This is a genomic window from Streptomyces marianii, assembly GCF_005795905.1.
In the GTDB taxonomy this organism is placed as follows: domain Bacteria; phylum Actinomycetota; class Actinomycetes; order Streptomycetales; family Streptomycetaceae; genus Streptomyces; species Streptomyces marianii.
On record NZ_VAWE01000001.1, the window covers coordinates 7,890,786 to 8,004,334 of the forward strand.

The 113,549-nt window shown below is 73.1% G+C and carries 101 protein-coding genes, 8 pseudogenes and 1 riboswitch (2 of these 110 cut by a window edge); of the genes and pseudogenes, 58 read left to right on the top strand and 51 right to left on the bottom strand.

Features of this window, described 5'->3' with window-relative positions:
• On the bottom strand, positions 1-699 hold the 5' end (the start) of the coding sequence (locus FEF34_RS35585; protein ID WP_407698326.1) for a SpoIIE family protein phosphatase. Its footprint begins 2,073 nt before the window's first position; the window shows 699 of its 2,772 coding nt (coding positions 1-699); its start codon is at positions 697-699; its stop codon lies off the left edge, out of view.
• Between the two features lie 168 nt (positions 700-867).
• Between FEF34_RS35585 and FEF34_RS35590 the strand changes: the two genes are divergently transcribed.
• A complete protein-coding gene (locus tag FEF34_RS35590) occupies positions 868-1,734 on the top strand; it encodes a YhjD/YihY/BrkB family envelope integrity protein (RefSeq protein ID WP_138056838.1) in 867 nt (288 codons plus the stop codon).
• A gap of 234 nt (positions 1,735-1,968) precedes the next feature.
• Here FEF34_RS35590 and FEF34_RS35595 read toward each other — a convergent pair whose 3' ends face one another.
• Positions 1,969-2,394 (bottom strand): nuclear transport factor 2 family protein, encoded by a 426-nt coding sequence (locus FEF34_RS35595; protein ID WP_138056839.1) that lies wholly within the window; start codon positions 2,392-2,394, stop codon positions 1,969-1,971.
• A gap of 138 nt (positions 2,395-2,532) precedes the next feature.
• Here FEF34_RS35595 and FEF34_RS35600 point away from each other — a divergent pair, with 138 nt between their 5' ends.
• On the top strand, positions 2,533-3,390 hold the full coding sequence (locus FEF34_RS35600) for a PP2C family protein-serine/threonine phosphatase (protein ID WP_138056840.1): 858 nt from the start codon (positions 2,533-2,535) through the stop codon (positions 3,388-3,390).
• 164 nt (positions 3,391-3,554) lie between these two features.
• Complete coding sequence (locus tag FEF34_RS35605; protein ID WP_138056841.1) at positions 3,555-4,547, top strand: MASE1 domain-containing protein; 993 nt, start codon at positions 3,555-3,557, stop codon at positions 4,545-4,547.
• A gap of 193 nt (positions 4,548-4,740) precedes the next feature.
• On the opposite strand, the gene FEF34_RS35610 is transcribed toward FEF34_RS35605, so the two are convergent.
• On the bottom strand, positions 4,741-5,103 hold the full coding sequence (locus FEF34_RS35610; protein WP_138056842.1) for a DUF952 domain-containing protein: 363 nt from the start codon (positions 5,101-5,103) through the stop codon (positions 4,741-4,743).
• Between the two features lie 96 nt (positions 5,104-5,199).
• A complete protein-coding gene (locus FEF34_RS35615; RefSeq protein ID WP_138056843.1) occupies positions 5,200-5,979 on the bottom strand; it encodes a DeoR/GlpR family DNA-binding transcription regulator in 780 nt (259 codons plus the stop codon).
• Positions 5,980-6,109: 130 nt separating this feature from the next.
• Between FEF34_RS35615 and FEF34_RS35620 the strand changes: the two genes are divergently transcribed.
• From FEF34_RS35620 to FEF34_RS35665, 10 genes are all read left to right on the top strand, one after another.
• Complete coding sequence (locus FEF34_RS35620) at positions 6,110-6,994, top strand: SIS domain-containing protein (protein ID WP_138056844.1); 885 nt, start codon at positions 6,110-6,112, stop codon at positions 6,992-6,994.
• Positions 6,995-6,997: 3 nt separating this feature from the next.
• Positions 6,998-7,873, top strand: coding sequence for a class II fructose-bisphosphate aldolase (locus tag FEF34_RS35625; RefSeq protein ID WP_138056845.1), 876 nt, complete (start codon positions 6,998-7,000; stop codon positions 7,871-7,873).
• A 315-nt stretch (positions 7,874-8,188) separates the two neighbouring features.
• Positions 8,189-8,953, top strand: a complete 765-nt coding sequence (locus tag FEF34_RS35630) for a sensor domain-containing protein (protein ID WP_138056846.1) — start codon at positions 8,189-8,191, stop codon at positions 8,951-8,953.
• A gap of 832 nt (positions 8,954-9,785) precedes the next feature.
• Positions 9,786-11,393: an ATP-binding protein gene (locus FEF34_RS35635; RefSeq protein ID WP_138056847.1), complete on the top strand. Its 1,608-nt coding sequence runs from the start codon at positions 9,786-9,788 to the stop codon at positions 11,391-11,393.
• Positions 11,390-11,836 carry a roadblock/LC7 domain-containing protein gene (locus FEF34_RS35640; RefSeq protein WP_138056848.1) on the top strand — a complete coding sequence of 149 codons (447 nt, stop codon included), beginning with the start codon at positions 11,390-11,392 and terminating at the stop codon, positions 11,834-11,836. Before FEF34_RS35635 ends, FEF34_RS35640 begins: the two co-directional genes overlap by 4 nt.
• On the top strand, positions 11,833-12,195 hold the full coding sequence (locus tag FEF34_RS35645; protein WP_138056849.1) for a DUF742 domain-containing protein: 363 nt from the start codon (positions 11,833-11,835) through the stop codon (positions 12,193-12,195). Before FEF34_RS35640 ends, FEF34_RS35645 begins: the two co-directional genes overlap by 4 nt.
• Complete coding sequence (locus FEF34_RS35650; protein WP_138056850.1) at positions 12,173-12,856, top strand: GTP-binding protein; 684 nt, start codon at positions 12,173-12,175, stop codon at positions 12,854-12,856. The genes FEF34_RS35645 and FEF34_RS35650 overlap by 23 nt, the downstream gene beginning before the upstream one ends.
• A gap of 14 nt (positions 12,857-12,870) precedes the next feature.
• Entirely contained in the window at positions 12,871-14,202 is a 1,332-nt protein-coding gene (locus FEF34_RS35655; RefSeq protein ID WP_138056851.1) for a cytochrome P450, read from the top strand.
• 26 nt (positions 14,203-14,228) lie between these two features.
• Entirely contained in the window at positions 14,229-15,434 is a 1,206-nt protein-coding gene (locus tag FEF34_RS35660) for a cytochrome P450 family protein (protein WP_138057926.1), read from the top strand.
• 142 nt (positions 15,435-15,576) lie between these two features.
• Positions 15,577-16,023: an SRPBCC family protein gene (locus FEF34_RS35665; RefSeq protein WP_138056852.1), complete on the top strand. Its 447-nt coding sequence runs from the start codon at positions 15,577-15,579 to the stop codon at positions 16,021-16,023.
• A gap of 26 nt (positions 16,024-16,049) precedes the next feature.
• On the opposite strand, the gene FEF34_RS35670 is transcribed toward FEF34_RS35665, so the two are convergent.
• The 5 genes from FEF34_RS35670 to FEF34_RS35690 all read right to left on the bottom strand — a co-directional run bounded on the left by FEF34_RS35670 (position 16,050) and on the right by FEF34_RS35690 (position 20,157).
• The gene (locus tag FEF34_RS35670) at positions 16,050-16,436 is read right to left on the bottom strand and encodes a hypothetical protein (protein WP_138056853.1); all 387 of its coding nucleotides are present in this window, start codon (positions 16,434-16,436) and stop codon (positions 16,050-16,052) included.
• A 438-nt stretch (positions 16,437-16,874) separates the two neighbouring features.
• Positions 16,875-17,921, bottom strand: a complete 1,047-nt coding sequence (locus tag FEF34_RS35675; protein WP_138056854.1) for a PHP domain-containing protein — start codon at positions 17,919-17,921, stop codon at positions 16,875-16,877.
• Between the two features lie 160 nt (positions 17,922-18,081).
• A complete protein-coding gene (locus FEF34_RS35680; protein WP_138056855.1) occupies positions 18,082-18,762 on the bottom strand; it encodes a glycoside hydrolase family 75 protein in 681 nt (226 codons plus the stop codon).
• Positions 18,763-18,798: 36 nt separating this feature from the next.
• Entirely contained in the window at positions 18,799-19,272 is a 474-nt protein-coding gene (locus tag FEF34_RS35685) for an NUDIX domain-containing protein (RefSeq protein ID WP_138056856.1), read from the bottom strand.
• Between the two features lie 123 nt (positions 19,273-19,395).
• Positions 19,396-20,157, bottom strand: coding sequence for a LolA-like protein (locus FEF34_RS35690; protein ID WP_138056857.1), 762 nt, complete (start codon positions 20,155-20,157; stop codon positions 19,396-19,398).
• Positions 20,158-20,392: 235 nt separating this feature from the next.
• Here FEF34_RS35690 and FEF34_RS35695 point away from each other — a divergent pair, with 235 nt between their 5' ends.
• The 3 genes and pseudogenes from FEF34_RS35695 to FEF34_RS35705 all read left to right on the top strand — a co-directional run bounded on the left by FEF34_RS35695 (position 20,393) and on the right by FEF34_RS35705 (position 25,475).
• Entirely contained in the window at positions 20,393-21,784 is a 1,392-nt protein-coding gene (locus FEF34_RS35695) for an NADP-dependent succinic semialdehyde dehydrogenase (RefSeq protein WP_138056858.1), read from the top strand.
• Between the two features lie 380 nt (positions 21,785-22,164).
• Positions 22,165-24,243 (top strand): SpoIIE family protein phosphatase, encoded by a 2,079-nt coding sequence (locus FEF34_RS35700; RefSeq protein ID WP_234042711.1) that lies wholly within the window; start codon positions 22,165-22,167, stop codon positions 24,241-24,243.
• A gap of 335 nt (positions 24,244-24,578) precedes the next feature.
• Positions 24,579-25,475 (top strand): annotated as a pseudogene (locus tag FEF34_RS35705) (ABC transporter substrate-binding protein).
• Between the two features lie 103 nt (positions 25,476-25,578).
• Here the strand turns inward: FEF34_RS35705 and pip are convergent.
• Positions 25,579-26,542: pseudogene (gene pip / locus FEF34_RS35710) on the bottom strand (prolyl aminopeptidase).
• A gap of 189 nt (positions 26,543-26,731) precedes the next feature.
• On the opposite strand from pip, the gene FEF34_RS35715 reads away from it, so the two are divergent.
• A complete protein-coding gene (locus FEF34_RS35715; RefSeq protein WP_138056860.1) occupies positions 26,732-27,214 on the top strand; it encodes a hypothetical protein in 483 nt (160 codons plus the stop codon).
• Positions 27,215-27,330: 116 nt separating this feature from the next.
• Here FEF34_RS35715 and FEF34_RS35720 read toward each other — a convergent pair whose 3' ends face one another.
• The 4 genes from FEF34_RS35720 to FEF34_RS35735 all read right to left on the bottom strand — a co-directional run bounded on the left by FEF34_RS35720 (position 27,331) and on the right by FEF34_RS35735 (position 31,806).
• Positions 27,331-27,711 carry a hypothetical protein gene (locus tag FEF34_RS35720; protein ID WP_138056861.1) on the bottom strand — a complete coding sequence of 127 codons (381 nt, stop codon included), beginning with the start codon at positions 27,709-27,711 and terminating at the stop codon, positions 27,331-27,333.
• Between the two features lie 22 nt (positions 27,712-27,733).
• Positions 27,734-28,999, bottom strand: coding sequence for a cation:proton antiporter (locus FEF34_RS35725; protein WP_138056862.1), 1,266 nt, complete (start codon positions 28,997-28,999; stop codon positions 27,734-27,736).
• Positions 29,000-29,566: 567 nt separating this feature from the next.
• Positions 29,567-30,994, bottom strand: a complete 1,428-nt coding sequence (locus FEF34_RS35730; RefSeq protein ID WP_138056863.1) for an FAD-dependent oxidoreductase — start codon at positions 30,992-30,994, stop codon at positions 29,567-29,569.
• Between the two features lie 494 nt (positions 30,995-31,488).
• Complete coding sequence (locus FEF34_RS35735) at positions 31,489-31,806, bottom strand: helix-turn-helix domain-containing protein (protein WP_138056864.1); 318 nt, start codon at positions 31,804-31,806, stop codon at positions 31,489-31,491.
• A gap of 234 nt (positions 31,807-32,040) precedes the next feature.
• On the opposite strand from FEF34_RS35735, the gene FEF34_RS35740 reads away from it, so the two are divergent.
• Both FEF34_RS35740 and FEF34_RS35745 read left to right on the top strand, forming a co-directional pair.
• On the top strand, positions 32,041-32,679 hold the full coding sequence (locus FEF34_RS35740; RefSeq protein ID WP_138051936.1) for a flavin reductase family protein: 639 nt from the start codon (positions 32,041-32,043) through the stop codon (positions 32,677-32,679).
• A gap of 130 nt (positions 32,680-32,809) precedes the next feature.
• Positions 32,810-34,237, top strand: a complete 1,428-nt coding sequence (locus FEF34_RS35745; RefSeq protein ID WP_456114791.1) for an IS1182 family transposase — start codon at positions 32,810-32,812, stop codon at positions 34,235-34,237.
• A gap of 255 nt (positions 34,238-34,492) precedes the next feature.
• Here FEF34_RS35745 and FEF34_RS35750 read toward each other — a convergent pair whose 3' ends face one another.
• The 15 genes from FEF34_RS35750 to FEF34_RS35820 form a co-directional block, all read right to left on the bottom strand.
• Positions 34,493-34,798 carry an SCO5918 family protein gene (locus FEF34_RS35750; RefSeq protein ID WP_138056865.1) on the bottom strand — a complete coding sequence of 102 codons (306 nt, stop codon included), beginning with the start codon at positions 34,796-34,798 and terminating at the stop codon, positions 34,493-34,495.
• Between the two features lie 52 nt (positions 34,799-34,850).
• Entirely contained in the window at positions 34,851-35,240 is a 390-nt protein-coding gene (locus FEF34_RS35755; RefSeq protein WP_138056866.1) for a hypothetical protein, read from the bottom strand.
• A 49-nt stretch (positions 35,241-35,289) separates the two neighbouring features.
• Complete coding sequence (locus tag FEF34_RS35760; protein WP_138056867.1) at positions 35,290-36,747, bottom strand: DEAD/DEAH box helicase; 1,458 nt, start codon at positions 36,745-36,747, stop codon at positions 35,290-35,292.
• A 333-nt stretch (positions 36,748-37,080) separates the two neighbouring features.
• On the bottom strand, positions 37,081-37,284 hold the full coding sequence (locus FEF34_RS35765) for a cold-shock protein (protein WP_006136369.1): 204 nt from the start codon (positions 37,282-37,284) through the stop codon (positions 37,081-37,083).
• Positions 37,285-37,692: 408 nt separating this feature from the next.
• Positions 37,693-38,241, bottom strand: a complete 549-nt coding sequence (locus FEF34_RS35770) for a PadR family transcriptional regulator (protein ID WP_138056868.1) — start codon at positions 38,239-38,241, stop codon at positions 37,693-37,695.
• Between the two features lie 24 nt (positions 38,242-38,265).
• The gene (locus FEF34_RS35775) at positions 38,266-40,287 is read right to left on the bottom strand and encodes an NADPH-dependent 2,4-dienoyl-CoA reductase (RefSeq protein WP_138056869.1); all 2,022 of its coding nucleotides are present in this window, start codon (positions 40,285-40,287) and stop codon (positions 38,266-38,268) included.
• A 97-nt stretch (positions 40,288-40,384) separates the two neighbouring features.
• The gene (locus FEF34_RS35780; RefSeq protein WP_138056870.1) at positions 40,385-41,251 is read right to left on the bottom strand and encodes an energy-coupling factor ABC transporter ATP-binding protein; all 867 of its coding nucleotides are present in this window, start codon (positions 41,249-41,251) and stop codon (positions 40,385-40,387) included.
• Positions 41,248-41,997: a cobalt ECF transporter T component CbiQ gene (cbiQ, locus tag FEF34_RS35785; RefSeq protein WP_138056871.1), complete on the bottom strand. Its 750-nt coding sequence runs from the start codon at positions 41,995-41,997 to the stop codon at positions 41,248-41,250. The genes FEF34_RS35780 and cbiQ overlap by 4 nt, the downstream gene beginning before the upstream one ends.
• Positions 41,998-42,003: 6 nt before the next feature.
• Positions 42,004-42,381 (bottom strand): energy-coupling factor ABC transporter substrate-binding protein, encoded by a 378-nt coding sequence (locus tag FEF34_RS35790; RefSeq protein WP_138056872.1) that lies wholly within the window; start codon positions 42,379-42,381, stop codon positions 42,004-42,006.
• Positions 42,378-43,070, bottom strand: a complete 693-nt coding sequence (locus tag FEF34_RS35795; RefSeq protein WP_138056873.1) for an energy-coupling factor ABC transporter permease — start codon at positions 43,068-43,070, stop codon at positions 42,378-42,380. The genes FEF34_RS35790 and FEF34_RS35795 overlap by 4 nt, the downstream gene beginning before the upstream one ends.
• Before the next feature lie 29 nt (positions 43,071-43,099).
• Positions 43,100-43,292, bottom strand: a riboswitch (cobalamin riboswitch).
• Between the two features lie 44 nt (positions 43,293-43,336).
• Positions 43,337-43,741 (bottom strand): PTS-dependent dihydroxyacetone kinase phosphotransferase subunit DhaM, encoded by a 405-nt coding sequence (locus tag FEF34_RS35800; RefSeq protein WP_138056874.1) that lies wholly within the window; start codon positions 43,739-43,741, stop codon positions 43,337-43,339.
• Positions 43,738-44,334 (bottom strand): dihydroxyacetone kinase subunit DhaL, encoded by a 597-nt coding sequence (gene dhaL / locus FEF34_RS35805; RefSeq protein ID WP_171053218.1) that lies wholly within the window; start codon positions 44,332-44,334, stop codon positions 43,738-43,740. Before dhaL ends, FEF34_RS35800 begins: the two co-directional genes overlap by 4 nt.
• A 90-nt stretch (positions 44,335-44,424) precedes the next feature.
• Positions 44,425-45,417 carry a dihydroxyacetone kinase subunit DhaK gene (gene dhaK / locus FEF34_RS35810; RefSeq protein WP_138056876.1) on the bottom strand — a complete coding sequence of 331 codons (993 nt, stop codon included), beginning with the start codon at positions 45,415-45,417 and terminating at the stop codon, positions 44,425-44,427.
• A gap of 197 nt (positions 45,418-45,614) precedes the next feature.
• Entirely contained in the window at positions 45,615-46,712 is a 1,098-nt protein-coding gene (locus FEF34_RS35815; protein ID WP_138056877.1) for a baeRF3 domain-containing protein, read from the bottom strand.
• A 190-nt stretch (positions 46,713-46,902) separates the two neighbouring features.
• Complete coding sequence (locus FEF34_RS35820; protein WP_138056878.1) at positions 46,903-47,778, bottom strand: alpha/beta fold hydrolase; 876 nt, start codon at positions 47,776-47,778, stop codon at positions 46,903-46,905.
• Between the two features lie 331 nt (positions 47,779-48,109).
• Here FEF34_RS35820 and FEF34_RS35825 point away from each other — a divergent pair, with 331 nt between their 5' ends.
• The 6 genes from FEF34_RS35825 to FEF34_RS35845 all read left to right on the top strand — a co-directional run bounded on the left by FEF34_RS35825 (position 48,110) and on the right by FEF34_RS35845 (position 54,353).
• Positions 48,110-48,796 carry a FadR/GntR family transcriptional regulator gene (locus FEF34_RS35825; RefSeq protein ID WP_138056879.1) on the top strand — a complete coding sequence of 229 codons (687 nt, stop codon included), beginning with the start codon at positions 48,110-48,112 and terminating at the stop codon, positions 48,794-48,796.
• Positions 48,793-50,439, top strand: a complete 1,647-nt coding sequence (locus tag FEF34_RS42175; protein WP_234042713.1) for a hypothetical protein — start codon at positions 48,793-48,795, stop codon at positions 50,437-50,439. Before FEF34_RS35825 ends, FEF34_RS42175 begins: the two co-directional genes overlap by 4 nt.
• Positions 50,436-52,271, top strand: a complete 1,836-nt coding sequence (locus FEF34_RS35835) for a GMC family oxidoreductase (RefSeq protein ID WP_138056880.1) — start codon at positions 50,436-50,438, stop codon at positions 52,269-52,271. The genes FEF34_RS42175 and FEF34_RS35835 overlap by 4 nt, the downstream gene beginning before the upstream one ends.
• 43 nt (positions 52,272-52,314) lie before the next feature.
• Entirely contained in the window at positions 52,315-53,601 is a 1,287-nt protein-coding gene (locus FEF34_RS35840; protein ID WP_138056881.1) for an ATP-binding protein, read from the top strand.
• 95 nt (positions 53,602-53,696) lie between these two features.
• The gene (locus FEF34_RS41650; protein WP_171053219.1) at positions 53,697-53,855 is read left to right on the top strand and encodes a hypothetical protein; all 159 of its coding nucleotides are present in this window, start codon (positions 53,697-53,699) and stop codon (positions 53,853-53,855) included.
• Positions 53,856-53,882: 27 nt separating this feature from the next.
• Positions 53,883-54,353 carry a universal stress protein gene (locus tag FEF34_RS35845; RefSeq protein WP_171053220.1) on the top strand — a complete coding sequence of 157 codons (471 nt, stop codon included), beginning with the start codon at positions 53,883-53,885 and terminating at the stop codon, positions 54,351-54,353.
• Between the two features lie 190 nt (positions 54,354-54,543).
• On the opposite strand, the gene FEF34_RS35850 is transcribed toward FEF34_RS35845, so the two are convergent.
• Positions 54,544-56,172 (bottom strand): MFS transporter, encoded by a 1,629-nt coding sequence (locus tag FEF34_RS35850; RefSeq protein ID WP_138056882.1) that lies wholly within the window; start codon positions 56,170-56,172, stop codon positions 54,544-54,546.
• Between the two features lie 226 nt (positions 56,173-56,398).
• On the opposite strand from FEF34_RS35850, the gene FEF34_RS35855 reads away from it, so the two are divergent.
• Together FEF34_RS35855 and FEF34_RS35860 are read left to right on the top strand one after the other, a co-directional pair.
• The gene (locus FEF34_RS35855) at positions 56,399-56,689 is read left to right on the top strand and encodes a DUF1876 domain-containing protein (RefSeq protein WP_138056883.1); all 291 of its coding nucleotides are present in this window, start codon (positions 56,399-56,401) and stop codon (positions 56,687-56,689) included.
• Between the two features lie 420 nt (positions 56,690-57,109).
• On the top strand, positions 57,110-58,846 hold the full coding sequence (locus FEF34_RS35860) for a sensor histidine kinase (RefSeq protein WP_138056884.1): 1,737 nt from the start codon (positions 57,110-57,112) through the stop codon (positions 58,844-58,846).
• A gap of 125 nt (positions 58,847-58,971) precedes the next feature.
• On the opposite strand, the gene FEF34_RS35865 is transcribed toward FEF34_RS35860, so the two are convergent.
• The 3 genes from FEF34_RS35865 to FEF34_RS35875 all read right to left on the bottom strand — a co-directional run bounded on the left by FEF34_RS35865 (position 58,972) and on the right by FEF34_RS35875 (position 62,862).
• On the bottom strand, positions 58,972-59,664 hold the full coding sequence (locus FEF34_RS35865) for a response regulator (RefSeq protein WP_138056885.1): 693 nt from the start codon (positions 59,662-59,664) through the stop codon (positions 58,972-58,974).
• 289 nt (positions 59,665-59,953) lie between these two features.
• Entirely contained in the window at positions 59,954-60,469 is a 516-nt protein-coding gene (locus FEF34_RS35870; protein ID WP_138056886.1) for a hydrogenase maturation protease, read from the bottom strand.
• A 305-nt stretch (positions 60,470-60,774) separates the two neighbouring features.
• Positions 60,775-62,862 carry a PQQ-binding-like beta-propeller repeat protein gene (locus FEF34_RS35875; RefSeq protein ID WP_138056887.1) on the bottom strand — a complete coding sequence of 696 codons (2,088 nt, stop codon included), beginning with the start codon at positions 62,860-62,862 and terminating at the stop codon, positions 60,775-60,777.
• A 727-nt stretch (positions 62,863-63,589) separates the two neighbouring features.
• Between FEF34_RS35875 and FEF34_RS35880 the strand changes: the two genes are divergently transcribed.
• On the top strand, positions 63,590-64,768 hold the full coding sequence (locus FEF34_RS35880) for an acyl-CoA dehydrogenase family protein (protein WP_138056888.1): 1,179 nt from the start codon (positions 63,590-63,592) through the stop codon (positions 64,766-64,768).
• Here the strand turns inward: FEF34_RS35880 and FEF34_RS35885 are convergent.
• Entirely contained in the window at positions 64,666-65,010 is a 345-nt protein-coding gene (locus tag FEF34_RS35885) for a hypothetical protein (protein ID WP_138056889.1), read from the bottom strand. The two genes, FEF34_RS35880 and FEF34_RS35885, sit on opposite strands and share 103 nt — an antisense overlap.
• A 57-nt stretch (positions 65,011-65,067) precedes the next feature.
• Here FEF34_RS35885 and FEF34_RS35890 point away from each other — a divergent pair, with 57 nt between their 5' ends.
• The 4 genes and pseudogenes from FEF34_RS35890 to FEF34_RS35905 form a co-directional block, all read left to right on the top strand.
• A complete protein-coding gene (locus FEF34_RS35890; RefSeq protein WP_138056890.1) occupies positions 65,068-66,114 on the top strand; it encodes an alcohol dehydrogenase catalytic domain-containing protein in 1,047 nt (348 codons plus the stop codon).
• 33 nt (positions 66,115-66,147) lie between these two features.
• The gene (locus FEF34_RS35895) at positions 66,148-66,714 is read left to right on the top strand and encodes a VOC family protein (RefSeq protein WP_138056891.1); all 567 of its coding nucleotides are present in this window, start codon (positions 66,148-66,150) and stop codon (positions 66,712-66,714) included.
• Positions 66,711-68,267, top strand: a complete 1,557-nt coding sequence (locus FEF34_RS35900) for a GMC oxidoreductase (protein WP_138056892.1) — start codon at positions 66,711-66,713, stop codon at positions 68,265-68,267. Before FEF34_RS35895 ends, FEF34_RS35900 begins: the two co-directional genes overlap by 4 nt.
• 118 nt (positions 68,268-68,385) lie before the next feature.
• A pseudogene (locus FEF34_RS35905) lies at positions 68,386-68,637 on the top strand (MFS transporter); the annotation flags it as partial.
• 114 nt (positions 68,638-68,751) lie between these two features.
• Here FEF34_RS35905 and FEF34_RS44385 read toward each other — a convergent pair.
• From FEF34_RS44385 to FEF34_RS35935, 5 genes and pseudogenes are all read right to left on the bottom strand, one after another.
• Positions 68,752-68,904, bottom strand: a pseudogene (locus FEF34_RS44385) (IS1380 family transposase); the annotation flags it as partial.
• A gap of 197 nt (positions 68,905-69,101) precedes the next feature.
• Entirely contained in the window at positions 69,102-70,031 is a 930-nt protein-coding gene (locus tag FEF34_RS35920; protein ID WP_234042715.1) for a DUF4344 domain-containing metallopeptidase, read from the bottom strand.
• A gap of 332 nt (positions 70,032-70,363) precedes the next feature.
• On the bottom strand, positions 70,364-72,088 hold the full coding sequence (locus FEF34_RS35925) for a SulP family inorganic anion transporter (protein WP_138056893.1): 1,725 nt from the start codon (positions 72,086-72,088) through the stop codon (positions 70,364-70,366).
• A 267-nt stretch (positions 72,089-72,355) separates the two neighbouring features.
• Positions 72,356-73,261: a universal stress protein gene (locus FEF34_RS35930; protein WP_138056894.1), complete on the bottom strand. Its 906-nt coding sequence runs from the start codon at positions 73,259-73,261 to the stop codon at positions 72,356-72,358.
• A 144-nt stretch (positions 73,262-73,405) separates the two neighbouring features.
• Positions 73,406-74,044: an Rv1733c family protein gene (locus FEF34_RS35935; RefSeq protein ID WP_138056895.1), complete on the bottom strand. Its 639-nt coding sequence runs from the start codon at positions 74,042-74,044 to the stop codon at positions 73,406-73,408.
• Positions 74,045-74,302: 258 nt separating this feature from the next.
• On the opposite strand from FEF34_RS35935, the gene FEF34_RS35940 reads away from it, so the two are divergent.
• Entirely contained in the window at positions 74,303-75,247 is a 945-nt protein-coding gene (locus FEF34_RS35940; RefSeq protein WP_138056896.1) for a universal stress protein, read from the top strand.
• A 61-nt stretch (positions 75,248-75,308) separates the two neighbouring features.
• Here FEF34_RS35940 and FEF34_RS35945 read toward each other — a convergent pair whose 3' ends face one another.
• From FEF34_RS35945 to FEF34_RS35955, 3 genes are all read right to left on the bottom strand, one after another.
• Complete coding sequence (locus FEF34_RS35945; protein ID WP_138056897.1) at positions 75,309-76,292, bottom strand: Acg family FMN-binding oxidoreductase; 984 nt, start codon at positions 76,290-76,292, stop codon at positions 75,309-75,311.
• A gap of 21 nt (positions 76,293-76,313) precedes the next feature.
• Entirely contained in the window at positions 76,314-77,207 is an 894-nt protein-coding gene (locus tag FEF34_RS35950; RefSeq protein WP_171053221.1) for a universal stress protein, read from the bottom strand.
• Between the two features lie 271 nt (positions 77,208-77,478).
• Entirely contained in the window at positions 77,479-77,772 is a 294-nt protein-coding gene (locus tag FEF34_RS35955; protein WP_138056898.1) for an SHOCT domain-containing protein, read from the bottom strand.
• Between the two features lie 404 nt (positions 77,773-78,176).
• Here FEF34_RS35955 and FEF34_RS35960 point away from each other — a divergent pair, with 404 nt between their 5' ends.
• The 5 genes and pseudogenes from FEF34_RS35960 to FEF34_RS35980 all read left to right on the top strand — a co-directional run bounded on the left by FEF34_RS35960 (position 78,177) and on the right by FEF34_RS35980 (position 86,001).
• Positions 78,177-78,896 carry a CBS domain-containing protein gene (locus FEF34_RS35960; protein ID WP_138056899.1) on the top strand — a complete coding sequence of 240 codons (720 nt, stop codon included), beginning with the start codon at positions 78,177-78,179 and terminating at the stop codon, positions 78,894-78,896.
• A gap of 245 nt (positions 78,897-79,141) precedes the next feature.
• Positions 79,142-80,003 (top strand): annotated as a pseudogene (locus FEF34_RS35965) (oxygenase MpaB family protein).
• Positions 80,004-80,029: 26 nt separating this feature from the next.
• Positions 80,030-82,258 carry a serine/threonine-protein kinase gene (locus tag FEF34_RS35970; RefSeq protein ID WP_138056900.1) on the top strand — a complete coding sequence of 743 codons (2,229 nt, stop codon included), beginning with the start codon at positions 80,030-80,032 and terminating at the stop codon, positions 82,256-82,258.
• A gap of 351 nt (positions 82,259-82,609) precedes the next feature.
• Positions 82,610-83,947: a DUF2252 domain-containing protein gene (locus FEF34_RS35975; RefSeq protein WP_138056901.1), complete on the top strand. Its 1,338-nt coding sequence runs from the start codon at positions 82,610-82,612 to the stop codon at positions 83,945-83,947.
• Positions 83,948-84,435: 488 nt separating this feature from the next.
• Positions 84,436-86,001 (top strand): phytoene desaturase family protein, encoded by a 1,566-nt coding sequence (locus tag FEF34_RS35980; RefSeq protein ID WP_138056902.1) that lies wholly within the window; start codon positions 84,436-84,438, stop codon positions 85,999-86,001.
• 60 nt (positions 86,002-86,061) lie between these two features.
• On the opposite strand, the pseudogene FEF34_RS35985 reads toward FEF34_RS35980, so the two are convergent.
• A pseudogene (locus tag FEF34_RS35985) lies at positions 86,062-86,577 on the bottom strand (GlxA family transcriptional regulator); the annotation flags it as partial.
• 220 nt (positions 86,578-86,797) lie between these two features.
• The gene (locus FEF34_RS35990; protein ID WP_138056903.1) at positions 86,798-88,642 is read right to left on the bottom strand and encodes a serine hydrolase domain-containing protein; all 1,845 of its coding nucleotides are present in this window, start codon (positions 88,640-88,642) and stop codon (positions 86,798-86,800) included.
• Between the two features lie 150 nt (positions 88,643-88,792).
• Here FEF34_RS35990 and FEF34_RS35995 point away from each other — a divergent pair, with 150 nt between their 5' ends.
• The 5 genes from FEF34_RS35995 (at position 88,793) to FEF34_RS36015 (ending at position 93,794) form a co-directional block, all read left to right on the top strand.
• Positions 88,793-89,902, top strand: coding sequence for an NAD(P)H-dependent flavin oxidoreductase (locus FEF34_RS35995; protein WP_138056904.1), 1,110 nt, complete (start codon positions 88,793-88,795; stop codon positions 89,900-89,902).
• Entirely contained in the window at positions 89,899-91,476 is a 1,578-nt protein-coding gene (locus FEF34_RS36000; RefSeq protein ID WP_407698327.1) for an acyl-CoA synthetase, read from the top strand. The genes FEF34_RS35995 and FEF34_RS36000 overlap by 4 nt, the downstream gene beginning before the upstream one ends.
• Positions 91,477-91,686: 210 nt before the next feature.
• Positions 91,687-92,787, top strand: coding sequence for a calcium:proton antiporter (locus FEF34_RS36005; RefSeq protein ID WP_138056905.1), 1,101 nt, complete (start codon positions 91,687-91,689; stop codon positions 92,785-92,787).
• A 150-nt stretch (positions 92,788-92,937) separates the two neighbouring features.
• Positions 92,938-93,288, top strand: coding sequence for a DUF6191 domain-containing protein (locus FEF34_RS36010; RefSeq protein ID WP_234043287.1), 351 nt, complete (start codon positions 92,938-92,940; stop codon positions 93,286-93,288).
• Positions 93,285-93,794, top strand: coding sequence for a DUF3995 domain-containing protein (locus FEF34_RS36015; RefSeq protein WP_138056907.1), 510 nt, complete (start codon positions 93,285-93,287; stop codon positions 93,792-93,794). The genes FEF34_RS36010 and FEF34_RS36015 overlap by 4 nt, the downstream gene beginning before the upstream one ends.
• 339 nt (positions 93,795-94,133) lie before the next feature.
• Here the strand turns inward: FEF34_RS36015 and FEF34_RS36020 are convergent, their stop codons facing one another.
• Positions 94,134-94,316 (bottom strand): hypothetical protein, encoded by a 183-nt coding sequence (locus tag FEF34_RS36020; RefSeq protein WP_138056908.1) that lies wholly within the window; start codon positions 94,314-94,316, stop codon positions 94,134-94,136.
• A 165-nt stretch (positions 94,317-94,481) separates the two neighbouring features.
• Complete coding sequence (locus FEF34_RS36025; protein WP_138056909.1) at positions 94,482-95,027, bottom strand: hypothetical protein; 546 nt, start codon at positions 95,025-95,027, stop codon at positions 94,482-94,484.
• Between the two features lie 592 nt (positions 95,028-95,619).
• Here FEF34_RS36025 and cutA point away from each other — a divergent pair.
• A complete protein-coding gene (gene cutA, locus FEF34_RS36030) occupies positions 95,620-95,946 on the top strand; it encodes a divalent-cation tolerance protein CutA (protein ID WP_171053222.1) in 327 nt (108 codons plus the stop codon).
• A gap of 1 nt (position 95,947) precedes the next feature.
• Here the strand turns inward: cutA and FEF34_RS36035 are convergent, their stop codons facing one another.
• Positions 95,948-97,273, bottom strand: coding sequence for a helix-turn-helix domain-containing protein (locus FEF34_RS36035; protein WP_138056910.1), 1,326 nt, complete (start codon positions 97,271-97,273; stop codon positions 95,948-95,950).
• Positions 97,274-97,453: 180 nt separating this feature from the next.
• Between FEF34_RS36035 and FEF34_RS36040 the strand changes: the two genes are divergently transcribed.
• The 7 genes and pseudogenes from FEF34_RS36040 (at position 97,454) to FEF34_RS36070 (ending at position 103,418) form a co-directional block, all read left to right on the top strand.
• The gene (locus FEF34_RS36040; protein ID WP_199800722.1) at positions 97,454-97,840 is read left to right on the top strand and encodes a DUF6415 family natural product biosynthesis protein; all 387 of its coding nucleotides are present in this window, start codon (positions 97,454-97,456) and stop codon (positions 97,838-97,840) included.
• A gap of 233 nt (positions 97,841-98,073) precedes the next feature.
• Positions 98,074-98,508: a glycine-rich domain-containing protein gene (locus FEF34_RS41655; RefSeq protein ID WP_171053223.1), complete on the top strand. Its 435-nt coding sequence runs from the start codon at positions 98,074-98,076 to the stop codon at positions 98,506-98,508.
• Between the two features lie 67 nt (positions 98,509-98,575).
• Positions 98,576-98,959: a hypothetical protein gene (locus FEF34_RS36050; RefSeq protein ID WP_138056911.1), complete on the top strand. Its 384-nt coding sequence runs from the start codon at positions 98,576-98,578 to the stop codon at positions 98,957-98,959.
• Positions 98,960-99,211: 252 nt separating this feature from the next.
• Positions 99,212-100,048: pseudogene (locus FEF34_RS36055) on the top strand (alpha/beta fold hydrolase); the annotation flags it as partial.
• 151 nt (positions 100,049-100,199) lie between these two features.
• Entirely contained in the window at positions 100,200-101,228 is a 1,029-nt protein-coding gene (gene tdh / locus FEF34_RS36060) for an L-threonine 3-dehydrogenase (protein WP_138056913.1), read from the top strand.
• Positions 101,229-101,307: 79 nt separating this feature from the next.
• Entirely contained in the window at positions 101,308-102,507 is a 1,200-nt protein-coding gene (locus FEF34_RS36065) for a glycine C-acetyltransferase (RefSeq protein WP_138056914.1), read from the top strand.
• Entirely contained in the window at positions 102,504-103,418 is a 915-nt protein-coding gene (locus FEF34_RS36070) for a LysR family transcriptional regulator (protein WP_138056915.1), read from the top strand. Before FEF34_RS36065 ends, FEF34_RS36070 begins: the two co-directional genes overlap by 4 nt.
• A gap of 29 nt (positions 103,419-103,447) precedes the next feature.
• Here the strand turns inward: FEF34_RS36070 and FEF34_RS43420 are convergent.
• The 3 genes and pseudogenes from FEF34_RS43420 to FEF34_RS36085 form a co-directional block, all read right to left on the bottom strand.
• A pseudogene (locus tag FEF34_RS43420) lies at positions 103,448-103,585 on the bottom strand (GNAT family N-acetyltransferase); the annotation flags it as partial.
• A 52-nt stretch (positions 103,586-103,637) separates the two neighbouring features.
• On the bottom strand, positions 103,638-104,957 hold the full coding sequence (locus tag FEF34_RS36080) for a pyridoxal phosphate-dependent aminotransferase (protein ID WP_138056916.1): 1,320 nt from the start codon (positions 104,955-104,957) through the stop codon (positions 103,638-103,640).
• 220 nt (positions 104,958-105,177) lie between these two features.
• Positions 105,178-106,809: an acyl-CoA synthetase gene (locus FEF34_RS36085; RefSeq protein ID WP_138056917.1), complete on the bottom strand. Its 1,632-nt coding sequence runs from the start codon at positions 106,807-106,809 to the stop codon at positions 105,178-105,180.
• Positions 106,810-107,193: 384 nt separating this feature from the next.
• Here FEF34_RS36085 and FEF34_RS36090 point away from each other — a divergent pair, with 384 nt between their 5' ends.
• The 7 genes from FEF34_RS36090 (at position 107,194) to FEF34_RS36120 (ending at position 113,101) form a co-directional block, all read left to right on the top strand.
• Positions 107,194-107,994: a crotonase/enoyl-CoA hydratase family protein gene (locus FEF34_RS36090; protein ID WP_138056918.1), complete on the top strand. Its 801-nt coding sequence runs from the start codon at positions 107,194-107,196 to the stop codon at positions 107,992-107,994.
• 235 nt (positions 107,995-108,229) lie between these two features.
• Positions 108,230-109,252 carry a Zn-ribbon domain-containing OB-fold protein gene (locus FEF34_RS36095; protein WP_138056919.1) on the top strand — a complete coding sequence of 341 codons (1,023 nt, stop codon included), beginning with the start codon at positions 108,230-108,232 and terminating at the stop codon, positions 109,250-109,252.
• 2 nt (positions 109,253-109,254) lie between these two features.
• Positions 109,255-110,307 carry a thiolase domain-containing protein gene (locus FEF34_RS36100; RefSeq protein ID WP_138056920.1) on the top strand — a complete coding sequence of 351 codons (1,053 nt, stop codon included), beginning with the start codon at positions 109,255-109,257 and terminating at the stop codon, positions 110,305-110,307.
• Positions 110,297-111,466 (top strand): thiolase domain-containing protein, encoded by a 1,170-nt coding sequence (locus FEF34_RS36105; protein WP_171053224.1) that lies wholly within the window; start codon positions 110,297-110,299, stop codon positions 111,464-111,466. The genes FEF34_RS36100 and FEF34_RS36105 overlap by 11 nt, the downstream gene beginning before the upstream one ends.
• A 213-nt stretch (positions 111,467-111,679) precedes the next feature.
• Complete coding sequence (locus tag FEF34_RS36110) at positions 111,680-111,922, top strand: DUF397 domain-containing protein (protein WP_138056921.1); 243 nt, start codon at positions 111,680-111,682, stop codon at positions 111,920-111,922.
• 176 nt (positions 111,923-112,098) lie between these two features.
• Positions 112,099-112,497, top strand: coding sequence for an ACT domain-containing protein (locus FEF34_RS36115; RefSeq protein ID WP_138056922.1), 399 nt, complete (start codon positions 112,099-112,101; stop codon positions 112,495-112,497).
• Positions 112,498-112,600: 103 nt separating this feature from the next.
• The gene (locus tag FEF34_RS36120) at positions 112,601-113,101 is read left to right on the top strand and encodes a hypothetical protein (RefSeq protein WP_138056923.1); all 501 of its coding nucleotides are present in this window, start codon (positions 112,601-112,603) and stop codon (positions 113,099-113,101) included.
• Positions 113,102-113,360: 259 nt separating this feature from the next.
• Here FEF34_RS36120 and FEF34_RS41660 read toward each other — a convergent pair whose 3' ends face one another.
• On the bottom strand, positions 113,361-113,549 hold the final stretch of the coding sequence (locus tag FEF34_RS41660) for a terpene synthase family protein (RefSeq protein ID WP_234042727.1). Its footprint extends 2,076 nt past the window's final position; 189 of the gene's 2,265 nt are visible here — the last part of the coding sequence; the start codon falls outside the window, past its right edge; its stop codon occupies positions 113,361-113,363.

Consider the following 113,549-nt stretch of genomic DNA (forward strand, 5'->3'; position numbering starts at 1 on the left):
CTGGCGCCGCAGCCGCCGGCTGACCAGGGCCGCCCCGCCGGTGGCGAGCACGAGCGCGCCGGCGGCCGAACCCAGCAGGATCGGCATCTGGAGGTCGAGCAGTTCCCCGACGTTCGCGACCTGGATGCCCGCGGAGACCAGGCCGACGACCCTGCGGTTGCCGTCCAGCACGGGGACGACGGCCCGGACGGCGTCGCGCGGCTCACCCTGGAAGGTCTCGGTGAACGCCTCGCCGGCGGCCGCCCGCGAGATGTCCCCCTCCACCCGCTTCCCGATCAGCTCCGGTTCGGGGTCGGTGTAGCGGACGCCGTCCGTGCTGAGGACGGAGATGAAGTCGACGCCGGCGCCCCGCGCGGCCTCGTCGGCAGCGGGCTGCAGTACGGCCGCCGGGTCGGGTGAGGTGAGTGCCGCGGCTGTGCCGGGGCCGTACGCGAACGCCTCGGCGGCGCCGAGAGAGCGGTTGTGGGCGTCCTCGTAGCTGTCGTAGCGCGCCTGCAGGACCAGGGCGACCGCCGCGGCGACGACCAGCAGGATGATCACGACGGCCTGCAGCAGGAACACCTGGGTGGCCAGACTGTGCACGCTGAGCAGGGACTGCAGACGTCGGCGCCACCCCGGGCGTTCGCGGGGGCCGGGCGGTCGCGGGCGGCTGGACGGCATGACCGCCGTCCACCAGGACCGGCGGGGACGTCCGATCATGTCCCCAGTTCTAGCACTGGGCCGCCGTCCCGGGCGACCGTTCGGCCGGATCGGGCAGCACGGGAACGCCGGCCCGGTGCGTAAGGCGACCCCGGCCCGCCTCCCGGGGGGCACCCGTTCGGCGGCACGCCGGGCTGCTCACGGCGCACTTGAGGGTAGCGACGGCACATGCCCTTCAGATTCGGCGACCCGGACGACGGCCGGACCGGCCACTGGTTCGCGCGGCTCCACCGGCGAGTGCGGACCTCCGTGGTCGGCCTCGCCTGGAACCGCGGACGCGAGATGGAACTGTTGCACCGTGCCATGGGCTTCGCGGCGCTCTGCTTCCTGACCATCGTGCCGCTGCTGGTGGTCGTCGCGGCGGCCGACCCGGCGAGCGGGAAGGGCTTCGCCAGGTGGCTGGTCCAGGGCCTCGGGGTCTCTGAGGTGTCACAGGAGGAGGTCGAGGAGCTCTTCGGCCTGCCGGGGGAGGCCCTGCAGCGGACCACGGCGCTCGGTCTGGCCGCGCTGGCGGCGTTCGGGGTGACGTTCGGCTCGGCGGTGCAGACGGGCTACGAACGGGTGTGGGACCTGCCGACCGCGCGGTGGCACACGATGTGGCGGCACGTCGTCTGGCTGGCGGTGCTGGTCGCGGCGCTGCTCATGTTCGTCAACACGCCCACGCCGCCCCGCGCCCCCATCGTGGTGCAGGCGCTGGTCCCGGCCGCCGATCTGATCGGCACCTTCCTGTTCTTCTGGTGGTCGCAGTGGCTGCTGCTCTGCGGCCGGCTGCGCTGGCGGGCCCTGGCCCCGGGGGCCGCCGCGACGGCGTTCGGGCTGCTCGGGCTGCGGGTGTTCTCGCAGTTCGTGTTCTCGCCGTTGATCGCGTCCAACGCGGTGACCTACGGGCCGATCGGGACGGTGCTGGTGGTGCAGTCCTGGCTGGTCGGGGTCGGGTTCGTGGTGTACGGAGGGGCGCTCGTGGGGCGGCTGCGCCACGAGCGCCTGGTACGGCGCAGGCTGGCGGCCGAGCAGCCGGCGCCGCCACGGCCCTGACCCGGCCCGCTCCGGCCCCGCCGGGCGCGGGCCCCGGCCAATCGAGGACCCTAGCTAGAGCGTGTTGCGAAAGCCCCTCCTGGCCCGCGACGCCTGGCACGCACGCTCGCTGCGTTGTCGGAGTCATCCGAGTACGTCCAGTACGAGGATGATCCTCCGCCTTGCGATCGCACGCACCAGACGCCGCAGGCCCCGCCCTGCGGGCGGACGGAGCTACTTTCGCCACACGCCCTACTAGGCCGGGCCGGGGACGAGGCCGTCGGCGACGAGGCCCGCGAGCACGGCCTCGCTCAGGGTCCGCAGGGCCGACAGCGGACGGACCATCACCGTGAACTCCTTGATGCGGCCGGACTCGTCGTACTGCAGCAGATCGATGCCGTGGATCTCCCTCCCGGCCACCGTCGCCCGGAAGAGCAGGATCTCCGAGGGCGCCTCGCTGCCGTCCGCGCTGGTCTCGGCTGTGCCGTCGAACCTCCCGATGTAGCGGAAGTCCTCGAAGGTGCGCAGCAGTACGCCGAACAGCCCCAGGACCATGGTCCTGCCCTCGAAGGGCGTGAACTTCACCGGGCTGTAGAAGCGGACGTCGGCGGTGAACAGGTCGTCGAGCGCAGCCAGGTCGCGCTTCTCCACGGCGGTGCGGAAACGGTCAGCGGTCTCCATCGGTGCTCCCTCGGTCGTGCTACTCAACAATGTGAGTAGTCATTTTCTTGACCTAGGGGCACTTCATCAAGCGGTCCGGCGGAGCCGCACGTAAGATGAACGACGGATTCCGTAGGAACCGATGCTCCGGAGAGGTCCATGACGCGGCGTCGTCCTCCGCGATCGGCGAGCGCCGACGACCTCCTGACGACGCTCGGACTGCTCACCGCGAAAGCACGGCAGGGCGCTGAGCGCCAGCGCGCCAGGGTGGACCTGGCGGAAGCCCTCCAGCGCGAGATGCTGCCCGAGACGCTGCCGTCCGTGCCCGGGCTGCAGACCGCCGCGCGCTACACACCGGCCCGGGACGGGCTCGACGTCGGCGGCGACTGGTACGACGGCTTCGTCATGGCCGACGGGTCGCTCGCGTTCTCGATAGGGGACGTCCAGGGGCACGACGTCGAGGCCGCGGCCTTCATGGGGCAGATACGGATAGGCCTGCGGGCCGTCGCGCTGGCGGCCACCGATCCGGGCGAGATCCTGGCGCGGGCGAACGACCTGCTGGTGTCCGTGGCCCGCGAACTGTTCGCCACGTGCACTTTCCTCCGCTTCGATCCCTCGGAGTGGGTGCTGGAGAGTGCCCGCGCCGGCCATGTCCCCGGGGTGCGGGCCTTCGCCGGCGGCCGCTGCGAGCCGATGCAGGACATCGGCGGCCTTCCGCTCGGCATCGAACCGGGAGAGGTGTATCCGGTGACCAGACGCAGGCTCACCGAGGGCGGGGCGTTCGTGTTGCTGACCGACGGGGTGATAGAGGGGCCGGCCGTGCCCGTCGAGGCGGGGCTGGCGAGGGTCACCCGGGTCGTCGGGGCCGGCGCGGCCGAGGCGGTGACCGCCGACCACCTGGCCGCCGAGGTGATGAAGGCGGCCGAGTTCACCGGGCACACCGACGACGCGGCAGTGCTCGTCCTGCGCCATGACGCGGCGGCGGACCGGCTGCGGCGGCCCTCGCCGCTCGTCTGACGCGACAGCCCTCCCGCCGGTGCGGCGCCACGGGCCGGTCAACCGCCTGATCCCGTCCGGCCCCGCACCGTAACCGGAATCCGGCTTTCGTCCGTCTGGTCCTTCCGGTCCGTCGACGCGTGTCATGGCACGCCCGTGCGCGGCGGCGTTGTGTGATGGCTGCTGTGGCCCGTAACCAGCTCCTCAACCGTTTCGGCACGGTAGTCCTCCTGATGCTCGGCGTCGCCGTCGCCTACTACGCGGCCGGGCGCGTCGGACTGACGCTGCAGCTGGTCGTGGAAGGGGCGGTCGTCACCCCGCTCTGGCCGCCCACGGGCATCGCCCTGACCTGCCTGCTCTGGTTCGGTCTGCGGATCTGGCCGGGCATCGCCCTCGGGACCCTCCTCGTCATCCTGGCGATCAGCCCCTTCCGCGCCCACTCCCTGGGCATCCTCGCTGGCAACAGCCTCGCCCCGGTCTGCGCCTGCCTGATGCTGCGCCGGGTGGGGTTCCGGACCGAGCTCGACCGGCTGCGCGACGGGCTGGCGCTGGTGTTCCTGGGGGCACTGGCCGGCATGCTGATCAGCGCGACGGTGGGGGCCGGGGTGCTGCTGCTCTCAGGCCAGATCCCGGCCGAGGGGTTCTGGCCCATCTGGTCGGCGTGGTGGGTCGGAGACGCCATGGGTGTGCTGGTGGTGACCCCGCTGCTGCTCGTCTGCCGGACCGTCGGCCGGCCCGTCGACCTGTCTCCCGGGCGCTGGGCCGAGGCGGTGTGCCTGGTGGCCAGCGTGACCGTCGTCACGTACGCCGTCACCCGTACGCCCGTCGCGCTGCTGTTCCTCGTCTTCCCCCTGCTGATGTGGGCCGCGCTGCGGTTCCAGCTCTTCGGGGCCGCACCGTGCGTGCTGATCGTGTCTGTCCTGGCGATCTCGGCGGCGACCGAGGGGCAGGGGCCCTTCGGCGGACACGGGATGCTGGCCGTGATGAGCGTTCTCCAGGCCCTCAACGGTTCGGCGGCGCTGACCGGTCTGCTGCTCTCCGCGGTGGTCACCGAGCAGATCACCGTCCGCCGCAAGATCGAGCTGGCCTGCAGCGAACTCGCGGAGGTGGTGGACCGGCTGGTCCCGGGCAGCGGCGTGGCCCGCCGCTGGCCGCCACCACAGGACAAGGACCTCTGACGAAGCGGTGGAGTCCGGACGGCGGCCGTACCCGAGGCGGCGGTCCCGGCGGCGGCGCCGGTCGCCGGGGCCGCCCGCCGTTCGCGCCGGGGCCCGGTCCGCTGCCGCCGGGGCCAGGACCCCGGCGTGCGGACGGCCTCGTGCGGGAGTGGGGCGGTTCCCCACGCACCACGGGACGGCCCTGCCCGGTGCCTCACGCCCAGGGGGCGAAACCCACCGCCCGGCCCGTTCCGTCGCGCTGGATCTCCAGCATGCCCTCGACCGCCGAGCGGTCGATCGGTCCGTAGACGTGCGGGAAGAGAGTGCCCGAGGCGACCCCGGGCGGTGGTGCCGGGTCCGCCGGCTCGAGACGGACCGGTGCGAGCAGCCTGGTCTCGTCGATGAGCAGTGCCATCAGCGGTCCGGGCACATCGCGGTAGAAGGCGTTGACGACCGCGAGTGTGGTGGCCTCGTCGGGCGAGCAGTGGACGAAGCCCTCCGCGGGAAGGGACGCGGGCGCGTACGGCCGTTCCGGGACGGCGAGCCAGTCGTCGAGCGGAACCACATGCATGATCATGTGTCAGTTATAGCGCCGCGGAGGGCGCGCGCCGGGCCAGGCCGGCACCGGACGGCGTTCCGGACCCGGATCCGGACTCTGCCCCGGGGCACGGGTTCAGGCACGGACGACCGTCACCCCGGCCTCCGCGAATGCGTCCGCCGTCCCCTCGGACACGGCGGAGTCGGTGACCAGTGTGTCCACCTGCTCCGTCGCGCAGATGCGGGCGAAGGCCCGGCTGCCCAGTTTGGTCGAGTCGGCCGCGACGATCACCCGCCGGGCGCGCTCGCACAGCAGCCGGTTGATCGCCGCCTCGTCCTCGTCGTGCGCCGCCGCGCCGTGCACCACGTCGAAGGCGTTCACACCGAGGACCGCCACGTCCAGGGCGATCTGGCCCAGGACCCCGTCGGCGAGCGGGCCGATCAGCTCGAACGACTGCGGACGGGCCACGCCGCCCGTGACGACGATCTTGAACTGGGGTCTGATCGCCAGTTCGTTGGCGATGTTGAGGGCGTTGGTGACGATCGTCAGCGCGGGGGTGCCCGAGGCCAGATCGGGCCGGGCGGCCAGCGCCCGGGCGACCTCGGTGGTGGTCGTGCCGCCGGTGAACCCGACCGCCTCGCCGGGCGTGATCAGCTCGGCGACGGCAGCGCTGATGCGTTGCTTCTCCGCCGCGTGCCGCGACGCCTTGTAGCGCAGCGGGAGTTCGTACGACACGCCGTGCACCACCGCGCCGCCCCGGGTGCGGACGAGCATCTGCTGCTCGGCCAGCTGGTCGAAATCGCGCCGGATCGTCGCGGCCGAGACGCCCAGGGCCCCCGCGGCCTCCTCGACGTCCAGCCGGCCCCGCTCCACCAGGAGTTCCAGCAGCGCCGTCCAGCGGGCGTCGCGCGACATCCACCGCTCCCTTCCTCGAACGTCAGTGGTGACCCTAACGCACACAGAACCCGCCATGATGCTTGAAGATGCTCGAAATCTCGCGCTATCTTGCAAAAACACGCACACACTCGAAGAGTGGAGTACGCATATGAGCCATGTCGGGCAGGAGTTGGCGAGCCAGCCGGAGTGCTGGACCAGGGCGGCGGAGCTCGCCGCGACCCAGGGCGGGGCGCTCCCGGCCGCCGGCGAGCGGGTGGCGTTCGTCGGCTGCGGCACCTCCCTGTTCATGAGCCAGGCGGCCGCGGCCCTGCGGGAGGGCGCGGGACAAGGAGAGTCGGACGCGTTCGCCGCCTCCGAGTTCCCCGCCGGCCGCTCCTACGACCGGGTGGTCGCCCTCACCCGTTCGGGTACCACCACCGAGGTCCTCGAACTCCTCGGCCGGCTGCGCGGACGCACCCGTACCACCGCGGTCACCGCCGACCCGACCACGCCCGTCATGGCCGCGGCCGACGAGACCGTCGTCCTCGACTTCGCCGACGAGCGGTCCGTGGTCCAGACGCGTTTCGCGACCACCGCGCTCACCCTGCTGCGAGCCGGTTCCGGCCTGCACACCGACGCCGTGGCCGACGACTGCCGGGTCGCCCTCGCCGAACCGCTCCCCGAAGGGCTCACGGCCAGTACGCAGTTCACCTTCCTGGGCCGCGGCTGGACCGTCGGCCTCGCCAACGAGGCCGCGCTCAAGGTGCGCGAGGCGTCGGCGTCCTGGGCCGAGGCGTATCCGGCCATGGAGTACCGGCACGGCCCCATCAGCGTCACCACCCGCGGCACCGCCACCTGGATGATCGGCGACGCGCCCGCCGGGCTCGCCGACGAGGTGCGCGCCACCGGAGGGAGATGGGTCGCCGGCGGCCTGGACCCGCTCGCCGAACTGGTCCGCGCCCAGCGGCTCGCGGTCGCCGTCGCCGAGTCACGGGGCCTGGACCCGGACAGCCCCCGCCATCTGACCCGTTCCGTCATCCTCTCCGGAGCGTGACCCATGCCGCTCGCCGAAACCGGAACGCTGGTCGCCGCGGCCGCTGTCGAGCGCCGTGCCGTCGCCGCCTTCAACATCATCACGCTGGAACACGCCGAAGCGGTCATCACCGGCGCGGAGGCCGCCGGGTCCCCGGTCGTCCTCCAGATCAGCGAGAACGCCGTGAAGTACCGCTACGGCAGGGTCCGTCCGCTGGCCAGGGCCGCCGCCGAGGCGGCGGCCGAGGCCGGCGTTCCCGTCGCCCTGCACCTCGACCACGTCACGAGCGACCGACTGCTCCGCCAGGCGGTCGACGCGGGGTTCAGCTCCGTGATGTACGACGCCGCGCATCTGCCGTACACGGAGAACCTCGCCGCTACCCGGTCCGCCACCGAGTGGGCACACGGCAGCGGCCTCTGGATCGAGGCCGAGCTGGGGGAGGTGGGCGGCAAGGAGGGCGCCCCGCCGCTGGACGCCCACGCTCCCGGGGCCCGTACCGATCCGGAAGAGGCACGCGCGTTCGTCGAGGGGACCGGGGTGGACGCACTCGCGGTCGCCATCGGCAGCTCGCACGCGATGACCGCCCGCACCGCCTCGCTGGACCACGGGCTCCTGGCCCGGCTCGCCGGGACCCTGGAGGTACCGCTCGTGCTGCACGGCTCGTCCGGCGTACCGGACGGGGAACTGACGGCCGCCGTGTCCGGTGGCATCGCCAAGGTCAACATCGGCACCGCCCTGAACCTCGCCATGACCTCCGCCATCCGGGACTACCTGGCCGCGAACGCCGACGCCGTGGACTCGCGGAAGTACCTGTCTGTCGGCCGCCGGGCGATGGCCGAGACGGTCACCGCGCTGATCGGTGTCCTGCGCGGCGCGGGAGAGCCCGTCCCCGTCGCCTGAGCGGCACCCGTACCCGCCCCGCGAGTGGGCGCCCGGCCCGAGAACCCGTCGCTCCTCGACGTTCCCGCCGACACCCTCGGCCCGGTGCTCGCGCAAGGCCGGGGCCTCCTGGGAGGAATCAGGTGAAATCCGGGGCGCTGGGCCACCGGAACGGACCAACCGCGCCCGGCCCCTCCCGGATTCGCCGCCTGATCCGGGACACACTCTCCTCGCCACCCGTTTCCCGCGGGCGGCGGAGTGGGCTCGATGGAACGGACGCCCGGCGCCACGGGCACAGCGAGCCGTCCGCCGCCGAACCGAACCGACAGGATTCCCATGCCCCACATCACACCTCCGGCCCTCCGGCGGGGCGGCGCGCTCGCGCTCGCCGGCGCCGCGGCCGCCGCGCTGCTGACCGGCTGCACCTCCTCCGGTGACAGGGAGGGCTCCTCCTCCCCGACCGGAAAACCGCTCGCCGGACCCGAGAAGGCCGGTGCCGGCATGGCCGTGCTCCGCGGCGACACGATCAGGAAGGCTCTCGTCACCGATTCCGAGCTGCGTTCCTACCAGGCCCAGGAGATCAGCCCGCCGAACGTGCGGCCCAAGTCCGACCGGGAGGAGTGCCGGCCCCTCGCGGACATGACCGCGTCGGGTACGGCCCGTACGCCCGAGGCCGTCGACTTCGCCAGCCGCTCCTACGTCTCCACGGGGACGCCCGGCCTCACCACGACGGTCAGTCTCTTCTCGTACGAGGGCGACGACGCGCGGCGTACCTTCTCGGACGTCCGCAAGGCGCTCGCCACCTGCGGCGCCGGCTTCACCACCTCGGGGAACAGCGGCGGTACGTCGGTCAAGTACGTGGCCGTGAAGGAGGAGGAGGCGCCCGAGGGCGGCGACGAGGCCGTCTCCTGGAGGATGACCGGCACCGCACAGGGCTCCTCGATGCCCATGCAGATCACCGCCGTGCGGCAGGGGCGCAACGTGGCGGTGTACTTCACGCTCAACCTGCTCGACCCGAAGAAGGCCGACCTTCCCGAGGACCTGCACGGCCGTCAGACCGCCAAGCTGGCGAAGGCGATCGAGTCGGCCGGCAGGTCCTGACGGCGCGCGGCCGCTGCCCCCGGGCTCGGCACGTCCTGGGCGGGTGCGCGGTCCCGCGGCGGCCAGGCCCGTCCCGCGTGCGGGCCTCGCCCGGGGCCGACCCCGGGAACCAGGCCCCGGAAACGGGAACCCGGCCCGCCGGACGGTGTACACCGTCCGGCGGGCCGGGTTCCCGTTTCCGGATCGCCGGACCTCGTTCCGGCCACCAGTTCCTCGTTCCGGACACCCGGTCCGTGCCGCACACCGCGGCCGGGCGGCCCGTGCGCGTCCGGACCAGTAGTGCTGCTTGCCGGCGCGCAGCAGGATGCCCGTGACGGCGACCGCGACCAGCGCGGCCGATACCACGAGCCGGCGCCGGGCGCGCACATGAGCCGCGGGCCGCGGCGGGCCGGGTACGTCCGGACCCGCCCGGCCCACCCACGCCGCTGACGTTCCGGAACCGGACCACGAACGGGAACCGCGCGGCGACGTCGGTCAGGCCCCGCCCGGCGCGGCGGCGGGAACCCTGCCCAGGAGCCCGAGCACGCTGAGGAACGCGGCGAGGGGAACGGCCGGGACACGCCGGGTACGCATGAACGACCCCCTGTCCGACTCGCTTGCCGCACTCGCGGCGGGCGAGACGGTACCGAGCTCACTATGCGACAAACCGCCACCGAAAGCCATCGAACCCCCGTACTCGTGTTGGCGGAAAGTGACGGGAGTTGCACAACTTGCGTTCGAAGATTGGCTGGTTGACCGTAGGATCTGGATGCCCCCGATCGCCGGGGGAGTCCGTATGCGGTCTGGAAGGGACTCGTTCTGGCGTGGTCGCGTTATCCGGAAGCGTCGTGTCATGGTCGGGCTGCTGATCGCGGGGGGTGGCGGGGTCGCCGCCCTGGCGCTGCTGACCTGGGCGTTGTCCCTGCGTCGAAGGCTGCTTGCCGAACAGCGGGTACGGGCGCGGGCGGAGGGGCTCGCGGCGGCACGCGAGGCCGAGATCGCCCATCTGGCCGCCGTCCGGGTCCCGGCCATCGCCGAACGGACGCGCACCGGCCGTCTCCTGGACGGGGTGCCCGGCCCCGCCGGCTCGGACGCCGAGCTGGGCGCCGCGTTCGCCCGGGCCCTGGCCGTCGTCGTCACCGCCCTCGGCTCCGACGAGGCCGTACGCCGGGAGCGGGCCCTGCGGGACTCGGTGCAGTCCGCCTTCGAGTCCGTCGCCCGCACCATGCACGCCATGGCGACCGTGCAGCAGCAGGTGCTGGACCACATCGAACGCTCCATCGACGACCCCCGGTTGATGGCCGAGGTGATGAAGGCCGACCATGCGGCCGCCCAGATGACCCGCAAGGCCCAGACCCTGCTCGTGATGTGCGGCATCTGGCCCGCGCGGCGGGAGAGCCGGCCCGTGTCCCTCTACGACTGCGTCCGCGGCGCCCAGTCGCGCATCGTGGAGTTCGGCCGGGTCGAGGTACACGGCGGCCAGACCCTCCACGTCGTACCGCCCGCCGTCGAGGGGCTGATGCACGCCGTCGCCGAACTCCTGGAGAACGCCACGGTGTTCTCCCCGTCCAGCACCCAGGTCGTGGTCACCGTCCGGGAGGTGGCCGCGGGGGCGGTCGTCGAGATCGACGACGCGGGCCTCGGCATGCCGCCGGACGTCCTGGCGCAGGCCACGGCACACCTCCTCGACGACCCGGATCTGGCCCGGCTCGGCGCGGTGCCGCGCCTCGGACTCGCCTGCGCCGGCCGCTGGGGCCGCGAGCTCGGGTTCAGCGTGGAGCTGACGTCCGCCTCCGCCTACGGCGGAACCCGCGCCGTCACGTTCGTACCCCACCGGCTGCTGACCGAGCCGCCGGCCCACCCCGCTCCGCTCCGCCGCGAGCCGGCGGCGGAACCGCGGGCACCCGGGCATGCGCCGTCGCGCCCGGCGACCGGCGAGGGGGAGCCGCACCCCCGGTCGGACGGCCCGGACCCGGCGGTCCAGGGCACGGCCGGCCCGGCAGCCGGCCTTTCGGGGCCGGGCGTTCCGCCGTCCGGTGTCGGGCCCGGTGTCGGGCAGGCAACCGGTCCCGTACCGCCCGGCGGCGGTCCGGCAACGGGCCACCCGGTCCCGGGCGGCGGTCCGGGGTCCGGACCCACGGTGCCCGGCACCACCCCGCACGACGAAGGTCCGGCGCCCGCCGACGGTCCGGTGCCCCCGGCCGGCGGACTGCCGCGGCGCCGCAGCAGGCGCGGCGGACGCGAACCGGGGCCCGAGCGGGGCACCGGACAGAGCCGCGGCGCGCCGTCGCCTCCGGACCCCGGCCCCCCTTGGACCCCCGAGGCGGCCCGCGCCTCGATCTCGGGCGTGGTGTCCGGGACACGCCGGGGCCGCGCCGCCCTGGAAAGCGGCACGCCGACACCCCGCGCGGCCGATCGCGGAACCGACCACCCAACCGACCACGAGGGAGGCCGCCAGTGACCGGAGCCGTGACCAGGCTGCCCGACCTCGGATGGATGCTGCGCCCGCTGACCGACGTCCCCGGAGTGCGACACGCCGTGGTGGTGTCCGAGGACGGGCTGCGGCTCGGCCACGCGTCCGCCGAGGCCCTCACCGGACCGGTCGCCCTGCTCGGCGTCCCGGAGGCCGAGTCGCTCGCCGCGGCGTGCGCCGCGATGACGATGACCGGCCGCTCCACGGCCGCACTGCTGTTCGGCGGCGGTGCCGGGGTGCGCCAGCTGATGCTGGAGTCGGAGCACGGCTTCGTCCTGTTCACCCACGCCGGGGCAGGCGCCCACCTCGCCGTCGCCACCGGCACCGACGCCGATGTCGGCCTGGTGGCCCAGCAGATGCAGGTGCTGGTGGCGAGGATCGGTACCCATCTGAGCACCGGGCCGCGGGATCCGGCGGACCCGCCGTCATGACGGACGACCGGGAGGGCCGGACCACCACCCGTGCGGTGCGCCCCTACGTGATCACCGGCGGCCGCGCGGCCGCCGCCGGCGCGCCGCTGTCCTGGGAGACGCTGGTGACGGCCACGGGCACCGCAGCGCCGGAGACCCTCCAGCCCGAGTACCGCATGATCCTGACGCACTGCCAGGGGCTGCTGTCCGTCGCCGAGGTGGCGGCCCACCTGGGCCAGCCGCCGTCGGTGGTGCAGGTGCTGCTCGCCGACCTCCTCGACTGGGGGCTCATCCTGTCCCGTCCGCCGGTGCCCCGCGCCGAACGCACCGACGTGACCACGCTGAGAAAGGTGCTCCATGGCCTCGAAAGCCGCCTCTGACGCCTTGGCCGGCAGCGCCGGGGCACCGGCGACGCGGCCGCCAGGGGGAGCGGCGGCCGCCTCCGGGCCGTACCCGGGGACGGAACCGGGTGGGAAGTACCTCGCACCGGGCGTCGCGGGCGCGGCCAAGATCCTCGTCGTCGGCCCGCTCGGAGTGGGCAAGACGACGCTCATCGGAACCGTGTCCGAGATCCGGCCGCTGTCCACGGAGGCACTGATGACCCGGGCCGGCGCCCGCGTCGACACCCTGGGCGGGCGTACCAAGACGACCACGACCGTCGCCCTCGACTTCGGCCGGATCACGCTCGACGGCGACCTCGTGCTCTACCTCTTCGGCACCCCGGGGCAGCAGCGGTTCCTGCCGGCCTGGCGGGATCTGGCCAAAGGCGCGCTCGGCGCCCTCGCCCTCGTCGACACCCGCGATCCGGCGGCGTCCTTCGACGCCTTGGGCAATCTGGAGGACCTCGACCTTCCGTTCGCCGTGGCCGTCAACGCCTTCCCCGGCAGCCCGGAGCACTCCGAGGACGATCTGCGCGTCGCGCTCGACCTGCTGCCCAGCACCCCGCTCGTCAGCTGCGACGCCCGCGACTCGCGCTCCTCGGTGCTGGCCCTGATCGCGCTCGTACGCCATCTCGTCCACGCCGCCACGGAATCCTCGTGACCAGGGAGGCCTCGATGACCACCCCGCACGGCTACTCGCCGCCGCCCTCCGGCATCGGCGGACGGCGCCCCACCGCCACCGCGTTGTACGGGCCGCACCTCGACGGCGACGCCATGCCCGCGCTGTACGAGGAACTCCGCAGGAACCACGGCCCGGTGGCCCCCGTCACCGTCGCGCCGGGCATCGAGGCCTGGCTCGTGCTCGGCCATCGCGAGCTGCTCCGGCTCACCCGCGACGAACAGGACTTCTCCCACGACCCGCGCCGCTGGAGCCTGCTGCGCGAGGGCCGGGTGCCGCGCGATTCGCCGATCCTGCCGTTCGTGGGCTGGCGGCCCGCGCTGCTGTTCGCCGACGGTCAGCAGCACCGCCGGATGAGGGCCGCCGTCTCCGACGCCCTGGCCGGGATCGACGGGCACGAACTGCGGCGAGGCGTACGGTCCGCCGCCGAGGAACTGATCGCGTCGTTCGCCGAGCGCCGCGAGGCCGACCTCGTACCCCACTACGCGCACCGGCTTCCGTTGCAGGTCATCACGGGACTCCTCGGACTGGACGCGCGGACCGGCAGCCGGCTCGTCCACGCGATCTCCGGCCTGGCCGCCGCGACGGCCGACTCCGGCAGGGCGAGCAGGCGGATCAACGCGATCCTCCTCGCCCTGATCGACCGGAAGCGGACCCGGCCCGGTGACGACATCACCTCGGCCCTGCTGCACCACCCGGCACGTCTCACCGACGAGGAGGTGCTGCACAACCTCGTGGTCATGTTCGTCGCCGGCCATCAGACCACCGTCAACTGGATCGCCACGACCCTGCGCGTCCTGCTCTGCGACCCGGCGCTCCGCTCCTCGCTGACGGGCGGACACCTCAGCGTCGACGACGCACTCGACCTCGTGCTGTGGCGCTTCCCGCCGACGCAGAACTTCCCGGCCCGCTACGCCACCCGCGATCTCCGTTTCGGAGGCCAGTCCATCCGGGCCGGCGACATGCTGATCCTCGGGCTCGCCGCCGCCAACGCCGACCCGGCCGTGCTGCCCCCCGGCGGCCCCGTCACCGGCAACCGCTCCCATCTCGCGTTCGGCGCGGGACCGCACACGTGTCCGGCTCAGGACCCGGCCCGGCTGATCACCCGAACCGCCGTGGACACCGTCCGGCACCGGCTGCCCGACATGGAGCTGGCCGTGGACGAGTCGGAGCTCGCCTGGGTGTCGTCGCCCTGGAGCAAGGGGCTGGCCGCCCTCCCCGTCCGCTTCACCGATCCTCAGCTCCCCCGGACCCCACGACCGGGCGAGCCGGGCCGCACCGCCCGCCCAGGCCATCCGGCCGCCCCACAGACAGGAGAGGCCCGTTGAACACCTCACCGAGCACCCCGCACCGGATGGACCCGGCCGGTGGCTGCCCGCACGCGGACAACGCCCGGCTGCTGGCGCGGGGGGCGGTGGCTCCCGTCGTCCTCCCCGGCGACGTGGCGGGCATGGCCGTCCTGGGCCACGACGCGCTCAGGGAGTTCCTGGCCCACCCCGATGTCGCCAAGGGCGCCGAGCACTTCGCCGACCTGCGGGAGGGCCGGATCGCCGACGGCTGGCCGCTGAAGACCTTCGCCACGGTACGAGGGATGACCACGGCCGACGGGGACGACCACCGCAGGCTCAGGTCGCTGGTGAGCAAGGCGTTCACCGCACGGCGGGTCGCGGAGCTGCGCCCCCGTGTCGAGACGGTCACGGAGGAGCTGCTGGACGGCCTCGGCCGGGCCGCTGCGGAGCACGGCGGCGTCGCCGATCTGCGCCGGTACTTCGCCATGCCGTTGCCCATGGGGGTGATCTGCGGACTCCTGGGTGTGCACGCCGAGCACCAGCAACGGCTGCACCACCTCTCGAACCAGGTAGTCGCCACCGACATCGGCCCCGAGGAGGCGATGGCCGCCAACCGGGAGCTGGTCGACGTGCTCGGCGCCGTGGCCGCCGCGCGGGCGGAGGATCCGGGCGACGATCTCACCAGCGCGCTGATCGCCGCCCGTGAGGAGGACGGCGACCGGCTCAGCGGGCACGAACTCATCGGCACCCTGCTGCTGATGATCGTCGCGGGCCACGAGACGACACTGAACCTGATCACCAACGCGGTCCGTGCGCTGTGCGCACACCGGGACCAGCTGGAGCTGGTCCGCTCGGGCGGCGCGGCCTGGGCGGACGTCGTCGAGGAGACCCTGCGCTGGGACAGCCCCGTGAGCTACTTCCCGTTCCGCTACCCGACACGGGACCTCACCCTGGACGGTACGGTCATCCCGAAGGGCACCCCGGTCCTCGCCGGATACTCCGCCGCCGGACGGGACCCGGCCGTGCACGGGCCGGACGCGGGCCGCTTCGACGTCACCCGGGCGTCCGTGTCACGCCACCTCTCCCTCGGCCACGGACCGCACTACTGCCTCGGGGCACCGCTCGCCCGTATGGAGGCCGCCATCGCCCTGGAGCGGCTGTTCACCCGGTTCCCCGGGCTGGACCTGGCCGTACCGGAGCCGGAACTGGCACGGCACGCCAGTTTCGTGGGGAACAGCGTCCTGGAGCTTCCGGTCCGGCCCCTGGCTTGAGGGGGCGCGGACCGCTTCCGTGGACCCGGGTGCGCTTCACTCGTTCGGAGCAGGCCGACCGGCCCCGTCACCGGGGCCCGGCGCAGGCTGGAGTGGTACCGAGCACCGGAAGAGCTTCGGCGCCGAAGGACAGGGAGTCAGCATGGCCGGACGGTTCGAGGGGACGGTCGTGATCGACCGCCCGGTCGACGAGGTGTTCGCCTTCCTCGCGGACGGCGAGAACGACCGGAAGTTCAGCCCACGGGTGCAGGAGATGACCAGGGTCACCGACGGCCCGACGGGCGTGGGCACGGTCTACCGCAGCAAGGTGAAGGACGCGGGGATGACCACCTCGCGCGAGTTCCGGATCAGCGAGTTCGAGCCGCCGCGCCGGATCCGCTGGACGGAGGTCTCGAAGAACCTGGTGACGGCCCCCGAGGGCGGCTACGACCTGGAGGCCGTCGACACCGGGCGGACCAGGCTCACGGTGTTCAACACCCTCGAGGGCCACGGCCTCGGCAAACTGCTCGTCGGACTCGCGCTGAGTGCGGCGCGCAAGGACGCGGACGACTTCGCACGGCGCATCAAGGCGGCGGTCGAGGCGTCCTGAGCGCACGCCGGCCTCGTGCGCTCGCCTCATCCGCCGGCGGCGGGCGACGAATCGAGCCGCAGCCGTAGTTGCTTCTCACCGTCCCCCGACACCGCGTGCTCCACCTCGACCGAGAAACCCGTGGTCATGGCCCGTGCGAGCCGGTCGACCGCCGCGTACGAGCCCGACAGCTCGGCTCCCACCGGCCGGTGCAGAGCCGTGGCCGCCACGGGGCCGGCGGTGCCGACAGGGGCCACGTCGTAGGTCGCCGACCAGATCGTCGGATGGCCGCCCCGGCCCTCCTGGTGGGGGTGCTCCTCTGCATCCCGGTCGCAGGGGTAGGCCGCGAGCAGCGCGCCGAAGACGGCGTCGGCGTCCTCGGGCGCGCCGGTGAGCTGGACCGATACTTCCTCGTGCCTGTCGATGACGGCCATGGTGATCCCCGTCCTCTCTCACGCTCGGACGTCCCACTCCAAGGTCGCACTTCCGGGCCGGAACGGCACACGGCCGGACGGGGCGGAACGCTACGAGGGCGGTGCGGCTCGGTCCGTGCGGGCGGCCGGTCCGTGCGGGCGGCCGCCCGTCCGGTGGTGGAGCAAACCGACCCTCCTCCGGGGGCGCCCGGGCCCCCTCGGCCCGAGTCACGCGGTGACCCGGCTCCCGAATCGTCGAGCCGTGCAGCCGACCCGAGCCGAGCCGACCCGAGCCGACCCGAGCCGAGCCGAGCCGAGCCGAGCCGAGCCGGTCGCGGCGCGAGCCGTGCCCCGTCCCCGCGCCGCTCCGCCGGCCGTCCGGAACCACGCGGAGCCGGGCCGCTCGTGGCCCGGACCCGACCCCGGCCGGCCTCGCGCCCCCGGGCGCCCCCGCGCCGCTCAGTCCGCGCCCGGAAGTTCCCCGGTCCGCGTCCAGCGCAGCACCTCGTCCGCGCCTCGGGCGTTGACCACGCGCGACTCCGGCACCCCGCACTCCTCGGCCCGGGCACAGCCGTTGATCTGCCAGTCGAGCTGGCCCGGAGCATGGGCGTCGGTGTCGATCGTGAAGAGCACGCCCGCTTCAGCGGCGCGCCGCAGCAGCCGGCGCGGTGGATCCAGCCGGTCCGGGCGGCAGTTGATCTCCACCGCCGTGCCGGACTCGGCGCACGCGGCGAACACCTCGTCCGCGTCGAACTCCGACTCCGGCCGTCCGCGCCCTCCGTCACGCCCCGTCAGCAGTCGTCCGGTGCAGTGCCCGAGGACGTCGACGAGCGGACTGGTCACCGCGGCGACCATCCGCCGGGTCATCGGCCCTGCCTCCATGCGGAGTCCGGAGTGCACGGACGCGACCACCACGTCCAGCCGGTCGAGCAGCTCCGGCTCCTGGTCGAGCGAGCCGTCCGGCAGGATGTCGCACTCGATGCCGGTGAGCAGCCGGAACGGCTGCCAGGTGCCGTTGAGTTCGGCGACCGCGTCCAGTTGCTCGCGCAGCCGGTCCGGGCTGAGCCCGCGCGCCACCGTGAGCCTGGGGGAGTGGTCGGTGAGCACGGCCCATTCGTGGCCGATGGCGGCCGCCGCGCGCCCCATCGCCTCGATGGGGCTGCCCCCGTCGGACCAGTCCGAGTGGAGATGGCAGTCCCCGCGGAGCGCCGCGCGCAGCCGCGCTCCCGGGGCGTTCTCGTCGGGCTGCGCGCCCGTGTCCTCCTCCAGCCGTCGCAGATACGCCGGCACCTGTCCGGCCAGGGCTTCCCGGACGACCTGGGCGGTCTTGGGCCCCAGGCCCCGTACCGACTCCAGCGAGCCGGCCGCGGCCCGTCCGGTGACCTCGCCCTCGCCCAGGGCCGTGACCGCCGCCGACGCCGTCCGGAAGGCACGCACCCGGTACGTGGGGGCGCCGGACCGCTCCAGCAGGAAAGCGATCCGGTCCAGTGCCTCCACCGGGTCCATGGCCGGGCGCCGTCAGCACGGGCCGCGGAAACGGGCAGCGGCCACCGCCCCGCCCGCGCCGGTGCCCTGCGCCGGGCGGCCGCCGTGCGTTCTGTCGTCCGCCGCCATCACGTCACCCTTCCTCGACGGTCCGTCGCTCCCATCGTCCTCCCGCGGCACGTCACGAGCGACCGACGAACTTCCGCGCGAGTCTGTCGCCCAGCGTCACCGCGGCACGGTGGGACTCGATGGGAGCGACCTTGGAATCCCGGAACAGGATGTACGTCACGCCGGAGTTGACGCCTCCGGTGGCCGGATCGGGGTCTATGCCCAGCGCCCGGGCGGTGGCGTGCGACGCCTCGCCGATGAGGTCGGTGGGTCCGGCGTCGCCGACGACCGCGTACACCAGCCGGTCGCGGTGGATGACGGCGGCGACGGTACCCCCGCGGATGCGCGAGTAGTTGTAGTCCCACAGCGGACTCACCGCCGGTACGACGATGAACGGAAGGTCGGCCGAGTCCAGTGGGTACCCTTCCGAGTCCCAGTAGGCGGTCTCGGGCTGCCAGTACTCGTCGGTGTCGGGGTTGCACTCCGGGCTGCTCAGCCCGTCGCAGTCGATGTCGAGGTCCGCCTTCCAGAAGACCACCGAACTGGTGCCGCACACCGGTATGGACTCCTCCTGGTCGGCGTCGGTCCGGAACAGTCCGTCGGATATCTGTGTGCAACTCCTGACCTTGGCCAGGAGTTCGCGGGCGGTCACGGAGCCCTCGTAGGTGTGACGGGCGGTGGCGGTGGCGGGCAGGACGGCCGCGACGAGCAGTGCCGCGCCGCACGCGGCGACGGCCTTGAAGCAAGGGGACACGGGGTGTTTCCTCCGGTTCGGGGGCGGCGGCCGCGTTCAGCGGCCGCCGCGTATGTGGTGGGCAAGCCGGTCAAGGAAGATCCGCTGGCCGGGGACGAGAAGCTTCGCCGCGCGTTCCAGGGGGAACCAGTCGACCCGGTCGACCTCCGGGAACTCCGTCGGCACACCGGACCGCGGCGGCCACTCCATCGTGAAAGTGCCGGGGCTCACGGAACGGGGATCGAGGTCGCCCTCGACAGCCCACACCGTGACGGTCTTGCCGCCCGACTGGCGGCTCTCACCGAGGGCGATGCGCTCGCCGTCCGGGGCGGGCAGTCCGAGTTCCTCCTCGAACTCCCGCCGCGCCGCCGCCTCGGGTCGCTCCTCCGGGCCGTACTCGCCCTTGGGAATCGACCACGCGCCCTCGTCCCTGGCGGCCCAATAGGGGCCTCCCATGTGCCCGATCAGCACCTCGAGATCCGCCGCGGCGCCCCGGAACAGCAGGAGGCCGGCGCTTCGCTTGCCCGACATGCCGCCGAGTCTGCGGGGGGCCGGCGGCCGCCGCCATCGGACCTCGGGGCCGCGGTCGCCGGGTGAACGTCATCCGCCGGGTTCACCCCTGGGAGTGGGCCGGTCCGGCCGGAGCAAGGGGGTCTAGCCCAGGAGAGTGGACAGGTCGACGCTCTCGTCGGCCGGGGGCGTCGCCGTCGGGACGGGCTCGTCGTAGTCCGAGAAGTCCACGGTCGCCTTCGCCGCACCGGCACTCGTGACCACCAGGCGCACCGGGTACGGTTCGCCCTCGGTGGCGACGTACAGCGTGATCGTCCGGCCCGCCAGATTGCCCGACAGCGGGATGGCGTCTACTCCGTCGACCTCGGTCTTCTTGCCCTTGGTGAGGTCGACGTCGCTGGTGGGGACGCCCGTGAGCCGGTCGACGAACGTGTCGAGGTCGCAGACCTCGGTCATCCCCCTGAGCAGTCCGTTGTCCGTCGTGCCGCGCAGATAGCGGTCCCCGACGATCTCCTTGACCGTGTCGCCGCCGCCCGGTACCTGGTTCTTCCAGAACGCCGCGTCCGGCTTCATCCACACCGTCTCGCCCCGCTTGATGATCTCCACGGAGCCCTCGTCGCCCATGCTGACCGTGCCGGCGCAGTTGCCCGAGCGGTCGAGGGCGAGATCCAGTTCGTTCGGCGAGCCGGGCTCGCGAAGGTCGCCCTTGCTGGTGATGTGCACCGACTCGGCGCCGATCAGCGCCTCACGGGCCTTCTCCGCGATCTGCCGGGCCGTGAGCGTCTCGATGTCGTCGCCCGCGTACGCCGTTCCGCCGGCCGCAAGCGCGACCGCGAGGAGCGCCGCGGACGACACCCGTGTCCAGCTCCTGCTCCTGGTCCCGCTCCCACGGTGAAGTGCGCTCACGATCGTCTCCCGGTGACGTGACCGGCCGGGCTGATCCGCCTTCTCGAGCCTACGCCGCGGGGGCACCGGCTGCCCGTTCGGGTGAACCGCCGAAGGGTGGGGACGGGCGGCCCCGCTGAGCCCGGCCGCCGGAGGTCCGGCGGCCGTGACGGGCGGCCGACCCGGCCGTCCGTCACGTTGCGCGGCCGCCCCTGGCGCGGCAGGGTCGTAAGTGCGGCCGAAGGAGGACACAGCCATGGCCATCGCCAGTGTGAATCCCGCGACCGGCGAGACGCTCAAGACCTTCGAAGCCATCGGCCCCGAGGAGATCGAGAACCGCCTGGCCGCCGCCCACGCGACCTTCCGTGTGTACCGCACGACCTCGTTCTCCGAGCGGTCCCGGCTTCTGAGGCGGGCCGGCTCGCTGCTGGAGGAGGACCAGGAGGACATCGCCCGCACCATGACGAGCGAGATGGGCAAGCCGCTGACGGCCGCCAGGGCCGAGGCGGCGAAGTGTGTGAAGGCGATGCGCTGGTACGCCGATCACGCCGAGGAACTGCTGGCCGACGAGCACCCTTCCGACGACGACGTGAAGGACTCGGGCGCCTCCGGCGTCACGGTCCGCTACCGCCCACTGGGCGTGGTGCTCGCCGTGATGCCCTGGAACTTCCCGCTCTGGCAGGTCGTGCGGTTCGCGGCGCCCGCACTGATGGCCGGCAACACCGGACTGCTCAAGCACGCGTCGAACGTCCCTCAGACCGCCCTCTACCTGGGCGATCTCTTCCACCGGGCCGGATTCCCGGACGGGTGCTTCCAGACCTTGCTGGTCGGCGCGGGCGCGATCGAGGGCGTGCTGCGGGATCCGCGGGTGGCCGCGGCGACGCTCACCGGCAGCGAGCCGGCCGGGCGGTCCGTCGCCGCGATCGCCGGTGACGAGGTCAAGAAGACCGTCCTGGAACTCGGCGGCAGCGACCCGTACGTGGTCATGCCGTCGGCCGACGTGGACCGGGCCGCGCGGGTCGCCGTCACCGCCCGGGTCCAGAACAACGGGCAGTCGTGCATCGCGGCCAAGCGGTTCATCGTCCACGAGGACGTCCACGACGCCTTCACCGAGCGCTTCACCGCCCGGATGGAGGCACTCTCCGTGGGCGATCCCATGGACGAGTCCACCGACGTCGGCCCCCTGGCCACCGAGCAGGGCCGCGCCGACCTCGAGGAACTGGTCGACGACGCGGTACGGCTCGGCGCGGAGGTCCGGTGCGGCGCGGGCCGTCCGGGAGACCGCCCGGCCGGCTGGTACTACCTGCCGACGGTCCTCACGGGGATCACCCCGGAGATGCGGATCCACCACGAGGAGGCCTTCGGCCCGGTCGCGACCGTCTACCGGGTGTCCGGTCTCGACGAGGCCGTGAGCGTCGCCAACGACTCGCCCTTCGGCCTGAGTTCGAACGTCTGGACCCGGGACGCGAGCGACATGGAGCGGTTCGTCCAGGACATGGAGGCGGGTGGGATCTTCTTCAACGGGATGACCGCCTCGCATCCGGCGATGCCCTTCGGAGGCGCGAAGCGCTCAGGCTACGGGCGTGAGCTGTCCGACCACGGGATCAAGGAGTTCTGCAACATCACGACCGTCTGGACCGCCGCCTGAGGCGAACGCGCCGCCCCGCCGCGGGGGCTGGAAGCCTGCGTCCGTGATGTGAGCCGGACGGGCAGGGCAGCCGGTCGAGGCGGACGACTCACCGGCGCGGGTGGGGGACATCGGGTGTGTGAAGAGTGCTGCCCCATCCTGCGGGCGTATCGTCCGTATGTGGGTGATTTCGGGAATGGCTGGTTCGGTGCGCCTCCTCCGAGACGGGCGGTATGCGTCCGCCGGTCTCGCCGGCCCGCTCGCCGACGGACGGTACGGCGCGTAAGCCGCCGCCGGGCGGCGGCCCGCAGTCGCTTCGGACGCGTTCGCACGGCCACCACCGCAGCGACCGGGGCCGGGTAGGGGCCATGCGGTTCCGCCCCTCCGGCCCGGTTCCCGGCATGGAGCACGTGGAAGCCCTCATGGCCGACGTGATGCGCGAGACCGGCGCGTCGGCCGGCCTGCTCTACCTGCTGCCGCCGGAGGAACGGGTGCTGCGGCTCGCCGTGATGTCCGGCATGTCACAGCAGATCGCGGCGCCCTGGGCCCGCGCGCCGGTGGACGCTTCGACGCCCGTCGCGGACGCCACGCGCGAGCGGCGGCTGGTGTGGCTCGACAGTCGGGAAGAGGTGGCCCGCCGCTACCCGCAACTGGGCCTCGTCCTGCCGTACGACTTCATGCTCGCCGCGGCCCCCTTCGTCAGCGGAAACCTGGCGTGGGGCGGCATCGCCCTGCTGTGGACCACCAGGCACCCGCCGCGGCTCGGCACGCACCAGCGTGAAGCGATCACCGCGTGCTGCCGGCGAGCGGCGGATCTTCTTGAGCGGGCCGCCGCCCAGGGCAGGCCGCTGCTGCCCCCCGAGGAACCCCGGTCCCTTCCCGTACCGCTCGAAGAGGCCGACCCTGCCCGGGCGATGGCCGCGCTCGGCTTCACCGAGCGCCTGCCCATGGGGTGCTGCGCCCTGGACCTGGAGGGCCGGCTCACCTTCATCAACTCCGCGGGTGCCGACCTGGTGGGCGCCGGCGACGCCTCCCTCGCGGGCCGTCGGCTCTGGGAAGCGCTGCCGTGGCTGCCCGCCCCGGTCGGCGAGGACAGCTACCGGGCGGCGGTGGTCGCCCGCCGGTCCACCTCCTTCACCGCGGTGCGCCCTCCGCACACGCCACTTCTCTTCGAGCTCTACCCCGACGACAGCGGCATCAGCGTGCACATCTCACCCGTCGCGCGGCAGCCGGACACCGCGCATTCCCCGCCGTCCGACGACCGGTTCGGCGCCATGGGGCTCTACCACCTCACCTACCTGGCGGCCGCCCTCGCCGAGGCCGCGACCGTCCATGACGTGACCGACGTCGTCGCCGACCAGATCGTGCCCGCCTTCGGGCCCCAGGGCCTGGTCCTCATGATCGCTGACGAGGGCCGGCTGCACATCATCGGCCACCGCGGCTACAGCGCCGAGTTCATCAGCCGCTTCGACGGCACGCCCCTGGCCTCCGACACCCCGACCACGCACGCACTGGCCACCGGCGACGCCGTCTTCTTCCCCACCTTCGCCGACTTCCAGCGCCGCTATCCCGAGGCACCGCGCCATGACACCCGGAACGCCTGGGCCTTCCTGCCGCTGACCGCCTCCGGACGCCGCATCGGATCCGTCGCGCTCTCCTACGACCAGGCCCGCCCCTTCCCTCCCGCCGAACGCGCCCTCCTCACCTCCCTCGCCGGACTCATCGGCCAGGCCCTGGACCGAGCCCGCCTCTACGACACCAAACACACCCTCGCGCACGCCCTCCAGACCGGCCTGCTGCCCCGTTCACTGCCCTGTGTCCCCGGACTCGAGATCGCAGCCCGCTACCGGCCCGCCGGCCACGGCATGGACATCGGCGGCGACTTCTACGACCTCATCCACGCGCCCACCGCCACGACGGCGGCGATCGGTGACGTCCAGGGCCACAACCCCGACGCCGCCGCCCTGATGGGACAGGTCCGTGCCGCCGTCCACGCCCATGCCACCGCCGGCACGTCCCCCGGCGAACTCCTCGCGCGCACCAACCGCCTCCTCACCGACCTCGACGCCGGACGGTTCACCAGCTGCCTGATCGCCCAGCTCGACCCTGCCCGCCACCGCGCCCGTCTCGCCACCGCGGGGCACCCCCCACCCCTGCTCCGACACCCTGGCGGACGCACCGAAGTCCTGCCCCTGCCCCCCGGTCTCCTGATGGGCATCGACCCCGACGCCGACTACCCCACCACCGAGATCCCCCTCCCGCCGGGCGCGGTACTCGTCCTCTACACGGACGGACTCGTGGAAGTCCCCGGTACCGACATCGACGACACCACCGACGACCTCGCCCGGCACCTCGCACAGACTCGCATCCAGGGCCTGGACGACCTCGCCGACGACCTCGTCCGCCACGCGGAGCGGGCCGCCCCGCGCCACGACGACATCGCCCTCCTGCTCATCCGCGCCCGGCCGACCGGCGACTGACGTCACCGCACCGCCGCCGCGGGCCCCACCCGACCGCGACACCAGCCGATGCGCGACGCCGGCCCCGATATGACTCCTGCGGTCCGCCAACACCTCGTCGATCCCGCTGGTGAAGCCCGGACCGTCCGCCGCACCCTCCGTCCGCCGCTCCCTCCGTCCGCCGCACCCTCCGTCCGCCGCACCCTCCGTCCCCCGGACGGAGGGCGCCGCTCCCTCCGTCCGCCGGCCCCGGAGGGCGCCGCACCAGGAGTCCCGGACCGGCCGTTCGTCGCGCGCCGTCCGTGGGCAGGAAGAGGGGCAGCGAGTCGCAGGCGAGGGGCAAGGAGCACTCGATCATGGACCGGCAGACCGACTGGCAGTTCCTCGACGACCGGGGCCATCTGGCCACGTCCGACGGGCGGCCCGAACGGGTCGTCACCTACATCCAGGCCGGAGCGACCCTCTGGGAGCACGGCATACGCCCGGCCGGGCTGTTCGGATCGAACCACGACGGCGACGGGCCCGACCCGGTCAAGGCCGGGTCCCTGCCGCTCGACGGCATCGGCTATCTCGGCTCCGGCGCCGCGCTCGACGCCGACGCGCTGCTCCGCGGCGACCCGGATCTGGTCGTCGCCGTCACCTACGGCGGAGGACAGGTCTACGGACTCGACCCGGACACGGCGAAGCACGTGGAGGAGCGGGCGCCCCTGGTCGTCCTCGACGTCGGCCAGGGCCGGTCTCTCGGCGACGTGCGCGCCCGGTTCGCCGCCCTCGCAAGAGCCCTGGGCGCCGCCCAGGACACGGCGGGTGCCATAGCCCTCGCCCGCGCCACCGCCCGGCTCCGGGCCCTCGCTCACGACACCGCCGCCCGCCCCTGCTGGCCCTGTCACCGGCGTCCGCCGACAGCGCCTACCTCGCCAGACCGCAGTCCTGGCCGGACCTCAGGGAACTCACCGCCTTCGGCCTCGACCTGGTGTCACCGCGGGGAGGCGCCGGCACCAACTGGTCGACCGCCGACTGGTCGTACGTCGCGGAGCTCTCCGCGCGGGTGCTCCTCGTCGACGCCCGGGGCAACGCGTACCCCTTGGACGCCCTGCGCGACAACGCCGCCTGGCGCACGGCCGCGTCCGCCGCCCGTGTCGTGCCGTGGAACCCCGAGGAACCCCGAGGAACCGTACAGCGACGGCGCGCACGCGCGCTTCTTCGACCGCGTGGCCGACGCGGTGGAGGCGGCGGGAGGCGGCGTGGTGTAGTGGCGGGGTGCAGCGGCGGGGTGTGCGGACGCACGGAACACGGCGGCACGGGGCGGGAGCCGTGCTGACGCGGGAGGACGGGGTGCGGCACCGCCGTGACGTCTCAGCGGCGGCCGGCGAAGCCGTCGAGCGCGGCGAGTATCTCGGCGGCCGCCGCCTCGCTGCCCAGGTGGCCCGCTTCGCCCATCGTCACGAGCCGGGCGTCCGGCCAGCCCCGGCACAGCTCCCACGCCGTGTCCGGAGGGCTGGACAGATCGAGCCTGCCGTGCACCAGCACGCCGGGGATACCGGTGAGCCGCGCCGCGTTCCGCACCAGGGCGCCCTCCTCGAGCCACGCCCCGTGCGCGAAATAGTGCGAGGTGATCCGGACGAAGGCGACCCGCGCCGCCGGCGCGCGGCCGGAGTAGACACCGGACGGAGCGTGGGGTTCCAGCGACACGACCGCGTCCTCCCAGGCGCACCAGTCGTTCGCGGCCTTCTCCCGCACAGCCGGGTCCGGGTCGTTCATCCTGCGCGCGTACGCGGCGACCGGGTCGCCGTCCCGCCCGGCCTCAGGGACCCCCGCCATGAAGCGGGCCCACGCCTCGGGGAAGAACCGTGCCACGCCCCGGTAGAGCCAGTCGATCTCCGAACGCCGCGTCGTCGTCACCCCGTTGACGACGATCTCCGACACCCGCTCCGGGTGTCGCTGCGCGTACGCGAGCAACAGGGTCGACCCCCCAGGACCCGCCGTACAGCAGCCAGCGGTCCACCTCCAGCAGCTCCCGCAGCCGCTCCATGTCCGTCAGCAGATGCCCGGTCGTGTTGGTCGTCAGGTCGGCGTGGGGGTCACTGGCGTGCGGGGTGCTGCGACCGCAGCCGCGCTGGTCGAAGAGGACGACCCGGCAGCGCTCCGGGTCGAACCAGCGACGGGCACCGGGCCCGCATCCCGACCCCGGACCGCCGTGCACCACGAGGGCGGGCTTGCCGGCGGGATTGCCGCAGACCTCCCAGTACACGTGGTGGCCGTCACCGGTGTCGAGCACGCCCGTCTCGTACGGCTCGATCGGCGGGAAGCGCGTGGGCATGACGATTCCTCAGATGACGGGGCGGTGAACGGGCGGGGTGCGGCCGGATGACCGGGTGAGCCTCCGGGCGGTCGCGCCGGGGGTGGTGGACGGCCACGTGGTCGATTCCCGGCCCGGCGGATTCCGGCAGGGGCGCCGAGGCGGGACCGTCCCGTCCGTCCTACCACGTCGACCGGTTACGCTCATCGAGTGAGCGGACACCATCACGACGAACCGGTCTTCATCAGGAAGCACGGGCGCTTCGTGTACAACCCGAGGAACCCGGTCGGGCGCCTGCTGATGGGGGTCAGCGTCGTGGTCGTGGTGGGGTTCGTGTACCACCTCTTCGACGACGCGCGCTGGAGCGAGGGCGAGTTCCGGGACGCTGTTCGCGAGGCCGCGGTACGCCTGGAGGCCGAGCCGCAGTTCCTGCGCGGCTACCTCGGCTACGAGGAGCGGATCGAGGACGCCGTCAAGGGCACGGGGCAGGGGCCCGAGCACACGGTCGTCCGCGTCGAGGCGGTCGACGAACCGGACGCGGCCGGCGCCGACGGCGCGGACGTGTTCGAGATCAGCACGGACGACGTCGTCACCCCCTACTGCATGCGCGTGTCCCCGCCCCAATCCGAGCCGGACGTGTTGCGACTGGAGACCGTGAGGGTCGCGGTGGAGGTGGCGGAAGGCCCCTGCTGAGGCAGCGCGGTCACCACCCGCACCAACCGGGCAGCACCGCCGAACGGCCCGGGCCCCGGTGAACGGCGCACCGGCCCCGTGCCGTCGATCCGATCGCCGGCGCCCGGCCCGCCGCCTCACCTCGCGGTGCCCCGGTGGTCCGGCATGCCGCTGGTCGAGGTCGCGGGTACGGCGGGCACTCCGGCGCGCTCCATCTCCCGGCGGTTGAAACGCTCGCAGAGCGTGGCCCCGAGGATGAGTCCGTGCCCCAAGAAGACCGTCATGGGAACCAGGACCATACGCACGAAGTCCGCGTCCTCGGGCCGTATTCCGGACAGGGTCGTGAGCGGTGGGACCATGAGACCGGCGTACAGGACGAACGCCGCTATCCCCTTGACCTTGAGTCCGCCGGGCGTCGACTGCCGCCGCATCCACAGCGGCACGCGCCCCGCGATCATCGCCGCGCCGAGCGGCAGCATGACGGCCGACCAGACGGCCGTCCACAGCCACTGGAACATCTCTCCTCCAACGGACGTGCGCTCAGGACGGCCGGGATGCCCCGTCGTTGTCGCGCTTGAGGATCCGCTCGTCCGGCCGCCCGTCCGCCCGGTCGTCGTGGCCCTCGGGGATGCCGGCGAGGTCGTCGACGTGGAAGATCCGCGCGATGGGGACGTCGGTGCTGCTGTGGGCGATGATCGAGAACGCGATGCAGACGGCGATGAGGGTGTACGCCTGCTCGCCCTGCGGGATGCCGGCCTGCAGCACGAGCAGCCCGTAGACGACCGAGGCGAAGCCCTTCGGCCCGAACCAGGCGGCGACCAGCTTCTCGCGGCGGTCGAAGCGGGTGCCGATCAGCGACAGCAGCATCGAAGCCGGGCGGATGAGGACGATCGCCAGGACGACGGCGACGTACCCGCCGAAGGACAGGTCGCCGAAGAGCTGCGGCGTGAGCAGCGCGCCGAAGACGAGCAGGGCGGCGAACTTCGCCAGCTCGGCCAGCGCCTCTCCCAGCGGTTCGAAAGCCGTCTTCGCCTCCGGTGACACGGCGGTGATCACCGCGCCCGCGGAGAACGCGGCCAGGTAGGGGTTGGCGTGGGTGAGGTGGCACACGGCGTACAGGATGATCCCCGTGGCCAGCGGCAGCAGAGGCTGCAGCTTGGGCTCCGCGCCGAGCAGGCTGAACCGTGCGAGCCCGTTGACCAGCAGCGGCAGCAAGACCCCGAAGGCGAGTCCCAGTCCGAGCTCCAGCGCGATCTTCCCGAACGACGCCTCGGTGTGGCCGCTGGTCGGGCCGGCCGCGACGATGAAGATCAGGACGAAGGGGAGGGCGAGCCCGTCGTTGATGCCGCTCTCGACGTTGAGCAGCTGCCGCAGTTTGGCGGGCACTTCCTTGCGGCCCACGATCGCGGAGGCGAACACCGGGTCGGTCGGCGCCAGGACGGCGCCCACCAGGAAGGAGGTCGTCCAGTCCAGTCCGGCCAGGTAGTGGGTCGCGACCGCCATGCCGACGAAGGCGAGCGGCATGCCCAGGCCCAGGGCGCGGGCGGGGTTCTTCCAGTGCGCCCGCAGTTTGGGGAAGGACACGTGCATGCCGTCGGTGAACAGCACCGCGAACAGTGCCAGATCGGCGGTGACCGCCACGATCTCGCTGTCCGGCGTGATGTGGATGAGTCCGAGGAACCCGTCACTGACGAGCGCCCCGCCGACGAGGAAGAGGAAGGACGTGGACAGCACGGTCCGGGCGGCGAGCCCGGAGAGCAGCACCGCGATGAGAAGGGCGGCGCCGAAGACGGCGACGAGCACCATGTATGTAATCCCCCGATCGGTGAAGACAGCCGTCCCTTGTTTCGCCGACCAGGCTTCCCGGCACTCCGCGGCAGACTTTACACGCCCCTTACGCGTTCCTGACAAGCACCTGACGGGCATTCAGTTCCGTTCCGTTCTTGCCGGGACCCGGCAAGAACGGAACGGAACGGTCCATGCCGCGAACCGGCCTGCACCAAGTGGGTTGACGCCGCGCCGCGTTGACGCGTGGCGGGGCGCCGAGGGCGGGGGCAGCCGCTGGACGGTGCCCCTGCTGCACCGGCCGAGCGCGGGGCGTACCTTCCACCCCGCTCGGCCGGACCGCTGGTCGCCCGCTCCGCCGGTACGCGTCCGGCGGGCGCGGTCCGCGTGCCGCACCACGACGCGACGGCGGGGCGGTCGTCCCGTGGTGGCGGAGCGGGAGCGATGTGACGCCCTAGGGTGACTGGTGGCGCAGGCGCTTGTCGGCGGCGACGACGAGCGCGGAGAGCGCGGCGATGCCGAGGATGCGCAGCCACGCCTGGCCGGTGATCGGTGCGGTGCGGAAGGGCCGGTCGGTGTTGGCGTGGCTCAGCCGCGCGCGGTCTCCGCTCGCATCGGTGGCGCAGCGGGGGTGCCGGCCACGGGGCCGAACAGCACCGCCCGGGCCATCCGCGGAGCGAACAGGGCGCTCAGGGGGTTGGTCAGCGTCAGCACGGAACGGAAGACCGGTCCCACGAGCACGGGATCGCCCGGGTACCGCTGCTGGACGCGGTCCAGGTACCAGCCGACCGGGCGGTCGACGGCACGGGAGGCGACGGCGCTCCCCATCGCCCCGGGCATGGCCCGGTCGGCGCCCGCGGAGATGTCCCACGCCTGTCGCGAGGCATCGAAGAGCGCCTGCTGGACCCGTCGGGTCGTCGGCCTTCGACGCGGGTCGGCAAGCGCGTCACGCAGCGCCATGGCGCTCATGGCGGCGACCGACATGCCCTGTCCGTAGATCGGGTTGAAGGTGCAGAGCGCGTCGCCGGTGGCGAGGAACCCGGCGGGGCGCCGGCCCTGACGGTCGTACCTGCGGCGCAGGTTGGCCGTCGAGCGGAATCCGTACGCCGGTGTCTTCGGCTCGGCCGTGAGCAGCCACTCGTGGAGGTACGGGTGGGGGAGGCGCGCCGCGAAAGCGGTGAACCCGGCGTCGTCCGTGGGCGGTTCCTGGCCGCGGAGGCCCGCGAGCGCCACCAGGTGGTTGCCGTCCTCCAGGGGCAGCACCCCGCCCGCGTACGGCTGCGAAGGGTTCGGGTAGAACCAGTAGGCCAGCGCCTCGGTGCCCAGATGGGCACCGGTGTTGCGGTAGATGCGGGAGGCGTACGCCTGGCCGGTGTCGATGCTCTCCTCCTGCGGCGGCTCGGCCCCGATGGCCGCCAGCCACTGCGGGGCGCGCGAGCTCCGCCCGGAGGCGTCCACGACCAGATCCGCCTCCAGCGTGCGCGAGCCCTTCGCGGCCCCGTCCGCGCTGCTGCGCTCCCGCAGCAGGACACCACGGACCCGGGAGGCGTCCCCGGCCAGTCCCACCGCCTCCGCGGACTCGACGGTCGTGATCACCGGATTGGCCAGCACCCGTCTGCGCACCAGATGCTCGAGCTGGGAGCGGGAGCCGGTGTGGATGTGCGTCGTCGGGGCCGTCCGCCGGAGCCAGGTGCCGTTCCAGGCCACCATGTCCTGGGGCATGCCCACGCGCGGCGCCCCGGCCGCCCGCAACTCGGCCGTGAAACCGGGTAACAGCGAGTCCAGCGCCAGCTGCCCGCTTTCCAGCAGCACGTGGGCGTGCCTGCCCTGCGGGACCCCCGGACGCGGCTCGGGACCGTCGGGGACGCGGTCGCGCTCCACGACGGTCACCCGGTCGGCGTGGCCGGCGAGCACGTGCGCCGCGAGCAGTCCGGCGAGGCTCCCCCCGATGACGACGGCATGGCGTGCCTTGCCGTCCCGTCCCCAACCGGTCCGTTCCCGCGCGTCGTTCACCATGTCCGCCCCTCGTGGTCAGCGAGTTGATCTGTGGCCGACCAGTATCCCCGGCGGCGACCGGAAGATCACGGGCGCCGAGCCGCAGCCGCCCGATGTGGTATAACGCTGCGTCCGGGAACGGGCCGACGTGGCCGTCGTCAGAGGCGGTACGCGGATCCCCCTCGGGCAATTCCCCATCGCCCAGGCCCCTGTGGGGTCGGTCGGTCCGGATCGGCGTGCCCGGACCGGTCCGCCGGCCAGGCAACCCGGAGTGACCCGGCGGCCCACGCTATTGCGGGGCTGACCTTTCGCGGCAGATGTTCTGGTGCGCCGTGTCGGCCTCGACGTGCGTCCGGCCGGCGTCGCGACCCGCGGACACGCCCTCGCCGGGGCGGCTCCACCACACGACCCGCTTCAGCGCCGCCCACGCCTTGTTCACCATCCGTCGCCCGGACCCAAAGAGCAACAGCGCCCAACCCGGGTCAACCTCGCGAGTCCTACGGGTCCGACGGGCGTTATTCGCCCGCAGCGCGCCGGTACTCGGCGTTGATGCGCAGGGCCTCCTCGAGTTGGTCCTCGAGGACGATGATGCGACAGGCGGCCTCGATGGGCGTGCCCTGGTCGACGAGTTCCCGGGCACGAGCCGCGATGCGCAGCTGGTAGCGGGAGTAGCGCCGGTGGCCGCCCTCGGATCGTAGGGGAGTGATCAGCCGTGCCTCGCCGATGGCACGGAGGAAGCCGGGAGTGATACTGAGCATCTCGGCTGCTCGCCCCATCGTGTAGGCGGGGAAGTCGTCGTCCTCGAGACGGCCGACCGAGTCGTCCGCTGTCATCTCACCTCTCAGGGAACCGTGGCGGGGGCTCGGCGCCGATCGGCACCACCGCCGACCCTAGGAGCGTGTCCCAGTAATCAACGCCGGGCCTGTCATCGGGCGACTGCTCTGCTCGCCCGAAACTTGATGTCGTATTGCCGCCAGAGTTGGCGTCTCGCTCGCGAGAGAGTCGGCGACGGTTCGTGTTCCTGATCGCGGACCTGTCCGTCTGGCACTCCGCGAAAGGCACAGCGCATGCACGTCGTCCCCGGGCTCAAGGTCTTGTACTTCGGAACTCCGGTGGTGCTGATCAGCTCACTCAACGAGGACGGCACTGCGAACCTCGCGCCGATGTCCTCAGCGTGGTGGCTGGACCAGTCCTGCATGCTCGGTCTCGGCAACAACGCCCAGACCACCGCGAACCTGCTGCGGGAAGGCGAATGCGTGCTCAATCTGCCCTCGTCGGCGATGGTCGATGCCGTCGACCGGATCGCGCTCACCACCGGGAAGCCGGCCATGCCGGACTACAAGGCGAAGCAGGGCTACCGGTACGAGCCGGACAAGTTCTCGACCGCGCAGTTGACCGAGCAGGCATCGGATCTGGTCCGGGCCCCCAGGGTTGCGGAATGCCCGGTCCAGATGGAATGCAGGGTCGTCGCGGCCCATCCTTTCGGCGGTCCCGAACCGCATGCCACCGCCTTCGAGGTCGAGGTCCTTCGCGCCCATGTCGAGGAAAACCTGGTCATCCCGGGGACGCACTACGTGGACCCGCTCGGCTGGGACCCTCTGATCATGAAGTTCTGCGAGTTCTTCGGCGGGGGACGCAACGTTCACCCGTCGAGACTCGCCGAGGGCTGGAGCATGCCCCACCAGCTCCGGTCGGCGACCGCCTGAACAGGCATCCGGCGCCCTCATCCATATCTCGTGACCATTCATGCGGGATGATCTCGGTATGCGTGATGGGGATGGGCTGTTCGAGGTCGAGCCGGTCGGTAAGAAACGGCCGCAGGGCCGTCCGACCGCGGTGAACAAGACGTTCCGGGCGTTCGACCCACGCCAGGTCCTGCTGTTGCCGCCGTCGCTGGACGACTGGCTGCCCGAGGACCACCTGGCCCGGTTCGTCGCCGACCTGGTCGACGAGGTGCTCGACCTCGGGCCGGTCCTGGCGGACTACACCGAAAAGCGCGGCTACCCGCCCTACGACCCGCGGCTGATGGTGCGGCTGCTGATCTACGGATACACCACCGGGGTGCGCTCCTCACGGGCGATCGAGCGCCGCCTGGCCGACGACGTCGCGTTCCGGTTCCTGGCCGCCGGCCAGGAACCGGACTTCCGCTCGATCGCCCGGTTTCGCCGCCGCCACCTCGATGCGCTCGCCGGTCTGTTCGCCCAGTCGCTGCACCTCGCGACCAAGCTCGGCATGGTCAAGATGGGACGCGTCGCGCTGGACGGCACGAAACTTGAGGCCAGCGCCTCCAAGCACAAGGCGATGAGCTACGGTCGCCTGGTCGACAAGGAAGAACGCATCGAGGCCGAGATCGCACAGCTGGAGGCACAGGCCCAGGCCCTGCTGGCCGACGCGGAGGCCATCGATGAAGCCGAGGACCACGCCTTCGGCGTGGACGGCAAGGAGACGGACCTGCCCGCCGAACTGGACCGGCGTGAGAAGCGCCTGGCGAAGCTGCAGGCCGCCCGCACGCAGATTGAGGCCGAGGCCGCTGACAAGGCCCGCAAGCATGCCGAGGACAAGGAACGCCGCCGTCAAGAGCGCGCCGACATCCACGACGGGCAGGCCGTCACCAGCGCCGGGGAGAAGGCCGCCAAGGCGGCACGCCCCAAGCCGAAGGCGCAGGCCAACTTCACCGACCCCGACTCGCGGATCATGAAGAACAGCGACGGCGCCTACATCCAGGCCTACAACGCCCAAGCCGTCGTCGACGAAGAACACCAGGTCATCACCGCCGCCGACGTGACGACAAACCCTTCGGATGCGCTGAACTACACCACGATGCTCGACCAGTCCGCCGCCAACACCGGCGTTCATCCCAAGCAGGCCCTGGTCGACGCCGGCTACTGCTCCGAGACCAACCTCGAAGCAGCGCGAGAGCGCCATCTGGCCTGCGGCACCGACACCTTCATGGCCACCGGCCGGCTGACCCACGACGAGCAGGTCCCGCCCGCACCGCGCGGACGCATACCCAAGGACGCCACACTCAAAGAGCGCATGGCCCACAAGCTGCGGACCAAGCCGGGCAAGGCCGCCTACAGCCGCCGCAAGGCCATCGTCGAACCCGTCTTCGGACAGATCATGACTTGCCAGGACGGCCGCCAGCTCCTCCTGCGCGGCGAGGACGGTGCCCGTGGTGAATGGCGACTGCTGGCGGCCTGCCACAACCTTCGCAAGATCTTCCGACACGCCGGGACCGCCGGGCTCGCCGGCCTGACCGGGTAACCCACCAGGCCTCCCCGGCCACACCACGAGCCCTGCACCTGGCAGACCCCCACCGAAGCCCCACAGACCCCGACAGGCCCTCCGCAACCGATCCGCCGACCACAGAAGCCGAGCCGCTTGCTCGTTACTGACCCACGCTCCTAGCTCCGATCACTGGGCGGCCACGGCCGGCGGGTAAGCGCATGCGCACGACGGGCCCGTCCGGAACGCTCTCCGGTCGGGCCCGCTGCCGTCCACGTACGGCCCGGCTCGCGCTCAGGCAGCGGGGCCGCCGAGCAGGTCGGATGCCTGCTGGAAAGGGCTGACGGCCTTGTCGGAGGCGGCCGGCCGGCTCGGCCGGCAGACGAAGCCGAGCTGGGTCAGGGCGCGGACGACCTCGCCCGCACTGAAGTCACGGCGGTCCTGACGAGTGATGGCCGCGCCTGCCTGCATGACCGGGTACTGGCGGCGTCCGATAGTCACGGACATCCCGGTGACGGGTTCGGGGCGTACTCCCTTCATCCTTTCCAGTACGACGTCCTTCGTCAGTTCGAACGGGAAGCGGGCGATGACGCAGCGCATGTGGGCCTCACAGGGAGAGGAAGAGTTGCGGCGGCGAGGCAGGGGAGGCGGTTCAGCGAGGCAGGAGCCGGGTACCGCCCGGCTCGTCGACCGTGCGCAGCTCTGCGAACAGGGCGGCGCGGCGCGACTGCTCGGCTGCCGAGGTCACGGCTGAGTGGAAGCCTCCCCGGTCGCCGAAGACGTCGCGCAGGCGGACCCGGTCCGTGTACGCGGCGCTGCCGCGGACGGCGGCGAGCTGGGGCGAGGTGAGCCGTGTGGTGCACTGCCCGTCCTCGTCGCAGAGGAGCAGGTGCCCGGCGCGAGCGCTGGCCATGACCGACATGGCCACCTCGACCGTCATGTTGTCCCAGACCTGAGGTGCGGCCTCGACCGTCGCTTCGGCCGCAGCTCCACTCGCCGATGCGGTACCCGTGGGATGAGCCTGCGTGTGAACCGGTGTCACAAGTGCCTCCTGCAGTGGTGAGCGGACATCGATCTGCGCACGAAAGGCCCTAGGCAGCCGCGTCGGCGGCGGAGCGCCGCCGGGCGGGACGGCGCGTCGCCCGTACCAGACGGTTGCGCCGCGGGCGGGAGGCGGCGTCCCGCCCGGGACGTTCGGATGAGGGGGATGTGATCACGACAGGCGTGCCCGAGGGAGTCTGCGCGCCGGTGATGCGGTGCAGTTCTGCCTCGCCCGAGCGGACTTCCGTGATACGTGGGCTGATGCCCGCGTGCGACATGAGGCGCAGCACGCCACCTCGTTGGTTCGCGGTGACGAGGGTGACGACACTGCCGGACCGGCCGGCACGGGCGGTCCGGCCACCGCGGTGCAGATAGTCCTTCTCGTCGGCCGGCGGGTCGACGTTGACGACGAGATCGAGGTCGTCGACGTGAATGCCCCGAGCGGCGACGTTCGTGGCGACCAGCACGGTGACGTGCCCGGTCCTGAATTGCGCCAGTGTGCGGGTCCGCTGGGCCTGCGACTTGCCTCCGTGCAGCGCGGCTGCCCGTATGCCACTGCCCAGCAGGTCCCGGGTGAGCCGGTCGACGGCGTGCTTGGTGTCGAGGAACATGATCACACGGCCGTCCCGCGCGGCGATCTGCGTCGTCGTGGCGTGCTTGTCCGCGCCGCGGACTTGTAGCACATGGTGCTCCATCGTCGTGACCGCGCCGGCCGAGGGGTCCACCGAGTGCACGACGGGATCGGTCAGATAGCGGCGTACGAGCAGGTCGACGTTTCGGTCCAGGGTGGCAGAGAACAGCATCCGTTGCCCGCCGGGACGCACCTGGTCGAGCAGCGCGGTGACCTGTGGCAGGAAACCCATGTCTGCCATCTGGTCGGCCTCGTCCAGCACGGTGACGGCTACCTGGTCCAGCCGGCAGTCGCCGCGGGTGAGGAGGTCCTTGAGCCGGCCCGGCGTCGCGATGACGACCTCGGCACCGCTCCGCAGCGCACGTGCCTGCCTTCCGATCGACATGCCGCCCACGACCGTGGTCAGCCGTAGACTCAGCGATCGTGCGTAAGGCGCCAGCGCGTCGGTCACCTGCTGGGCCAACTCGCGGGTGGGCACGAGGACCAGGGCGAGCGGCTGCCGGGGTTCGGCGCGCCGGCCGGCGGTTCGGGCCAGCAGCGCAAGCCCGAAGGCGAGGGTCTTGCCGGAGCCGGTGCGGCCGCGGCCCAGAGCGTCTCGACCGCTGAGAGTGTTCGGCAGGGTCGCGCCCTGTATCGGGAACGGTACGGTCACGCCCTCCGCCGCGAGTGCCGCGAGCAGTTCCCTGGGCATCTCGAGATCGGCGAACGCCTCGGCAGCGGGCAGCGCAGGCGTGATCGTCCTCGGGAGAGCGAACTCGCTCCTGGCCGCGGCAGGGTGGCGGGCGTAGCCGCCCGAGCGGCTGCCGTTCCGTCCGGAGCCGGCGTTGCCGGCACGGGTGTGGGAGGAGCGGTCGTTGGTTCGTGGAAGTCGGGTCATACGGAGCCTTTCGATGCGGCGTACGTCGGGGAATTCTCGCAGCGGATGAGCCGGCACCTGGAATCGCAAGAATAGGAACGCAATGGGATGCGGAATGGATCTGGCCTGCGGAAAGCCGATGCGAGTGCGGTCGCTGGAACGGGTGGCGCGACGTCGGCACGACAATTCGGGGCCTTGGCAGTCGTGCGGGAGACTTCGTCGGGTGTCCGAGATTGAGCGGGGCGTACGGAGAGCTGAACCATCGGCCGCAGGCGGAAACGTCACGGGCAACGTGTGCAGCTGGGGCCCGCACCCCGGAGGATGCGGGCCCCAGCTACGTTGTACGCGTCAGTGTCAGGCGGGAACGATGTTCTCTGCCGTCGGGCCCTTCTGGCCCTGCGCGATGTCGAAGGTGACCTTCTGGCCCTCAAGCAGTTCGCGGAATCCCTGAGCGGCGATGTTCGAGTAGTGGGCGAACACGTCGGCGCCGCCGCCGTCCTGCTCGATGAAGCCGAAACCCTTTTCCGCGTTGAACCACTTCACGGTACCGGTAGCCATGACATATCTCCTTTGGGGCACACTGGGATCCGCGCCGTGCGGACACCCTGTCGCCGCGATGATTACCCCACCGGAAATGACCGGAAATGCAAAGTGCTTCAGCGGTACGGAGTCGACTGAGGCGCACTTGAAGTCTGGGAACCACAACTGCAACTGATATCGACAGTAGCATGTTGAGGCGTCCGGTGCGTGCCGTGGATATTTGCGCTCCGCCGACCGGGGAAGAATCTTGCGGCGCGGACTGTCGAATTCTCACTTCGCGGGAACAGATATCTCTCCGCGCGTGACGATGCCGGGGAAGCAGGTCCGCCATGGCCGGACACCTCCGGGAAGCGCACGGCCGGCTCATGGGCGAACGCCTCACGCGGGGGGTCCCGTCGCGCGACCCGCAGCCTACTCCGCCCAGCGCTACCGGGACGCCAGGGGAAGCCTGCCGAGCTCGTCCAGCGCCTCCGTGAGCCAGCCGGTCCAGAACCGCTCCAGCTCGATCCCCCCGCGCAGCACCACGTGCCGGAGCCGGTCCTCGGCCGCGTCCCGCTCCGGCGGGAAATGGCGCTGCTCGATGTCCTCGTACTCCGCCAACTGCCGCCGGTGCAGGTCGAGATGGCGACGCAGCTCAGCCTCGAGCCCCTGCGTCCCCACGACCGCCGCCGCCCGCATGCGCAGCAGCAGCGCGTCCCGGATGGGTTTGGGGTCCTCGGTCCTGCCCACCCAGCCGGCCAGTTCGGTTCGGCCCGCGGGCAGCACCTCGTACTCCTTGCGCTTGCCCCGTGCGGGCTGGGCCGCGGGCAGGGCGCGGATCAGCCCCGACTCCTCCAGCTTCCCCAACTCGCGGTAGATCTGCTGGTGCGTCGCCGACCAGAAGTAGCCGATGGACCGGTCGAAGCGGCGGGTCAGCTCCAGGCCCGAGGACGGCTTCTCGAGCAGGGCGGTGAGGATCGCGTGCGGGAGGGACATGACCCGCATCCTAGGGATGCTGGGTCAGATCGTCGCCGCCAGCCGGGTGCCCTGGTCGATGGCCCGCTTGGCGTCCAGTTCGGCGGCCACGTCGGCGCCGCCGATGAGGTGCGCGGTGCGGCCCGCCGCGGTCAGCTCCTCGTACAGGTCGCGCCTCGGCTCCTGGCCGGTGCACAGCACCACCGTGTCCACGGGGATCGTCCTCGCCGTGCCGTCCACCGTGATGTGCAGGCCCTCGTCGTCGATCCGGTCGTACGCCGCCCCCGCGACCATCGTGACGCCGCGGTGCCTGAGCTCCGTGCGGTGGATCCACCCCGTCGTCTTGCCGAGGCCCGCGCCGACCTTGGAGGTCTTGCGCTGGAGGAGATGCAACGTGCGCGGGGGCCGCGGCCGCTCCGGGGCCCGCAGCCCGCCCCGCTCGGCGTATCCGGTGTCCACGCCCCACTGCCGGAAGTACGTCTCCGGGTCGAGGCTCGCACCCTCGCCGCCGTCGGTGAGGAACTCCGCGACGTCGAAGCCGATCCCGCCGGCGCCGACGACGGCGACCCGCTCACCGACCTCGGCCCCGTCGCGCAGCACGTCGAGGTAGCTGACGACGCTGGGGTGGTCGACACCCTCGATCGCCGGCGTCCGGGGCGTGACACCGGTCGCGACCACGATCTCGTCGTACCCGGTCAGCAGGTCCGGCGTGACGAAGGTCCCGAGCCGGACCTCCACCCCGCGCAGCTCCAGCTGGGTGCGGAAGTAGCGCAGCGTCTCCTCGAACTCCTCCTTGCCGGGGACGCGCTTGGCGATGTTCAGCTGCCCGCCGATCTCCTCGGCCCCGTCGAAGAGCGTGACCTCGTGGCCGCGTTCGGCGGCCGAGACCGAGAACGCCAGGCCCGCCGGGCCTGCGCCGACGACCGCCAGGCGCTTGCGCAGCCGGGTGGGGGAGAGGACCAGCTCGGTCTCGTGGCAGGCACGCGGGTTCACCAGGCAGGAGGTGATCCTGCCGCTGAAGGTGTGGTCCAGACACGCCTGGTTGCAGCCGATGCAGGTGTTGATCGTCTCGGCGCGGTCCTCGCGGGCCTTGGCGACGAACTCCGGGTCGGCCAGGAACGGCCGCGCCATGGACACCATGTCCGCGCGTCCCTCGGCGAGCACCTGCTCCGCCACCTCGGGCGTGTTGATCCGGTTGCTGGTCACCAGCGGCACGGACACCGAGCCCATGAGCCTGCGCGTCACCCAGGTGTACGCGCCGCGCGGCACCGAGGTCGCGATGGTCGGGATCCGGGCCTCGTGCCAGCCGATGCCGGTGTTGATGATGGTCGCACCGGCCGCCTCGATCTCCTTGGCGAGCGCGACGACCTCGTCGAGCGAGGAGCCGCCGGGCACGAGGTCGAGCATCGACAGCCGGTAGACGATGATGAAGTCGTCGCCGACCCGTTCGCGGGTACGGCGGACGATCTCCCGGGGGAAGCGGGTGCGGTTCTCGTACGAGCCGCCCCAGCGGTCGTCCCGGTGGTTGGTGGCGTTCGCGATGAACTCGTTGATCAGGTAGCCCTCGGAGCCCATGATCTCGACGCCGTCGTAACCCGCGGACCTGGCCAGCTCCGCCGCGCGGACGTAGTCCTCGATGGTCTGCTCGACCTGCTCGTCGGTGAGGGCGTTGGGGACGAACGGGCTGATGGGGGCCTGCAACGCGCTGGGCGCGACCAGCTCGGGGTGGTAGGCGTAGCGGCCGAAGTGCAGGATCTGCATGGCGATCCGGCCGCCCGCCGCGTGCACCGCGTCGGTGACCGTGCGGTGCTGCGCGGCCTCCTCCTCGGTGGTGAGCTTGGCGCCGCCGTCGTAGGGGCGTCCCGCGTCGTTCGGGGAGATGCCGCCGGTCACGATCAGTCCGACACCTCCGCGCGCACGCTCGGCGTAGAAGGCCGCCATGCGCTCGAAGCCGTTCTCCGCCTCCTCCAGGCCGATGTGCATCGAGCCCATGAGCACCCGGTTCGGGAGCGTGGTGAAACCGAGGTCGAGCGGGCTGAGCAGATGCGGGTACGGGGTGGGGGTCATCGGGGCGCCTCCTCGCGCAATGAGCGTCGCCCCCTTTTGTAGACGCCGGAGACCTCGTTATGCAACAAGTTGCACAACGAGGCCCGGGTGAGATGCGCTACGCCGGCACGGCCCAGCGGTCCAGTTCCTCCGGGGTCCGCGGGCCCGGACTGCCCGCATCCAGCAGTCCGTGGGCGCGCAGCACCTCCTCCGCGGCCATCGCCCACGGCAGGCGCAGCCGGGCCGAGTCCAGCAGCTCCCGGTCCGCCAGCAGCTCCGCGACCGGCCCCGTCCGCAGCCCGGCCGGGGACAGCACGGCGGCATCGTCCGCCCAGCGCAGCGCCAGGTCCACGTCGTGCGTGGCCATCACCACGGTCGTACCGCCCTCCCGCAGCCGCTCCAGCGCCGCCAGCAGCCGCTCCTGCCCGTGCGGATCGAGTCCCGCGGTCGGCTCGTCCAGGACCAGCACACGCGGTCGCATGGCGACCGCGCCCGCGATCGCGGCCCGCTTGCGCTGCCCGTACGACAGCAGATGCGTCGGGCGGTCCTCCAGTGCCGTGATGTCCAGGGCGTCCAGTGCCTCGGCGACCCGGGCCCGTACCTCCCGCTCCGGCAGCCCCAGGTTCATCGGCCCGAACGACACGTCCTGGCCCACCGACGCGGCGAACAGCTGGTCGTCCGGATCCTGCACGACCAGCTGCACCGTCGTCCGCAGCCGGTTCAGCCCGCCGCGGTCGTACACCACCGGCTCGCCGTGCAGCAGGAGCCGGCCCTCCGCGCAGTGCAGCCCGCCGCTGAGGAGCCGCATCAGGGTCGTCTTGCCGCTGCCGTTGCGGCCCAGCAGCGCCAGGGAGCGTCCTCCAGGCACGGCGAAGTCGACACCGCGCAGCACCGGCGGGCCGTCCGGGTAGGAGAATCCCGCGCCGGCCAGTTCCACCAGGGGCACCCCGGCCCCGGGTGCGCTCTCGTCCACGGACGTGCTCACAGTACGGACCTTTCCAATACGAGGGTGAGGGCGACGATCCCCGCGAGCAGCCCGGCGGTCGCCGCCAGGAAGCGGGCCGACACCGTCGCGGGCGGCACCAGGACCCGCAGCGTCCCGTCGTAGCCGCGCCCGGCGAGCCCGGTCTGCAGCCGCTGGGCCCGGTCGAAGGCCCGCACGAACGCGGTCGCGGCGAGCCCGGCGAGGGACCGCCAGGCCGCCGCCCGGGTCGTGTGCCCGAGCCGGGCCGCCTGGGCCTGCCGGACCCGGTGCACGGTGTCGAGCAGCAGAAAGCCGATCCGGTACATCACGAGGGCCACGTCCACGACGGGCCCGGGCACCCCGGCCCGGACCAGCCTCGGCAGCAGGTCCGACACCGGCGTGGTGAACGCGAACAGCAGCACCCCGAGCGAGGCGGCGGACGTCCGCAGCAGGAGCCGTACGGCGTGGGCGGGGCCGTCGGGCGCGAGCACCACGAATCCGTCCGGGCCGCCCACCGAGAACAGCAGCGGAATCGCACCCGTGACGCAGAACCCCAGCGGAATGCGCCACGCTCGCCACAGCTGCCGCGGCGCCACCCCGGCGGGCCCGAGCAGTACGGCCACGGCCGCCGCGGCGACCAGGACGGCACCCGGCCACGGCGGCAGTGAGACGGCGCAGACCGTCAGCCCTAGCCCGAGTGCCGCCTTCTCGCACGGATGACGGCGGCGCCAGCGGCTGCTGTGCGCCGCCGCGTCGATCGGCAGCATAGGCGGCTACGCGCCCGAGCCGACGGAACCGGCCGCACCGGCGGAGCCGCTGCCCGGCGCCCGCCCGTCCCCGGCGGCCGCCGCCCGCGCCTCACCCTGCCGGCGCCCCTTGCGCAGCCCGAAGTAGTACGCCAGGACACCGGCACCCAGAGCCGCCTGGAGGGCGAACAGCGCCGACTCGACCTCCCCGGAAGGGGGTTCGTACAGCGGCGCGAACCAGGGCTCGTAGTCCGGCGCGATCTCCGTGATGGCGGTCTCCGCCTCCCCGTCGGCGCCCGTGAAGGGTTCCTCCTTGTGGTCGCCCAGGCCGAGGGCGAGCGGCAGCGCCGCCAGCGCCGCCACGATCGCCAGCAGCAGCGTGTTGATCTTCGCGTTACGGCTCATCGGACCGCGGCCTCCTTCTCGGCCCCGCCCTGGAGGAGCACTCCGAGGCGGGTCAGCTCACCCTTGCTGGACTGCACGAGCAGCCGCATCACCAGCACGGTGAGCAGGCCCTCGCTGACGGCCAGCGGGATCTGGGTGAGCGCGAAGATGCCGCCGAACTTGGCCAGGGCGCCGACCACGCCGCTGCCCGGGTCGGGGAACGCCAGCGCCAGCTGCACGCTGGTGACGCAGTACGTGGACAGGTCCGCGACGAACGCGCCGAAGAACACGCCCACCATCAGCGGCACTCCGGACCGCCGCAGCAGCGCGTACACCGCGAACCCGGCCCACGGTCCGACGATCGCCATCGAGAACACGTTCGCACCGAGCGTGGTCAGTCCGCCGTGGGCCAGCAGCAGCGCCTGGAAGAGCAGGGTGATCGTGCCGAGCACGGCCATGATCGGTGGCCGGAACAGGATCGCGCCCAGCCCCGTGCCGGTCGGGTGCGAGCAACTGCCGGTCACGGACGGGATCTTGAGCGCCGACAGGACGAAAGTGAAGGCGCCCGACGCGCCGAGCAGCAGGGTGGACTCGGGATTCGCCCTGACCTCACGGGTGAGCGCCCGTACGCCGTGGATCACGAAGGGGGCGGACGCGACGCCCCAGGCGGCCGCGTGCACAGGGGGCAGATACCCCTCGGCTATATGCATGGTTGGGAGACCCTCTCCAGCACCTCGTGGATGGACAACGCGCCCTGGCCGGTCTCCTGGCTGACGGGTCCTGCCGCCCGGGCTCCGCCTTCCCGGACACCACGGTCTCCCGTGGCGGTCCAGTGGCTTCCTTGCGGAGAGAGCCGGACTTCCCGATCACAGTGGCGAGGGCCGCACCGGTACTCCACCGGTTTCCCGTTCACCAAGGCCCTGCGACATTAGTGCGTTGACCAGCTGCATCACAAGCCGCGCACGGATGCTCACGGTCACACCTTGCGGTAGTCGTACGCCTCCACGGCCGCCGCCTCCACCGCGTCCAGATCCGCACCGGCGGCCGCGGTGACCACCGCGGCCACGGCGCCCTCCACGAACGGCGCGTCCACCAGCCTGGTCCCCTCCGGAAGTTCGTCGCCCTCGGCCAGCAGCGCCTTGACCGTCAGCACGGCGCTGCCGATGTCGACCAGCACGGCCACCCCGGCGCCCCTGTCCACCTGGTGCGCGGCACGTGCCGTCAGCTCCGGACTGGTGCCGAGACCACCGTCCGCGACCCCGCCCGCCGCGGCGACCGGCACGGCGTCGCCCGCGCCGGCCAGCCTCCTGGCGAGGTCGGCGACCGACTCCGCGACCTGCGCGCTGTGCGAGACGAGGACGATCCCGACCGGGCCGGTCATCGCGCGGCCTCCTCGAGGGCCCCGACCAGCAGGGCGGAGGACGTCGCCCCCGGATCCTGGTGCCCGATGCTGCGCTCGCCCAGATAGCTCGCCCGGCCCTTGCGGGCCAGCATCGGCACGGTCGCCGCCGCGCCCTCGTCGGCGGCCTCCCGCGCGGCCGCGAAGGACTCGTCCAGCGCCGCGGCCGCGGGCTCCAGTGCGTCCAGCATCGTCTTGTCCCCGGCCTTCGCGCCGCCGAGCTGCGCCACCGCCGCGATCCCCGCGCGCAGCGCCTCGGCGAGCTGCGCCCGCGACACCTCGGCCTCTTCACCGAGCGCCTTGCCGGCCCGCCGCAGCAGCGTCCCGTACAGCGGCCCCGACGCCCCGCCGACCGTCGAGATCAACTGCCGCCCGGTCAGCATCAGTACGGCACCGGGGGTGTCCGGCGCGTCCTTCTCCAGCGCCGCCCTCACCGCCGTGAAACCCCGCTGCAGATTGGTTCCGTGGTCGGCGTCCCCGATCGCGGCGTCGAGCTCGGTCAGCCGGCCCGCCTCGCGGTCCACCGCATCGGCCAGGGCGTTCATCCAGCGGAGGAAGAAATCCGCGTCGAGCACAGCGTCTCCTTCTCGTGGCGCACCGGCTTCCCCGCGCGCGTCGTCGCGGCCCGCGGGCGCGAAGCCGCCGTCGGCCGGGCCGGGCATGGCTCAGCGGCCCCAGCGCAGCGCGGGCGTCTCCACGGGGGCGTCCCACAGCCGCAGGATCTCCTCGTCCGCCTCGCACAGCGTCACCGAGCAGCCGGCCATGTCGAGCGAGGTGACGTAGTTGCCGACCAGGGTCCGGGCCACCGGCACTCCGCGCTCGGCGAGCACCCGGTGGACCTCCGCGTTGAACCCGTACAGCTCCAGCAGTGGTGTCGCGCCCATGCCGTTGACCAGCGCCAGCACCGGACTGGACGGCTGCAGATCCTCCAGGACCGCGTTCACCGCGAAGTCCGCGATCTCCCGCGACGTCATCATCGGCCGCCTCTCCCGGCCGGGCTCGCCGTGGATGCCGATCCCCAACTCCAGCTCACCGGACGGCAGATCGAACGTCGGGGTGCCCTTGGCCGGGGTCGTGACGGCGCTGAGCGCGACACCGAAGCTGCGCGACCCCTCGTTGACCCGGCGGGCGACGGCCTCGACCCGCTCCAGCGGTGCACCCTCCTCCGCCGCGGCGCCCGCGATCTTCTCCACGAAGAGCGTCGCGCCCGTACCGCGTCGGCCCGCCGTGTAGAGGCTGTCCTGCACGGCCACGTCGTCGTTGACGAGCACCTTGGCCACCTGGACGCCCTCGTCCTCGGCGAGTTCCTGCGCCATGTCGAAGTTCAGCACGTCGCCGGTGTAGTTCTTCACCACGAAGAGCACACCCGCCCCGCTGTCCACCGCCGCCGCGGCGCGGGCCATCTGGTCCGGCACCGGCGACGTGAAGACCTCGCCGGGGCACGCCGCCGAGAGCATCCCTGCCCCCACGAACCCGCCGTGCAGGGGCTCGTGTCCCGACCCGCCGCCGGACACCAGGCCCACCTTGCCCGCGACCGGAGCGTCCCCCCGCACCACGACCCTGTTCTCCACGTCGACGTTCAGCCCGGGGTGCGCCGCGGCCAGACCGCGCAGGCCGTCGGCCACGACCGTCTCGGGGACGTTGATGAGCATCCTCATGGGAACCTCCTGGTGGGACTGGCGATCACTCCGGACGGTGTCCTCTCAGGCCGGGCCGTGGCGGTGCGGGCCGCACACCCTCTGCCAGTATCGGCGCAAACGGCCCGCACGGCACCGCGCTCCCGCCAACCCGTCGGCACCGTCCGCGGGAGTGGCCGGAAGGTTCCCCACGGCGACGCCCGTCCGGCGGAGGCCGGTCAGTAGCGCAGCGCGCTCGCGATGCCGCCCATCCCCACAAGCGTGCCGTCGGGGACGAACCGCACCTGCGCCCCCGTCTCCAGGGACTTCTCGACGATCTCGTCCACGACGTCGACCAGCGCGTCCAGGTCGCCGGTGTCAGCGGGCAGGAGGTGGGCGCCGGTGTCCCGCACCGTCTCGCGGTAGTTCTCCTCCACGGCGAGCAGCGCGACCCGGCCCGTCTCCACGTTCTGGCGGATCTCGTCGACTCCGGCGGCGAAAGCACGCCTGCCCCTGGCCCGGTCCAGCTCCTCGAGAACGCCGGAGACCTCCTGCTGCGCGCGGGCCTCGACGGACGGCCGCACCGCCTGCCAGACCGCGTCGGCGGAGCCGCCCGCCACCCCGCCCCGGGGCGCGTGGACGGCCTGGCCCTTCGCGGCCGTGCCGACGTCGTCGAGGAGCGCGAGCGCGGCGGGCTCGCCGGTCACGTACAGCGGCCGCGGGTCGGCCTTCAGCACCGAGGCGAGCGCCGTGTCGGCCTCCCGCAGGAAGTGCCGGGTGTCCTCGTCCCGGAAGGTGCTGGGCACATCGCCGATCCGCTCCTGGCGCTCGGCGTCGAAGTTCTCCGCGGGGCGGGACATCGGGAAGGCCCCGGTGCGCTCCTCGGTGAGGCGGTCGGCCGCGCCGCTCCACAGGGTGGCCCGGTCCGACGCGACCGCCAGGACCCAGTAGGGGCGCTCGGCGGCCTGTGCCGAGACGAGGTTGCGGGTCAGATAGGTGTCCGACAGCACCACGCGCTCGGGCACCGGCCGGCCGAGCGTCCACACCTCGTGCTCGCCCGGCGCGGCGAAGACCACGAGCCCGTCCTCCGCGTGCACCAGGTCGATCTCGGCCAGCGCCCGGTCGAGCTGCTCGGACACGTCGATCCGGGTGTCCCGGGTGACGGCGGGATCGGCCTTGAGCTGCTCCTTGGCCTCGGTCATGAGGTTGCGCAGCCGGACCGGGTCCTGCGCGTTGTCCGGCTCGCGGCGGTGCGTGGGCATGATCACCGACACCGCGGGATAGGGGCGCTGCCGGCGGAGCCGGACCAGGTCGTCGGAGCTGAGGGCTGGGTGCATCGGGTCCACCCTTTCCGAGCGGTGTGCACTGGAGGGCCGGGCTTTGCGCACCGAGGTGCGACGAGCTGAAGCCGACTCCTTGCACCATAAGTCGGATTGCCTGGGCGGGCACCAGGACCGGTGGGGCACCGCGCCCCGCCCGCTGCCCGCCCGCGCTCCGGCGCGCGTGCGCCGGTGCGGGCGCCGAGCCTCACGCCATGCCCACGAGCCGGTCGGCGACCGTCTTCGCCCGAGGGCCCATGAGGATCGTGTAGTGGTTGCAGTCCGGCACCGCCTCCGCCGTCAGCCGCGGCGTCCGGGCCGTCCAGTGCGCGACCAGCGCGCCGGACAGCATCCCCGGCTCCGCCCCCGTCAGCCCTCGGGGCGCGTGCAGCAGCATCGCCGGCACCGCGAGCCGCGCCAGGTCCTCGGCGAGGGCCGGTGCCGAGGTGAGCAGCGCACGGCCGTCGAGGCGGACCGGGCCCTCCTGGGCGCGGGAGCGGCGGGCGCCGGCGGGGCCCGTGATGTCGTAGCGGACGAACGCCTCGATGTCGTCGTTCCATTCGGGGCCGAGGGCGGGATGGGTGCGGAAGAGGTCCACGTACGCCTCGTCGCTCTCGAACGTCCGGGACAGCCGCGCGAGGATCGGCCCCATCGAGGCGTCGAGTAGGGCGTCGGGATCGGCGCCCTCCTCCAGGGGCATCGGCAGTCCCCCGTCGATCATCAGCAACCGGTCGAAGAGCTCCGGGCGGCGCGCGGCGGCCCGCAGCGCCACGCACGCCCCCATCGACTGGCCCGTGACCGCGACGGGCGCGCCGTCGCCCCAGCGCTCGGCCGCCGCGCACAGATCGGCGGCGTGGGCGTCGAAGCCGTACGGCCCCGGGGCGTCCGCGCTGCCGCCCCGGCCCCGGAGATCGAGGGCGAACAACGACCAGTCGGGGTGCAGATGGCGGGCGAGAGCGCGGAACGACATCCCCGACGCGGTGATGCCGTGCGCCGCGACCGCCGTGCGCGGCCCGGTTCCGAACCGCAGGACGCGCAGCGTCCCGCCGTCGACGGGGAGTTCGAGCTCGAGGGGGTCGGTCATACGCTGTTTCCTTCCGAATGGTCGTCACATCGCTTCAACGGACAGCCTTTCACCCGGCGGGTCCGGGCAGCCGGTCCGGGGCGGCGGGCAGGGCGGCGGAGGTCCCGCGGTGCCGACGGAGTCGCCCGACCGCCCAAGCCGGCGTCTTCACACCGCGGGTGTCCGCGGGGACACGAACGGTCGCGGGCCCGCCACGGGGCCGTTCCATACGCCCCCGGCCCGTCCGCCGCCCCGGCGGCGTGGATCAACGACCGCCTCCCGCACGCTCATTGACATCGGTGCCGGGATATTGGTTCAGTGGCTCATCCACTGAGCCACTGGGAGGAACGGCGTGGAGGCACTGCCCCGCGAGACGGTCGTCGACGTCCTGGAGGGCCGGCTGAGGGAGGACATCCTCACCGGCCGTCACCCGGCCGGCAGCTATCTGCCGCCGGAACGCAGACTGGCCGACGGCTACGGCGTCACCCGCACCACCCTCAAGCACGCCTTCGGGCGCCTCGTCCAGGCAGGACTGCTGGAGACGCGGCACGGAGTGGGCACCCGGGTCCGTGACTTCGCCCGGCTCGGCGGGGCGGATCTACTCCCCATGCTCGTGCGGCACGACGCCCGCTGGGTCCGCGAGGTCTTCGAAGTCCGCCGCAGCATCGGTGCGTTGATCGCCGAGCGGGCCGCCCTACGGGCCACCGCCGCGCAGCGGGCCGAACTCGGCGCGCTGCTGGCGGCCGTGCGCGCCGCCGAGGGCGGTGACGCGGTCCAGCTCGCGGATATCGAGGTGCACCGCTCGCTCGCCCGCGCGACCGGCAACCGGGTCTACGGCCTGCTCACCAACACGCTCTTCAACGCCTATCTGCCCGTACGGGCCGCGCTCGTCGGCCCGTTCAACGACGCCGCGGCCGCCCACGCGCGGTTGGAACCCGTGGTGGCGGCGGTGCACTCCGGCGACGCTCCCGCCGCGCGGCGGGCGGCGGAGGCCTATCTCGCCGAGACCGAACGGATCATGCTGGACGGCCTCGTATGAGCACGAGCGGGAGCGACGCGGGCACGGGCGCGGACGCGGTGGCGAGCGCCGGCTCGGCGTGGGGAGTGGGTACGGGCACGGGCGAGGAGGCGGACGCCGGCTCGGCGGGAGACGTGGGCGCGGACGCGGCGGTGACCGCCGTCCCGACCGGGGGCGTGGGCACGAAGGCGGACGGGACCGCCGCGGCGGGGGCGGCTGCCGCAGCGACGGCCACGCCGTCGGTCACCGCCCCGAGCGCGCCCGGCGGCGCGGGCCGGCGCGGCACCGTGTTCGGCGAGACCATGCTCGGAACCGTCCGGCTCGACGGCGAGGACCACTCCCGCCGGGTCCGCCTCGACCTCCGTGTGACGGCGGACCGGGTCATGCGTCCGCTCGGCACGACCGCGGCCCGGGCGAGCGGTCGGATACGCGTCGCCGGATGGACCGACGACGCCCGCGCCGAGGGCGAGTTGGAGATCTCCCCGCTCGCCCGGCGCCGCATCCGCTACCGGATCTCGTTCACCGCCGGGGGGCGCCGGTTCACGCTCGACGGATGGAAGTCCGTCACTCCGCGCAGACCGCTCACCTCCATGACCGTCCTGCCCTTCACCCTCTACGAGGACGGAGCGCGGGCCGGCGGGGGCACACTGCGCTTCCCCCTGGCCACGGGACTCCTGCCCTTCCTCGCGAGCTTCCGCTTCCCCCGCGGCACAGGGAGCGCCGAGGCGCTGACGGCGCCCCGCTGGAAGGGCGAGCCGGGACGCACCGAGGTCTGGTACACGACCCTCACCGACCCGGCCACCGGTGCCGGGCTGTGGCTCCACCACGAACTCACCGCCCCCGCCGACGGTTCCGAGGCGTACGCCCACGGCTGGGCCGCGGTGTTCCCCGAGCACGGTCCGGTGCGCCACGCCCGCTTCGGTCCCGCCGAGTGGACGCCCGGAGGGGCCGGCTTCACGGCCGACGGCGTCGAGGCCGTCCCCGGCCGGCTGACCGGTTCGGCCGGGGCGCTGCGCTGGGACCTCACCGAACGGGCCGCGGACGCACCGCTGTTCACCTTTCCCCGGTGGTCCTGGCGCCGGCCCCTGCTTCCCGCCGCCCAGATCCTCCCGGCGGCCCGCGCCTCGTACGACGGCACGTTCTCGTACGGCGACACCACTCTGACGCCCACCTCCGCACCCGGTGCCTCCGCCCGGATCTACGGGCACGGCAACGCCCGCCGATGGGCCTGGCTGCACGCGGACCTGGGCGGTGGCGACGTGCTGGAGATCGTCGCCGCGGTCTCCATGCGGCCCGGGCTGCGCCGACTACCGCCGCTCGTCTTCCTGCGCCTGCGTCGGGGCACGCGCACCTGGCCCCGGCGCGTCGAGCGCTCGGCCGCCGGCTGGGCCGGACTCGGGCGCTTCCGCGCCGCCGTCGGCCTGCCCACGTGGACCGTCAGCGGCCGCGCGGGGCTGCGCCGGATCCGGGTCGAGGTCACCCAGCCGGAGGACCGCACCCTCGCGCTCGACTACACCGATCCGGACGGCTCTCCCGCCGTCTGCCGCAACAGCGAACGCGCCGACGCCCACGTCCTGCTGGAGCGCTGGTGGTTCGGCGGCTGGCGCACCGAGGCCGAGTGGACCCTGGACGGCACCGCCCACGCGGAAGTGGGGACCCGATGAACCTCGCCGGCTTCGTCGCCTCCCTCATCGCCGACGACGGCACCGCCGGCTGGCCGGGGCGGGTGCCCGCACGGCTCGACGCCGTGCTGGACTCGATGCCCCTGCCCGCGCGTGCCGGGATACGTTCCGCCGCCCGTGCCCTCGACGCCTGCGCCGTCGTCCGCACCGGCCGCGGTCTCGACGCCCTCACCACCGGCGAACGGGAGTCCGTCCTGGCCTCCCTCGCCGCTCGCCCCGCGCTCCTGCCCCTGCTCGACGTGCTCAAGGTGCCCGTCCTGCTCGCCGCCGGCACGGAGCACATGCTCCAGCGGCCGGCGCCGGCCCGGCGGATCGTGCGGACGGACCCGCCGCTGGACTGCGCACCCGCCGGCGAGTGGCCGGACCGTTCCACCGCCGACGCCGTGGTCGTCGGCTCCGGCGCGGGCGGTGCCACGGCCGCGCGGACCCTTGCCCGTGCCGGGCTCAACGTCGTCGTCCTGGAAGAGGGCCGGCACCACACCACCGCCTCCTTCGCCGGACGCGCCCCGCTCGAACGGTTCGCCGATCTCTACCGTGACGGCGGCGCCACCGTCGCCCTGGGCCGCCCGCCGCTGCTGCTCCCGGTCGGCCGGGCCGTCGGCGGCACCACCGTCGTCAACTCGGGGACCTGCTACCGCACCCCGGACCACGTCGCCGAACGCTGGACCAAGGGCTTCGGATTCGTCCTCGCCGAACGCCTCGGCCCCTGTCTCGACGAGGTCGAACGCCTCCTGAACGTCGCGACCCAGCCGCTCGACGTCCTCGGCCGCAACGGCCGGATCGCCCTCGCCGGGGCCGAGCACCTCGGATGGCGAGCCGCGCCCCTGCGCCGCAACGCACCGGGCTGCCTGGGCTCCTGCCAGTGCGTCGTCGGCTGCCCGACCGGGGCCAAGCAGAGCGTCCAGCTCTCCGTACTGCCCGACGCCTGCGCCGCCGGGGCCCGCATCGTCACCGGGGCGCGGGTACGGCGCGTCCTGGTGGACGCCGACCGCCCCGGCGGCCCCCGCGCCGCCGGAGTGCGCGTACGGCGCGAGGACGGGGGCGACTTCGAGATCCTCGCCCCGCTGGTCGTCGTCGCCGCGGGCGCCCTCCAGTCGCCGCCCCTGCTCCGGCGGTCCGGCCTCGGCGGACACCCCCGGCTCGGCCGCAACCTCAGCGTCCACCCCGCGACCAGCGTCGCCGGGCGCTTCGACGAGCCCGTCACGGCCTGGGAGGGCGTGCTGCAGAGCGTCGGCGTGGAGGAGCACCACGACGGCGGCGTGCTGATCGAGGCGACGGCGACCCCGCCCGGCATGGGCTCCTTCGTACTGCCGGGACTCGGCGGCGAGCTGCGGCGGGAACTGGAGGACGCCGACGGGCTCGCCACCCTGGGTGCGATGATCGCCGACCGGCCCTCGGGCCGGGTCCTGGGCCGCGATCGCACCCTGCTGCGCTACGACCTGGAACGGCGGGACGGCGCCCGGCTGATGCGCGCCGTACGTGCGATGGGGGAGATCCTGTTCGCCGCCGGCGCCCGGGAGGTCCTCACCGGCATCCCCACCGCGCCGCGCGCCCGCGACCTCGGCGAACTGGACGCCGTCCTCGCCGGCGCGGGCCCCCGGAAGCTGCACCTCTCCGCGTACCACCCCACCGGCACGGTCGCGGCCGGCTCCGATCCGGAACACTCCCCGGCCGACGCCACCGGACGGCTGCGGGGCGTCGCGGGCGTGCTGGTAGCCGACGCCTCCGTGCTGCCCGGCTGTCCTGAGGTGAACCCGCAGCTGAGCATCATGGCCGCCGCGCTGGCTGTCACCGAGGCGCATCTGGAGCGGTGAGCCCGCGCCCGCCGGGTGAGAATGGGCCGGTGAGGTGAGTGGCATGGCTCCATGGCGGGTCCGGGACCTGGAGGACGGCGATCTCGACCAGGTGGTGCGCATCTGGGAGGAGGCGCGGGACACCCCCTCCGACCCGGCCGTGACGCTGGCCGAGGTGGTCAGCGCCATACGCACGGACGCTCCCGCCGTGGTCGCCGCGGTGGGGGACCGGATCGTCGGCGCGGCGGTGTCCTCGACCGCCCAGGAACGGGCGTGGGTGCTGCGGCTGGCCATCGCCCGCGAGTGGCGCAGACACGGCATCGGGTCCGCGCTTCTCGCGGCTCTGGAGGAGCGCCTCTCCCAGGCGGGTGTACGGCGTATCGGCGCCCTGCTGCCCGAGGGGGAGGTCGGCGAGCGGGCCTTTCTGAACTCCCGGTACACCCAGCGGCCCGACCTGAGCTACTTCGAGAAGGTGCTGTCCGCGGACTCGGCCGAGGCGACCATCCTGGAGCAGCTGGGCGGCGCGGTCCCGGAAGCGGGTCTGTGGCAGCACATCGCGGGCATGGACGCGGAGAAGACGCTGATCGAACGGCGCCTGGTGCTGCCGCTGGAGCACCCGGAGGCCGCGGAACGCTTCCAGCTGGTGCCGCCGCGCGCCGTGGTGCTGTTCGGCCCGCCGGGCACGGGCAAGACCACCTTCGCCCGAGCGGTGGCCTCCCGGCTGCGGTGGGCCTTCATCGAGGTCTTCCCGTACCAGCTCGCCTCCGATCCGCACGGCGTGGCCGCCGGCCTGCGCCAGCTGTTCTCCAGGGTGGCCCACCTCGACCGGGTGGTCCTCTTCTTCGACGAGGCCGAGGAGATCGCCTCCGAGCGCCGCGATCCCACCACCCTCGCCCACCGGGTGACCAACGAACTGCTCAAGCTCATCCCGCAGTTCCGGCGCGGCGACCGCCGGCTGCTGATCTGCGCCACCAACGCGGTCCGCAGTCTGGATCCCGCCTTCCTGCGGCCCGGAAGGTTCGACTACCTGATCCCGGTCGGACCGCCCGACGCCGACGCCCGGCGGGCCATCTGGACGCGCTACATCGGCCCCGACCGCCTCGTCGGCATCGACCTGGAGGCGCTCGTCGCCGAGAGCGACCGGTTCACCCCCGCCGACATCGAGTTCGCGGCACGCACCGCCGCGCAGAGCGCCTTCGAACGGCATCTGGCCGACGGTTCGCCGTCCGCAGGGGCGAGGGCCGGCCTCACCGACGACTATCTGCGGGCGGTGGCGCAGACCCGCACCACGCTCACGGAGGAGGACATCCGGGCCTTCGACCACGACCTTCGGGCGGCGGCCCGGGTGTGAGGCCCCCCGGGTGCGATCACCGCCCGCCGGGGCGCCCGGGCGGTTCCGGCCCGAACCTTCCAATCGCTGCCCGCGCGGTCGCCGTAGGCCAGGCCATGGCCGACGCCCGAACCCGCCACCACGCCTGGGTCCGGGAGCACGGTGTCGACATGCCCGAGGTCGCCGAGTGGACCTGGGACGCCCGAGCGCGGGCGGACCCCTCCGGCGGCGGCGCTCGCCTGGCGGAACCGCGCGGGGGCGCGCAGCGTGGATGACGGGGTCTGCGAGAAAGGTGGAACGGCATGGGCACGAGCGATCCGGCTCCCCGGGTGGTCGTGGGCATCGACGGCTCGCCCTCGTCGTACGCCGCGCTGCGCTGGGCCGTCCGGCATGCCGGCCTGATCGGGGCGACGGTCGACGCGGTGGCGGCGTACGAACTGCCGGGCGCGCACGCCTGGTCGGCCCCCGCGGTCGACATGGAGTTCGACGCCGAGGAGGCCAAGCGCGGCCTCGTGGAGGAGGTGCGGAAGGTCCTCGGCGAGACCGGTGAGACCCAGGTCCACGAGCGCCTGGTGCACGGCAACCCGGCCGAGGCCCTGCTCGTCGCCGCCGAGGGCGCCGAGCTCCTGGTGGTGGGTTCCCGAGGCCGAGGAGGATTCGCACGGATGCTCCTCGGATCGGTGAGCCAGCAGGTCAGCCAGCATGCGCGGTGCCCCGTGGTGATCGTCCGCCCGGACGTGAACGTGAGTGGCACCGGGGCCGGCACGGCCTGAAGCAGGACGCCCGGCAGTCCGCGGCGCCCGCTCGCCGCGGACCCCGGCCCGCGGGCCGGGGCAGGCGCCCGTCGCCCGCTACGGCGGCCCGGTCCGGCAGGGATGCCGGTGCGGCCGAACCCACCGGCCCGGGGGCCGCAGGCCGTTTCGGCCCCGGGCCCGCCCACGGCTCGTGGGTACCCGCCGGGTGTCATACCGCGGCCCGGTCGCCTCCGCCGTCGCCTCCGGCCTCGTCGTCCCGTTCCCGGCCCGGCCGGGAGGTGGGCAGCCGGCGGGTGAACGGGAACGCCGCGAGCGTCACCCCGGCCGCGGTCAGGATCGCCGCCTTCAGGCTGCCGAGCTGCGCCTCGGCGTACGAGGAGACGAGAGCGTCCACCTCGGCCGGCGGCAGCGCCGCCCGCTGGGCCGCAGCCCGTACCTCCTCGGTGCTCACGAAGCTGACCCCGGCCTCGACGGCGATGCCGGTCTGCTCACGGGCGGCGTCCGAAACACGGGGGTCGTTCTCGATCTGCCCGGTGAACACGCCGACCAGCGCGCCGATCAGGATGGAGCCCATGAGCGCGGTCCCCAGGGAGGACCCGAGGTTCTGGGCCGTGTACTGCAGACCGCCCGCCTCGCTGCGGTCCGCCTCCCCGACGCCGGACTGCACGATGTTGCCGAGCTGCGAGGCGAGCAGTCCCATGCCCAGACCGAGCACGGCCATCGACAGCGCGAACTGGACGTCCTCGATCTGCGGCTCGATCCCGGCGAGGAGCCACAGCACGGCGGTGAACAGGACGAGCAGACCGATCCGCACCACCGTGCGCGGGCTCGCGATCCGGCCGAGGAAGGGCCCGCTCAGAGAGGCGACGAGCATGGTGACCGAGACGGGCAGCAGCCTGAGGCCGGTCTGGAAGGCGTCGAAGCCGAGGACGATCTGCAGGTACAGCGGGATGACGAAGAACAGGCCGAGCAGCACGAGGTTCTGGCACAGCAGCATGGCCAGCCCCGCGCGCAGCGGAGGGACGCCGAAGAGGGAGAACCGTACGAGCGGGTCCCGGGCCCGCTCCTCCCGCCGGCGCTCCCAGGCCCGGAACAGCGCGAGTACGACCGCTCCTGCGGCGATGACGGCGAGTGTGGGCGCGAAGCCGAACACCGTGAACGGGGCGTTGCGCGGCTGCACCCACCCCCAGGAACTGCTCTGCAGCACTCCCAGGACCACCAGCCCGAGGCCGACGGCCGACAGCGCGGCGCCGACGCCGTCGATTCGCACCCGGGGACCGGTGGCGGGACGGTCGTCGATCCAGCGGACGCAGCACAGCAGCGCCAGGACGACGACCACCTCGCCGGCGAAGACCACCCGCCACGTCAGATAGGTCGTGACCCACCCTCCGAGGAGTGGTCCCACCGCGATGCCGGCCCCGGCGAGTCCGCCGATGACGCCGTACGCCACGGCACGGTCACGACCGCGGTAGGCACCCGCCACGAGGGCTGCCAGCGCGGGCAGGACCAGCGCGGCGCCGAGCCCCTCGACGACCGACCAGCCGGCGGCCAGCACCCACAGCGCCGGGGCGACCGCCGTGATCGCGGATCCCACCCCGTAGACGGCCAGGCCCACCGCGAACGTGCGGCGCCGCCCGAACGAGTCCCCCAGCCGACCTCCAGTGATCATGAAGGCGGCCATGACCAGGGTGTACAGGGTGATCACGGCCTGGATCGCCGTGACCTCGGTGTCGAAGTCCTCGACCAGCCGGCTGATCGACACGTTCATCACCGAGGTGTCCAGAACTACGAGGAACTGGGCCGTCCCGAGGACGAGCAGGGCCCGCCACCTCCGCATGGCCGCACCTCCGGCGGTCGCCGACGGGATGGAGCATCCAGCCCAGCGTCCCAGCCGTCGTGACCTCCTGCGACTCCGGCGTCGCCCGCGCCCGCCCTCCCCGTCTCCGGTGGGGCCCCGCCCCCGGCTCGGTCGCGCGGGCGCACGCGCGCGGGGGATCCTGGAGCGAGGGCGGTGCCGCGCCGGTCCGCAGGCGCCGGTCCGTACGCGGGCGAGGAGGTACGCCATGACACGGACGCTGGAATGGAAGGTCCGCATGTACCTGTCCGAGGAGGACGGGACGACCAGGGCCAGGATGGACCTGGACACCGGCACGGCGAAGCTCACCGGCCACGGGACCGCGCGCTGCAACCCGCAGGACGTGGACGTTCCCGAGATCGGCGACGAACTCGCGGCGAGCCGGGCCATGAGCGACCTCGCCCGGCAGCTGATGCGGGTGGCGGACCAGGACCTCGAGGCGGTGGGCGCGGGGCCGGAGAGCACGGTCGCGGCCCCGTACGGCTGGCCCTCGGCCTGAGGGCTTGCAGGGAAGCAACACCTTGATGCCCCGCAAGCCCTTGGCCTCCGACTCACTCGGCCGACTCAGGAGACGAGCGAAAGCCCGGCGCTCGGACCCCGGAAGGGCCCGGACGGTGCCGCTGTGGGGCCGGTGGGCCCTGGCGGTACCCGTCGACCGGTGATTCCATGGAAGAGACGGAAAGGGCTCCTACAGAGGACGCGGAGAAACGGTCGGAACGCTCACCGCGCAATCAGGATCCACGAGAAGTGGATGGGCCCTTTCCGCCTTCCGCGCGCCCAGGACGCGGGCACGGGATCCCTCGGGGCCACCGGGGACCGGCCCGGGCGCGCTCCGTCGACCGCGCACCCCGACTTCCTCCGGGCTACCGTGAGAACTGCGCGTAGCGCGCGATGACCGTTCGACACCGGCGGAGGTGTCATGGGCGGCGACGTCCGGAGCGAAGCGGGCCAGGACCGGGGCCGGGTCCCGCGGCTGAGGTTCGACGAACTCCTCGAAGAACTCCAGGTGCGCATCGACGAGGTGCGCGGTACCCGGGACAGGCTCAACGGCCTGCTGGAGGCGGTCCTCTCGGTGGGCCAGGGGCTCGACCTGTCGCAGGTGCTCCGCGAGATCGTGGAGGCGGCGGTCGTCCTCGTGGACGCCGAGTACGGGGCCCTCGGCGTGATCGGGGGCGACAAGCGCCTGTCGCAGTTCCTGCCCGTGGGCATCAGCGACGAACTGCGCGGACGGATCGGGGACCTGCCCTCGGGACACGGACTCCTCGGTGAGCTGATCCGGCATCCCGCACCGCTCCGGCTCGCCGAACTCGCGGACCACGAGGCTTCCTCCGGCTTCCCCGCGCACCACCCTCCGATGCACTCCTTCCTCGGCGTGCCCATCAGGGTGCGCGACGAGGTGTTCGGCAACCTCTATCTGACCGAGAAGCGCAGTGGGGCCTCCTTCGACGACGAGGACGAGGCCGTCCTGGCGACGCTCGCCGTCGCGGCCGGAATCGCCATCGAGAACGCCCGGCTGTTCGAGGAGACCCGGTCCCGCGAGCGGTGGCTCGCGGCGAGCGCCGAGTGCACCAGCGCCCTGCTCTCCGGCGCCTCGGAGTCCGAGGTGCTGGAGATGATGCTCGACCGGGCCCGCCGGATCTCCTGCGCCGACCTCGGTCTCGTCTACCTCACCGAACCCGACGGGAACCTGCGCTGTGCCCTCGCTCACGGCGAGGGTGCCGAGCGCCATCTCGGCGTGGTGCTGCCGAGGGGCGAGGGCACCCTGGCCAGGGCCGCCGTGCTGAGCGAGACCGGGCTGCTCACCACGCCCGACGCGGCCGAGGACCCGCGTGTCACGTTCCGGCCGGAACGCTGGAAGGACGTCGGGCCGGCGATGGCGGTGCTGGTCGGCGACCCGGAGAAGCTGCGGGGCGTGCTCATGCTGGCCCGTGCCGCGGGCAGGATCGCCTTCGGCGACCCGGAGACCGCCCCGCTGTCCGGGTTCGCCGGCCAGGCGGCCCTCGCCATGGAACTGGCCGACCGGCGCCGGGACGCCGAGCAGGTGAGCCTGCTGGCCGACCGGGACCGCATCGCCCGGGACCTGCACGACCTCGCCATCCAGCGGCTGTTCGCGACGGGGATGACACTCCAGAGCGCCCAGCGCTTCGTGGACCACCCGGTGGCCGCCGAGCGGCTGGAACGCGCCATCGACGACCTCGACTCCACGATCAAGATCATTCGTTCGACGATCTTCGGACTCCGTGAGCACGAGGCCACCGGCGTGCTCCCGGGTCTCAGGGCGCGGGCCGTAGGTGCCGTGGAGGAGGCCACACCGGCCCTCGGGTTCGCACCCGCGCTGCGCATGGAGGGACTCATCGACACCGAGGTGCCGCGCCACGTCGCCGACGAGGCGGTCGCCGTGCTCGGTGAGGCCCTGGCGAACGTCGCGCGCCACGCCCGGGCGTCGAGGGCGGAGGTCACCATCGCGGCTCGCGCCGGCCGGATGTCCGTCACCGTGACCGACGACGGCATCGGCATCAGCCCGCACGGCCGCCGCAGCGGACTGCGCAACCTGGAGGAACGCGCCGAGCAGCTGTCCGGGGAGCTCGTCGTGACCCGCGGCATCGCCGGCGGCACCCGGCTGGTCTGGACCGTGCCGCTGCGCGACGACGGGTGAGGCGGCCGTGCCGGTGGCGACGGCGCGGGCGCCCGCCCCGAGCAGCCCCGGTCATCCGGACCGCCTCTCGGCGGGCGGGCCCCGTCCGGGAGGGCCGTGCGTGGCGACGGCGGCCGTGTGCGCGCTCAGGCGCGCGGTTCGTCGTGTTCGTGGGCCTGTGCGGCGATGACCGCCGCCTGGACGCGGCGCTCCACGCCGAGCTTCGACAGCAGTCGTGAGATGTGGTTCTTGACGGTCTTCTCCGAGAGGTAGAGCCGCTTGCCGATCTGGCGGTTCGTCAGGCCCTCGCCGATCAGGTCGAGCACGTCGCGTTCCCGCGTCGAGAGGGCCGCGAGGCGTTCGTCCTCGGCCGGCTGCGCGGTCTCCGGGTCCCGCAGCGAGTGCATCAGCCGCGCCGTGGTGGAGGGATCGAGCATCGACTGCCCCGTCGCCACCGTCCGCACGGCGGAGATCAGGTCGGACCCCTTGATCTGCTTGAGGACATAGCCCGAGGCCCCCGCCATGATCGCGTCGAGCAGGGCGTCCTCGTCGTCGAAGGACGTCAGCATCAGACATGCGAGCTCCGGCATGCGGGAGCGCAGCTCCCGGCAGACCGTGACGCCGTCGCCGTCGGGCAGCCGTACGTCCAGGACCGCGACGTGGGGGCGCAGCGCAGGCCCCCGGGCCAGGGCCTGTTCGGCGTTCGCCGCCTCGCCGACGACCTCTATGCCGGGTTCGGCGTCGAGCATGTCGTGCAGCCCGCGCCGGACGACCTCGTGGTCGTCGAGGAGGAACACCCTGATGGGCGATTCCTCGGAGTAGACCGGTGCCTCGGACATCTCAGCCCTCCAGGTGTGTCGTCCCACCTGATCACGTCCGCTCGGGAGAGCACGGCAACCGGGCCGGACGCTCGTCGGCGGCCCCCCTTCCCCGTCCCCTCCCCGGGTACACCGTCCAGCGTCCCCCGGTGCACCGTCTTCCCGTACGCGGTCCGCGCCGCCCCGACCTGCGGGCAGGCCGCGTGGGCACGGCGCTCCGTCGGCCGCACGGGCACGGCGCACGGGCACCCGGTCGGGCCGCCCGGAGCGGCCCCTCCGGGCCGACGACGCCGGCGCGTAGTTCCGCGGCTCACGAGTGACACGGCCGTACGGCCGCCGCCGGTGTCCACTCGTGGACGAGTTCCCGCTCCACACGGTCGGCCAGGGACTCGACCATGGCCGCGAGCGTCGGCGACAGGCCGGTTCCGAGCGAGGAGTCGGCTCCCTGCACCGCGTACACCACCAGCCGGCCGGGCAGCCTGCCGAGCAGGCGGGACAGCTCCAGGGCCTCGTTCAGTACGCGATCGTGCGGCTCTCCGTGCGCGGGCAGTGAGAGCCCGTCCGCATCGAACTCCCGGCGGACCACCCTGCCGGGCTCGCCGGGATACGCGTGTGCGCTGGTCACCACCACCGCCAGGGCCACGTCGTGCCACAGACCCACCAGCCGCGCGGGCTCCCCGTTGCTGGTCTCCAGGTCGACCTCCGGGGGGAGGGGCCGCTCCAAGGCGCGTTCGCGGAGCGCGTCGACGACGGCCCAGCCCACTCCCTCGTCCCGCCGGGAGTCGCTGCCCAGTCCGATGAGCGCGATGCGTGTACGGAGATCCATGGCGTGTCTCCTGTCGTGCTCCCACCACGCTGGCGTGCGCGCGCGGCGGCGCGCATGGGCCGAACGGCCCAATTGGCGGGACCACCTCGCCCCGGCCGGTGCACCTCGGCCGGGCGCGGGGCGGCGGCCCCGAACCTGGCACGGGGCCGCCGGAGCGTCGCCCGTGCCCGGCGATGCGGTGCCTGCCGCCTCCTCCGGCTCCCACGGCAGGCCGCCGCTGTCGCCGTTCTCGTACCGTCCGGTCGTCCGGGGCATTGGGCTCGTCCGTGCCGCCGGCCCCGGTCGTCCTGCTCTCCGTGCCCGCTTCAGTTGGCCAGCAGCGACTCCAGGACCGCCTCGTCCGGCGGGTTGACCCCGGCCCGGTTCATGGAGACGCAGTCCGGGTCCAGACGCAGCCGCGCCAGTTCCCGGCCGGACACGCCCCAGGCGTGCCAGGACCGTGGCTCCCAGGCCAGCTGAGGGGGGGTGTACCAGCCGTCGCCGAGGCCGGAGAGGATCGGCTGGGCCTCGTCGAGACCGGGGCCGATCCGGTACACCAGTCCGCCGAAGACCGAGGCGAACACCTGTCCGCGCTGCACGGTCAGCTCGCCGTAGCTCGGCAGCCTCCCCGACCTCAGCACCGTTCGGGTCTTCAGGTCCATGGCGAACCACATGCCCGCCAGCCGCTTGTAGACCCCGTACAGCACTCCGTCCAGCACCTCGATGTGCTGCAGGCTCGCGTATCCCTCGAACGGCGCGACCTCCCACAGCACCTTGCGGCGCCGCAGGTCGAAGGCGACGATCGTCGCGCTCGGCCGGGTCGGGGTCACGCTTCCGCCGCCCCAGGTGTCCCCGGCGAGATACGCGATCCGGGTGCCCAGGCGGTCGTCCAGGGCCAGGGACATCACGCTCTGGTCCGTGATCACGTCCTGGTGCACCGTCAGCCGCCGTCTCGCCCGGTCCGCCAGGGTCAGCGCACCCTTGAGCCGGCCGGCCGGCGGGGCGGACGCGATGAGGAACTGGTCCGTCGCCCGCTCGTACACCATGTCCGTCGGGCGCTGCTGATCGTTGTCGATGAACCCGAGCGAACGGATGCTGCCGCGGTCCGGGTCGAGCTCCAGCACCTCCGTGCTCGGATAGAGCGCCGCGTAGACGCGGTCGCAGGCCGTGCGCAGCTGTTTCGGCTCGCCGGACACCGGGATCCGCCGGCTCGTGCCCTGGGCGGGCCGGTGGGTCGTGATGGAGAAGTGCCCGCCGACGTGCACCGCCCCACGCGTGCCCATGGTGATGGACTGCACGGGGTCCGGGCCCGCCATGGCCGTGTCGATCAGTTCCACCGTGGTGGACCCCCCGCCTGCCGGGTCCAGCCACCACAGCCGGCCGCTGCCCGCGCCGCCCAGCAGCCTGCCGTCCGGGAGCGGGAAGAGCGCCCGGTGCTCGTCGAGCGGCGTGGGCGCGGCGACCGGCACGAGGGCGTCGCCGTCGCGCCGGTAGACCGTTCCCGTCGGGCGGCCGACGCAGTAGACCGTGCCGTCGCCGGTCGACGTGATCGCGTCGACGAGACGCTCCGCGGCCGGTATCGGGATGACCCGCGCGTCGCTCCCGTCGGGTGCCAAATCCACGACGGACCTGCCGAACCCGCCGACCACCCGTCCGCCCGCGGCGAGCAGACACGCGGCTCCGCCGTACGGCGTCGGGGTGATGGAACGCTTCGCGCCCGTGGCACGGTCGTACGCGACGATGTGGCCGAGCGGAAGCGTGCCGGCGTAGACGTAGCGGTCGTCGGCGGCGATCGCGCGCACGTACTGCTCGCCCGGCATCGCGATGCCCAGGTTGCGCAGCACACCGGTCGACGGCGAGTACTCCCAGACCTCGCCGCGCGGATACGTGCCCGCGTAGACCGTCCCGTCCGGAGCCGTCGTCAGGCACCAGACGAAACCGCCCGAAGGCCCTATCGTGCCGAGCTGCGCCACCGATCCGGTCGCCGGATCGAAGCGGTACAGGTCCGGGACGGGGTAGGTGCCCACGTACACCTGTCCGCCGGAGACCGTCGCAGCCCAGCCGCCCTCGCCGCGCGAGAGCCGTACCGTCCTCGTGAGCTTCCCCGACGCCAGGTCGATCTCTCCCAGCAGCGGCGGGTTCTGGCCGCGTGCCACCACGTAGGCGTGACCGCCGAGAACGGTCATGCCGACGATCGCCGCGGTGTACGTCGCTATGCCGTACGTCGAGACCGCCGGACCCGAACAGCGGCCGGCCGTGCCGGTCGAGGCCGCTCTGCTCTCCGCGCCCGGGGCGCCCGGCGCACCCGTGCCGTCGGCCGTGCGGGCCTGAGCCGTGGCCGGGGCGAGCACGGGACCCACCACGGACGCCGCGACGAGCCCGGCTCCGGCATGCAGTAACCGCCTGCGTTCCATGCGAGCCTCCCAGGGGATGCGGACCGTTCCCTAGAGGATGACCAGCGGCTTCTCCGGAAACACCTTGCCACGAGCGGTTTCTGATGCAGTTTCAGCCACTCGCCGGAAAGCGGGGCGGATGGGGCGGGTTGTCGGCAATGGGATGGAGGGTGGACGAGGGGCAGGGGTGCCGGCTCGGCACACCCCCCCCCGCATGCCCCATCCGTCGCCGCGCGCCCGGTGTCGTCACCGTCCGTGACGACGTTCGCGGCGCGCCGAGGGGAGGCCGCGGCCGAGAGGCATCCTCGCCGCGGACGCCCGGACGCCCGGACGCCCGGACGCCCGGACGCCCGGGCGCCCGGACGACGCGGCCCGCGGCCCGTGACACGCACCACGGCCGCCGCCGGCGCCGGGCAGGAGGGTCCCCCGTGCGCCGGGTTGTGACAGGCCCTGCCGTGCGGGGGCGGGGTGTCGCCGAGCCGGGGGCGGTACCCGGGCCGTCCGTCGGGACGGACTCGTGCCTCCGTTCGTCGGCGGGCGTCGGACCCGGCGCGGCGGCGGTGGCGTCGCGGTGCTCGACGGCGGCGGTGGGACGGTGGGCGGCGGGGTGACCGGATCCGGCCTCCGGGCCCCGGACAGTGAGTCCCGGCGTTTCCCGCCCGCGCACGTCTCTTCCGGATTCCTGGAACGCGTTCTACTCTGTGCCGCCGCAGGGACGCACGCCGGCACGAGACGCCTGGAGGGACCCGTGCACCTGGAATACACGCAGGGACAGCAGCAGTTGCGCGCCGAGCTGCGTGCCTACTTCGACGGGCTCGTCCCCGGCAACGCCTACGCCCGCTACGGGGAACCCGCCGCGCAGAAGCGCTTCTACCGGGAGACGATCCGCCGCCTCGGCACCGACGGGTGGCTCGGCGTCGGCTGGCCGGAGGAGTACGGCGGGCGCGGGCTGACGCCGATGGAACAGTTCATCTTCTTCGACGAGGCGGCGCAGGCGGGCGTACCGCTGCCGCTCATGGCACTCAACACGGTCGGTCCGACGATCATGCAGTACGGCACCGACGAGCAGAAGGCGTACTTCCTGCCGCGGATCCTCTCCGGCGAGATCGACTTCGCCATCGGCTACAGCGAGCCGGGCGCGGGCACCGATCTCGCCTCGCTCACGACCCGTGCCGTGCGCGAGGGCGACACCTACGTCGTCAACGGCCAGAAGATCTGGACCACGAACGGCGACACGGCGGACTGGGTGTGGCTCGCCGTCCGGACCGACCCGGACGCGCCGCCGCACAAGGGAATCACCATGCTGCTCGTGCCGACGTCCGACCCGGGCTACTCCTGCACGATCATCAACACGCTCGCCTCGCACGACACCACCGCCAGCTACTACGAGGACGTCCGGGTGCCCGTCTCCCGCCGGGTGGGCGAGGAGAACAAGGGGTGGCGGCTGATCACCAATCAACTCAATCACGAGCGCGTCACCCTGGCAGCCCACGGCACCATGGCCATCCGTGCCCTCCACGACGTCCAGCGCTGGGCGGCCGCGACCAAGCTCGCCGACGGGAGGCGTGTCATCGACCTCGGCTGGGTGCGGGGGCGCCTTGCCCGCACGCACGTCCGGCTCGATGCGATGAAGCTGCTCAACTGGCAGATGGTCGGCGCCGTCCAGGACGGCTCGCTCACCCCGCAGGACGCCTCGGCCGTGAAGGTGTACGGGTCGGAGGCCCGCCGTGACGCCTATGCGTGGCTGATGGAGGTCGTCGGGGCGGCCGGCCCGCTCAAGGAGGGCTCGGCCGGGGCCGTCCTCCACGGTTCGCTGGAGCGCGGCTACCGTTCCGCCGTGATCTTCACCTTCGGTGGTGGCAACAACGAGATCCAGCGCGAGATCATCTCCTGGATCGGACTCGGGATGCCACGAGTCAGGCGCTGACCGAACTCCAGCCCGCCCTCGCCGTACGGCGGATCGCGGGGCCGGGTCGTCGCGGAGCCCTTCACCCGGGTGGCGAACACCCACCCTCGGGGCAGGCCCTGCTCATCGGCGGTGATCAGGTGCACCCGGCGGGTGCCGTCCTCCAGCCGCTCCACCCGCGTGACGGCCAGGCCGTCCAGGTCGAGCAGCAACGTCGTGCGGCGACGCGGCCGTCCGGGTGGGGGCGAATCCTTGAGGCGCACGGCGCGGCGGCGTACGGTGAGAAACGGAGTACACCGTGTTTTCGATCTGGTGATGTCATGCGCGCTATCACCGTACGCGGGAGCGGAAGACCCGGTATGCGGATCAGCGAAGTGCCAGATCCGCGCCCCCTGGAGGACGAAGTCCTGGTGTCGGGACTGGAATTGGGAATCTGCGGGACGGATCGCGAAATCTGCTCCGGACTCTTCGGCACACCGCCCCCCGGACGATCCTGGTTCGTCCTCGGCCACGAGGGCTTGGGCCGGGTGAGTCGGGCGCCCTCCTCGGCCCATCCCCTGCGCGAGGGAACCCTGGTGATCGGGGTGGTACGACGGCCGGACCCCGAGCCGTGCGCGGCCTGCTCCGCCGGAGAGGCCCACGGGTGCCTCAACGGCCGCTACACCGAGACGGGCATCACCTCGCTCGACGGCTACGGCAGCGAGCTGTGGACGGCCCGGCCCGAGCATCTCGTCCCCGTCGCCGAGAACCTGCGGGACGTGGGCATCCTGATCGAACCGGCCAGTGTGGTGGCGAAGGCGTGGGAGACGATCGCCCAGCTGGAAGCCGGGTTCTGGAGCGCATCCGAGCGTGTGCTCGTGACGGGCGCCGGGCCCATCGGTCTGCTCGCGGCGCTGTTCGCCCGGCAGCGGGAACGGGAGACCCACGTCTTCGACCGCGACGGCGGGCTCCGGGCGGCTCTCGTGAGGGACCTGGGAGCCCATTTCCATTCCGGCCGTGCCGACGAGGTGGCACGCCGGGTCCGACCCGCCGTCGTGGTCGAGACCACCGCGGCCCCGGAGGTGATCTCCGGCGTCTCCCGGGGGCTCGCGCCCCACGGTGTCCTGTGCCTGCTCGGCATCGCCGCCGACGACGGCGTGGCCGCGCCGGTGTCCAGCCGGTCCACGGTCCTCGGCAACCAGTCCGTCTTCGGTTCGGTCAGCGCGGGGCCGCGGCACTTCCAGCAGGCCCAGGACGCCCTGCTCGCCGCCCCGGTGAACTGGCTGCCTCGGTTCGTGACGAGACGCCTTCCTCTGGAGGAGGCCGAGTACGCCGTCCGCCACCACCCGGAGGACGTGAAGGTCTCCGTCGTGCTCGGCGACGCCTGAACCGATCCGACCCTCCCACGCCAGGAGGCATCCATGACGCAGCCCCCGTACATCCGGATACCCGGGGCCACCGGGGTGCACCATCTGGGGCTGACCGTCCCGGACCTGTCGTCCGCCGTCGCCTTCTTCACCGAGGTCCTGGGAGCCGAGGTGCTGTACCGCCTGGGAACCGTCTCGGACCCCGACGGCTCGTGGATGTCCGACCACCTCAACGTGCACGAGCACGCGGCCATGGAGATCGCCATGCTCCGGTTCGGACCGGCCACCAACATCGAACTCTTCGAGTACCGGGCCCCCGACCAGCGACGCCGCCATCCGAGGAACAGCGACTGGGGAGGTCATCACCTGGCCGTGTGGACGGAGGACTTCGATGCCTCGTTCGCCTACCTCGAACGGCAGCAAGGGGTGGTGCCGTTGGGGGAGTCCGACGTCGTCGACGGGGGACCCATCGCCGGTACCCGCTGGATCTACTTCTCGACGCCGGTGGGCCTGTACCTCGAACTCGTCTCCGCGCCGACCGGACTGGCCTATGAGGAGGACACCCCTGCCCGTCTGTTCCGGCCCGAGAAGCCTGAGACGTCTGCGGGGAAGGTCCCGTGAGCGCCGTCTGGGGTCCCGGGACCCCTCCCGTCGTGGTCGCGGACCAGGACGAGTACCGGGCCGACGTCGCCGTCGTGGGGTCGGGAGCCGGCGGGGCGACGACCGCCTGGGCCTTGGCCGACAGCGGGGCGCGTGTCCTCGTCCTGGAGCGCGGCGACTTCCTCCCGCACGAGCCGGAGAACTGGGAGCCGGAGGCCGTCCTCGGGCAGCGGCGGTACGACACGACCGAGACCTGGAGCACTCCCTCGGGAGAACGCTTCCGGCCCATGGCCTACTACAACGTGGGGGGAGCAACGAAGATCTACGGCGCGGCGCTGATCCGGATGCGCGAGAGCGACTTCGGCGTCGTCGAACACCTGGACGGTATGTCACCGGCGTGGCCCTTCGCGTACGCCGATCTGGAGCCCTACTACGGGGAAGCCGAGCGGCTCTTCAAGGTGCACGGGCGGAGCGGTGTCGACCCGACGGAGCCGCCCCGGAGCACTCCGTTCGCGTATCCGCCCGTGGCGCACGAGCCCATGGTCGCGGAACTGTCCGCCGCGCTGGAGCGAGGGGGACTGCATCCGCACCACCTCGAACTCGGGATACAGCGCGGACCGGGCGAGCCCTGTGTGCGCTGCGGCACGTGCGACTGCTTCCCCTGCCTCGTCAGCGCGAAGAGCGACGCCGAAGTCGTGGCCATGCGGCCCGCCCTGCGGAGTGACACGGTCCGGCTCCTGACCGGGACGCGCGCCACACGTCTGCACACGGACCCCACGGGGAGGCGCGTCACCGGGATCAGCGCTGTGCGCGCCGGACGCACGGTGCGAGTCCGGGCCGGCGTGGTCGTCGTGTCGTGCGGGGCCGTCAACAGCGCTGTGCTGCTTCTGCGGTCTCCCGCCGGGGCCGGGGACCACACCGTCGCCAACAGCAGCGGGCTCGTCGGACGCAACCTCATGTTCCACAACAACAGCGTGGTCCTCGCCGTCGACCCCCGCCGCAGGAACACCGTGCGCTACCAGAAGACGCTGGCGGTGAACGACTTCTACCGCGGTGGACCGGGATTCCCCTACCCGATGGGCAATCTGCAGCTCATGGGGAAGGTCTATCCACCGGCCGTGGCGGGCCTCTACCCTTACGTGCCCGGTCCCGTCCTGGCCTGGCTGCTGCGGCGCAGCGTGGACTGGTGGGTCATGTCGGAGGACCTGCCGGACCCGGGCAACCGGGTCGTACTCCGCGGAGGCAGGATCGTCGTCGACCGGCGGGCGAGGAACATCCGCGCGCACCACCGGCTGGTGTCGACGGTGCGGTCCCACATGCGCGACGCCGGGTATCCGCTGACCTCGTTCCGCACCATGGGCCCCGCGGCCACCGGGCACCAATGCGGCACAGTCGTCGCGGGGACGGATCCCCGTACCTCGGTCCTCGACGGGTACTGCCGCAGCCACGACGTGCGGAACCTGTTCGTGGTGGATGCCGGGTTCTTCCCTTCGTCCGCGGCGGTCAACCCCACCTTGACGATCGTGGCTCAGGCCCTGCGCACGGCCCGGCAAGGCGGCCTTCTGCCCGCCTGACCGATCCGACATCGGCGAGGGGCCGACAGACGGGAGGGACACCGATGGCCTCCCCCGCGTCCCACCGGACGTCCGACTGCCACCAGGTGGTCTGAGACGGGTCGTGCTGGTCTCCGGGTCGGCCGCCATGGGGGGCCTGTTCGGCTACGACAGTTCGGTCGTCAACGGCGCCGTGGAGGCGATCCAGAGCCGGTACGACATCGGTCCCGGTCCGCTCGGCCAGGTCGTCGCCGCCGCTCTCGTCGGCTGTGCCGTCGGGGCGTCGACCGTCGGCAGGCCGGCCGACCGGTTCGGACGCGTCCGCTGCATGCGTATGGCCGGCCTCCTCTTCGCCGTCAGCGCCGTGGGGGCCGCCCTTCCCTTCGCCTGTGACCTGGTGGTCGGAGCGGATGCCGACCTGGCCGGCGAAGAGGATCTCGCCGCCTTCGGCCTGCTCCTTCGCGCGGATCTTGGGCCAGGTCTCCTGGTGCCAGCTCCGGACGGCCTCGGGGTCGGCGATCGGCCGGTCCGAGGTGTTGGTGGCGAAGCAGGTCAGCCGCATGCCGTCCGCGTCCGTGATCCTCAACTGGGCCCCGGGGTGCGGCTTCTCCTTGCGGACGATCAGCCGCGTGCCCGTGGGCCGGCCGTCCAGCAGGCCCCCGCAGCCTGAAGACGCCGAGCGCGCGGGTGCCCTTGCGGGTCCCGAGCCGTTCGCGGTGTCCGCGCAGCGGCTTCGCGAGATGCCCTGCGGTCGCCCTGCGGACATCGACCTCCTCGGCGAACCACTGCGCGGCGCGTCCCGCGAGATCGTGTCCTGAGGGACGACGGGAACCGGCAAGACGACCGCCGGGGAACTCACTGCCGGCTGCGGAGCTCGTCGAGCTTCTTCCCCAGGGCATTCATCTCCGCGATCAGGCGGTCGCGCGACTTCTCCTGCGCCCTGTCCCCCCGCTCCTCGAACGCCTCGCTGAAGTGCGGCGCGAGCTGGGTCCACCAGCCGTAGTCCAGCATCGCCCACGCCTGCGGGCACAGCGGGGCCCGGGACTCCGGCAGGTACCCCGCGCCGACCAGCGGCCCGTGGTACTTCTTCGGGTCGCTCCCCTCGAGGTAGCAGAGGAAGGTGAACACCCGCTGCTGCGTGACGGGATGATCGCTGGACAGCCCTTCCAGTGTCAGCTCGCCCTCCTCGCGGGCGAGCTCGTCGAAGAGGATCGCGGCGGCGACCGAGGGGCCCGGTCCGACCTCGTTGACCGTGTAGAACGAGGCGAACCCGTCGGCGGCGTCCTCCTCGAGTCCGAGGTTCGCGAGCAGCAGCTGCCGCTGAAGGGCATGGCCCATCTCGTGGCCGAAGACGAACTGGGTCGACAGCGCGGTGAGGTCGTCGGCGTTCCACTCGGTCCGGGGGAACAGGGCGGGGCGCTCGACGGTCCTGACCACCTTGCCGAGGACCCCCTCGATCCGGGTCAGGAAGGGAGGGGGCACGAAGATCGTCCGGCCGTCCGGCTGGGTGACCGCGTCCGTGACCCCTGGCGGGACCCTGTCGGTGACCTTCACGGCCAGGTCGTGCGGCAGGGCGACCGACTCGGTCACCCAGTCGGCGAGCTGTTCGAGCACACGGGACTCACGGACAACCGCCACGGCTCGCCGGTCCTTCGGCTTGATCGTGTCGTCCTCGTAGACGACCGTGACCTTGCCGTTCCCGCCGGCCGTCCCGCCTTCGCCGCCGCACGAGGCGACGGCGAGGGCGGCGACGAGCAGCGCGGCCGCGAGCGCAGCCCTCGACACGGCGCCGTGTCCGCTCCCTCCGGGCCCCTCCTGCCGCCGCTGGTCCTTCCGGCAGGGGTCCCGGGGCGGTCCCTCGCCCACTCGCGGTCCCCGGGCCGGGTCCCGGGGCCGGAGGAGGGAGGCGAGCACGGCGAGCCGGTACGGCCGGCGGGGACGCGGATGTGCCGGTGACGACGGCCGGGCGAGGGAGGAGGGGCTCATGGCTGACATGCGGAACATGATCGGCGGCCCCTTCCGCACAATCGGTGATCTGCGGAGGATTTAGCCCGTTCGGTGGGGGCGGCTGTGACCGTACTCCCCGCGCGGCGCCGCGCACTGCTCGGGGTCTGCGCCTACTGCTCGGGGCCCTCCTTCTGCCCACGCACCCAGGACCGGTACGCCTCCATCGCCGTCGGCAGGGTGGGGAAGATCCGGTCCTCGCCGACCGACGCGGTCAGTCCGTAGGCGTCCAGCTCCGCACGCAGGTCCTGCTTGACGCGAGCGAGGGCGAAGACGATGCCGCGGCCGGTCAGTTCCTCGCGCACGGCGTCGACGGAGTCGAGGGCGGTGATGTCGACCGCCACGTTCGCCTCGGTGTTGAGCACGAACCACCGCACAGGGCAGTCCTGTTCGTCCACGGCGGCCAGGGCCCGGCGGCGGAAGTCCTCCGCGTTGGCGAAGAACAGCGGTGAGTCGTAGCGGTACACCAGCAGGCCGGGGACGACCCGCGCCTCGGGGTAGTCGTCCACGTCGTGCATGCCCGCCAGCCCCGGCACCAGGCCCTGGACGGCGTCGTGCGGGCGCGCGACCCGGCTCAGCAGCTCGGCCACCGACAGGGCCACGGCCAGCAGCACGCCGTACAGGATGCCCAGGAGGAGCACCCCGGTGAGGCAGCCGAGGGCGAGCAGCAGCTCCCGGCGGCGGAAGGACGCCAGACGCCGGTATCCGGCCAGGTCGATCATCCGGACCGCCGCGTAGACGACCAGCGCTCCCAGCACGGCCGTCGGTGTGCTGCGGAGCAGCGGACTGAGGAACAGCAGCACGGCCACCACCGCGGCACCGGCGACGAGCCCGTACACCTGGGTGCGTGCGCCTGTGGACCGGGCGAGAGCGGTCCGGCTCGCGCTGCTGCTCACCGGGAACCCCCGCAGCACGGCGGCGCCGAGGTTCGCCGCGCCCAGGGCCAGCAGCTCCTGGTTGGGGTCCAGGCGCGGTCCGTCGTCGTCCGTGACGAAGGCGCGTGCCGTGAGAATGAAGTCGGTGTAGCCGACGAGCAGCACCCCGACGGCCGGCAGCAGCAGCCTGGGGACCTCGCCGAGGTCCGGCAGGGCGAACCCCGGCAGACCGGCGGGGATGTCCCCGACCACCGCGATCCCGCGGGCCTCCAGCCCGAACGCCGCCACGGCGGCCGTCCCGAGCGCCACCACCAGCAGCGGACCGGGAAAGGCGCGGGGCAGCAGCAGCGCCGAGAAGAGCAGAAGCAGGGCCACGGCACCGAGGGCGACCGTCCCCGGATGTGCCTCGGACAGGTGTGACAGGAAGGACCCGAGCTGCTGGAAGAAGCCCTGCCCTTCCGTCGGCACACCCGTCAGCTCGGTCAGCTGACCGACCACCATGATCAGCGCCACGCCGGTGAGATAGCCGACCAGGACGGGCCGTGACAGCAGATCCGCGACGAACCCCAGCCGGGCCGCCCACGCCACGAGGCACATCAGTCCGACGGCGACGGCCAGAGCGGAGGCCAGGACGGCGTACCGCACGGGGTCGCCCCCGGCGAGCGGCGCGACGACCGCCGCCGTCATCAGCGCGGTCGTCGACTCGGGACCGACCGACAGCAGCCGGGACGAGCCGAGCAGTGCGTACAGGGCGAGGCTCGGAAGCATCGCCCACAGCCCCACGACCGGCGGCAGGCCCGCGACGCTCGCGTACGCCATGACCTGGGGCACGAGGTAGGCGGCGACGGTGACCCCGGCGAGCAGGTCACCGCGCAGCCAGTCCCGCCGGTACGCACCGAGCACCGCGAGGCCGGGAACCGCGCGGTGGAGGCCGCCGCCCGGTGCGGCGGTCCGGTCAGCCACGGGCCGACGCGGCGCAGGAGGGGCGAGCGAGGACGAGCGCGCCCCGGCGGCCGGAAAGGGGCACCGGCTGACGGTCCCCGTCGGACCGGCGGGCCTCGTGTCCGGCCGCGGGATCCGTTCGCCAGCGCCGCTGACCGTGGTCCTGACCCATGGCGGCCTCCTTCTCCGGACACGTTCCGCACACGATGCCGTACCGGCGTCTGCGGCCCGCCCCGCGCCGACGGCCCGGGGAGGACGGGACGGAGTACCGTACCGAGCCGGGTCAGCCTACTGCGGGGGAACGACGATGACCGGGCAGCCCGCACGGTGCAGAAGCCCGTGCACCACCCGTCCGATTCTGAGCCCGGCGCCGGCCCGGCGGGGCGACCGGCCCACGACGACGGCGACCGCCGAGGTGGAAGCCCTCACCAGTTCCTCCACCGGGTCACCGCTCAGTACCTCCTCGGCGACCGCCACGCCCGGATACCTCTCCGACCAGCCGGTCACGGTCCCGGCGAGCATCTCGCGCTGACTCTCTCCCGCCCGCTTCCGGCGAGTGAACGGCAGCACGGGCGGCTCGCTCACGAAGACCGCGTCGAGAGCGACGCCGCGGACGGCCGCCTCACCGAAGGCGAACCCGAGGGCGGCGGCGGACGGAGAGCGGGCGTCGACTCCGACCACCAGGCGCGGCCGCCGGGACCGCCCGGCCGACGGTTCGCGTACCACGACGACGGGACACCCGGCCCGGGCGGTGAGGGGCACGACGACCGAACCGGTGCTGATCACTTCCTCCAGGCGGTTGAGGTCCCGGGAGCCGACCACGACCGACTGCGCGTGACGGGATCCGGCGGTCAGCGCGGCGACCGGACTTCCGTCGTACACCTCCATGACCAGATCCGGGAGCGCGTACTCGTCAGCGGCCCAAGCGGCGGCGGATTCGAGTATCCGCCCGGCCTGCGTGCGCAAGGAAACGCGCTGCGGTTCGGCGTCGACGTGCCGGGTGTCCGCCAGCCAGGGCACGGCCACCACGAGTCTCAGCGGCAGGCCCCTGAGCGCGGCTTCCTCCGCCGCCCAGGAGACCGCTCCGCGCGACTGGCCCCGGGGGTCCAGACCGGCGATCACCTCGGGGCTTCCGGTCACATCGCTTCCGGCCGCGCGGTTCCTGTCCCCGTCGTTCCCGGCTCGGGCGCCCATGGCTCCCCTTTCGACGTCCGGGGCCGCGCCCCCGCGGGCTCCGGACCTCCTCGCGCGGCCCCGGTTCTGCCCGGTCCGGGCCCTTCGCGGTCCCCGCCTCGCGCCGGCCGGCCCAGGCCGAGCCCTTCGCGGCCCCACCCCGGGTCAGGTCCCCGGACGGCCGGACCACCGCGGTTCGACGACGGTCCACTCCGCTTCCCATGTCTCCAGTGTCCGCCGCTCGAGCCGGCGGGCGCGGATGGTGAAGACGCCCAGGGAAGCGGCCGAGAGGGCGCTGAACACCGACACGCCGGCCAGCGCCGTAGCCATGATCACATCCGCCTGCGTACGGGGACTCCTCGTGACCCCGCCGTCGCCGTCGACCCAGATCCGGACGGGACTTCCCGCCGGGGTCCCGAGCGGCACCTCCACGACGCCCTTGTGCCGGGCCTTCCCCGGGCCCCTCCAGGTGGCTTCGGCGCGCGCCGCGTCGGCGAGCCCGGAGCCGCTCTCGCTCGTCCTCGCCGCCGCGCGCGTCACGGTGGTCGCCGTGATCTGCTGTCGCTGCTGCCGGTCGTCCAGCGCACGTCGGTGCTCGGCGTTCCAGGTCCCCCACGCGGCCACGGCGGCGAGTACGAGTGCCGCCACCACGGCGAGTGCGCATTCCGTCACCAGACGGCTGTGTGCGCGGTCGGCGGGGCGGACGAGCGGTCCCGTGTCCCGGCCGGTGGCGCGGAGCAGATGCCGCCACAGACTGTGCCTCGACGTTCCTTGCCGCCGGGGCTCGGAGAGATCATGTGCCATGACGGGCCTCCCTGCTGAACCGCCCGTGGCTCGCGAATCCGGCGTGATGGTCGCGCTGATCCCCACTCTCCGGCCTCCGCCCGGGCGCCGCGTAGGGGCGACCGTCCCCCTCCCCGGGCCGGTCGGCCCTTCCGGGGGCCGTTCGGACTCTGCCGTCGCCGCTTCCGGAGGGGGAGGCTGAGTCCGTGCGGGCATCGCGGTCGCGTCTTTCCATCGTCATGCCTTGCCCGTCGTCGCGCCGCCCCGAGGAGGCCGCCGATGCCGCAGCATGTGACCGCCGGTCTGGACGGATCGGCCGAGAGCGCCGCCGCGGCGGAGTGGGCGGCCCGTGAAGCCCTGCTGCGGGAGGTCTCCTTGCGCCTGGTGCTGGTGGCGGACCCGCCTGATCCACCACGGCGCGGCCCGGACGAGGGGGACGCCGTCGACGATGTGCTGGCCGGCACCGCGCGAGCCCTGCAGGGCAGGCACCCGGGACTGGAGGTCCGCACGCAACGGCTGTCCGGGCGGCCCCCGGCCGTGCTGGCCCGCGAAGCGGCCACGTCCGAGCTCGTGGTGCTCGGTTCCCGCGGTCTGGGGAGCGTCAGGGGCTTTCTCCTCGGGTCCGTCGCGATGGCGACGATCATCGGGACGGACCGGCCGGTCGTCCTCGTACGGCCGGGGCACGAGCCTCGCACGCAGGCGTACGCGGAGGAGCGGGCGTACGCGGAGGGCCCGCCCTCCGCGGAGCCGCATGCCAAGGGCGGGCCGCGCCCGGCCCGGTCCGGCGCCGTGGCCGGTACCGCCGGCCCGGTGGTCGTCGGTGTGGACGTCCACGACGCGTGCGAACCGGTACTGGACTTCGCCTTCGCCGAGGCGGCCCTGCGCGGTGGGCGTCTCCGGGCGGTGCACTCCTGGTCCCTCCCGCCGTTCGGGCGGGACGCGTTGGCCCTCGACATGGCTCTGCAGGAGATGCGGCCGGACGTCGTCCGGCAACTCAGGAACGTCCTCGCCCCCTGGCGGCAGAAGTACCCGTCGGTCGACGTCGTCGAACTCACGCCGGTGGGCGGGGTCTCCGAGCAGTTGCTGCACGCCGCCGACGGTGCCGCTCTGGTGGTCGTGGGGCGGCGCATCCGCACGGGGCGCGTCGGGGCCCATGTCGGGCCCGTGACCCATGCAGTGATCCACCACTGCGGCGCTCCGGTGGCCGTCGTCGCTCATGCCTGACGCACGGTCCGGACCCTGACGCACGGTCCGGACCGTGACGCACGGCCCGGCGCGACCTGGCCTACGCCGTCTCCAGCACGTCCTCGACGTCGCGGCGCGGAGTCGCCGGGCCCTCGGGGCCGTACCCGAGCCGGATCACCATCTGCACATGCCCCATGGAGGACACGGGATCGCGCAGCGCCCAGCGCAGTTCGCGCCACTCCAGCGCCTGGGAGGTCAGCGAGGTGACCAGACCGTCCAAGGTGGCCTGGAGCAGCACGCGTTCCAGTGCCTGTCCGGCCCTGAGCCAGTCGAGGGGCCCGTCGTGGGGTGTGCCCAGCAGGGCGAGCCGGGGCCGCTTCTCGAACGTGGCGCTGCCGCGGCCGGCCAGAGCCCGTCCGGCTGCGAAGTCCCTTACCGGGGCGGTGACATCGTGCTGCCGGGGGCCGAAGGCGTGCACGGGGATGCCCTCCCCGGCCGACGCGCCGCCAGGAGTGCCCGTCCAGCGCAGCAGTTCCTCCCGTGCCTCCGGGTCGAGCGACTCGCGGCTCTCGGCGTCGTGCACCAGGTGCAGGACCTCGTCCACGTGCCAGGCGCCGGGTATGTGCAGCCGCGCGCCCTCCAGCCGTGCCGCGGCGCGCAGTCCGTCCAGAACCCCGCTGGGGACGTCCTCGTCGGTGAACGGGAAACGACTGGTGTGCCGCCGGTGAATCGCCGGGTGGAGCGCGGCGAGGTCGTCGTCCCGGCGCACCGGACGGTCCAGCCGGACCTCGGCCAGGAGCCACGGTTCGTCGGCGTCGGGGAGCAGCACCGCGTCCGGAGCCCTTCCCGCGTGCGCGGCCGCCACCCGCAGATTGAACAGCGCGGCGCCGCACCCGAGGTGCAGGGCGCGCCCCTGCGGGTCGGAACTCGGCATGGCCCGTTCCGGGTCCCCGTAGAGCCGGATCGTGCCGCGCCCCGCGTCGTACCGGAATCTCCACGGCTGGGCGTTGTGCATGGACGGGGCCGCCGTCGCGTCCCGGACGAGGGAGGTGACGACGGCCGTCGCGAGGGGTTCTGCGGTCATGGGACTCTCCAGGGCGGGCGGTCAGTCGTGGGCGATGACGGCCACCGGAGCGGTGGCGTGGTGGAGCACGGCGTGGGCGACGTGGCCGAGGTGCCCGCCGACCGGGGCCCTCCGGATGCGCCGGCCGACGACCACGAGCTCCGCGTCGGCGGCGTCGTGCAGCACCTGCTCGGCGGGGGCTCCGACGAGGACCCGCTCCTCGGCCTTGACCGAGGGGTACAGCCCCCGCCACGGCCGCAGCCGCTCGGCGACGGCGCCGGCGATGCCGTCGGCCACCTCCTGCCGGACACCGGGATCGAGTCCGGGCGCGTAGCTGAACGCGAACGGCAACGACCAGCCGTGCACGGCGCGGACGCCGCAGCCCCTCCGTGCCGCCTCGTCGAAGGCGAAGGCGAGCACCGCGTCGGTGGTCTCGTGGATGTCGACCCCCACCACCACGTCCCGGCCCACCGCGACGTTCCCCGACGGACGCGACTCCGGAGCCCCGGAAGGGAACGTGGCAGCTGGGCGTACCAGCACGACCGGCGTGTCGGTGAGCCCCACGGTCGCCATGCCGACCGAGCCGACGAGGAACCCCTCGACGGCGCCGCGCCCGCGCGATCCGAGAACCAGCATCTGGGAATCGGCGGCCTCCACCGCCAGCACCGCGGCCGCCCGTCCGGTCAGGCGTCGCGCTGTCACCGCCAGCTCGGGATACCTCCGGCGCAGTTCGCCGGAGGCCTCGTCGAGCACGGTGTCGGCCCAGCGCTGGTGCTCCTCCCGGTCGACCGGAGGCACGGCCGGAACGCGGGGCCACTCGTCCGCGTGCACCACGCGCAGAGGAGCCTCGCGCAGCAGGGCCTCCTTCGCGGCCCAGTCCGCGGCGGCGCGGCTCTCGGGATAGCCGTCCACTCCGACGGTCACAGGGCGAGTCATGTCCGTATGCCTCCTTCGGGGGTCGGCCGTGCGGCCACGCTTCCAGCCTGACCGGGACGCCGGCCGGGAGGGCAGGGCCGTCGAGCCCGGACGCGAGGGCCGGACGACCCGGCCCGTTGGTCCGCGGAGGCCGGACCGGTCCGGCCGTCGGGACGGACCCGTGGTCCCGTCCGTCGCGGCTGAACGGTCCCCCGTACGTCCGCACGCCCTCCGGGCCGGACGTTCGGCCGGCGGCCGTCACGGTCGTGCAGTCTCGGCCCGCGTGCCGCGGTCAGCCCTGATGAGTGGGACGGTCGAGGCTCCGGAGGGTTTCCGAGCGCCTCCGGTACTCCTCGTCGTCGATGTCGCCGTGGGCGTATCGCTCCGCGAGGATCTCCTCTGCCCGCCTCGGCGAATCCGCCCGGCCCGCCCAGCGCCGCTCGGTTCCTCCGGACGGTGCGCCACCCTCGCCGGTCCGGCGTGCCAGGAAGTAGACCCCGAGCAGCAGCAGGATGAGGAAGGCCGCCGTTCCGACCACCATGAGTGCGATGAACCAGCCTCCCGGGCCGTGGCCGTACCAGTACATGACCGGATCCTCCTCGCGATGTCGTGGATCCCTCGTACCCCTCCACGATCCGTCCCGTGCCAGGACGAAGGCGAGGGCCGAACGGCCCCGCCGGGCACGCCGGCCGTCCCCCGCGAGCGGACTGTCGGCCCCAGGGCGCCGAGCGGGCCGTCCGTTCCCCCTGCGCCGAGCGGGCCGTCCGTTCCCCGGGCGCGCGCCGCGGGGACCATTGGACCCCGCCGAGCGGCCTGTTCGGCCCCTGCCGGGCCCGGTCCGCCGCGGTTGAATTGCCGTGCCGCGGTCGAATCGCCATGTCGTACGCGCGGACGGGCGCGCGGTACGCACCGGGCTCGCCGCACACCCGGGGCCGTGGTCCGCTCGATCGCCCGGGCCCCATGGGCGCCGGCTCGACAGGAGTGGCGAACATGAAGCACAGCAAGGTCGGAAGCCTGATGGTGGGGGAGGTCGTCTCGGTCGTGCCGTCGACCCCGTTCAAGGAAGTCGCCAAGCAGCTCGCCGAGCACGACATCAGCGGTCTGCCGGTCCTCGACGAGGACGACCGGGTGGTCGGCGTCGTCTCGGAGACCGATCTCCTGACGCGCCAGGCCGCCGCCGGTCCCGATGCCGGTCCCGCCGTCCACGCGTCGTGGTACGGCGCCGGCGGCTTCCCCGGCGACGACCGGGACGCGCCCACCGCCGGACGGCTGATGTCCACGCCCGCGGTGACCGTCCACGCAGAGGACACGATCGCCGAGGCGGCCCGCACCATGCTGCGGCGCGGTGTCGAGCGGATGCCCGTCGTCGACGAGGAGGACCGCCTGGTCGGCATCGTCACACGGCGTGACCTGCTCCAGGTGTTCCTCCGGCCCGATCCGGAGATCCGTCTTCAGGTGGTCGAGGAGGTGCTGGTGGGCGCGCTGGGCCTGGCGCCCGACGCGATCGACGTCCATGTCGTCGACGGAAGGGTCACCCTGGAAGGGCGACTCGAGGCGGCCGGGCAGATCCCCCTCCTGGTGAAGCTGACGGAGCAGATGGACGGGGTGGTCGCGGTGAGCCAGCACCTGGCCGCACCCTCCGACGGGTCCCGGCCCGCGGCATGGTCGTCGGGAGGGCCGCCCCGCGCCTGGGACCGGGGCGACGCGTAGGGCGGTACGGAAAGAGGGGGCACACCCCGGCGAGCGCCCGGGCCGGTGCGCCCCGTGACCGGCCTGCCGTACAGCCTGCCCGCGAGGGTGAGGTGGGCCGGCGCGTCGCCGAAGGAGGCGCTGCGTCGACGACGGTCGGCGGATCCCCGTGCCCGCCCGACCGCGTTCGCCGCCCCCGCGGAGGGAGCCGCCCGGACGACGCGGACGCGTGCGTGCGGGCCGGGACCGCGGGGCAGAGTCGACGTATGAGCGGCGAAGCCGACGACCGGGACCCGGGCCTGTTCGGCCCCGCGTCGGTCACCTGGCAGATGCACGGCGACCCCATGATGTGGATCGCCGGGGTCCGCGCGCTCTACCTCCAGGCCCTGCACCCCCGCGCCGTACGCGGAGTCATGGCCAACAGCGACTTCCGCAAGGACGCCTGGGGCCGGCTGCTGCGCACCGCGAACTTCGTCGGCACCATCTCCTACGGCACCACCGAGGCCGCCGAGCGGGCCGGTGCCCGCGTCCGCAGGATCCACCGCCTCCTCGGCGTGGACGATCCCGACCTGCTGCTCTGGGTGCACTGCGCCGAGGTGGACTCGTACCTGGACGTCCTGCGGCGTTCTGGCTTCCCCCTCACCGGCGCCCAGGCGGACCGGTACGTCGACGAGCACCGGACGAGCGCCCGCCTCGTCGGACTCGACCCGGCAAGCCGTCCCCGCCACCAGGGCGGCGCTCGCCGGGTACTTCGCCGGCGTACGGCCCGCGCTGGAAGCCGGTGCGGACGCCCGCGTCGTCGACGGCTTCCTGCGCCGCCCGCCCGTCCACCCCCTGCTCGTCCCGGCGCGTGGACTGATCTGGCGGCGCGTCGCCGCGCTCGCCTACGACGCGCTGCCCCCGTACGCCCACGACCTCTACGGCCGGCCCGCGCCCCCGCCCGGACGCGTCACCCGGCGGCTCTGCGCCACCGGAGCGGCCCTGCGCTGCGTCCCCTCGCGCGTGCGCTGGCAGCTGCCGCCAGGTCACATCTTGAAGGCGATGGCGCGACTCGGGCCCGGGAGCAGGCCGGCACCGTACAAACTGCGCAGACAGGCGGCCATACTGGACGGGCCGGGGAGGGCGTAGCGAAGCGACGGGGGCGACTGCACGCGATGGCGGACACCAGGCTGATCCAGGGCCGGTACCGGCTGCTTGAACTGATCGGTCGGGGCGGCATGGGCGAGGTGTGGCAGGCCCGCGACGAGTCGTTGGGCAGGCGGGTCGCGGTCAAGTGCCTCAAACCGCTCGGGCCGCAGCACGATCGGACGTTCATACGGGTCCTGCGGGAGCGCTTCCGCAGGGAGGCCAGGGTCGCCGCCGCCCTGCAGCACCGCGGCGTGACCGTCGTCCATGACTTCGGCGAGCACGAGGGCGTGCTCTACCTGGTGATGGAACTGCTCGAGGGCCGCAACCTCAGCCAGCTGATGGACGACAACGAGCAGCATCCGCTGCCGGTGTCCGACGTCGTCGACATCGCGGACCAGGTCGCCGACGCCCTCGCCTACACCCATGAACAGAACATCGTCCACCGGGACCTGAAGCCTGCCAACATCATGCGGCTCACCGACGGCACGGTGAAGATCTGCGACTTCGGCATCGCCCGGCTCGGCCACGACATCGGGTTCACGTCCCGGCTCACCGGCACGGGCATCGCCATGGGCACCCCCCACTACATGTCGCCCGAGCAGATCGGCGGGGGCCACGTCGACCACCGCAGTGACCTGTACTCCCTGGGGTGCGTGCTGTACGAGATCGCCACCGGCGCGCCGCCCTTCGACCTCGGCGACTCCTGGTCCATCCTCGTCGGCCACCGCGACACCGCGCCCCGGCCGCTGCGCAGCCACCGGCCGGAACTCCCCGACTTCATCGAGGAGATCGTCCTCGAACTGCTCGCCAAGACTCCCGAGGAGCGGCCCGCCGACGCCAAGGACCTGCGCCGCAGGATCGGCGCCGGGCGCGTGACGGCCACGCCCGCCGCCGGCACCGTGCCGCCGCCCCCGCATCGGCACGACGGCGGAGAACCGGGGCTGCCGTCCTGGACGCGCGGGATGACGACCGGTCACAAGGCGATCACGGTCTCGGCGCTGCGGGCCCTGCCGCCCGACTTCACGGCGGGCCTGACCGGCGAATGGACCACCGGCGTGGATCTGCGCGGTCCCGCACCCGTGCGGCTGCCCCGGCCGGAGAGGCCCACCCCGTCGCCGGAACTGCTGGCCGTCCTCACCGGCCGGCACAACGCCGGGCTCAGCCTCGGCAGGCTCGGCCGCTGGGAGGAGGCGGGCGAGGTGCACCGGGCGGTCGCCACCGAACGCGAGCACGCGCTCGGTCCCGACCACCCGGACACCCTCGCCAGCCGGTACGAGGTCGGCTTCACGCTCAGCAGGACCGGCCGGGCGGCCGACGCGCTCCGCGAGTTCGGCCGCGTCGCCGAGGGCCGCGAGCGAACCCTGGGCCCCGACCACCCGGAGACCCTGGCCGCCCGCCAGGAGATGGCGTACGTCCTCGGCCGGCTCGGCCGGCACTTCGAGGCGCACCAGGTGTACACGTCGGTGCTCGCCTCCCGGGAACGGACCGTCGGGCCGGAGCACCCCGACACCCTGCGCTGCCGTCACAACCTCGCCTTCAACCTGAGCCGTCTCGGCCGGCTCGAGGACTCGTACCGCATGGCGGATGAGGTGGCCGCGGCGCGCACCCGGGTGCTGGGCGCCGGGCATCCGGACACGCTCGTCACCCGGTACGAGGTCGCTTACGCCCTCGGCCAGCTGGGCCGCTGGACCGAAGCCCTGCAGAACTACCGGGACGTGGCGGGGGCCCGCGCGCAGGCGCTCGGTCCCGACCACCCGGACACCCTCGCCGCACGTTACGAGATCGGGATCAGCCTCGGCCGTCTGGGAAGGAGCGCCGAGGCGCTGGAGCAGTACCGGGCGCTGGTGGCCGACCGCACCCGGGTCCACGGCGCAGCCGACCCGGAGACCCTGCGGGCCCGCCACGGGCTCGGCGTCAACCTGGGCCGGCTCGCCCGGTGGGAGGAGGCGCTGGCCGAGGCCCGTGACGTCTGCGCCGTCCGTGAGCGGGTCCTCGGTCCCGACCACCCGGACACCCTCGTCAGCCGCCGTGAAGTCGCGGTCGGCCTGGGCTGGTTGGGCCGCTGGAGCGACGCGCTGGCCGTCTACCAGCAGGTGGCCGAGTCCCGCGAACGCGTCCTCGGCGCAGGTCACCCCGACGCCCTGGCCAGCCGCAACGACCAGGCCCACTGCCTGGAGCAACTCGGCCGAGGCGGCGAGGCAGTCGAGCTCTACCGCCGCGTCGCGGCGCTCCGGCGGCAGGGCGGGGCGGGCTGACCGCCCTGCCCCGGGGCGGGACGGACTGTGGGTCGGTCCGGTCCTCTCCGGTGGACGCCGGAGTGGGCTCTGGGCAGGCGAGCCCTCCGTGACGGGTGCGTCCGGCACGCCGCGTAGCGTAGCGGCGTTCCCGTCGCGACCGCACCGCCCGGTGGACGCCGGAGTGGGCTCTGGGCAGGCGAGCCCTCCGTGACGGGTGCGTCCGGCACGCCGCGTAGCGTAGCGGCGTTCCCGTCGCGACCGCACCGTCCGGTGGACGCCGGAGTGGGCTCTGGGCAGGCGAGCCCTCCGTGACGGGTGCGTCCGGCACGCCGCGTAGCGGCCTTCCCGTCGCGACCGCACACTGTGACCATGACGGACCTGGCCGAGGAGAGGGAACGCGGCCGTGCCGTGCGCAAGGAGGTTCCGCGGTCCTCCCACGGAAGCTGGATCCCGGCCGCCGACCGGCCGGATCCGCTCGCGGTGCTGGAGGACCAGGCGAAGACCCGTGAGCCGGACCTGGTGCCCGTGCGGTACGGACGGATGGCCGTCTCGCCGTTCACCTATCTGCGGGGCGCTCCGGCCGTCATGGCCGCCGATCTCGCCGTCCAGCGGAACACCGGTCTCCGGGTCCAGCTCTGCGGCGACGCCCATCTGCTGAACTTCGGGGTCTTCGCCTCGCCCGAACGCACCCTGCTGTTCGACCTCAACGACTTCGACGAGACGCTGCCGGGCCCCTTCGAGTGGGACGTGAAACGCCTCGTCGCCAGCGTCGCCGTCGCCGCACGGGACAACGGCCAGCCGGACGCCGGGGCCCGCCGGGCCGCGCGGGCGGCGTCCGAGTCGTACCGGCTGTCCATGCGGCAGCTCGCCGGGCTCGGTGAGCTCGACGTCTGGTACGAGCGCATCGCCGCCGAGGATCTGGTGCCCCTCGTGCGCGACCTGGAGCGGGCGCGCCTCGAGGCCCGGCTGGCCAAGGCGCGGCGCCGGACGAGTCTGCAGGCGCTGGAGAGACTGACCGAGGTCGTCGGCGGACGGCGCCGGATCGTGCAGGATCCGCCGCTGCTCGAGGCCGTGGCCGGGCTCGACGCCGCGTCCGTGCGCAAGATCCTCAGCGACTACCGCAGCACGCTGCCCGAGGACCGCAGGGTCCTGCTGGACCGGTACCGGTTCGTCGAGGCGGCCCGCAAGGTCGTCGGTGTCGGCAGTGTCGGGACGCGCTGCTTCGTCGCGCTGATGACCGGACGCGACACGGAGGACCCGCTCTTCCTGCAGATCAAGGAGGCCCAGCGGTCCGTGCTGGAGCCCCATCTGCCGAAGTCCGCCTACCGCCACCAGGGCCAGCGCGTCGTCGCCGGCCAGCGGCTGCTGCAGGCGGCGAGCGACATCTTCCTCGGCTGGGTCAGCGGACCGGGCGGCCGGCACTTCTACTGGCGCCAGCTACGGGACATGAAGGGCTCGGCGGACGTCGCGACGATGTCACCGACGCTGCTGCGCGACTACGCGGCGCTCTGCGGCAGGGCGCTGGCCCGGGCCCACGCCCGGTCCGGGGAGCGCATCGCGATCGCCGCGTACCTCGGCGCGTCCGACACCTTCGACCGGGCCATGGGCGACTTCGCGGTGGCGTACGCCGACCGGACCGTCGAGGACCACCGGGCCCTCCTCGCGGCCATCGGGTCCGGGTCGGTCGAGGCCGCCCCGGGTGTCTGAGGCCGCCTTCCGGGCCCGGCGCCGCCTTCCGGGTGCGCGGGGCGTCATGCGTTCCGGCCCCGAGTCGCCGCCCGGCCGGGGGCTCCCTCCTCGCGGCCATCGGGTCCGGGTCGGTCGAGGCCGCCCCGGGTGTCTGAGGCCGCCTTCCGGGCCCGGCGCCGCCTTCCGGGTGCGCGGGGCGTCATGCGTTCCGGCCCCGAGTCGCCGCCCGGCCGGGGGCTCCCTCCTCGCGGCCATCGGGTCCGGGTCGGTCGAGGCCGCCCCGGGTGTCTGAGGCCGCCTTCCGAGCCCGGCGCCGCCTCCCGGCCCCGAACCGCCTCCCGGCCCCGGGGGCTCCCTTCCCTCGCCGACGGGCACCGGCAGCGTCCGCATCCGGGGCGCCCCGCGGCGCGGTACCGCCTCCCGTCTCCGGGGGACCTCCACGGTCCGGGACCGCGAACGTGACGCCGCCCTCTGGTCCGCGCGATCATCGCGTGTTACGAAGAGGCATGCCTGCAGCCTCCTCCGAATCGTTCAGCCGGTCCGGGTACGACGCCGTCATCGTGGGCGGCGGCCACAACGGACTGGTCGCCGCCGCCTACCTGGCCCGTGCGGGGCGTACCGTCCTGGTCCTCGAGCGCCTCGGGAACACCGGGGGAGCGGCCGTCTCCACCCGACCGTTCGCCGGTGTCGACGCGCGGCTGTCCCGCTACTCGTACCTGGTGTCCCTGCTGCCCGGCAGCATCGTCCGCGACCTCGGGCTGGCGTTCTCGGTCCGCAAGCGCACCGTCTCCTCGTACACCCCGGTCCTGCGCGACGGCCGGGCCACCGGACTGCTCGTCGGCGGCGACCGTACGCGCGAGTCGTTCGCGGCCCTCACCGGCTCCGACCGCGAGTACACCGCCTGGGAGGCGTTCTACGACCGGACGAGGCAGGTCGCCGAGAGGGTCTTCCCCACGCTGACGCAGCCGCTGCCGACCCGCCGGGAGCTGCGGGAGCGGGTCGGGGACGAGACGGCCTGGCGGACGCTGTTCGAGGAGCCCATCGGTGCCGCGATCGAGGAGAACTTCACCGACGACCTGGTGCGCGGCGTCGTCCTGACCGATGCCCTCATCGGTACGTTCGCGGACGCCCACGACCCGTCGCTGGTCCAGAACCGCTGCTTCCTCTACCACGTCATCGGCAACGGCACCGGCGACTGGGACGTGCCCGTCGGCGGGATGGGCGCGCTGACCGACGCGCTCGCCGGGGCCGCCCGGGCCGCCGGCGCCGAGATCGTCACCGGCCATGAGGCGATCCGGATCGAGACCGACGGGACGGCCGCCGAGGTCGTCTTCCGCACGGACGACCGCGAAGGCACGGTCGCCGCCCGCAAGGTGCTGGTCAACGCCTCCCCGCAGGCCCTGTCCGCCCTTCTCGGCGAGCCCGCCCCGCCCCCGGCGGAGGGCGCCCAGCTCAAGGTCAACATGCTGCTGCGCCGGTTGCCCCGGCTGCGGGACCGCTCGGTCGATCCGCGGGAGGCATTCTCCGGAACCTTCCACATCTCCGAGGGATACGGCCAGCTGGCGGCGGCGTACGCCCAGGCCGAGGCCGGACGCCTGCCCGAGGCGCCGCCGTCGGAGATCTACTGCCACTCGCTGACCGACCCGTCCATTCTCGGCCCCGAACTGGCCGCCCAGGGCTACCAGACCCTGACCCTGTTCGGGCTCCACACGCCGGCCCGGCTGTTCACCGAGGCGCCGGACGCGACCCGTGACGCGCTGCTCAAGGCGACCCTCGCCGAGCTCGACGCCCATCTGGACGAGCCGATCACCGACTGTCTGGCGCTCGACGAGGCGGGGCGTCCCTGCATCGAGGCGAAGACCCCGCTGGATCTGGAGCAGGATCTGAGGCTCCCCGGCGGGCACATCTTCCACCGCGATCTCGCCTTCCCCTGGGCGGACGGCTCGACCGGCCGCTGGGGAGTGGAGACCGGTCATGCCAATGTGCTGCTCTGCGGCGCGGGGGCCGTGCGCGGCGGGGGTGTGAGCGGCATCCCGGGCCACAACGCGGCGATGGCGGCACTGGGTCGCTGACGTTCCGTCGCCGGAGGCGGGCGGCCGGGATCCGGCCGCCCGCCTCCGGCGACGGAGTGATCAGAGCCCGGCGGCGGCCGCGGTGTGGAAGGTACGCCGGTAGGCGGCGGGGGAGGCGCCGACGAGTTCGCGCATGTGCTGCCGCAGCGAGTTGGCGCTGCCGAAGCCGGCGCGGTCGGCCACCAGGTCGATCGACAGGTCGCTGGTCTCCAGCAGTTGCTTGGCCACCTCGACCCGCTGGGCGGTGAGCCACTGGCCGGGGGTGACTCCCGCCTCGTCGCGGAACCGCCGGGTGAACGTCCGCACGCTCATCCGCGCGTGCGCGGCCAGCTCGCCCAGCGTCAGCGGGCGGTCCAGCCGCTCCAGCGCCCAGGCCCGGGTGGGGGTGGTGGTGGCCGTCGTGGGCTCGGGCACGGGCCGCTCGATGTACTGGGCCTGGCCGCCGTCGCGCCACGGAGGGACGATGCAGCGGCGGGCCACCTGATTGGCGAGCGCACTGCCGTGGTCGCGCCGCACCAGGTGCAGGCACACGTCGACGCCGGCGGCCGCGCCGGCCGAGCTGAGCAGGTCGCCGTCGCCGGGCCCCCGTTGACGCGGAAACCCCGTGCCGTGTCCGTGGCCGTCGGCCGGGCCGTTCCTCCTGTGTTCCTTCTGCGTGAAGGGTGGCTCACCGCGGGAGGCACGCGCGGGCCGCGGCCGGGGCGCGGGCTCCGGTCGCGCCCCGGCCCCGAGGCCGACCGCCGTGACCCCGGGGAGGGGTGGCCCGCTCGCCGTGCTCGAGCCCGTCCACGGGCCCTCAGTCGGCGGACGGGCTCCAGCCGGCCGCCTCGATCCGCACCGCGTCGCCCGACCGGGACTCGTCGAAGAGGGTCCTGTCGCCGTCGTCGATCCGCAGGCCGTCCACGTACGCGCCGCGTCCCACGTACGACGGGTCCGTCGTGTACCGCCAGCGCAGCCGGAGCGGCCGTCCGTGCCAGGCGGACAGTTCCGCCTCGACGCCGTGCCAGACCCGGCCCGACCAGCCGGTGACCCAGCCCTCGTGGCGGGGCACCGTGTGCTCCCCCCGGCGCCGGGTCTCGAACGGCAGCGCCTGCCAGGTCGTCCCGCCGTCGGCGGACGCCTCCAGGAACACCTTGTCGGAGCCCGGTTCGGTGTCCCACCACAGGGAGCACCGCAGCCGGGCTCGCCTGGTGGAGGGGGTGACCTCGGGCAGTGCCAGCGTCGCGGTGCTGGCCGAGGCCATCCCGGAGAACCAGGCGGTTCGCCCGTGTGCGGGACGCACCGGGACGGCGCGGGCGAGGTGGTTCGCGGCGGCGACGCGCGGCGCGCTGCCGGAGCGCCATGTGCGCACCGGATGGACGGAGTTGCCGAGGACGACCAGGAAGGAGTCCGTCGACGGGTCGAGTACGAGACTGGTCCCGGTGAAACCCGTGTGCCCGGCGGTGCGTGGCGTGGCCATCGCGCCCATGTACCAGTGCTGGTACAGCTCGAAACCGAGCCCGTGCCCGTCGCCGGGGAACGCGGTGTTGAAGTCGGTGAACAGCAGTTCCACCGACTCCGGGGCGAGGACGCGGGCCCGCCCGTACGCGCCCCCGTTGAGCAGGGTGCGGGCGAGGACCGCCAGGTCCCAGGCGCGGGAGAACACCCCGGCGTGCCCGGCGACCCCGCCGAACGCGTGGGCGTTCTCGTCGTGCACCTCGCCCCACACCAGCCCGCGGTCCAGGCCGGACCACGGCAGCCGGGCGTCCTCGGTCGCCGCGATCCCGGGACGCCAGGAGGCGGGCGGGTTGAACCGGGTGCGTTCCATGCCGAGCGGCTCCGTGATGTCCTCCCGCAGCAGGGCGTCCAGGCCCCGGCCGGTGATCTCCTCCAGGATCAGCTGAAGCGTGATCAGATTCAGGTCGGAGTAGAGGTACGCGGTGCCCGGCGTACTGGCGGGTGCCTCGTTCCACAGCAGCCGGAGCCGGCCCGCGTGCGTCGGCTCCCTGAAGAGGGGGATCCACGCCCGGAACCCCGACGTGTGGGTGAGCAGTTGCCGTACGGTGACGTCCTGCTTGCCCGCCGCCCCGAACTCCGGCAGGTACGACGCGACCTTCGCCTCCGGCTCCAGCGCGCCCCGTTCGATCTGCTGCACGGCGAGGATCGAGGTGAACAGCTTGGACACCGACGCCAGATCGAACACGGTGTCCGCGGCCATGGGGATCTGCCGCTCCGGCGGGAACTCCACGCCGGTGTCCGTCTTCTCGTCGTAGGCCGAGTAGCGCACGGCCCTGCCGATCGGGTGGTGCAGCGCCACCGTGCCGCCGCGGCCGGCGAGGAGGACGGCCCCGGCGTACCAGGGGCGCCGGGGCGAGGGGGACAGGAATGCCTCCGCGTCCGCGACCAGCCGGTCCAGATGCCCGCTGACGAGCCCGGCCCGTTCGGGCGTACCGCGCCGCAGTGTCGTACGCCGGCCGCCCGCGGCCCCGCTCCCGCCCGGCATCCCCGCGGCGGCACCCGGGACCGGTCCGATCACCTGGGTCACCTCCCGTGCGCCGTTCTGGGGGAGGCTCCTCCCGGTACCGGCGGCCCGCCGCCGGACCTGCGGCCCGCCGCCGGACCTGCGGCGGCTGCTCCCGCTGCCTGCCGAGGCCTCCGTCATACCGCACCCTTCCTGAAGGAATCCTTCGGGTGGCCGTGCAACACGTGGAACCTTCTTACCGGGGCGAGGGGGCGTCAAGGCCGCCCAAGAATCTGACGCTGCATCAGAAAATGTCTTCCCTCGGCCGTCCCGCTGCGGCATCCTGCGCCCATGGAGACGGAGCTGAGCAAGAGACTGGGAATCGAGCACGCCATCTTCGGCTTCACCCCCTTCCCCGCGGTCGCCGCCGCCATCAGTCGGGCCGGGGGCCTCGGTGTCCTGGGCGCGGTCCGCTACACCGCGCCCGGCGACCTCGCCCGGGACCTCGACTGGATGCAGGAGCACACCGGCGGCAGACCGTACGGACTCGACGTCGTGATGCCGGCCGGGAAGGTCGAGGGCGTCACCGAGGCCGACGTCGAGGCGATGATCCCCGAGGGGCACCGCCGCTTCGTCGAGGAACTCCTCACCAAGCACGGTGTACCCCCGCTGCCTGCCGGTGAGGCGTCCGGCTGGCGGATCACCGGCTGGATGGAACACGTCGCCCGCAGCCAGCTCGACGTCGCCTTCGACTATCCCATCAAGCTCCTCGCCAACGCCCTCGGCTCCCCACCGGCCGACGTCGTCGGCCGGGCCCACGACCGCGGAGTGCTCGTCGCGGCCCTCGCCGGCAGCGCCGTACACGCCCGCCGTCACGCCGAGGCGGGCATCGACATCGTCGTCGCCCAGGGCTACGAGGCGGGCGGTCACACCGGCGAGATCGCCTCGATGGTCCTCACCCCCGAAGTCGTCGACGCCGTCGGCCCGCTGCCGGTGCTCGCCGCCGGAGGCATCGGCAGCGGCGAGCAGATCGCCGCCGGACTGGCCCTGGGCGCCCAGGGCGTCTGGCTCGGCTCGGTCTGGCTCACCACCACCGAGGCCGACCTCCACTCCCGCGCGCTCACCGCGAAACTGCTCGCCGCGGGATCCGGTGACACCGTCCGCTCCCGCGCCCTCACCGGCAAACCCGCCCGCCAGCTGCGCACCGAGTGGACCGACGCCTGGGACGACCCGGACGGGCCCGGCACCCTGCCCATGCCCCTCCAGGGCCTCCTCGTCGCCGAAGCCGTCTCCCGCATCCAGAAGCACGGGACCGAACCGCTCCTCGGCACCCCCGTCGGGCAGATCGTCGGCCGGATGAACTCGGAGCGGAGCGTCCGGCAGGTGTTCGACGAGCTCACCCGCGGATTCGAACGCGCCGTGGATCGCGTCCAGCGCATCGCCGGAAGGAGCGCATCATGAGCGAGCAGCCGTCGGGAGCACCGCTGACGGAGACCCCGGGAGGCTTCTGGGCCCAGGCCGGCGCCGATCCGGAACGGACCGTGCTGATCGCCCCCGGCGGCGGGGAGTGGACCGCGGGACGGCTGCACGAGGAGGTCAACCGCCTCGTGCACGGGCTGCGCGCGGCGGGGATGGAACGGGGCGACGCCTTCGCCGTCGTACTGCCCAACGGCGTCGAGTTCTTCACCGCCTATCTCGCCGCCTCCCAGGCGGGCTTCTACCTCGTCCCCGTCAACCACCATCTCGTCGGCCCGGAGATCGCCTGGATCGTCGCCGACTCCGGCGCCAAGGTCCTCATCGCGCACGCACGCTTCGGCGCCGCGGCGTCCGCCGCCGCGGACGAGGCGGGGCTGCCCGCGGAGCGGCGTTACGCCGTCGGCGACGTGAGCGGCTTCCGCCCGTACGCCGAGCTTGTGGACGGACAGCCGGCGACCCCGCCCGGGGACCGCACCCTCGGCTGGGTCATGAACTACACCTCCGGCACCACCGGCAGGCCCCGGGGCATCCGCCGCCCGCTGCCCGGCAGGCCGCCGGAGGAGACGCACCTCGGCGGGTTCCTCGGCATCTTCGGCATCAGGCCCTTCGACGGCAACGTCCACCTCGTGTGCTCGCCGCTCTACCACACGGCCGTGCTCCAGTTCGCGGGAGCGTCGCTGCACATCGGCCACCGGCTGGTGCTGATGGACAAGTGGACGCCCGAGGAGATGCTGCGGCTCATCGAGACCCATGCCTGCACCCACACCCATATGGTCCCGACCCAGTTCCACCGGCTGCTCGCGCTGCCCGAGGAGGTCCGTGCCCGGTACGACGTCAGCTCCATGCGGCACGCCATCCACGGCGCCGCGCCCTGCCCCGACCATGTGAAGCGGGCGATGATCGACTGGTGGGGACAGTGCGTCGAGGAGTACTACGCGGCGAGCGAGGGCGGGGGCGCCTTCGCCACCGCCGAGGAGTGGCTGAAGAAGCCCGGCACGGTCGGCCGGGCCTGGCCCATCAGCGAACTCGCCGTCTTCGACGACGACGGAAACCGGCTGCCACCCGGTGAACTCGGCACCGTCTACATGAAGATGTCCACCGGAGGCTTCAGCTACCACAAGGACGAGGCCAAGACCCGGGGGAACCGCATCGGAGACTTCTTCACGGTCGGCGACCTCGGTCTGCTCGACGAGGACGGCTACCTCTTCCTGCGCGACCGCAAGATCGACATGATCATCTCGGGTGGTGTGAACATCTACCCCGCCGAGATCGAGTCCGTGCTTCTCGGCCACCCGGCCGTCGCCGACGCCGCCGCCTTCGGCATCCCGCATTCCGACTGGGGCGAGGAGGTCAAGGCCGTCGTCGAGCCGGCCGAGGGCCACACCCCGGGCCCCGGCCTCGCCGCCGCGCTCCTCGCCCACTGCGAGGAGCGCCTCGCGGGCTACAAACGGCCCAGGAGCGTGGACTTCATCGCCGCCATGCCCCGCGACCCCAACGGCAAGCTCTACAAGCGCCGGCTGCGCGAACCGTACTGGGAGGGGCACGAACGTCCGGTGTGACGGCCTGCGGGATCCCGTTGCCCGGCCGTTCCGGAACGCGCCTCCGGCCGCCGGGCGGGAGCCCGTCCCGTACGGGAATGCCGTCCGCGGCGCGCCCGACCGTGTGCGGACGGGGGCCGTCCGGAGCCGCCCCGTACCCCCCGGATCCCCGTGGTCCCGTTGGCCCACCAGACCGCGCGAGCCGCCCGGCCTCCTGGCAGCGTGGCGCGCATGAAGACCGGCACGAACGCGCTGAGCGCGCGGTGGACCAGCTGGGTGCCGGTGGCCGCCGCGTTGGCGCTCGTCGTCGGCTGGGGCAGACACCTGCCGGGCTTCGCCGTGACCGTCGTGGGACTGTGCCTCGTCGGTGCCGTGCTGGCCGCGGTGCACCACGCCGAGGTCGTCGCGCACCGGGTCGGCGAGCCGTTCGGCTCGATCGTCCTCGCCGTCGCGGTGACCGTCATCGAGGTCGGACTCATCGTCACCCTGATGGCGGGAGGCGGGGGCAAGGCCTCCACCTACGCCAGGGACACCGTCTTCGCGGCCGTGATGATCACTTGCAACGGGATCGTCGGACTGTCCCTGCTCGTCACCGCCCTGCGCAAGCGGATCGCCGTCTTCCACGCCGAGGGCTCGGGCGGGGCGCTGGCCACCGTGTGCACCCTCGCGACCATGACGCTGGTGCTGCCGAGTTTCACCACCGGCCGCCCGGGCGGCGAGTTCACCACGGCCCAGTTGGTCTTCGCCGCGATCGCCTCGCTCTGCCTCTACGCGATCTTCATCGCCGTGCAGACCGTCCGGCACCGCGACTACTTCCTGCCCGTCGAACGCGAAGGGCGAAGGAGCGACCCCGACGAGCACGCCCCGCCGCCGGGGGTGCGCCAGACCTGGTGGAGCGTCGCGCTGCTGTTCGTGGCGCTCGTGGCCGTCGTGGGGGACGCCAAACTCGTCTCCCCGACGATCGAGGGCGGCGTGGAGTCGGCCGGACTGCCCAACTCCGTCGTCGGCCTCGTCATCGCCCTGATGGTGCTGATGCCCGAGACCCTCGCCGCTGTCCGCGCCGCGCGCCGGGACCGCATGCAGACCAGCCTGAACCTCGCCTACGGCTCCGCCATCGCCAGCATCGGGCTGACCGTCCCGGCGATCGCCCTCGCCTCGGTCTGGCTGCCCGGTGCGCTGATCCTCGGAATCAACCCCACCCACCTGGTGCTGCTCACCCTCACCGCCGTGGTCAGCGCCCTGACCGTGGTCCCCGGCCGGGCCACCCTGCTCCAGGGCTTCGTCCACCTCGTACTGTTCGCCGCCTTCGTCCTGCTGTCGTTCAGTCCCTGACGACGGGCGGGCGGCCGCTGTCGACGGCCGGACCGGAGCGGCCGCGTCGCCGGGTCTCTCCCGGTCGGTACGTCCGTCGGGAACCACGCCGCCCCCTCCGCCGTTTGCCGACCGTCGGCCGTGACGAGGGAGAGGGGGCCGGTGGTGGCGATGTGGGCGGCGTCGTTCCCGGCGTTCGCGTGCCTACTGGTCCTGTTCGCCCTGGTGGAGAGTGGATGGAGATGGCTCACGGGGCTGGGCGTGATCCCGTGGCTGCGCAGGCGCACGGGGCGGTCGTTGTCGAGCGCGGCCTTCGACGAGTTCACGGCGGTCGTGAACGGAAACAAGACGGTGGAGCTGGAGCAGCGGCGGGTGGAGCTGCTGCGGCGGGACGACGAGAGCGACGGCGCGCCGCCCCGCTCCCGCATCGACCTGACCGAGGGCACCGCGTACATCGTGCTGCCACGGAAGGCGGACGGCTCGCGCGCTGACAGGCGCGATGCCCGTGAGGGCAGGCGGTGAAACGCGAACCGGAGGGAACGGGCGCGGAACCGTCCGCGCTGTGGGGGCGCATCGCCTGCTGGTGGTCGGTCGCGTTCGCCGGGCTGCACTTCTACTGGGCCGTCGGCGGGGGTGTGGGGTTGGGCGTCTCCGCCGGTCCGCTGGCCACCGAGCGCCCGCTGTGGTTCGTCGTAGCCGCTCTGTGGGGTGTGGGTGTGCTCTGTCTCCTCGGCGCCCTGCTGGCATGGCTGCTCGCCCGTTCCGGGCTCCGGGGCGTTCCCGCCCTGCTGGCAAGGTGGCTGGGGTGGGGCGTCAGTGCCCTGCTGCTGGCCCGCGGCATCGGTGTCGAGGTGCTGCTGCTGACCGGCACCACACATCTGGACGCCTCCGTGAGCGCGGGGCAGCGGGCCTGGACGCTCGCCCTCTGGAACCCCTGGTTCGTCGCCGGAGGGCTGGCCTTCGGCCTCGCCGCCCTTCGGTCCCGCAGGCATGCCGAAGCCGAGCCGACCCCCGCGTCCGGACGCTGAGCGAAGCCGGACCGGACCCGGGCCGCCGTCGGCACCGGCGAGGTCGATTCGGCCGACGCCGGCCGCGGGGCGAGTGTTCGGGCCCCGCGCCTCACGGAGCCGGGACGAGGCCGCCCAGCGGCACGCGCGGACGGTGTGTCACCTTTCCCGACGAGCCGCTCCACTCCGCGGAGTCGCGCGATGGCCGCCCCACGAACAGGAGTTCTGCAGCGATCGCCGTGACACCACGGGACGCGGCCGTGTTCGCCGTGTTCCCGCCGTGCGGCCGTGAACCCGGCGCTTCGGCCCGGTCCGGGCCGGCTCGTCGGGCGGTGCGGCCCGCCACCCCGCGGCGCGGGCCTAACTGCCGGGCGGGAACGGCTGAGCCTGCTGCGGGGGCCTACCGGCCGGAGCCACACCCGACCGGAGCACCTGCTCCAGGCCGCGCAGGGTCTGTTCGGCCTCCCGGCGCACCTGAGCGGGCACATCACCGCGTTCGGTGACGAGCCGGTCGTAGATCGGCGCCTCTTGCCACACAGCCAACCAGCCCTCTCCCCAGACAAGTTCCACCCCCGGTTCCGGAGGCGGCTGCCGAGCTTAGCCGGTCCCCGGCACGGTGCCGAAACCGGCCCGTGGAACCGCCGGTCCGACCGTCCGCCGAACCGGCCCGCCCTGCGCGCCGGGGTCGGCGGCGGCGCGGGCACCGGGTCAGCGGTGCCGGGCTGCGAACGCCGCGGTCGAGGTGTCGTCCAGATCCACGCAGCAGCCGTAGCCCCAGTAGACGTAGTAGTGCGGGGTGGCGAGCCGCCGGCGGCACTCGACGCACTGCACCTGCTGGTGCGGGTTGGCGCGGATCACGGCGGTGTCCTTGAGCGCGAACACCGCGCGGGTGGCCTCGAGGCCGTGTTCCTCGATGCCCTGCCTGACGAACTCGAACGCCCCGTAGACGTGGCCCGAAGGGCACTTGATCCGGTTGGAATAGGCGGATCCGCACGCCTCGGCCCCGAGTTCCGCCGTGATCCGGGCCATCTCCTCGTCGGACACCGGCTCCAGACCGAGCTGCTTCATCCGGTTGGGGGTCCAGTACCAGGCGTTCACGGCGTCGAACTGGGGCCGGGTCAGATAGAAGGTCGCCGTACGGCCGCTGCGCACGGTCTCCTTCACCGCGTCCACGACAGCGGTGTCGTCGGCCGCCATCACGGCTCTGCCGCCCTTGACGACCGACTCGATACCGGCCAATGACGATGGGTCCACGGTGCATCCCTCCGCGGGACGGACAGGCCCGGGTGGCCTGTGGCAGGAGGCTTCCGCAGTGATGGTCCGTCCGGCGCGGCTGCACCGCAAAGCGTGGCGGGCGTTCGGGTGGACCGGCGAGGACGGCGGGACGCGGCGCGCGCGGTGCCATGGCGCGTGGCGAGGCGCGGGCGGCAGTCGGCCGCGCCCCGGCATTGACGGGAGGGGCGGCGCCGACGGACCGGCCGGCTCGCCCGGAGTAGACGGTGCGCCCGGGGCCGACGGCCGGGACGGCGCGACCGGTCCGGTTGGACCACCGGGACCGCAGGGTGAGCCGGGCGCCGCAGGGACCAGCCGGTCCGCAGGGCCGCCGGCAACGACGGCACCCGCTGCCCGGCCGGGTACAGCCGACAGCCCAAGTCCGGCGGCCCGGACGTTGTCGAGTGCCGACGGGACGGCGCCCCCTCACCGGCACCGGAGCGACGCGGCTGCTGTCCGTGGCACTCGACCCGCAGCGCCGCCAATACGCCTGGACCACAGAGCCCCTCCCTGCTCGCGGCGGGAGGGGTTTTCGCTATGCCTGTGCCCGGGCGCCGTCGGTATGGTCGGGCGCATGGCTGACTACGTGCAGGTGTCCACGGCGACACCGTCCAAGGAACAGGCAGTCCAGCTAGCGCAGTCCGTGGTGAAGGAGCGGCTGGCTGCGGGCGCGCAGATCATCGGCCCGGTGACGTCGGTGTTCTGGCACCTCGGAGAGTTCGGCACGGGGGAAGAGTGGCAGTTGTTGCTGAAGACCCGTGCCGAGCGGTACCCCGACCTCGAGGCGCACCTCATCAAGCACCACCCCTGGGACAACCCGGAGATCGCGGCCGTGCCGATCATCGCGGGCGCGGAGGCGTGCCTGCGCTGGGTGTCCGAGAACACCCAGCCCGAGGCGTAGTTCAGAACGCCGCCTTGGCCAGGGCGTCGTCGACCTCGGCGACGCCCCGGTGCTGGACTAGGCGCTTGAGGAGCGGGTCCAGGCGGCGGCGGGGCCGGACCGAGGCGACACCGTTGGTGAGGTCCAGCGCGCGGCTCGTCACCTGTGCCGCCTGCTCGACCTCGCCCGCCGTCAGATACGCGTCCGCGAGCCACGACAGATACAGAGCCTTGTCCCGCGCCTGGCTGTCGTCGTACTCGTCCAGTGCTTCCTCGAGCACGGGCACTGCCCGCAGCGGCCGGCCCAGTTCGGCCCAGCACTGGCCGGTCATGATCTGCAGCTCGGTGTGATCCACCCACGAAACCCAGTCAGGCTGGGGAGCGTCCTGCCCTTCGGCGAGCGCGCGCCCCGCCTCAGCGAGTGCGTGCTCCGTGTCGGTGGCGAGGCCGGCCACGGCGCACGCCCAAGCGCGCCGCTCATGGAGCAGCGCGCGGACGCCCGCCGGGGCGTCTGGCCCGAGCGTCGTGCACGAGCGGGTGGCGATCTCGACTCCGGCTTTCCGGTCGCCGTTCACCGTCTGATACGCGAGGAACGCGAGCGCGTTCCCGGCTAGGTCCTTGTCGCCGGCGTCGGTCGCGGCGGTGTGACTCTCCTTGTAGAGCGCCGCGGCGTCGGCTTCGCGACCGCCGTCGAACGCTGCCCATCCTGCCTGCTGCGCCTGCTCGGCCAGCACCGACAGCAGGGCCCGGCCGGTCGGCTCCGAGTACGTGGCGTCGCGCAGCAGAGCCTTGGTGGCCTGGTACTCACCGGGGTACATGCGGTAGGTGTCGCCGCCACCGAGCACCGTGTCGAGGCGGCGGAGCCGCGCGGTGCGGAGGCGGAGCAGCTCGGGGAAGTCCGCGCCGATGCGCTTGCCCGCTGCGGGTTTGGTCAGGTCGGTCATGCCGACGGCGAGGCCGGCACCCGTGGCGCTGTGAAGGAACTCTCTGCGTCGCACTGTTTTGTCTCTCTGCGTGGCGGTCGTGCGTGCAGGTGGTCCGGGGGAAGCGCGCTCGCTCATCTCCCACGGGCGGTCCGCGAGTCCGAGCATGTGCCCCGGAATGCGTAACGCGTCGGAGATGGCCACGACCTTGTCGAAGGTCGTGATGCGGCCGCGGCCGCGGGCGAGGGTGCCCACGCGCTCCGGCTTGACGCCGCACTCTGCAGCGATCTTCGAGTAGCTGATGCCGGCCATGTCCCGGGCCAGCCGGAAGACGGCGCCGAAGTCGTGGCTGGTGAGGGCGGCTTGCATCTCAGCGCAGTGAAGCACCTGGGAGGGAAGCGCGGTGGGCGGTGTGAAGTCGTTCATCGTGGCCCCGTGTACCTGCTCGAGCGAGTGTGTCTCACGGTGTGTCAACGAGCCTACCCATGATGGGTATACCGGTGAGAGGGAAGCAACCCTCTCTACGCTCCAGCAGGGTTGAGCATCAGACCCCGGTAACCGCGCGACCGGTCCCGGGGCATGGCCAACGCTGCGAGGAGCGTCGACATGAATCAACGTATCGTCCTGGACCAGACCCCCGTGGGAAACCGGGATACCAGGCCACTGGATCTCGCCACCATGCGGGAGACCGCCCGCCAGATCATGGCCATGGGTGAACCGGGCCCTGAACTCGAGGACCTCACTGCCGCGATGCGCGGCTTGGTTCAGCTCCTGGTCCCGGAGATCCGCACCCTCATCGCCGCGAAGCCCGCCGGTGACCAGCCCGCCAAGGTCGCGCAGGTCGGTGTCGACGAGGCGTGGCGCCGACTGCACACCACGCCCGGCTTCGGCCCCGACGCGGAGTACCGCCGGGCGCAGAAGCTGGCGCTCAGTGTCTTCTCGCTGTGCGACCACTACGAGAACTTGCAGCCGCCGGCGGCCGCGGCGTCGTGACCCCACACCCATGGCGACCGAATCGGGTTAAGGGTCGCACCCCCTGGACGCCCGCCCCGCCCGTGATCCGGAAGACGCCGGTGGCCACGCGCGCTACTGGCTGAGTCGGCAGCGAGCTACCGCCCCGGCCGAGTACCCAGCCAGAGACCGGCCGAGGCGGGCCGGGCCCGCGGGCCCGGCTGCACGACGGCACGGGGGTAGGCCCCGCGCCGAGCGCACCTCAGGAGGATCGCATGACCGCTGTAGCTGTGGAACTGCGCCGAGGCCGTGATCTCGTCGAGCCCGAGCTGTTCGACCGGCTCGTCGACTTCTGCGCCACGGAGTACGGCCTGGAACGCGTCGTCGCCGAGCAGGTCCAGGACGAGGCCCTCGCCCTGCTGTACGTCATGGGCACGACCAAGTCCGGCGCCGCCATGGCCCCGTCCGAGACGGTCGACCCGGGCTGGCACACCTTCATGCTGCACAGCGCCGAGTACGCCCAGTGGTGCCACGAGAGCTTCGGTTACTACCTCCACCACGCGCCCAACAGCAAGCTCCGCACCCAGGGCCTGATGGTCGACGTCGTCGGCCGGATCCGGGAGGCCGGCTTCTTCGTCGACGACCGCCTGTGGGGCACGGCCGGCGACTGCAACGCGCCGACGTGCTGCGGCGACGGCCCCTGCTGCTGACCCATCCGACCGGGGCGGGTCGCGCAGGACCGGCGGCCCGCCCGCTCGACACAGAACGGAAAGACCGGTGCCGACGCAGCACGCCCCCACCACGGCCAGATCCCGCGTCACGCTCTTCCCCCTCGAAGGGCTGACCGTCGCGTACACCACCCAGTCCGGCGACACCCGCGGCCTCGGCGACATCGCCGTCGTCGCCGTCACCACACCCGACACCGCCGAGGGGCGGGACCTGTGGGCCCTGGCTCGCAGCATGTGGAGCCGTGCATCGCAACGACAGGAACAGGCGCGCTGGATCCTCACCCAGGCCACCCGAGCCCGCATCGTCCGCGCCCACGACCACCAGGACCTCCCCGACACGAAGTGGACCGCCGAACTCGACAGCCCCTTCCAACTCGACGCCCTGTTCGCCAACCACGAAACCCTGCTCACCGGCCGGATGAAGATCGGCTGAACCAGTGGCTGCCCCGGCTTGCCTTCCCCCGTCCGCAAGCGGAGGCTGGCCGGGGCTCACGGCTGCGCGGTCCCGTGTCACTCGCAAACCGGGCGACCGATCATTCGGTCGAGCTGTCCGGGATCAGTAACCCAGTCACCCGGGCCGGGCGTCAAGACGCCGGTGAGGCCCGGTCGGGTCCGCGGCCGCGCGGCGCACCGTGGGCGGCCCGATCCGTTGGCGGGATCGCCGCCGCCCGGAGAGGATCACCGTATGCCGACCTTCAGCGCCTACGACGGCACGGCGCTCGCCTACCACGCCGAGGGCCGGGGCGAGCCGCTGGTCTGCCTGCCCGGCGGCCCGATGCGCGCCTCGGCGTACCTCGGCGACCTCGGCGGCCTGACGGCCCACCGCGGGCTCGTACGCCTCGATCTGCGCGGCACAGGCGACTCCGCGGTTCCCCGCGACGACGCGACGTACCGCTGCGACCGGCTCGTCGACGACGTCGAGGCGCTCCGCGAGCACCTCGGACTCGACCGTGCCGACGTCCTCGCCCACTCGGCGGGTGGCAGCCTCGCCCTGCTGTACGCGGCGGCGCACCCCGGACGGGTGCGCTCCCTGACCCTCGTCACCCCCGGCACGCGCGCCCTCGGCATCGAGGCCACCGCGGAGGACTGGCGCGGCGCGGTCGCGCTGCGCCGGGGCGAGCCGTGGTTCGAGGCCGGCCGCTCCGCCTGGGAGGCGTTCCTCGGCGGGGCCGAGCTCGACGACCTCTGGCCGGACATCGTGCCCTTCATGTACGGCCGCTGGGACGCCGCCGCCCGGGAGCACGCCGCGGACGACGCGCACCAGACGAACCCGCACGCGCGCGGCTGCTACTACGCCGAAGGCGCGTTCGACCCGGGCGCCACGCGGCAGGCGCTGGCCGCACTGGAGGCGCCCGTCCTCGTGCTCGCCGGCGAGTACGACGGCGGTCCCACACCCGCCCGGGCACGCGAGATCGCCGCGGTGTTCCCGCACGGCACGGCGGCCGTGCAGTCCGGCGCCGGCCACTATCCGTGGCTCGACGACGCCGGCGCCTTCCGCCGTACCGTCGCGGCCTTCCTGGAGGCGGACGGACGCCCGCCGTGAAGTTCTGCTGTCGGCCCGCTTAAGAAGATCTCGATGGACTGAACGCCCGAGGCTGGGCAGATTGGTGCGCGTCACCGCCGGCCGGGTCGTCACGCCTGGTCAACCCGTCGCCACGCCTGGAGCCGCACCCATGAAGGCACTCGTCAAGCAGCACGCCGAGCCCGGGCTGTGGCTCATGGACGTCCCCGAGCCCGAGTACGGTCCCGGCGATGTGCTGATCAAGGTCCTGCGCACCGGCATCTGCGGAACCGACCTCCACATCCGCTCCTGGGACGGCTGGGCGCAGCAGACGATCTCCACGCCGCTCGTGGCCGGCCACGAGTTCGTCGGCGAGGTCGCCGCCGTCGGCACGGACGTCGAGGACGTGGCCGTCGGCGACCTGGTCAGCGGTGAGGGCCATCTGGTCTGCGGGAAGTGCCGCAACTGCCTCGCCGGCCGCCGCCACCTGTGCCGCAGCACGGTCGGGCTCGGCGTCGGCCGCGACGGTGCGTTCGCCGAGTACGTCTCCCTGCCTGCTTCGAACGTCTGGGTCCACCGCACCCATGTCGACCTCGACGTCGCCGCGATCTTCGACCCGTTCGGCAACGCGGTGCACACCGCGCTGTCGTTCCCGCTCGTCGGCGAGGACGTCCTCATCACCGGCGCGGGCCCGATCGGCGTCATGGCGGCGGCCGTCGCCCGCCACGCCGGCGCCCGCAACGTCGTGATCACCGATGTCAGCGAGCCCCGCCTCGAACTGGCCCGCAAGGTGGGCGCCACGCTGGCGGTCAACGTCGCCGAGACCGGCATCGCCGAGGCGCAGCGCTCGCTGGGCCTGAAGGAGGGCTTCGACATCGGCCTGGAGATGTCAGGCCGTCCCGAGGCCGTCCGCGACATGATCGACAACATGACGCACGGCGGCCGGATCGCGATGCTGGGCCTGCCCGCGCAGGACTTCGCCGTCGACTGGTCGAGGATCGTCACCTCGATGATCACGATCAAGGGCATCTACGGCCGTGAGATGTTCGAGACGTGGTACGCGATGACGGTCCTGCTGGAGGGCGGGCTCGACCTCAGTCCCGTGATCACCGGCAGTTACGGCTACCAGGACTTCGAGGCCGCCTTCGACGAGGCCGCCACCGCCCGCAGCGGCAAGATCATCCTCGACTGGACCGCCTGATCCCCGGCCCGGCGCCCGCGCCGGGCCGCACGGCGTCCTCCGCCACTCGCCCGCAGCCACATCCCAAGGGAGCACCCGCATGTACGCCTCCGTGCGCGACGACCTCCGCGCCACCCTCGACGAGATCCGCGCCGCCGGCCTCCACAAGCCCGAGCGGGTCATCGGCACCCCCCAGTCGGCCTCGGTGGCCGTCACCGCCGGTGGTGCCCCCGGCGAGGTGCTGAACTTCTGCGCCAACAACTACCTCGGACTCGCCGACCACCCCGAGATCGTCGCCGCCGGTAAGGAGGCCCTCGACCGCTGGGGCTACGGCATGGCCTCCGTCCGCTTCATCTGCGGCACCCAGGAGGTCCACAAGGAGCTCGAGCGGCGCCTGTCCGTGTTCCTCGGCCAGGAGGACACGATCCTCTACTCCTCCTGCTTCGACGCGAACGGCGGTGTCTTCGAGACCCTCCTGGGCCCGGAGGACGCCGTCATCTCCGACGCCCTCAACCACGCCAGCATCATCGACGGGATCCGCCTGTCGAAGGCCGCCCGCTTCCGCTACGCCAACCGCGACATGGCCGAGCTGGAGGCCCGCCTCAAGGAGGCGGCCGACGGCGGCGCCCGCCGCAAGCTGATCGTCACCGACGGCGTGTTCTCCATGGACGGCTACGTGGCGCCGCTGAACGAGATCTGCGACCTGGCCGACCGGTACGACGCGATGGTCATGGTCGACGACTCGCACGCCGTCGGCTTCGTCGGCCCCGGCGGCCGCGGCACTCCCGAGCTGCACGGGGTGATGGACCGCGTCGACATCATCACCGGTACCCTCGGCAAGGCCCTCGGCGGTGCCTCCGGCGGTTACGTGGCGGCCCGCGCCGAGATCGTCGAACTGCTGCGCCAGCGCTCCCGCCCGTACCTGTTCTCCAACTCCCTCGCCCCGGTCATCGCCGCCGCGTCACTCAAGGTCCTGGACCTGCTGGAGTCCGCCGGCGACCTGCGCGGGAAGCTCGCCGCCAACACCGCGCTCTTCCGCCGCCGGATGACCGAGGAGGGCTTCGAGATCCTGCCCGGCGACCACGCGATCGCCCCCGTCATGATCGGTGACGCGGCCGAGGCCGGGCGCATGGCCGAGCTGCTGCTGGAGCGCGGCGTCTACGTGATCGGCTTCTCGTACCCGGTGGTCCCCATGGGCCAGGCCCGTATCCGGGTGCAGCTCTCCGCCGCGCACTCGACCGAGGACGTGGAGCGGGCGGTGGGGGCGTTCGTCGACGCCCGGGCGACAATGGCGGGGTGATCGACCCTCGCAGGCTACGCATTCTGCGCGCCGTGGCGGACCACCGTACGGTGACCGCCGCGGCCGCGGCGCTGTATCTGACCCCGTCGGCCGTCTCCCAGCAGCTCGCCGCGCTGGAGCAGGAGACCGGCCACACCCTGCTCATCCGCAGCGGCCGGGGCGTCACGCTGACGGCGGCCGGCGAGATCCTGCTCGGCCACGCCCACGCCGTGCTCTCCCAGCTGGAACGGGCGGAGGCGGAGCTCGCGGCGTACGCGGGCGGCGCGGCCGGCGAGGTCACCGTCGCCTCCTTCGCCACCGGGATCGCCGAGGTCCTCGCCCCGGCCATCGGACGGCTCGCCCAGGACCACCCCGGGATCCGGGTGCGCGTCCGCGACGCCGAGGGCGACGAGAGCCTGCCCATGGTTCTGGACGGGGAGGCCGACCTCGCCCTGGCCGTGGAGTACCGGGGTGCTCCGCGCGACGACGACCGCCGCCTCGCGCGGGTCCCGCTCTACGCGGAGCCCTTCGACGCCGTGCTGCACTGCGGCCACCCGCTCGCGGACCGCGGCCGGGTGGAGCTCGCAGCCCTCGCGGACAGCGACTGGATCGGCCAGTACCCCGGCAACCCCTGCCATGACGTGATGCTCCTGGCCTGCGAACTCGCCGGATTCCAGCCGCGCCTCACGCACTCGTCGGACGACTTCCGGGCCGTGGTGGCCCTGGCCGGCGCGGGCGCCGGAGTGGCCCTCGTACCCCGCTCGGCCCTGCGCGGCATGGAGCTGAAGGACACCGTGGTCCTTCCCGTCGCCGGCCCGGCCGCCACCCGGCGCGTCTTCGCGGCGGTCCGGCGCGGCGCCGAGAGCCATCCGCTGCTCAGCCCGGTCCTGGAAGCCCTGGCGCGCGCGGCGGCGGGTCTCTCCACCGGCTGACCACCCGCCGGGCTTCCGCCGGGGCGGCGTCACCGCTGCCGGGCGGGCCGCTGCGGCCGGTACAGGAACGGTGTCGTCGTGCCCAGTGCGGTGAATCCCAGCCGCTCCAGGATCGGCCGACTCGACGGCAGCGCGTCCACCTGGAGGAAGCGGTGGCCCCGTTCGGCACCGGGGTGCCGCGGCGGCAGGCCCGCACGTCACCGCCCTCCGGCCCCGGGTTCAGGCGCCGTGCACCAGCCGGTCCACCGCGGCCGTGCCGGAGGCGTACGGCATCGCGTGCGCCGGGGAGGGGTGGACGGCGGGCGTGGGCATCGGGCCGGGGTGCCGCGTGGCGGGCACCAGGTCCTGGCCGGGCAGCGGGGCCGGGCCGGGTACCAGATCCTGGCCGGGCAGCGGGGCCGGGCCGGACGTGTGGGGCGTTCCGTACAGCGTCCGTTCCAGCCCCGCGACCAGCCGCTGGACGTCCGGCTGCGGCCGCACCACGAGCCGCAGGTACCTGCTGGAGCTGCCGATCTTGTTGCCGCACTCCCGCACCAGCACCCCGTGCTCCTCCAGCAGCCGGTTCCGCAGCAGCGCGCCGTCCGCGCCCTCCGGGAGCCGCACGTACACGAAGTTGCCCTGCGACGGGTACACGGTGAGCCCGGGCAGCCGGCTCAGCTGCCAGATCATCTCCTGGCGGTCGCGCTGCACCAGCCGGAGACTGTGCGCGTACTCCGGCCGGTACTCCTTCAGCATGAACACCACGGTCTCCGCGAAGGAGTTGAGGTTCCACTTGGGCAGGGCCGCCCGTACCAGGCCGGCGAGCCCCGGGTTGGCGACGAGATAGCCGAAGCGCACCCCGTGGAGCCCGAAGTTCTTTCCCAGGCTCCTCAGCACGATCGTGTTGGGTCGCAGCACCGCGTCGCCGACGACACTGGCGTCCGCCTCGGCGTCGGCGAACTCCAGGAACGACTCGTCCACGACGACCAGGTCCAGGTCCTGGAGCTGGTCGAGCAGAGCGAGGACGGCGTGCCGCGGGAGCAGACCGCCGTCCGGATTGTTCGGATTGCAGATGACGGCGGTACGGGAGCCGCGCGAGCGCACGAAGTCGACGAACGTCGCCGGATCGAGCACGAAACCGTGGGACTCGGGCAGCGGGAACATGTCCACGCGCTTGCCCGTCTCCATCGGCTGGTCCGTCCAGCGGCCGAACGTCGGCACCGGCACCGCCAGCGACTCGCGCACCAGCAGGTGGTCGATCCACGTGATCAGCTCGGTGGAGCCGTTGCCCATGGCCACGGTCTGCGGATTGAGCCCCAGCACGGAGCACAGCTCCGCGGTGATGGTGTCCGCGCCGCTGGGGTAGTAGGTGAGGATATCCCGCAATCGGTCACCCAGTTGCTCGAACATCTCGGGTGTCGGGAAGTACGGGTTGCAGGGGATGCAGAAGTCGGTGATCGGCTGCCGGTCACCGGTCACCCGGCTCAGTGCGGCGTACGACGGGCTGTGCGCCGTGGACGTGCGGAAGAGCTCGGTGACGTTGCTGCCGGCTTCGGCCATGGGGGTCCTCCGGAGGTGGCTCGCTGCTCCCTGCCGGGGGAATACGTACGGGCGCGCGACCGTGCTCAACGCGAGTGGCAGATGCTGTTCCCGGGGCGGGCGGGACGGGCGCTGCCGCCTCGGCAGCCGGCGAGCGCTCCTGCCCGGCCACCTGGGCGGCGGGCCCCTTGACCGTGGGCGGTTCGCCTCGCCGGGCCCCGTGGGGCGTCCGGGCAGGGGCTCACCCCGTCCCGGTGCCGCCGGCCGCCGCGGCGACCGCCCGTGCCCAGCGGTAGTCCGCCTTGCCGCTCGGAGAGCGCTGGATGGCCGGGGTGACGACCAGTTGTCGCGGGATCTTGTACCCCGCCAGCCTGCTGCGGCAGTGCGCCTGGACGGACCCCAGGTCCAGCGCGGGCGCCCCCTCCCGCAGTTGTACGACCGCGGCCACGTGGTTGCCCCACTTCGCGTCGGGAACCCCGGCCACCAGTGCGTCGTAGACGTCCGGATGGGCCTTCAGCGCCTGCTCGACCTCCTCCGGATAGACCTTCTCCCCACCGGTGTTGATGCACTGGGAGCCCCGTCCCAGCACGGTGACCACGCCCTCCTCGTCCACCGTGGCCATGTCGCCGAGCAGCACCCAGCGCTCGCCGCCCCGGCGGAAGAAGGTCTCGGCGGTCTTGGCCGGGTCGTTGTAGTAGCCGAGCGGCACATGGCCGCGCTGGGCGATCCGGCCCGGTTCGCCCACCGCGACCGGCTCGCACGTCACCGGATCGACCACCTGCGTACGGTGGTTGACCCGCAGCCGTAACCCCTTCCCCGGACCCGAGTCCTCCGTGGCCGTCCCGTTGAAGCCGGACTCCGACGAGCCGAAGTTGTCCAGGAGCATCACATGCGGTGCCAGCGCCCTGAACTGCTCCCGCACCGTCTCGGACATGATCGCGCCGGAGGACGACACGCTGAACAGCGACGAGAGGTCCGTGCCCTGCGACGGGCCGTTCAGCGCGTCGACCAGTGGTCGCAGCATCGCGTCGCCCACCAGAGACACCGACGTCACCCGCTCCCGCTCGATCGTGCGCAGCACCTCCTCCGGCACGTACTTGCGGTGGAGCACCACCCGCTGGCCGAAGCCGAAGCCGATGAACGAGGTGAGCGTCGACGTGCCGTGCATCAGCGGGGGAGTGGGGAAGAAGGTGATGCCGTCGCCGCCCGCCGCGACGCGCTCCGCCAGTTCCTCCGGCCGCTTCACCGGCTCACCGGTCGGCGCCCCACCGCCGAGCCCGGCGAAGAAGAGGTCCTCCTGGCGCCACATCACACCCTTGGGCATCCCGGTCGTGCCGCCCGTGTAGATGATGAACTGGTCGTCCGCCGAGCGTGCCCCGAAGCCGCGCCCCGGCGAGCCGGACGCCTCGGCGTCCGTGAACACGGTGCAGTCCAGGGCAGGCGCGTCCGGTGCCGGTGCGCCGACGCGAACGAGGTGCCGCAGCTTCTCCGTCCGCGGCAGGGCGGCCGCCACCCGCCCGGTGAACTCCGCGTCGAAGACGAGAGCCGCGAGATCGGCGTCGCGGTAGAGGTAGACGAGTTCCTCCTCGACATAGCGGTAGTTCACGTTGACGGGGACGATGCGCGCCTTGAGGCAGCCGAGGACCGTCTGCAGGTACTCGACGCCGTTGTAGAGGTGCAGGCCGACGTGTTCCCCGGGCTTCAGCCCCGCGTCGGCGAGGTGGTGGGCCATCCGGTTGGCCGCCGCGTCGAGCTGCGCGTAGGTGAGGCGACGCTCGGCCCCCGTTCCGGGGTGGTCGAGGTAGAGGAGCGCCTCGCGGTCCGGCACCACGTCGACGACCGACTCGAACAGGTCGGCAAGGTTGTACTCCACCGTTCCTCCTGACCCCGGCCCGCACGGCGCAACCGCCTCGGAGCGGTCATTAGAGCGCCGCCGCCCACAACTGGGAAGGGCTACCGCAGAAGAAAACTGACTGACTGTCAGAAAACTATTGAACTGCTCCCCGGGCTCCTGCAACCTGTTCTAGGGCGTGTTGCGAAAGTAGCTCCGTCCGCCCGCAGGGCGGGGCCTGCGGCGTCTGGTGCATGGGGTCTCCCCAGGCCCTCCGGGCCGAGGGGAAGATCGCAAGGCGGAGGATCATCCTCGTACTGGGCGTACTTGGATGACTCCGACAACGCAGCGAGCGTGCGTGCCAGGCGTCGCGGGCCAGGAGGGACTTTCGCAACACGCCCTAGGTCTTGAGACGGGAGGACGGCCATGACGGGTACGGAACACCTCACCGTGCAGCGCGAAGGCGCCACTCTGGTGCTCACGCTGAACAGACCGGAGGCCAGGAACGCGCTGTCGCTGCCCATGCTGGTCGGGCTGTACGACGCCTGGCTGGAGGCCGACGCGGACGACGGCGTCCGCTCGGTCGTCCTGACCGGCGCGGGCGGCTCGTTCTGCGCCGGAATGGACCTCAAGGCCCTGGCCGGGAAGGGCATGGCGGGCGAGGAGTACCGCGACCGGCTCAGGGCCGACCCCGACCTCCACTGGAAGGCCATGCTCCGCCACCACCGCCCCCGCAAGCCGGTCGTCGCCGCGGTCGAGGGGCCCTGCGTCGCCGGCGGTACCGAGATCCTCCAGGGCACGGACATCCGGGTCGCCGCGCAGAGCGCCGTGTTCGGGCTGTTCGAAGTCCGCAGAGGACTCTTCCCCATCGGCGGTTCGACCGTGCGGCTCCAGCGTCAGATCCCGCGCACCCACGCCCTCGAGATGCTGCTCACCGGCCGTCCCTACAGCGCAGCCGAGGCGGAGCGCATCGGCCTCGTCGGCAGCGTCGTCCCCGACGGCACGGCGCTGGAGCGGGCCCTCGAGACCGCCGAAAGGATCAACGCCTGCGGGCCGCTCGCCGTCGAGGCGGTGAAGGCGTCCGTCTACGAGACGGCCGAGATGACGGAGACCGAAGGGCTCGCGGCAGAACTGAAGCGCGGCTGGCCGGTCTTCGACACCGCCGACGCGAAGGAGGGTGCCCGCGCCTTCGCCGAGAAGCGCGACCCCGTGTACCGCCGGGCCTGACCGCCTGACCGCCTGACCGCCTGATTGACCGTGCGCCTGCCTGCCCGCCTGCCCGCCTGCCCGCCTGATTGCCCGTGCGCCTGGCCGCCCGCCCGACGGGCCGTTCGGCGGACCGACCGCCGGATACCGCCGCCCCGCGCCCGGGCAGCCGGACTCCGGGGCGGTCCGCACGGGAGCACCACGGCACCCCGGGGACCCGCAGGGCCCTCCGTACGCAACCGGCAGAAGGAGTCCCATGACCGCCACCCCCGCATCCCGGGTGCCCCCCGCACCGGAGGTGCTGCGCGCCCCGCTCACCGTCGAGTTCCCGTTCACCCGCTCCCTCGGCCCCGTGCAGTCCGCCTTCCTGACCGGACTGCGCGAACGTACCGTGCTCGGTGTCAGGACCACCGGCGGCCGGGTTCTCGTCCCGCCGGTGGAGTACGACCCCGAGAACGCCGAGGAGCTACGCGAACTCGTCGAGGTCGGCACCGCCGGCACCGTCACCACCTGGGCCTGGAACCCGGAACCGCGCCGGGGCCAGCCCCTCGCCACCCCCTTCGCCTGGGTGCTGGTGAGGCTCGACGGCGCCGACACGGCCCTCCTCCACGCCCTCGACGCGCCCGGCCCCGACGCCGTGCGCACCGGAATGCGGGTCCGCGTCCGCTGGGCCGCCGAGCGTGCGGGAGCCATCACGGACATCGCCTGCTTCGAACGGTGCGAGGACCGCGGCCAGCGGGAACCGACCCCGGCGACATCCGGTACCGAGAGGCGCGCCGCAGCCGAACCCCGCCTCCACAGCGGGGAGTTCGACGACCCCGTCACCGGCATCGTCGCCCCGGCCCGGCTCGACTACACCTACACGCCCGGGCGTGCCCAGACCCGCTTCATCAACGCCCTCGCGGAGCGCCGCACCACCGGCGAGCGCTGCCCTTCCTGCCGCAAGGTGTACGTACCGCCGAGGGGCGCCTGCCCGACGTGCGGCATCGCGACCTCCGAACAGGTCGAGGTCGGTCCCCGCGGCACCGTCACCACGTTCTGCATCGTCAACATCAAGGCGAAGAACCTCGACATCGACGTCCCGTACGTGTACGCGCACATCGCCCTCGACGGTGCCGGCCTCGCGCTCCACGGCCGCATCGGGGGCATCCCCTACGACCAGGTGCGCATGGGCCTGCGCGTCGAACCGGTGTGGACCGAGGACGGCCGGCACCCCGACCACTACCGGCCCACCGGCGAACCCGACGCGGACTACGACACCTACAAGGAGCTGCTGTAGCCATGCGAGACGTCGCGATCGTCGCCTTCTCCCAGACCGACCACGTACGCGGCAGCGAGGAGATCTCCGAGGTCGAGATGCTCATGCCCGTGCTCCACGACGTCCTCGGACGCACCGGGCTGCGCACCGGTGACATCGGCTTCACCTGCTCCGGCTCCTCCGACTACCTCGCCGGCCGGGCGTTCTCCTTCACGATGGCGCTCGACGGCGTGGGCGCCTGGCCGCCCATAGCCGAGTCGCACGTGGAGACGGACGGTGCCTGGGCGCTGTACGAGGCCTGGGTCGAACTCCTCACCGGCGAGGCGGACACGGCCCTCGTCTACGCCTGGGGCAAGTCCTCGCCCGGCTCCGTCCGCGACGTCCTCACCCGCCAGCTCGACCCCTACTACCTCGCCCCGCTCTGGCCCGACTCGGTGGCCCTCGCCGCCCTGCAGGCCCAGGCGCTCGTCGACGCGGGGGAGACGGACGAGCCGGCCCTGGCCGCGATCGCGGCACGCAGCAGGACCGACGCCGCGGACAACCCGCACGCCCAGCTCCGCGGGGCCCGCGCGCAGGGCGACTACGTCGTCCGGCCCCTGCGCACCGGCGACTGCCCACCCGTCGGCGACGGCGCGGCCGCGGTGGTCCTCGCCGCCGGGGACAGGGCGCGGGAACTGTGTGACCGCCCCGCCTGGATCCGGGGCATGGACCACCGCATCGAACCGCACTCCCTCGGGGTGCGCGATCTCACCGACTCGCCCTCGACCCGGCTCGCCGCCGAAGGGGCCGGAGCCTTCGAGCGGCCCGTGGACACCGCCGAACTCCACGCCCCGTTCACCTCCCAGGAGGTCGTGCTGCGCAAGGCGCTGCGTCTCGGCGGCTCCGTGCGGATCAATGCCTCGGGCGGCGCCCTCGCGGCCAATCCCGTCATGGCGGCGGGCCTGATCCGCATCGGCGAGGCCGCCGCCGCCGTCCACCGGGGTGCCTCCGACCGCGCCCTCGCCCACGCCACCTCCGGCCCCTGCCTACAGCAGAACCTGGTCGCCGTCCTCGAAGGAGAGCCGCATGCCCGCTGAGGAACCCGTGGCCGTCGTCGGCGTCGGCCAGACCAAGCACGTCGCGGCCCGCCGCGACGTGTCGATCGCCGGGCTCGTCCGTGAGGCCGCGCGGCGGGCCCTCGACGACGCCGGACTCGGCTGGGTCGACGTCGACGCCGTCGTCATCGGCAAGGCCCCCGACTTCTTCGAGGGCGTGATGATGCCGGAGCTGTACCTGGCCGACGCCCTCGGCGCCGTCGGCAAGCCGATGCTGCGCGTGCACACGGCGGGCTCGGTCGGCGGATCGACGGCGCTGGTCGCCGCCAACCTCGTGGCGGCCCGTGTCCACCGGACGGTGCTCACCCTCGCCTTCGAGAAACAGTCCGAATCGAACGCGATGTGGGGCCTGTCGCTGCCCGTCCCGTTCCAGCAGCCGCTCCTCGCCGGCGCGGGCGGGTTCTTCGCCCCGCACGTACGTGCGTACATGCGCCGCAGCGGCGCACCCCAGACCGTGGGCTCCCTGGTCGCGTACAAGGACCGCCGCAATGCGCTGAAGAACCCGTACGCCCACCTCCACGAGCACGGCATCACCCTGGAGAAGGTGCAGTCCTCGCCGATGCTCTGGGACCCGATCCGGTACTCGGAGACCTGCCCGTCCTCCGACGGCGCCTGTGCGATGGTCCTCACCGACCGGGCCGGAGCCGCCCGTTCGCCGCACCGCCCGGCCTGGGTGCACGGCGGTGCGATGCGCAGCGAACCGACGCTGTTCGCGGGAAAGGACTTCGTGTCCCCGCAGGCCGGGAAGGACTGCGCCGCCGACGTCTACCGGCAGGCGGGCATCACCGACCCGCGCCGCGAGATCGACGCCGTGGAGATGTACGTGCCCTTCTCCTGGTACGAGCCGATGTGGCTGGAGAACCTGGGCTTCGCGGCGGAGGGCGAGGGCTGGAAGCTCACCGAGTCCGGCGTCACGGAACTGGACGGCGACCTGCCGGTGAACCCGTCCGGCGGGGTGCTGTCCACCAACCCCATCGGTGCTTCGGGGATGATCCGCTTCGCCGAGGCGGCCCTCCAGGTACGGGGCCGGGCGGGTGCGCACCAGGTGGAGGGGGCGCGGATGGCCCTCGGCCACGCCTACGGCGGGGGCTCGCAGTTCTTCTCCATGTGGCTGGTGGGCGCCGAGCCTCCGGCGACCTGAACTCCGTGCCCCGGTGGGCGCGGTCGCCCACCGGGGCACGAGGGAGGGCGGCGCCTGCGCACACCGGGGCGGCCGGGCCCGCGGAGGCGGGGCCCCGCGAGCGGCCCCGGCCGGCATTCCGGAAGCGGCCGCGAGTCCTCCTGCGGCGGCCTGTCCGCGACCGGCCCCGATCGCTACGCTGACCCCGGACGACGAACCGGGAGGAGTAGGGACGTGGGCGAGAGCATCACCACGGAGCAGCCGCTTTCGGGTTGGAACAAGCCGGAGCTCGACCTCAGCCGGGCGGACTGGCAGTCGGGGAGCCAGGGGGCGGGTGACGTCCAGATCGCCTTCGTCGAGGGCTTCATCGCGATGAGGAACGGCGGCCGTCCCGGCAGCCCGTCACTGATCTTCAGCCCGGCCGAGTGGCGCGCCTTCGTCATGAACGCCCGGCACGGGGAGTTCGACCTCACCTGACATGCCTCCGGCGGCGGCCCGTGTGCGAGGCGCGCTGGGCCGCCACCTTGGACGCCGGCCTTCGAATGAAAGGCAAACGTCTCGAGAACTCTTGAACCTGCGTGCTCGGGTTGCGTTGGTGAGGGGCGCATCGATGGGAAGAGGGGCACCCGCCCGCACGGTCTAGGCTGACGATCATGAGCCCAGAACGTGACCTCGGCCGTCTGCTGACCGGTATGCGTCCCGAACCGAACCCCGGCCGCTACGTCTTCACCACCGTCACCGGTGCGCCGCCGCCCGGCCTCGCCCCCGTGGCCACCGTCGCCGAGGACGAGGGCCTGACCCTCGTCGTACGCGAGGAGGAGGCCGACGCCGCAGGGCTGGTCTACGACTACGTAGCCGGCTGGATCACCCTCCGCGTGCACTCCGCACTCGACGCCGTCGGGCTCACCGCCGCCGTCGCCACCGCCCTGGCCGAAGCGGGCATCAGCTGCAACGTCGTCGCCGGCCACCACCACGACCACCTGTTCGTGCCGTACGAACGCGTGGACGAGTCCATCACCCTCCTGCGGGAGCTGGCGGCACGCGCCGGCTGAGCCCGCGGGCCCCGGTGCGACCGGCCGTCCGCCCCGTTCCGGCGTGTCGCGCACGGGAGCGCCCGGTCGGCGGCACGGCCTGCGGGACACGTACCATGTCGGCATGTCCTTCCTCCGCCGCCGCAGCGCCGCCACTCCCGCGGGCCCGGACTTCGACGTCCTGGCCATGGACCCGGGGGACTGGCCCGGCAACCTCGGCGCCGGGCTGCTGCCCGCGCCCGACGGCAGCTGCCAGGGCGTCTTCCTGCGCTACGACCTGTTCGGAGGCCGGGGCCCCGCGATGATCATCGGCAATCTGCCGGAGGGCTCGCCGGCCCGCGAGGTCGCCGAAGGGGAGGCCCCGTTCGAGGTCGCCCAGCTGCTCGCGGCACTGGAGAACGACGAGGACGTCACGGTCGTCGGCACCGAGGACGTCCCCGTGATGCAGGGCGACAATCTGCTGATCGTGCGCAGGATCAAGCTCTCCGACGGCCGGATCTCCTGCGTGCAGTTCGACCGCAGTGACAACGTCCTCGTCACCATCGCCAGCTGGGACCGGCCGATCACCGACGATCTGTACGCCCTCCTCAAGCCGCTGCCCGCGGAACTCTTCCAGCAGGGCTGACCCTCCGGGCACCCGCCGCCGCGACCCCGCGGACGGGGCGGACCCCGCCAGGCACCGGTCGGAGCCCGCCGACGTCGGTGAACCCGGTCCGACTCGGGTCATGCCCGCGCGCCCTCGTCCCCGCGGCCCCTCTCCGCACCGCCCGGCCCCGTACGGTCCCACGCCCCCTGCCGCGGGACCGTACGACAGCCCGGCCGCCCCCGGTCCCCGCCGCCGCGCGGGACGTTCCCGAGCGGACACCAGCCTCCCGGCACCCCGGTCAGAGCCGCACGGCAACCGCCGCCGCGCCGGAGTGCGATCCCGTGCCGGTGCTCACCGACGCCCCCGGCCCCGCACCCGTCCGGAGCAGGTCGACGACTCTCGCCGCCGACATCCCCAGTGCCAGGGGCCCGTCGAGGCACAACGCCGAGCCCGCGCCCGACCGCACGTCCTCCGCCCCGTAACGGCG

Bases quoted from the DNA above. Each gene is read 5' to 3' on its own strand.
- FEF34_RS35590 (WP_138056838.1), top strand. From the start codon at position 868: ATGCCCTTCAGATTCGGCGACCCGGACGACGGCCGGACCGGCCACTGG.
- FEF34_RS35595 (WP_138056839.1), bottom strand. From the start codon at position 2,394: ATGGAGACCGCTGACCGTTTCCGCACCGCCGTGGAGAAGCGCGACCTG.
- FEF34_RS35600 (WP_138056840.1), top strand. From the start codon at position 2,533: ATGACGCGGCGTCGTCCTCCGCGATCGGCGAGCGCCGACGACCTCCTG.
- FEF34_RS35610 (WP_138056842.1), bottom strand. From the start codon at position 5,103: ATGATCATGCATGTGGTTCCGCTCGACGACTGGCTCGCCGTCCCGGAA.
- FEF34_RS35615 (WP_138056843.1), bottom strand. From the start codon at position 5,979: ATGTCGCGCGACGCCCGCTGGACGGCGCTGCTGGAACTCCTGGTGGAG.
- FEF34_RS35620 (WP_138056844.1), top strand. From the start codon at position 6,110: ATGAGCCATGTCGGGCAGGAGTTGGCGAGCCAGCCGGAGTGCTGGACC.
- FEF34_RS35625 (WP_138056845.1), top strand. From the start codon at position 6,998: ATGCCGCTCGCCGAAACCGGAACGCTGGTCGCCGCGGCCGCTGTCGAG.
- FEF34_RS35630 (WP_138056846.1), top strand. From the start codon at position 8,189: ATGCCCCACATCACACCTCCGGCCCTCCGGCGGGGCGGCGCGCTCGCG.
- FEF34_RS35635 (WP_138056847.1), top strand. From the start codon at position 9,786: ATGGTCGGGCTGCTGATCGCGGGGGGTGGCGGGGTCGCCGCCCTGGCG.
- FEF34_RS35645 (WP_138056849.1), top strand. From the start codon at position 11,833: ATGACGGACGACCGGGAGGGCCGGACCACCACCCGTGCGGTGCGCCCC.
- FEF34_RS35650 (WP_138056850.1), top strand. From the start codon at position 12,173: ATGGCCTCGAAAGCCGCCTCTGACGCCTTGGCCGGCAGCGCCGGGGCA.
- FEF34_RS35655 (WP_138056851.1), top strand. From the start codon at position 12,871: ATGACCACCCCGCACGGCTACTCGCCGCCGCCCTCCGGCATCGGCGGA.
- FEF34_RS35660 (WP_138057926.1), top strand. From the start codon at position 14,229: ATGGACCCGGCCGGTGGCTGCCCGCACGCGGACAACGCCCGGCTGCTG.
- FEF34_RS35665 (WP_138056852.1), top strand. From the start codon at position 15,577: ATGGCCGGACGGTTCGAGGGGACGGTCGTGATCGACCGCCCGGTCGAC.
- FEF34_RS35670 (WP_138056853.1), bottom strand. From the start codon at position 16,436: ATGGCCGTCATCGACAGGCACGAGGAAGTATCGGTCCAGCTCACCGGC.
- FEF34_RS35675 (WP_138056854.1), bottom strand. From the start codon at position 17,921: ATGGACCCGGTGGAGGCACTGGACCGGATCGCTTTCCTGCTGGAGCGG.
- FEF34_RS35685 (WP_138056856.1), bottom strand. From the start codon at position 19,272: ATGTCGGGCAAGCGAAGCGCCGGCCTCCTGCTGTTCCGGGGCGCCGCG.
- FEF34_RS35695 (WP_138056858.1), top strand. From the start codon at position 20,393: ATGGCCATCGCCAGTGTGAATCCCGCGACCGGCGAGACGCTCAAGACC.
- FEF34_RS35700 (WP_234042711.1), top strand. From the start codon at position 22,165: ATGGAGCACGTGGAAGCCCTCATGGCCGACGTGATGCGCGAGACCGGC.
- FEF34_RS35720 (WP_138056861.1), bottom strand. From the start codon at position 27,711: ATGTTCCAGTGGCTGTGGACGGCCGTCTGGTCGGCCGTCATGCTGCCG.
- FEF34_RS35725 (WP_138056862.1), bottom strand. From the start codon at position 28,999: ATGGTGCTCGTCGCCGTCTTCGGCGCCGCCCTTCTCATCGCGGTGCTG.
- FEF34_RS35730 (WP_138056863.1), bottom strand. From the start codon at position 30,994: ATGGTGAACGACGCGCGGGAACGGACCGGTTGGGGACGGGACGGCAAG.
- FEF34_RS35735 (WP_138056864.1), bottom strand. From the start codon at position 31,806: ATGACAGCGGACGACTCGGTCGGCCGTCTCGAGGACGACGACTTCCCC.
- FEF34_RS35740 (WP_138051936.1), top strand. From the start codon at position 32,041: ATGCACGTCGTCCCCGGGCTCAAGGTCTTGTACTTCGGAACTCCGGTG.
- FEF34_RS35750 (WP_138056865.1), bottom strand. From the start codon at position 34,798: ATGCGCTGCGTCATCGCCCGCTTCCCGTTCGAACTGACGAAGGACGTC.
- FEF34_RS35760 (WP_138056867.1), bottom strand. From the start codon at position 36,747: ATGACCCGACTTCCACGAACCAACGACCGCTCCTCCCACACCCGTGCC.
- FEF34_RS35765 (WP_006136369.1), bottom strand. From the start codon at position 37,284: ATGGCTACCGGTACCGTGAAGTGGTTCAACGCGGAAAAGGGTTTCGGC.
- FEF34_RS35770 (WP_138056868.1), bottom strand. From the start codon at position 38,241: ATGTCCCTCCCGCACGCGATCCTCACCGCCCTGCTCGAGAAGCCGTCC.
- FEF34_RS35775 (WP_138056869.1), bottom strand. From the start codon at position 40,287: ATGACCCCCACCCCGTACCCGCATCTGCTCAGCCCGCTCGACCTCGGT.
- cbiQ (WP_138056871.1), bottom strand. From the start codon at position 41,997: ATGCTGCCGATCGACGCGGCGGCGCACAGCAGCCGCTGGCGCCGCCGT.
- FEF34_RS35790 (WP_138056872.1), bottom strand. From the start codon at position 42,381: ATGAGCCGTAACGCGAAGATCAACACGCTGCTGCTGGCGATCGTGGCG.
- FEF34_RS35795 (WP_138056873.1), bottom strand. From the start codon at position 43,070: ATGCATATAGCCGAGGGGTATCTGCCCCCTGTGCACGCGGCCGCCTGG.
- FEF34_RS35800 (WP_138056874.1), bottom strand. From the start codon at position 43,741: ATGACCGGCCCGGTCGGGATCGTCCTCGTCTCGCACAGCGCGCAGGTC.
- dhaK (WP_138056876.1), bottom strand. From the start codon at position 45,417: ATGAGGATGCTCATCAACGTCCCCGAGACGGTCGTGGCCGACGGCCTG.
- FEF34_RS35815 (WP_138056877.1), bottom strand. From the start codon at position 46,712: ATGCACCCAGCCCTCAGCTCCGACGACCTGGTCCGGCTCCGCCGGCAG.
- FEF34_RS35820 (WP_138056878.1), bottom strand. From the start codon at position 47,778: ATGACCGACCCCCTCGAGCTCGAACTCCCCGTCGACGGCGGGACGCTG.
- FEF34_RS42175 (WP_234042713.1), top strand. From the start codon at position 48,793: ATGAGCACGAGCGGGAGCGACGCGGGCACGGGCGCGGACGCGGTGGCG.
- FEF34_RS35835 (WP_138056880.1), top strand. From the start codon at position 50,436: ATGAACCTCGCCGGCTTCGTCGCCTCCCTCATCGCCGACGACGGCACC.
- FEF34_RS35840 (WP_138056881.1), top strand. From the start codon at position 52,315: ATGGCTCCATGGCGGGTCCGGGACCTGGAGGACGGCGATCTCGACCAG.
- FEF34_RS41650 (WP_171053219.1), top strand. From the start codon at position 53,697: ATGGCCGACGCCCGAACCCGCCACCACGCCTGGGTCCGGGAGCACGGT.
- FEF34_RS35845 (WP_171053220.1), top strand. From the start codon at position 53,883: ATGGGCACGAGCGATCCGGCTCCCCGGGTGGTCGTGGGCATCGACGGC.
- FEF34_RS35850 (WP_138056882.1), bottom strand. From the start codon at position 56,172: ATGCGGAGGTGGCGGGCCCTGCTCGTCCTCGGGACGGCCCAGTTCCTC.
- FEF34_RS35855 (WP_138056883.1), top strand. From the start codon at position 56,399: ATGACACGGACGCTGGAATGGAAGGTCCGCATGTACCTGTCCGAGGAG.
- FEF34_RS35860 (WP_138056884.1), top strand. From the start codon at position 57,110: ATGGGCGGCGACGTCCGGAGCGAAGCGGGCCAGGACCGGGGCCGGGTC.
- FEF34_RS35865 (WP_138056885.1), bottom strand. From the start codon at position 59,664: ATGTCCGAGGCACCGGTCTACTCCGAGGAATCGCCCATCAGGGTGTTC.
- FEF34_RS35870 (WP_138056886.1), bottom strand. From the start codon at position 60,469: ATGGATCTCCGTACACGCATCGCGCTCATCGGACTGGGCAGCGACTCC.
- FEF34_RS35875 (WP_138056887.1), bottom strand. From the start codon at position 62,862: ATGGAACGCAGGCGGTTACTGCATGCCGGAGCCGGGCTCGTCGCGGCG.
- FEF34_RS35890 (WP_138056890.1), top strand. From the start codon at position 65,068: ATGCGCGCTATCACCGTACGCGGGAGCGGAAGACCCGGTATGCGGATC.
- FEF34_RS35895 (WP_138056891.1), top strand. From the start codon at position 66,148: ATGACGCAGCCCCCGTACATCCGGATACCCGGGGCCACCGGGGTGCAC.
- FEF34_RS35930 (WP_138056894.1), bottom strand. From the start codon at position 73,261: ATGGGCGCCCGAGCCGGGAACGACGGGGACAGGAACCGCGCGGCCGGA.
- FEF34_RS35935 (WP_138056895.1), bottom strand. From the start codon at position 74,044: ATGGCACATGATCTCTCCGAGCCCCGGCGGCAAGGAACGTCGAGGCAC.
- FEF34_RS35940 (WP_138056896.1), top strand. From the start codon at position 74,303: ATGCCGCAGCATGTGACCGCCGGTCTGGACGGATCGGCCGAGAGCGCC.
- FEF34_RS35945 (WP_138056897.1), bottom strand. From the start codon at position 76,292: ATGACCGCAGAACCCCTCGCGACGGCCGTCGTCACCTCCCTCGTCCGG.
- FEF34_RS35950 (WP_171053221.1), bottom strand. From the start codon at position 77,207: ATGACTCGCCCTGTGACCGTCGGAGTGGACGGCTATCCCGAGAGCCGC.
- FEF34_RS35955 (WP_138056898.1), bottom strand. From the start codon at position 77,772: ATGTACTGGTACGGCCACGGCCCGGGAGGCTGGTTCATCGCACTCATG.
- FEF34_RS35960 (WP_138056899.1), top strand. From the start codon at position 78,177: ATGAAGCACAGCAAGGTCGGAAGCCTGATGGTGGGGGAGGTCGTCTCG.
- FEF34_RS35970 (WP_138056900.1), top strand. From the start codon at position 80,030: ATGGCGGACACCAGGCTGATCCAGGGCCGGTACCGGCTGCTTGAACTG.
- FEF34_RS35975 (WP_138056901.1), top strand. From the start codon at position 82,610: ATGACGGACCTGGCCGAGGAGAGGGAACGCGGCCGTGCCGTGCGCAAG.
- FEF34_RS35980 (WP_138056902.1), top strand. From the start codon at position 84,436: ATGCCTGCAGCCTCCTCCGAATCGTTCAGCCGGTCCGGGTACGACGCC.
- FEF34_RS35990 (WP_138056903.1), bottom strand. From the start codon at position 88,642: ATGACGGAGGCCTCGGCAGGCAGCGGGAGCAGCCGCCGCAGGTCCGGC.
- FEF34_RS35995 (WP_138056904.1), top strand. From the start codon at position 88,793: ATGGAGACGGAGCTGAGCAAGAGACTGGGAATCGAGCACGCCATCTTC.
- FEF34_RS36000 (WP_407698327.1), top strand. From the start codon at position 89,899: ATGAGCGAGCAGCCGTCGGGAGCACCGCTGACGGAGACCCCGGGAGGC.
- FEF34_RS36005 (WP_138056905.1), top strand. From the start codon at position 91,687: ATGAAGACCGGCACGAACGCGCTGAGCGCGCGGTGGACCAGCTGGGTG.
- FEF34_RS36010 (WP_234043287.1), top strand. From the start codon at position 92,938: ATGTGGGCGGCGTCGTTCCCGGCGTTCGCGTGCCTACTGGTCCTGTTC.
- cutA (WP_171053222.1), top strand. From the start codon at position 95,620: ATGGCTGACTACGTGCAGGTGTCCACGGCGACACCGTCCAAGGAACAG.
- FEF34_RS36035 (WP_138056910.1), bottom strand. From the start codon at position 97,273: ATGAACGACTTCACACCGCCCACCGCGCTTCCCTCCCAGGTGCTTCAC.
- FEF34_RS36040 (WP_199800722.1), top strand. From the start codon at position 97,454: ATGAATCAACGTATCGTCCTGGACCAGACCCCCGTGGGAAACCGGGAT.
- FEF34_RS41655 (WP_171053223.1), top strand. From the start codon at position 98,074: ATGACCGCTGTAGCTGTGGAACTGCGCCGAGGCCGTGATCTCGTCGAG.
- tdh (WP_138056913.1), top strand. From the start codon at position 100,200: ATGAAGGCACTCGTCAAGCAGCACGCCGAGCCCGGGCTGTGGCTCATG.
- FEF34_RS36065 (WP_138056914.1), top strand. From the start codon at position 101,308: ATGTACGCCTCCGTGCGCGACGACCTCCGCGCCACCCTCGACGAGATC.
- FEF34_RS36080 (WP_138056916.1), bottom strand. From the start codon at position 104,957: ATGGCCGAAGCCGGCAGCAACGTCACCGAGCTCTTCCGCACGTCCACG.
- FEF34_RS36090 (WP_138056918.1), top strand. From the start codon at position 107,194: ATGACGGGTACGGAACACCTCACCGTGCAGCGCGAAGGCGCCACTCTG.
- FEF34_RS36095 (WP_138056919.1), top strand. From the start codon at position 108,230: ATGACCGCCACCCCCGCATCCCGGGTGCCCCCCGCACCGGAGGTGCTG.
- FEF34_RS36100 (WP_138056920.1), top strand. From the start codon at position 109,255: ATGCGAGACGTCGCGATCGTCGCCTTCTCCCAGACCGACCACGTACGC.
- FEF34_RS36105 (WP_171053224.1), top strand. From the start codon at position 110,297: ATGCCCGCTGAGGAACCCGTGGCCGTCGTCGGCGTCGGCCAGACCAAG.
- FEF34_RS36115 (WP_138056922.1), top strand. From the start codon at position 112,099: ATGAGCCCAGAACGTGACCTCGGCCGTCTGCTGACCGGTATGCGTCCC.
- FEF34_RS36120 (WP_138056923.1), top strand. From the start codon at position 112,601: ATGTCCTTCCTCCGCCGCCGCAGCGCCGCCACTCCCGCGGGCCCGGAC.